98 protein-coding genes, 5 tRNA genes and 3 pseudogenes (2 of these 106 cut by a window edge) are annotated in these 115,343 nt (G+C 57.8%); 25 read left to right on the plus strand and 81 right to left on the minus strand.

All coding sequences use genetic code 11. The features are described 5' to 3' along the window. The 23 genes from EH206_RS13720 to EH206_RS13835 all read right to left on the minus strand — a co-directional run. A protein-coding gene (locus EH206_RS13720) for a hypothetical protein (protein ID WP_009113375.1) crosses the window boundary here: on the minus strand, nt 1–133 show its 5' portion. It extends 398 nt beyond the left edge of the window; the window shows 133 of its 531 coding nt (coding positions 1–133); its start codon is at nt 131–133; its stop codon lies beyond the left edge, outside the window. A gap of 2 nt (nt 134–135) precedes the next feature. Further along, nucleotides 136–582 carry a GNAT family N-acetyltransferase gene (locus EH206_RS13725; RefSeq protein ID WP_009113376.1) on the minus strand — a complete coding sequence of 149 codons (447 nt, stop codon included), beginning with the start codon at nt 580–582 and terminating at the stop codon, nt 136–138. 2 nt (nt 583–584) lie between these two features. Next, nucleotides 585–2,561: a phage nozzle protein gene (locus tag EH206_RS13730; RefSeq protein WP_009113377.1), complete on the minus strand. Its 1,977-nt coding sequence runs from the start codon at nt 2,559–2,561 to the stop codon at nt 585–587. A 2-nt stretch (nt 2,562–2,563) separates the two neighbouring features. Then, the gene (locus EH206_RS13735) at nt 2,564–3,127 is read right to left on the minus strand and encodes a phage connector family protein (RefSeq protein WP_009113378.1); all 564 of its coding nucleotides are present in this window, start codon (nt 3,125–3,127) and stop codon (nt 2,564–2,566) included. Between the two features lie 53 nt (nt 3,128–3,180). Beyond that, on the minus strand, nt 3,181–4,086 hold the full coding sequence (locus EH206_RS13740) for a phage capsid protein (protein ID WP_009113379.1): 906 nt from the start codon (nt 4,084–4,086) through the stop codon (nt 3,181–3,183). Between the two features lie 210 nt (nt 4,087–4,296). Beyond that, a complete protein-coding gene (locus EH206_RS13745) occupies nt 4,297–5,121 on the minus strand; it encodes a hypothetical protein (protein WP_009113380.1) in 825 nt (274 codons plus the stop codon). Then, the gene (locus tag EH206_RS13750) at nt 5,108–5,338 is read right to left on the minus strand and encodes a Bbp19 family protein (protein ID WP_009113381.1); all 231 of its coding nucleotides are present in this window, start codon (nt 5,336–5,338) and stop codon (nt 5,108–5,110) included. The genes EH206_RS13745 and EH206_RS13750 overlap by 14 nt, the downstream gene beginning before the upstream one ends. Further along, entirely contained in the window at nt 5,335–6,951 is a 1,617-nt protein-coding gene (locus EH206_RS13755) for a portal protein (RefSeq protein ID WP_009113382.1), read from the minus strand. The genes EH206_RS13750 and EH206_RS13755 overlap by 4 nt, the downstream gene beginning before the upstream one ends. A 2-nt stretch (nt 6,952–6,953) precedes the next feature. Next, nucleotides 6,954–7,172: a hypothetical protein gene (locus EH206_RS13760; RefSeq protein WP_009113383.1), complete on the minus strand. Its 219-nt coding sequence runs from the start codon at nt 7,170–7,172 to the stop codon at nt 6,954–6,956. 10 nt (nt 7,173–7,182) lie between these two features. Next, complete coding sequence (locus EH206_RS13765) at nt 7,183–7,599, minus strand: hypothetical protein (RefSeq protein ID WP_009113384.1); 417 nt, start codon at nt 7,597–7,599, stop codon at nt 7,183–7,185. 488 nt (nt 7,600–8,087) lie between these two features. Then, nucleotides 8,088–8,375 carry a DUF1364 domain-containing protein gene (locus EH206_RS13775; protein ID WP_009113385.1) on the minus strand — a complete coding sequence of 96 codons (288 nt, stop codon included), beginning with the start codon at nt 8,373–8,375 and terminating at the stop codon, nt 8,088–8,090. Continuing rightward, a complete protein-coding gene (locus tag EH206_RS13780; RefSeq protein WP_009113386.1) occupies nt 8,372–8,965 on the minus strand; it encodes a DUF1367 family protein in 594 nt (197 codons plus the stop codon). Before EH206_RS13780 ends, EH206_RS13775 begins: the two co-directional genes overlap by 4 nt. 59 nt (nt 8,966–9,024) lie before the next feature. Further along, complete coding sequence (locus EH206_RS13785) at nt 9,025–9,216, minus strand: hypothetical protein (protein ID WP_009113387.1); 192 nt, start codon at nt 9,214–9,216, stop codon at nt 9,025–9,027. Between the two features lie 84 nt (nt 9,217–9,300). Continuing rightward, complete coding sequence (locus EH206_RS13790) at nt 9,301–9,645, minus strand: hypothetical protein (RefSeq protein ID WP_009113388.1); 345 nt, start codon at nt 9,643–9,645, stop codon at nt 9,301–9,303. Beyond that, nucleotides 9,638–10,129, minus strand: a complete 492-nt coding sequence (locus tag EH206_RS13795) for a class I SAM-dependent methyltransferase (protein WP_009113389.1) — start codon at nt 10,127–10,129, stop codon at nt 9,638–9,640. Before EH206_RS13795 ends, EH206_RS13790 begins: the two co-directional genes overlap by 8 nt. After that, nucleotides 10,126–11,367 (minus strand): hypothetical protein, encoded by a 1,242-nt coding sequence (locus EH206_RS13800; RefSeq protein ID WP_009113390.1) that lies wholly within the window; start codon nt 11,365–11,367, stop codon nt 10,126–10,128. The genes EH206_RS13795 and EH206_RS13800 overlap by 4 nt, the downstream gene beginning before the upstream one ends. After that, entirely contained in the window at nt 11,364–11,612 is a 249-nt protein-coding gene (locus EH206_RS13805; RefSeq protein ID WP_009113391.1) for a hypothetical protein, read from the minus strand. Before EH206_RS13805 ends, EH206_RS13800 begins: the two co-directional genes overlap by 4 nt. A gap of 2 nt (nt 11,613–11,614) precedes the next feature. Further along, nucleotides 11,615–11,998, minus strand: coding sequence for a hypothetical protein (locus tag EH206_RS13810; protein WP_009113392.1), 384 nt, complete (start codon nt 11,996–11,998; stop codon nt 11,615–11,617). A 37-nt stretch (nt 11,999–12,035) separates the two neighbouring features. Further along, nucleotides 12,036–13,445, minus strand: coding sequence for a replicative DNA helicase (locus EH206_RS13815; protein ID WP_009113393.1), 1,410 nt, complete (start codon nt 13,443–13,445; stop codon nt 12,036–12,038). After that, nucleotides 13,435–14,196: a hypothetical protein gene (locus EH206_RS13820; protein WP_009113394.1), complete on the minus strand. Its 762-nt coding sequence runs from the start codon at nt 14,194–14,196 to the stop codon at nt 13,435–13,437. The genes EH206_RS13815 and EH206_RS13820 overlap by 11 nt, the downstream gene beginning before the upstream one ends. 1 nt (nt 14,197) lies before the next feature. Further along, the gene (locus EH206_RS13825; protein WP_009113395.1) at nt 14,198–14,422 is read right to left on the minus strand and encodes a hypothetical protein; all 225 of its coding nucleotides are present in this window, start codon (nt 14,420–14,422) and stop codon (nt 14,198–14,200) included. Between the two features lie 210 nt (nt 14,423–14,632). Then, a complete protein-coding gene (locus tag EH206_RS13830; protein WP_009113396.1) occupies nt 14,633–15,148 on the minus strand; it encodes a toxin YdaT family protein in 516 nt (171 codons plus the stop codon). A gap of 57 nt (nt 15,149–15,205) precedes the next feature. Beyond that, a complete protein-coding gene (locus tag EH206_RS13835; protein WP_009113397.1) occupies nt 15,206–15,412 on the minus strand; it encodes a Cro/CI family transcriptional regulator in 207 nt (68 codons plus the stop codon). A gap of 79 nt (nt 15,413–15,491) precedes the next feature. Between EH206_RS13835 and EH206_RS13840 the strand changes: the two genes are divergently transcribed. The 7 genes from EH206_RS13840 to EH206_RS13875 all read left to right on the plus strand — a co-directional run bounded on the left by EH206_RS13840 (nt 15,492) and on the right by EH206_RS13875 (nt 22,545). Continuing rightward, nucleotides 15,492–15,893 carry a helix-turn-helix domain-containing protein gene (locus tag EH206_RS13840; protein ID WP_009113398.1) on the plus strand — a complete coding sequence of 134 codons (402 nt, stop codon included), beginning with the start codon at nt 15,492–15,494 and terminating at the stop codon, nt 15,891–15,893. Nucleotides 15,894–17,045: 1,152 nt separating this feature from the next. Then, a complete protein-coding gene (locus tag EH206_RS13845; RefSeq protein WP_009113399.1) occupies nt 17,046–17,366 on the plus strand; it encodes a hypothetical protein in 321 nt (106 codons plus the stop codon). An 18-nt stretch (nt 17,367–17,384) separates the two neighbouring features. After that, on the plus strand, nt 17,385–18,251 hold the full coding sequence (locus tag EH206_RS23185) for a YdhT family protein (RefSeq protein WP_211351707.1): 867 nt from the start codon (nt 17,385–17,387) through the stop codon (nt 18,249–18,251). Between the two features lie 49 nt (nt 18,252–18,300). After that, nucleotides 18,301–20,391, plus strand: coding sequence for a hypothetical protein (locus EH206_RS13855; RefSeq protein ID WP_009113401.1), 2,091 nt, complete (start codon nt 18,301–18,303; stop codon nt 20,389–20,391). After that, nucleotides 20,388–20,888, plus strand: coding sequence for a siphovirus Gp157 family protein (locus EH206_RS13860; RefSeq protein ID WP_009113402.1), 501 nt, complete (start codon nt 20,388–20,390; stop codon nt 20,886–20,888). The genes EH206_RS13855 and EH206_RS13860 overlap by 4 nt, the downstream gene beginning before the upstream one ends. 413 nt (nt 20,889–21,301) lie before the next feature. Next, on the plus strand, nt 21,302–21,517 hold the full coding sequence (locus EH206_RS13870) for a DUF4224 domain-containing protein (protein ID WP_009113405.1): 216 nt from the start codon (nt 21,302–21,304) through the stop codon (nt 21,515–21,517). Between the two features lie 2 nt (nt 21,518–21,519). Next, nucleotides 21,520–22,545, plus strand: a complete 1,026-nt coding sequence (locus tag EH206_RS13875) for a tyrosine-type recombinase/integrase (protein WP_009113406.1) — start codon at nt 21,520–21,522, stop codon at nt 22,543–22,545. A 134-nt stretch (nt 22,546–22,679) separates the two neighbouring features. On the opposite strand, the gene EH206_RS13880 is transcribed toward EH206_RS13875, so the two are convergent. The 6 genes from EH206_RS13880 to uvrY all read right to left on the minus strand — a co-directional run bounded on the left by EH206_RS13880 (nt 22,680) and on the right by uvrY (nt 26,228). Then, nucleotides 22,680–22,766, minus strand: a tRNA-Leu gene (locus EH206_RS13880). Between the two features lie 8 nt (nt 22,767–22,774). After that, nucleotides 22,775–22,848: transfer RNA gene (locus EH206_RS13885), tRNA-Cys, on the minus strand. Between the two features lie 40 nt (nt 22,849–22,888). Next, nucleotides 22,889–22,964, minus strand: a tRNA-Gly gene (locus tag EH206_RS13890). A gap of 175 nt (nt 22,965–23,139) precedes the next feature. Beyond that, nucleotides 23,140–23,688 (minus strand): CDP-diacylglycerol--glycerol-3-phosphate 3-phosphatidyltransferase, encoded by a 549-nt coding sequence (gene pgsA, locus EH206_RS13895; protein ID WP_009113407.1) that lies wholly within the window; start codon nt 23,686–23,688, stop codon nt 23,140–23,142. A 58-nt stretch (nt 23,689–23,746) separates the two neighbouring features. Next, complete coding sequence (gene uvrC / locus EH206_RS13900) at nt 23,747–25,579, minus strand: excinuclease ABC subunit UvrC (RefSeq protein ID WP_009113408.1); 1,833 nt, start codon at nt 25,577–25,579, stop codon at nt 23,747–23,749. Beyond that, on the minus strand, nt 25,572–26,228 hold the full coding sequence (gene uvrY / locus EH206_RS13905) for a UvrY/SirA/GacA family response regulator transcription factor (RefSeq protein ID WP_009113409.1): 657 nt from the start codon (nt 26,226–26,228) through the stop codon (nt 25,572–25,574). Before uvrY ends, uvrC begins: the two co-directional genes overlap by 8 nt. A gap of 650 nt (nt 26,229–26,878) precedes the next feature. Here uvrY and EH206_RS13910 point away from each other — a divergent pair. Continuing rightward, the gene (locus tag EH206_RS13910) at nt 26,879–27,103 is read left to right on the plus strand and encodes a DUF2594 family protein (protein ID WP_009113410.1); all 225 of its coding nucleotides are present in this window, start codon (nt 26,879–26,881) and stop codon (nt 27,101–27,103) included. 436 nt (nt 27,104–27,539) lie between these two features. Here EH206_RS13910 and EH206_RS13915 read toward each other — a convergent pair. Next, nucleotides 27,540–27,615 (minus strand) — tRNA-Lys (locus EH206_RS13915). A gap of 332 nt (nt 27,616–27,947) precedes the next feature. Between EH206_RS13915 and cycA the strand changes: the two genes are divergently transcribed. After that, a complete protein-coding gene (cycA, locus tag EH206_RS13920) occupies nt 27,948–29,351 on the plus strand; it encodes a D-serine/D-alanine/glycine transporter (protein WP_009113411.1) in 1,404 nt (467 codons plus the stop codon). 181 nt (nt 29,352–29,532) lie between these two features. Here the strand turns inward: cycA and EH206_RS13925 are convergent, their stop codons facing one another. Next, entirely contained in the window at nt 29,533–29,799 is a 267-nt protein-coding gene (locus EH206_RS13925) for a sigma-S stabilization anti-adapter protein IraP (RefSeq protein ID WP_009113412.1), read from the minus strand. 269 nt (nt 29,800–30,068) lie between these two features. Then, nucleotides 30,069–30,335: pseudogene (locus tag EH206_RS13930) on the minus strand (LysR family transcriptional regulator); the annotation flags it as partial. Between the two features lie 192 nt (nt 30,336–30,527). On the opposite strand from EH206_RS13930, the gene EH206_RS23080 reads away from it, so the two are divergent. The 4 genes and pseudogenes from EH206_RS23080 to EH206_RS23645 all read left to right on the plus strand — a co-directional run. Next, nucleotides 30,528–30,668 carry a hypothetical protein gene (locus EH206_RS23080; RefSeq protein ID WP_156803279.1) on the plus strand — a complete coding sequence of 47 codons (141 nt, stop codon included), beginning with the start codon at nt 30,528–30,530 and terminating at the stop codon, nt 30,666–30,668. 52 nt (nt 30,669–30,720) lie between these two features. After that, nucleotides 30,721–30,796 (plus strand) — tRNA-Asn (locus tag EH206_RS13935). A 179-nt stretch (nt 30,797–30,975) separates the two neighbouring features. Beyond that, nucleotides 30,976–31,140, plus strand: a pseudogene (locus EH206_RS23190) (Arm DNA-binding domain-containing protein); the annotation flags it as partial. A 75-nt stretch (nt 31,141–31,215) separates the two neighbouring features. Beyond that, nucleotides 31,216–31,326 (plus strand): annotated as a pseudogene (locus EH206_RS23645) (transposase); the annotation flags it as partial. A 105-nt stretch (nt 31,327–31,431) separates the two neighbouring features. Here EH206_RS23645 and EH206_RS13945 read toward each other — a convergent pair. From EH206_RS13945 to EH206_RS13965, 5 genes are all read right to left on the minus strand, one after another. Then, entirely contained in the window at nt 31,432–33,003 is a 1,572-nt protein-coding gene (locus tag EH206_RS13945) for a subtype B tannase (protein ID WP_009113461.1), read from the minus strand. Between the two features lie 337 nt (nt 33,004–33,340). After that, the gene (locus EH206_RS13950) at nt 33,341–33,946 is read right to left on the minus strand and encodes an isochorismatase family protein (protein ID WP_009113462.1); all 606 of its coding nucleotides are present in this window, start codon (nt 33,944–33,946) and stop codon (nt 33,341–33,343) included. A 26-nt stretch (nt 33,947–33,972) separates the two neighbouring features. Next, entirely contained in the window at nt 33,973–34,707 is a 735-nt protein-coding gene (locus EH206_RS13955) for a pirin family protein (RefSeq protein WP_009113463.1), read from the minus strand. A 10-nt stretch (nt 34,708–34,717) separates the two neighbouring features. Next, entirely contained in the window at nt 34,718–35,800 is a 1,083-nt protein-coding gene (locus tag EH206_RS13960) for an alkene reductase (RefSeq protein ID WP_198008296.1), read from the minus strand. Between the two features lie 266 nt (nt 35,801–36,066). Then, the gene (locus EH206_RS13965) at nt 36,067–36,597 is read right to left on the minus strand and encodes an SDR family NAD(P)-dependent oxidoreductase (protein WP_009113465.1); all 531 of its coding nucleotides are present in this window, start codon (nt 36,595–36,597) and stop codon (nt 36,067–36,069) included. A 312-nt stretch (nt 36,598–36,909) separates the two neighbouring features. Here EH206_RS13965 and EH206_RS13970 point away from each other — a divergent pair, with 312 nt between their 5' ends. Continuing rightward, nucleotides 36,910–37,821 (plus strand): DMT family transporter, encoded by a 912-nt coding sequence (locus tag EH206_RS13970; RefSeq protein ID WP_009113467.1) that lies wholly within the window; start codon nt 36,910–36,912, stop codon nt 37,819–37,821. A gap of 116 nt (nt 37,822–37,937) precedes the next feature. On the opposite strand, the gene EH206_RS13975 is transcribed toward EH206_RS13970, so the two are convergent. From EH206_RS13975 to EH206_RS14040, 14 genes are all read right to left on the minus strand, one after another. Next, nucleotides 37,938–38,564 (minus strand): thioesterase domain-containing protein, encoded by a 627-nt coding sequence (locus EH206_RS13975; protein WP_009113468.1) that lies wholly within the window; start codon nt 38,562–38,564, stop codon nt 37,938–37,940. Next, entirely contained in the window at nt 38,561–41,656 is a 3,096-nt protein-coding gene (locus EH206_RS13980) for a non-ribosomal peptide synthetase (protein ID WP_083832791.1), read from the minus strand. Before EH206_RS13980 ends, EH206_RS13975 begins: the two co-directional genes overlap by 4 nt. Next, nucleotides 41,616–42,656, minus strand: a complete 1,041-nt coding sequence (locus EH206_RS13985; protein ID WP_009113470.1) for an MDR/zinc-dependent alcohol dehydrogenase-like family protein — start codon at nt 42,654–42,656, stop codon at nt 41,616–41,618. Before EH206_RS13985 ends, EH206_RS13980 begins: the two co-directional genes overlap by 41 nt. Before the next feature lie 4 nt (nt 42,657–42,660). Continuing rightward, nucleotides 42,661–44,019, minus strand: coding sequence for a 3-phosphoshikimate 1-carboxyvinyltransferase (locus tag EH206_RS13990; RefSeq protein WP_009113471.1), 1,359 nt, complete (start codon nt 44,017–44,019; stop codon nt 42,661–42,663). A 4-nt stretch (nt 44,020–44,023) separates the two neighbouring features. Continuing rightward, nucleotides 44,024–45,232, minus strand: coding sequence for a Coenzyme F420 hydrogenase/dehydrogenase, beta subunit C-terminal domain (locus EH206_RS13995; RefSeq protein ID WP_198008297.1), 1,209 nt, complete (start codon nt 45,230–45,232; stop codon nt 44,024–44,026). A gap of 206 nt (nt 45,233–45,438) precedes the next feature. Next, a complete protein-coding gene (locus tag EH206_RS14000) occupies nt 45,439–48,432 on the minus strand; it encodes an AMP-binding protein (protein ID WP_009113474.1) in 2,994 nt (997 codons plus the stop codon). After that, nucleotides 48,417–49,709, minus strand: a complete 1,293-nt coding sequence (locus EH206_RS14005; protein ID WP_009113475.1) for an aspartate aminotransferase family protein — start codon at nt 49,707–49,709, stop codon at nt 48,417–48,419. The genes EH206_RS14000 and EH206_RS14005 overlap by 16 nt, the downstream gene beginning before the upstream one ends. 347 nt (nt 49,710–50,056) lie before the next feature. After that, the gene (locus EH206_RS14010) at nt 50,057–51,505 is read right to left on the minus strand and encodes an N-acyl-D-amino-acid deacylase family protein (RefSeq protein ID WP_009113476.1); all 1,449 of its coding nucleotides are present in this window, start codon (nt 51,503–51,505) and stop codon (nt 50,057–50,059) included. A gap of 2 nt (nt 51,506–51,507) precedes the next feature. After that, nucleotides 51,508–53,148: an ABC transporter ATP-binding protein gene (locus EH206_RS14015; protein ID WP_009113477.1), complete on the minus strand. Its 1,641-nt coding sequence runs from the start codon at nt 53,146–53,148 to the stop codon at nt 51,508–51,510. Further along, nucleotides 53,145–54,020 carry an ABC transporter permease gene (locus tag EH206_RS14020; protein ID WP_009113478.1) on the minus strand — a complete coding sequence of 292 codons (876 nt, stop codon included), beginning with the start codon at nt 54,018–54,020 and terminating at the stop codon, nt 53,145–53,147. The genes EH206_RS14015 and EH206_RS14020 overlap by 4 nt, the downstream gene beginning before the upstream one ends. A 9-nt stretch (nt 54,021–54,029) precedes the next feature. Then, entirely contained in the window at nt 54,030–54,971 is a 942-nt protein-coding gene (locus EH206_RS14025; RefSeq protein WP_009113479.1) for an ABC transporter permease, read from the minus strand. A gap of 32 nt (nt 54,972–55,003) precedes the next feature. Next, on the minus strand, nt 55,004–56,599 hold the full coding sequence (locus tag EH206_RS14030; protein WP_009113480.1) for an ABC transporter substrate-binding protein: 1,596 nt from the start codon (nt 56,597–56,599) through the stop codon (nt 55,004–55,006). Between the two features lie 171 nt (nt 56,600–56,770). Then, nucleotides 56,771–57,694, minus strand: coding sequence for an N-carbamoyl-D-amino-acid hydrolase (locus EH206_RS14035; RefSeq protein ID WP_009113481.1), 924 nt, complete (start codon nt 57,692–57,694; stop codon nt 56,771–56,773). Nucleotides 57,695–57,815: 121 nt separating this feature from the next. Beyond that, entirely contained in the window at nt 57,816–58,736 is a 921-nt protein-coding gene (locus EH206_RS14040) for a LysR substrate-binding domain-containing protein (RefSeq protein WP_009113482.1), read from the minus strand. 175 nt (nt 58,737–58,911) lie between these two features. Between EH206_RS14040 and EH206_RS14045 the strand changes: the two genes are divergently transcribed. After that, nucleotides 58,912–59,811 (plus strand): AEC family transporter, encoded by a 900-nt coding sequence (locus EH206_RS14045; protein WP_009113483.1) that lies wholly within the window; start codon nt 58,912–58,914, stop codon nt 59,809–59,811. A gap of 352 nt (nt 59,812–60,163) precedes the next feature. Here the strand turns inward: EH206_RS14045 and EH206_RS14050 are convergent, their stop codons facing one another. After that, nucleotides 60,164–60,646 carry a YjjA family protein gene (locus EH206_RS14050; protein WP_009113484.1) on the minus strand — a complete coding sequence of 161 codons (483 nt, stop codon included), beginning with the start codon at nt 60,644–60,646 and terminating at the stop codon, nt 60,164–60,166. Nucleotides 60,647–61,022: 376 nt separating this feature from the next. Here EH206_RS14050 and EH206_RS14055 point away from each other — a divergent pair, with 376 nt between their 5' ends. Beyond that, nucleotides 61,023–61,397, plus strand: a complete 375-nt coding sequence (locus tag EH206_RS14055) for a hypothetical protein (RefSeq protein WP_136163987.1) — start codon at nt 61,023–61,025, stop codon at nt 61,395–61,397. Between the two features lie 227 nt (nt 61,398–61,624). Here the strand turns inward: EH206_RS14055 and EH206_RS14060 are convergent, their stop codons facing one another. Then, nucleotides 61,625–62,539: a LysR family transcriptional regulator gene (locus tag EH206_RS14060; RefSeq protein WP_009113486.1), complete on the minus strand. Its 915-nt coding sequence runs from the start codon at nt 62,537–62,539 to the stop codon at nt 61,625–61,627. Nucleotides 62,540–62,650: 111 nt separating this feature from the next. Between EH206_RS14060 and EH206_RS14065 the strand changes: the two genes are divergently transcribed. After that, entirely contained in the window at nt 62,651–63,541 is an 891-nt protein-coding gene (locus EH206_RS14065; RefSeq protein WP_009113487.1) for an alpha/beta fold hydrolase, read from the plus strand. 15 nt (nt 63,542–63,556) lie between these two features. Here the strand turns inward: EH206_RS14065 and EH206_RS14070 are convergent, their stop codons facing one another. Further along, entirely contained in the window at nt 63,557–64,273 is a 717-nt protein-coding gene (locus tag EH206_RS14070; RefSeq protein ID WP_083832793.1) for a GntR family transcriptional regulator, read from the minus strand. Nucleotides 64,274–64,362: 89 nt separating this feature from the next. Here EH206_RS14070 and EH206_RS14075 point away from each other — a divergent pair, with 89 nt between their 5' ends. The 5 genes from EH206_RS14075 to EH206_RS14095 all read left to right on the plus strand — a co-directional run bounded on the left by EH206_RS14075 (nt 64,363) and on the right by EH206_RS14095 (nt 69,561). Next, nucleotides 64,363–65,058 (plus strand): DUF2848 domain-containing protein, encoded by a 696-nt coding sequence (locus EH206_RS14075; protein ID WP_009113489.1) that lies wholly within the window; start codon nt 64,363–64,365, stop codon nt 65,056–65,058. Continuing rightward, nucleotides 65,058–66,407 (plus strand): amidase, encoded by a 1,350-nt coding sequence (locus EH206_RS14080; RefSeq protein ID WP_009113490.1) that lies wholly within the window; start codon nt 65,058–65,060, stop codon nt 66,405–66,407. The genes EH206_RS14075 and EH206_RS14080 overlap by 1 nt, the downstream gene beginning before the upstream one ends. Nucleotides 66,408–66,460: 53 nt before the next feature. Next, entirely contained in the window at nt 66,461–67,111 is a 651-nt protein-coding gene (locus EH206_RS14085) for a DUF4286 family protein (protein WP_040343944.1), read from the plus strand. Further along, the gene (locus tag EH206_RS14090; protein WP_040343290.1) at nt 67,111–68,433 is read left to right on the plus strand and encodes an MFS transporter; all 1,323 of its coding nucleotides are present in this window, start codon (nt 67,111–67,113) and stop codon (nt 68,431–68,433) included. Before EH206_RS14085 ends, EH206_RS14090 begins: the two co-directional genes overlap by 1 nt. Before the next feature lie 291 nt (nt 68,434–68,724). Further along, nucleotides 68,725–69,561 (plus strand): siderophore-interacting protein, encoded by an 837-nt coding sequence (locus tag EH206_RS14095; protein WP_009113493.1) that lies wholly within the window; start codon nt 68,725–68,727, stop codon nt 69,559–69,561. 491 nt (nt 69,562–70,052) lie between these two features. Here the strand turns inward: EH206_RS14095 and EH206_RS14105 are convergent, their stop codons facing one another. The 5 genes from EH206_RS14105 to fepB all read right to left on the minus strand — a co-directional run bounded on the left by EH206_RS14105 (nt 70,053) and on the right by fepB (nt 78,993). Beyond that, on the minus strand, nt 70,053–73,331 hold the full coding sequence (locus EH206_RS14105) for a condensation domain-containing protein (protein WP_009113494.1): 3,279 nt from the start codon (nt 73,329–73,331) through the stop codon (nt 70,053–70,055). A 29-nt stretch (nt 73,332–73,360) separates the two neighbouring features. Continuing rightward, the gene (locus EH206_RS14110; RefSeq protein ID WP_009113495.1) at nt 73,361–75,496 is read right to left on the minus strand and encodes a TonB-dependent receptor; all 2,136 of its coding nucleotides are present in this window, start codon (nt 75,494–75,496) and stop codon (nt 73,361–73,363) included. Nucleotides 75,497–75,868: 372 nt separating this feature from the next. Then, on the minus strand, nt 75,869–76,933 hold the full coding sequence (locus EH206_RS14115) for a FecCD family ABC transporter permease (RefSeq protein ID WP_009113496.1): 1,065 nt from the start codon (nt 76,931–76,933) through the stop codon (nt 75,869–75,871). Next, on the minus strand, nt 76,930–77,970 hold the full coding sequence (locus tag EH206_RS14120; RefSeq protein WP_009113497.1) for a FecCD family ABC transporter permease: 1,041 nt from the start codon (nt 77,968–77,970) through the stop codon (nt 76,930–76,932). The genes EH206_RS14115 and EH206_RS14120 overlap by 4 nt, the downstream gene beginning before the upstream one ends. A gap of 30 nt (nt 77,971–78,000) precedes the next feature. Further along, nucleotides 78,001–78,993: a Fe2+-enterobactin ABC transporter substrate-binding protein gene (fepB, locus tag EH206_RS14125; RefSeq protein ID WP_232216503.1), complete on the minus strand. Its 993-nt coding sequence runs from the start codon at nt 78,991–78,993 to the stop codon at nt 78,001–78,003. Between the two features lie 199 nt (nt 78,994–79,192). On the opposite strand from fepB, the gene EH206_RS14130 reads away from it, so the two are divergent. Together EH206_RS14130 and EH206_RS14135 are read left to right on the plus strand one after the other, a co-directional pair. After that, nucleotides 79,193–80,509, plus strand: coding sequence for an NtaA/DmoA family FMN-dependent monooxygenase (locus tag EH206_RS14130; protein WP_009113499.1), 1,317 nt, complete (start codon nt 79,193–79,195; stop codon nt 80,507–80,509). 96 nt (nt 80,510–80,605) lie between these two features. Beyond that, complete coding sequence (locus EH206_RS14135) at nt 80,606–84,823, plus strand: amino acid adenylation domain-containing protein (RefSeq protein ID WP_009113500.1); 4,218 nt, start codon at nt 80,606–80,608, stop codon at nt 84,821–84,823. A 2-nt stretch (nt 84,824–84,825) separates the two neighbouring features. Here the strand turns inward: EH206_RS14135 and EH206_RS14140 are convergent, their stop codons facing one another. The 11 genes from EH206_RS14140 to EH206_RS14190 form a co-directional block, all read right to left on the minus strand. After that, a complete protein-coding gene (locus tag EH206_RS14140; RefSeq protein WP_009113501.1) occupies nt 84,826–86,148 on the minus strand; it encodes a condensation domain-containing protein in 1,323 nt (440 codons plus the stop codon). 131 nt (nt 86,149–86,279) lie between these two features. Continuing rightward, complete coding sequence (locus EH206_RS14145; RefSeq protein WP_040343294.1) at nt 86,280–87,896, minus strand: surface lipoprotein assembly modifier; 1,617 nt, start codon at nt 87,894–87,896, stop codon at nt 86,280–86,282. 37 nt (nt 87,897–87,933) lie between these two features. Continuing rightward, nucleotides 87,934–88,782, minus strand: a complete 849-nt coding sequence (locus tag EH206_RS14150) for a factor H binding protein domain-containing protein (RefSeq protein WP_009113503.1) — start codon at nt 88,780–88,782, stop codon at nt 87,934–87,936. A gap of 85 nt (nt 88,783–88,867) precedes the next feature. Beyond that, nucleotides 88,868–91,414: a TonB-dependent siderophore receptor gene (locus EH206_RS14155; RefSeq protein WP_009113504.1), complete on the minus strand. Its 2,547-nt coding sequence runs from the start codon at nt 91,412–91,414 to the stop codon at nt 88,868–88,870. Between the two features lie 211 nt (nt 91,415–91,625). Further along, nucleotides 91,626–92,642: a helix-turn-helix transcriptional regulator gene (locus EH206_RS14160; RefSeq protein ID WP_009113505.1), complete on the minus strand. Its 1,017-nt coding sequence runs from the start codon at nt 92,640–92,642 to the stop codon at nt 91,626–91,628. 161 nt (nt 92,643–92,803) lie between these two features. Then, entirely contained in the window at nt 92,804–95,065 is a 2,262-nt protein-coding gene (locus EH206_RS14165) for an aminoglycoside phosphotransferase family protein (RefSeq protein WP_040343297.1), read from the minus strand. A 19-nt stretch (nt 95,066–95,084) separates the two neighbouring features. Continuing rightward, complete coding sequence (locus EH206_RS14170) at nt 95,085–96,893, minus strand: ABC transporter ATP-binding protein (RefSeq protein ID WP_009113507.1); 1,809 nt, start codon at nt 96,891–96,893, stop codon at nt 95,085–95,087. Further along, a complete protein-coding gene (locus EH206_RS14175; RefSeq protein WP_009113508.1) occupies nt 96,890–98,056 on the minus strand; it encodes a glycosyltransferase family 4 protein in 1,167 nt (388 codons plus the stop codon). The genes EH206_RS14170 and EH206_RS14175 overlap by 4 nt, the downstream gene beginning before the upstream one ends. Continuing rightward, nucleotides 98,056–99,294: a glycosyltransferase gene (locus EH206_RS14180; RefSeq protein WP_009113509.1), complete on the minus strand. Its 1,239-nt coding sequence runs from the start codon at nt 99,292–99,294 to the stop codon at nt 98,056–98,058. The genes EH206_RS14175 and EH206_RS14180 overlap by 1 nt, the downstream gene beginning before the upstream one ends. Next, a complete protein-coding gene (locus EH206_RS14185) occupies nt 99,291–100,499 on the minus strand; it encodes a glycosyltransferase family protein (RefSeq protein ID WP_009113510.1) in 1,209 nt (402 codons plus the stop codon). Before EH206_RS14185 ends, EH206_RS14180 begins: the two co-directional genes overlap by 4 nt. A 53-nt stretch (nt 100,500–100,552) precedes the next feature. Then, entirely contained in the window at nt 100,553–101,722 is a 1,170-nt protein-coding gene (locus tag EH206_RS14190) for a nucleotide sugar dehydrogenase (RefSeq protein ID WP_009113511.1), read from the minus strand. 428 nt (nt 101,723–102,150) lie between these two features. On the opposite strand from EH206_RS14190, the gene EH206_RS14195 reads away from it, so the two are divergent. Continuing rightward, nucleotides 102,151–103,551, plus strand: coding sequence for an alginate export family protein (locus tag EH206_RS14195; RefSeq protein WP_009113512.1), 1,401 nt, complete (start codon nt 102,151–102,153; stop codon nt 103,549–103,551). Nucleotides 103,552–103,617: 66 nt separating this feature from the next. Here EH206_RS14195 and EH206_RS14200 read toward each other — a convergent pair whose 3' ends face one another. The 11 genes from EH206_RS14200 to EH206_RS14250 form a co-directional block, all read right to left on the minus strand. Continuing rightward, complete coding sequence (locus EH206_RS14200) at nt 103,618–105,114, minus strand: cysteine desulfurase (RefSeq protein ID WP_009113513.1); 1,497 nt, start codon at nt 105,112–105,114, stop codon at nt 103,618–103,620. Continuing rightward, the gene (locus EH206_RS14205) at nt 105,101–106,048 is read right to left on the minus strand and encodes a family 2A encapsulin nanocompartment shell protein (RefSeq protein WP_009113514.1); all 948 of its coding nucleotides are present in this window, start codon (nt 106,046–106,048) and stop codon (nt 105,101–105,103) included. The genes EH206_RS14200 and EH206_RS14205 overlap by 14 nt, the downstream gene beginning before the upstream one ends. Nucleotides 106,049–106,114: 66 nt before the next feature. Then, entirely contained in the window at nt 106,115–107,290 is a 1,176-nt protein-coding gene (gene moeB, locus EH206_RS14210) for a molybdopterin-synthase adenylyltransferase MoeB (protein WP_009113515.1), read from the minus strand. Beyond that, complete coding sequence (locus EH206_RS14215; RefSeq protein ID WP_009113516.1) at nt 107,287–107,577, minus strand: MoaD/ThiS family protein; 291 nt, start codon at nt 107,575–107,577, stop codon at nt 107,287–107,289. The genes moeB and EH206_RS14215 overlap by 4 nt, the downstream gene beginning before the upstream one ends. A 25-nt stretch (nt 107,578–107,602) precedes the next feature. Beyond that, on the minus strand, nt 107,603–108,028 hold the full coding sequence (locus tag EH206_RS14220) for a M67 family metallopeptidase (RefSeq protein WP_009113517.1): 426 nt from the start codon (nt 108,026–108,028) through the stop codon (nt 107,603–107,605). Further along, complete coding sequence (locus tag EH206_RS14225; protein ID WP_009113518.1) at nt 108,025–108,927, minus strand: PLP-dependent cysteine synthase family protein; 903 nt, start codon at nt 108,925–108,927, stop codon at nt 108,025–108,027. The genes EH206_RS14220 and EH206_RS14225 overlap by 4 nt, the downstream gene beginning before the upstream one ends. 123 nt (nt 108,928–109,050) lie before the next feature. Beyond that, nucleotides 109,051–110,076 (minus strand): serine O-acetyltransferase EpsC, encoded by a 1,026-nt coding sequence (gene epsC, locus EH206_RS14230; RefSeq protein ID WP_009113519.1) that lies wholly within the window; start codon nt 110,074–110,076, stop codon nt 109,051–109,053. Between the two features lie 170 nt (nt 110,077–110,246). Then, on the minus strand, nt 110,247–111,812 hold the full coding sequence (locus tag EH206_RS14235; protein ID WP_009113520.1) for an FAD-dependent oxidoreductase: 1,566 nt from the start codon (nt 111,810–111,812) through the stop codon (nt 110,247–110,249). A gap of 37 nt (nt 111,813–111,849) precedes the next feature. Then, nucleotides 111,850–112,941 carry a hypothetical protein gene (locus EH206_RS14240; RefSeq protein ID WP_136163900.1) on the minus strand — a complete coding sequence of 364 codons (1,092 nt, stop codon included), beginning with the start codon at nt 112,939–112,941 and terminating at the stop codon, nt 111,850–111,852. A 59-nt stretch (nt 112,942–113,000) separates the two neighbouring features. After that, nucleotides 113,001–114,347 (minus strand): carbohydrate porin, encoded by a 1,347-nt coding sequence (locus tag EH206_RS14245; RefSeq protein ID WP_168709100.1) that lies wholly within the window; start codon nt 114,345–114,347, stop codon nt 113,001–113,003. A 422-nt stretch (nt 114,348–114,769) separates the two neighbouring features. Next, nucleotides 114,770–115,343, minus strand: partial view of a carbohydrate porin gene (locus EH206_RS14250; RefSeq protein ID WP_136163901.1) — the 3' end only. It continues 806 nt past the right edge of the window; only the last 574 of its 1,380 coding nucleotides appear in the window; the start codon falls outside the window, past its right edge; its stop codon occupies nt 114,770–114,772.

Genomic DNA, 115,343 nt, shown 5'->3' on the forward strand with positions numbered 1-115,343 from the left:
CCGCGTCCGCATCGGCCTGCGCCTGGTCCGCCTGGTAGTCAGCCATTTTCTTTTGCTGTGCGCCGCTATATGCCGCGCCGCCGGCCGCCAGAACAGACGCGCCGATCGCCGCAATTTCTACGCCTGTGCACATAATTAAACCTCCATCGAGTACAGTAGGCCGGTGCGTTTCAGGCCGAGTTTTTGATACAGATCGCCAGTGCGCTCTTCGTGAACTCCGGTGGTGATTCCCATGCGAATTTCTACCGCGTTATGCCCTTTCGCCCAGCCGATGAATGCTTTCACCAGCCGATAACCTGCGCTGCCGCCGCGGTGTTCCGCGTCAATGAATACGCCATACTCGAACGCCATGCGGTCATGGGAAAACCAGAACGGCGCGACGCCGCCCGCCATCCATCCGATGATCTGGCCGCCAGTCTCGGCAACCAGCACCACACCGTACTGTGACGTGATCAACTGATCAGCCAGGCCCGCGCATTTTTCCGCATTGAATGATATTTTTTGATAGTTGGATTCCGCGTGCATTCTCATTCCGAGCAAAACCAGCGCCGGAATATCTTCTATCGTTGCGTGCCGTATCATGCTTAACCCCCGTTACTGGTAAAGGTGGTGATGATCGCCAGCAGATGAAACGGCAGTGGCTGCCGCTGCTGGATAAGTAAGGAGTCCTCGCCTTTTTCCCATCCGAGTTTTCCCCAAAAGTGATCGCCGGTAAAAAGCGGTGCCGGCTGGTCGAGGATTTTGGTCCCAAACTGGCGAAAGGGGATTACCTGCCCGTTACACTCGGCACCGGTGGTTTCAAGAAATCGCATAACAACTTCACTGGTCCGCTTCTTGGCGTTCTGCGTGGTGCCCTCCGTTGTGGCAACCTCGGGCGTGAGGGTTTCGATGGACGTGTCATAATGCAATCCGATCTCGACTGATTTTGCTGGGCGCGGCAGCGTCACTTCTCCTCCGCTAACAACTTGTTGGGGCATAACGCTACCGTCCGCCACTATATCAACTGTTTTCCCCTCGATATGCTCGAGACCAGCCCACGCGGTCGCCCCGTCCTGGCTGGTGCCGGTAACGGATGAATCTGTGTTCAGGTTAATATCGAGCAATTCGACATAGCGCACCGTTTCACCGCCGATTTGGCGACGAACAATTACATATACCGCGTCGTCTGTCTCTGATGGGATTGAGGCCACCGATTCGAAATAACCGTCAGTTACCTGGCGTGACCAGGCAATCACATCCTGCCCGCGATCAACGGACATAGTTACCAGGACGCCATCGTTGCGGACCATCCAGATAAATGAGTCCGGTTGCTGCTGGTATGCCATTTCCGTGATGCCGCTTTCAGTAATATGCTCGGACAAAATCGACATATCATTGGCCGAATAAGCGACATAACTATCGGGATCGTATGCCACGGCAAACAGTTTTCTGCCGGCACGCTGCACGAACATGATTTCAGTGCCTACACGCACTGGTCTAATGTTGTTGCAGCCATAAGGGCTTGGGTTTTTAACAGAGATATTGGTTGGCGTAATGGCCGCATCACTGCCGGCGGTCAGAGTGAATTCCCCGCCGTATGTCAGCGCGATGAGTGTGTTCATTTGCGCCAGGTGCACGATTGGGTTTATCTGGTCGGACGAAACTGTAAACGACATGGCGTCATCGTCTTCACTGCCAATCTCAAAGCTGAGATAAGAACCTGTTTCGCTAAACCATACCGTTTGCGGATAGCTCGGAGAGCCGGCAAAAACCAGCCGCTGCTGGTAGAACGTCACAGACCCCGGATAACCCAGCTCTTCCGACCAAACACTATCTTCTCGCGTCCAAGCGCCAGGCGATGCCGATTGCGTGGCGCTGAGATCTGAACGAATTACGCCGGTGGCAACCTGAGCGCTGGTTACGCTTTCTATCAGGACCAAACCGCTATTGATGCGAACATAGGATCCAACATCTTCCGCGACCCATCCATCACCAGTAAATGCCGTGCCGGCCTCATCGTCATACAGTGTCAGCGTTATTGATGAGCCGACAAACTCTTTTGCTGACGGTGTGCACCATTTTTCCGGCGTATCTCGGATTTCATCGAATGGACGGACGATAAATGGCGCCGCGTCCAGGATCCAGTTTGTTTGGCCCAGCCGCTGCAGTCGGAACGGGGCAACTTCCTGGTGAACCAGAAACATCGTGTCGGCGCTTTGAACAAATCGCACCTCTTCCAGATCTTCTGACAGGTAGGGGCTCTCGATTTCATACGGCGTATTGTCGTCGTTAACGATCTGCGCGCCGTTTTGATAAAAACGAACATACCCGTCGCCGAATTCAAGCATATAGGCCTGAGAGCGGTTGAACACGAACGGAATTAGACGGGATTTTTTATCAGCGAACTTTGTTGCGGCACAAAACCGGGTGCCTGGCCGGCGCATCACTCCGCCATGAATAACGCACACGGCATTTTCTATGCGCTTTGCGCCGTTGGCATAGCGGGCAATATCAACGCGTCCCATTAGTCGAGGGGAAATTTCCCCGGCGGTGAAGTTGGTTTTTATCAGGTTGGCGCGCACGGTTAAAACCTCGCTTCATACGTGGGGTAACCGCCCAGCTCTTCCGGCGGATCTTCCTGACCGTCAATGGCTTTGGCTTGCCGCAGCAAATATGCAGCTTCCTGGGTCAGCGTGTCGCGCAAGCTGGCCGACGCAGTGACCGCATATGCCAGCTTTGCCGCCATTGTGGCTTCTGCCAGCCCCACCAGCGCCGCATCCCATGTAGACTCATCATCATTGCGGTAGATGTATCGCAGTTCGATAACGTTGATATTCGCAAGAAGCTTTCGCCCCTCAATGCGATAACGGATATCGTCGCACTCACCACCCACTGACAAGATCCGCAGCAGGTTACCCGGCAACGGGAACTGATACGCAAAGCCAAACTCTGGCGGCGTGCTGGATGGCGAAAGGATGGTGCGCTTTATCGCGCAGTTCCAGGGGTGTTTTCGCAGCAAATCGTCGCGAACAGTGGGGTAAATATTCGAACACAGCCTGGCATGGTCAGTGGCTTCATCAAAGCTATTGATGGGATGCGCGCCGAGCGCCAGGAGTGCGTTTGAACAGATAGAAATACTGGAAGCCATGGCAGTACCTTTAGACAAAAAGGCCGGGTGTTACCCCGGCAAAGGCGCAGGCATTAAGCGACGAAATCGATCGCGACAACCTTGCTTTCATTGGCGCGGCCCGCACCGTAGGAAGCATCGACCGAAATCTGAATGGTGTTGTTCTTATCGCGGCGCGGGCCGATATCGGTGTTGTATTCTGCACCGGTACCGAAATGCACGGCAGACTTCGCCCAGGCGGCGGCCGTCTTCGTGGTAACACCTTCCGTGGTAACGGAATCCAGCGCCTCATAGGCCAACCATTTGAAGCCCAGCCAGTTGCCCGCCAGCGCACCTTCCTGCAACATTTTGACTGCCATGAAATCCGCACTGGTCAGCGTGGTGTCGCTCAGGATCTGCGTCAGCATGTCGGCGTTGTACGTGATGTACAAATCCTCGCCGTTCTGCTCGTCACACTCGTTGCGCCGGAACATCGCCTTAGCCGCAATAAGCTTGGCCTTGGTCAACCCCGTACCGCCGGCAACAATTTTTTGCGATGCCGGCAGGACAACGTTGGTATACGCGCCGTTGTTTTCCGTCTTACGCGGTACCGCATCCAGCAGCGCGCGATAAATAACGGAGTCCTTGCGGCGGTTGGCGGCGGCCAACGTCAGTTGCAAATACGGCCCTTGCGGGTCAGCAATCAGTTTCCGCAGGTCGCGCTTTTCTACCGGAACGAACACGCCGTAATCAGCCATCAGGGCGTTACGGGTACCAGCTTCCGGCACATCCCAAACGGTGTCACCGAAACGCGTGGTGATGGCGTTCATTTCGATGGTGCCCATATCGTTGATTGTGAACGATGCACCGGTGATTTTCCCGCGATCATGTACAGCGCCCTGCAGGCGAGAATCTTTCTGACCTGCAGAAATTTCAAAACTGTCATGAAACTGCTGCACAAACGCCGCTGTGATCATGTTTTTATTGGCATCAAAAGCCATGATATACACTCCACTAAATGATTCGCCGGCGGGGTATCGGTTTCCCGGCCCTCTTACGCTGTCCGCCTGGCGCTTACGGCAGCGTGGAATTCAGGTATCCGGCTACCACGCCGGGCTGGTGGAGAGATTTTCATTTATGTGTGCGGTCGGTTTCCCGACCAAATAAAAAAGCCAGCGGTTAGGCCGGCTCTGGTGTGACATGTCACGCTATTACGCCACCGGCGATTCGCCGTAGGTTTTTGCGTAGTAGGCCCGAACGCGCGCGGACACTTTTTCGTGGTCGGCGTGTTTCGGGTCCGTATAGGCTTCCGTCTTCATTAGGTCGCGTATGCTTTGCTGTTCTTCCAGATTGACTTCACCACCGGCCGGCGAATCTTCCTGCATTTCCTTGCCGACTTTAGCCAGCATGCGGATAACCAGCGGGTTATTCCCGATTTCGTTTATTTTTCCCTGGTCGGCGGGATCCGCCAGAGATTGAAAGGCACGGTAAGCAAGCCCGATGTTTTGCTTAAATTCCGCGTCGGTCTTCCAGACTTCCTTAAGCGCGGTCGTGGCTGCTTCCTGATCCAGTGCTGCGGCACCGTTGACCAGGTCTGGCGCCCGCTGCATATATTCACCCAGGATAAAGCTCATCTGATCGTTGGTGATGCCCTTGGCGTGAGCGGATTTAAGAAACCCTTGCATTTCAGGGTCGGCCTTGAATTCGTCCCAATTAAAACCTTCGGCCTCTACCGTTGGTGCGTACTCATCAGCCGTTTTCGGCGGCGCGTCGCCGCTACCCAGCCGTTTTTCCAGGTGCGTGTAAGATTCCGCCAGTTTGCGGGCTGAGCCCTCAACGTTGAGTTTCCCGTCTTCGCCCACAACCCTGAATTTTTCAGGTACCCAATCAGCCTCGCCCGGCTGCCCTGCGGCGCCGGCACCAAGCAAAGAAGTTTCGTTACCAGCACCTTCACCAGCAGAACTACCAGCATCGCCATTACCCCCTGCATCTGCGCCTGCGTCGGCATTCATGAACGGATAGTTAAATTTCCACATCGTCGTTTACTCCATCAGCCTGATTCAACCTACGTAAAATAAAATCGAGCACGTTACGCTGCCCGGCGTTAAAGCATGTCTGCCGGTCGCCCTCCGGCCCGCCTTTCACAAAAACAGAGCCACCAAACCGGCTGGTTAACTCGGCGAGGACTTCCGGCCCGCCCGGCGTCTCCTCAAAAATTCGTTTATAGTCCTCTGGACGCACCGGTTTAATCATTGTCCGCCACCCGCCATTTGCTGAACGATTGCCGTTCCCGCCTCTTTGCCCGCTGCGCTAGCGGCTTCCTGTCCTGCCTGTGCCATCAGTTGCTGCTGCTGCGCCTGCGCTCTCTGGTCGCGTAGCGTTGCCACATCATCGGCGCTGCGCATGACCCTCGCCGGCACGCCGAGCGCATCAGAAATAACGCGGGTTGCCTGGTCCGTGTCCACCAGGTCGGTTACCTGCGGGTTAATCTGGGCGAGTTGGGCGATATTGACGGCCATGCGTTCAATGGCTGTGACGTCCTCCAGCTTTTGAGCGCGCGCCAGCGGTGAGATATAGCGAACGTTGAAGTTTGCGTGGTGCATACTTTCTGGCATCGGCGGGAATGCGCCGGCGCGGAATGCGATACCGAAGCAGCGCTCAACCAGTGGCTGCAGATATTCAGCCTGGAATCGGCCATATACCGGGCCCAGCAGTTGTCGAATGAGTGCGACGCGTACATGAACCTCTGTAGCCGTCATTGCCGGGCCGTTCTGCGGCTGGAGCTGGTCAGCCATCAGGATTTTTCGTATCTGCGCCTGCAGGCGTTCCTCGGCAGTAAACGCGACGTTGAAGTCGGCGCCAGTCAGTAGCGGTTTCATGCTGTCAGTGCTGTTCGCTACGATGATCCGCCGCGGGCCAACTTTGACGGTCCTGGGGTTCAGTACGCCGTCATCTTCCGCTATCCACATGCCGGAGATAGCCAAATCCTGCGCGGCCTTTTCCATGCGCTTAATTTCGTTCAGCTCTTTGCAGTCCGGCAGCGCGTCATAGACGGGGCCGACGCCGTAGGGATTGCCCGGGATTTTCATCCAGCGCGGAACGGCCACCGGGAATTCATGATAACCAGACTCGCGATCAATTTTCTTTTCCGCCACTTCAATGTGATATGAAGCGAAGCGCATGTTTTTTGCCAGACGCGCATCAACAACGTAGCTTTCGCGTGGAAAGATGGCGTGAATAAAATCAAATTTGGTATCAGGCTTTTTCTTCACCTCATCCCTGATTTTGTCGCTAACCCTGTCCTCGCCAAATTCTTTTACGGCCTGCTCCGCGGATAACTGATAACAGCGATAAACCGTGTCAACGATCCCGTCGCGCCGGCTTGACGTTGCATAAACTTGCGGCAGTGGCCACTGCTGAAATGTGTAGCCGCCATCCTCCCGATCCTCATCGATATACAGCGCGAACCAGCCAGCGCACACAACGTCGAGGCACGATTCGTACGCTTCCGCATCAAAATTCGCGGCGTGAATATTTTCCCACACCAGAGTTGCGCAGATGGACAGCCAGGCCTTTTGGTCGTCAGTTAATCCCTCGCTGCCTAAATCGAGCCATTGCGCGTTAGCAGGCGTCATGCCGGACATGAGGGCCGACGCAAGAATACGTGTGCTATCAGTGGCGGTACCGTCCAGCAGCTTCGCTATCTTTGAGCGCCCGCTCTGCGCGTCCAGCACATCAGAAGAGAAGCCAGCGCCGCGTAGCGGATAGGTGTAGTCATAGCACTCGCGCCACACTGATTCATTCGGTGAGCGAATGGCTTTCAATGAGTCCACGCGCTTAATCAGCTTTGCGGCTGTCTCATCCATCGTTATGCCCCTAAATTGGTTTTACCGCTGGCGCCGCCGGCAAGCAGGGACGTGTTGCTGTCTGTCGTGCCCTCCGCGCCGCTTGCCAGCAGCGAGGATCCCTTTTTGCGTTTCTTCCGCGCCGCTGCGTCGGCATTTGCTGCTTTTGCCGCTGCGTCGGCTGCTGCCGCTGCGTCGGCTTCCGGATCGCTTTGCACTACGCTGGGCGAACTTCCACACATAGTGATCTCCTTACGAATGAACGTGCCAGCCCTTATCTGTCAGTGTGGGCGCCTTAAAGCGCTTAATCTGGCCGTCAGTGCTGGTGATTGTTGGTTGGGTGCTGGTCGCCGTGGTCGCGCGCTTAACCAGTTCGATGAAGTCCAGGCAGTTGGTCAGCGGGTTACCATGCTCATCAACAAAGCCGTAGGTCTCGAACTTGGAGACGATCCCAAATGCCTCGGCGTTCAGCCCTGATAGTGCCTCGTTGCGTGCTGCGATATCCGTTGGCGCCGGACTGGCATCCAGAACCGTGGCGCCGGCAGTGGCCGCGTTAAGCTGTTCTGGTGTATTGGCAGGAATGGAATTCAGCAACTGAACATCGCTGGAAATATTTTCCTCAGCGGCTGACTCACCGGGAGTTTCTATTTTCTTGCGTGGACGAGCCATATCGATTACTCCGTTACTATGGAGTTGTCATTTTGGCGGCGGAGGCGGTCGGTTTCCCGACCAATTAGCGCGGGTTAAAAACCCAATACTGGCGGTAAATTACGGTTGGCAGCTTCCCGCGGTCAAAACCCGTTGTTCTGCACCAGAGGGCAATAAGCGCTTCACCGTCGCCGTGCTTTGGCTCTGCGCCAGACTTCCACCCCAGCACCGCGGATTTAGATACGCCCAATTCCCTGGCGATCTGGTGCGTTGCCATTCGTGTTCTGGTGATATCCGTTATGACGCGGAACCAATCTGTGCGGAATGTTGCGACAAGGGGCATTTTTACCCCCTGTAAACGCGCGCGTGCGCGAGATGGTGAGAAAATTCACGCGCCCTTCCGATTTTCGCGAAGAGAGATAAACAGGATTTTATGCTTTCCCACCGCCGGCGACATCCGCATTTTTCAGCATTAAATTCTTTCTCTAAGAGCAGCATTAAATTCTGAATCACTTAATTTTCTCCTCGTCGATTAATATCGCCTGAGTGCGCATCACCCCTTCTGCGTGATAAAGCCGTGCTGTTTCTGCGTCTGTGTGGCGCGTTCTGCGGTCTATTTCGTCATGGCAAGCGCTGCACGCCCAGGCGCCTTGAATGTCGTCTGGCTTTATTCCTGTACCGCAGGTTCCGGATAAGCGGTAATGCGCCAACACGGTGGTTTCAGGGTTGTGATTGCAGATGCCGGGGATGCGAACCTGGCATTCTCTGTTGCAGGCTTCTTTGCGTAGGTTTTTCATGCCGCGTACTCCAGCAGCTGCGCGGCTGCGTTTTCTGCGGCTTGTTGGGTGGGGAATGTTTTTGACAGGATGAATGACCAGAGAACATCGAGCGTGGCCTTATACAGGTCGTGGAACTCTATTTCGTCCATCTTTGCGAACGATATCGATCGGGGCTCTTTGTGCAGGCTGCCGTCTGGCAGTTCAAAAACGTCATAGTGGCCGGATTCTATCGTTGTCCAGCGCCGGAACGCTTCGAATGATTTTGCGCCGGTAATATCTCCGCCGCGTTTTTTGGCTACGCCATCCAGGTATTCCTCGGCGGCGGTCTGTAGCGCATCTTCGCTGCCGGCAAAGTGGGCCAGGAATTTAACGTAACCACGAACCAGTTTTTTTTCTGCCGGCGATATGGTGCCGCCGGTTGGCTGCCAATATTCGAATCCCAGATTTAGCAGGGAGAAGTATTTACGATGGAATGCCGGGTTTCTGGCCTGCTTAAAGTCGGCGTAAATTACCGCGCCCAATTTTAATTTCTGGACGTATTCTTTCGAGTCTGGTGTCGCGGGTATTAGTACCCCGCCGGCGGATTTTAAAAAAGAAAACTGTGCCATCGGTTACCCCTTTGACACAGCAGTTAATCAGGCGTTGGGTGTTCAATCCAACCTGTTAATTATAGCGCGTTTCCGTCCGGTTTTACAATCCGATATCCAGCTATTTTAGCTAAATCAATCAACGCGTTAAGCGCTGCGATATGCTCATCATCACCCAATTGCCGTATGTTGACAATGTTTCCGTTTTTGCAGGTTACAACTACGCATCCATTCGTTGGGAGAATCTCAGTAATTTTCTCTGCATCAATCACTCACTCCCCCTGGATTTTGTTTTGGTACCCCTTAATTATTACATCAAAACACTGTACATATAAACAGTGAATTTAAGATTAATCTTAACGGCTGGTGGTCAATTTCAATTCATGCCATCCGTTAGTATTCCAGCATTCAGAGTCACCACGCATACAGCATTCCGCTACCGGTAGGCAATCACCACACTTTCCGCACCGCTGGTGACTTAGCGACTTGATGCGCCAGCGCATCCGTACGTCGTCTTGCCGTATCAGCAACTGCACGTACTCGTCCATGCTATACGGCTCTTTGCCCGGCCGGCGCAGTTTGCAATTACGCTCCAGCATTTCCAATTCCTGAGAATCCAGATTCAGCTCAAACTTGGTGACGCCTGAGTCGCGCTGGCTCCTCCGTTGCGCCGCTTTACGTTCCGCTGCTGACTTAGCCATGTGAGGGTTCGCCTTTCACAAAAATAATCCAATGCGTTTTATCGCCTTTGCCTGTTCGCTGGGTGATGATCGGTTTCTCATCTGTCAGCGCTAAAACCTGGCTAGTCGGGATCTGCGTTTCGTTCCACTTAAAAATCAGCACACCGTCCGGCCGAAGTACGCGGAACGCCTCACTAAAGCCGGAACGCAAATCATCGCGCCATGTATCTGGGTTCAATACACCATATTTTTTACGCATCCACCCCTCCGGCCCTGCACGCTCCAGATGCGGCGGATCGAAAACTACAACAGGGAATGATTCATCAGCAAACGGGAGCGCGCGAAAATCGGCGATGATATCCGGGTTAATAACCAGGCTGCGACCGTCACACAGCGTATGCCGCTCTCTGCGGTTATCAATAAACACGGCGCGTGGGTCGCTCTTGTCATGCCAGAACATACGGCTACCGCAGCACATATCGAGAATCGGTACGGTGTGAGTCATGCGGCACCGTCCTTGTAGCGCACCCACTCAGCCGCTGCTCCGTCTTCGGTGTCGAAGATGCAAAGCAGTATCCAACCTTCGCCTTCAGGTGGTGTCGGGTTCCAATGTCGCGTCACACCCGCGTCGTTGGCATCGTAGACACAATCGCCGCAGAAGAACTGGTTCATGTAGGTGAAATCCACCTCCATGCCGCGCTCTGCGTACCAAGTCCGCATTTCCTGTAGTGTTGACCCCTCATCGAACGGTGTTTCCGGTCGGTCAGGATGAGACCAGAAGCCCATATGATCGCGCTCGGGCAGCGCGGGCTTGATGCGATGGCTGCAACCATCCGGTATTACCGGAGAGTTGGTTGACGTTTCCGTTTTTTCCCGAAACGTTGTGGTTGACGAATTTTCGTTTTTCCGAAAATCAGCGGGCAACTGGAGCAACGATTTCAGTGCGGCGCGCGGAACTGCCGACCAGGCAAGAACAATATTTGGCCGGTCATTTTCTTGGTCCGGTAGTGTGTTTTCGATCTCGTCCAGCGCGTCAGACAGGGCGTGAGCTGACTCATACGGGACAACAACCGATGGCTCACCATCAACTTCCATCTGACAGCCGTCGTCCATTAACTCAAACGCACAACCACAGACTTTGAGTAGCATTTCAATCACACGGCGATGTTCTGACGTTATCGCCGACAGTCCGGAAGTTGCAGACTGGAGCATAGCGCCGCGGCAGGCGTTCCAGCCGGCAGAGTAGCAACGTCGAGGATCGACATTCTCGGCAAACGTCCAGGCTGGCACCCCCTTGCACTCATCCGGCACTATAGGCGGCTGGCTTGCTGTTGGAGGAACGGGCGCGGCGTAGAGCGGGACAACGGAATATTTAGGCTCACCGTCCGCCATATCTTCGTTCAGATAATAAATTTCATCTTCCAGCAGGCCCCTGTCTTCACAAACGCAAAACTCATCAAAGTATGGCCTGCCGTCGGGCGTCATAATGGCGTACATAAACGTTTCTTCGTGATCCGTCCGCAACCGCTGGTTTTCCTCCTGCAGCTCTTTCGAGGTGCGGCGTAGGCGGTTTACGCGCGTCTCGGATTCCCCCAACTCGCGCAGTAGGCGCAGATTATCGGCGTTCAGTCTTTCGAATTGCCCTGCTGCGAAATTGAGCACGCGCTGCTCTTCCGTTGTTGACGCCGTTATCGCCGCTGCGCGAATGGCGCCGGCGAGTACATCGGTTGTGATTATGGTCATTTGGTCTTGCCTCGTTTCTGGTTGTGATATTCGCGCCAGTGATTCAGGCGCGCTTTGAAATGTTCACTGTATTTTTCATCAACAGTTTCCAGTTCATGCTCAACGTTGAGCCGCGATATTTTCCCGTCTATCAACTGATTGATTAACTGGTTGGCGCGCAGATCCAGCCAGTTCATTTCCCTGTATTTCTCCGGCCATTCCCCGATATTGTGAGGTAGTCCTGGCGGCAAATAATCCCTGGACATGTTTACTTCCCTATCTGCTGGATGCTGTCGAGCAATAGACGGGAACGCCCCGGGGAGCCGATGCGGGCGCCGGTGTTTTTGTAATAAACCTCATTTGGTCCCGCTATCCATCCCGTCGCGGTTTCGCTCAGTCTTACCTGGCGGCGGCCGGCATTTCTGATAACCGTGCCAGTGTGCGTTTTGCGAGCTTTCATCTTGGGTGTGCGAACTTTCGGTTCCGATACCAGCTTGGGCTTAACCACCTGAACGGGTACGGGGGCCGGTACGTAGGGTGAACGGGTACGAGCGCGGGCGTTGGCATTCATGCGCCACAAGATAAGCGCGGTATAATCGCATCCATCATCGATAACGGTTCGCTTCGGGAAAATTACGTCTGTCGTTGTCATGGTCTTGCCTCTTCGTGTAAGCGCTGGTCAGGCGCGGTTAAAATTCTTCAATCGGTTTTTTCTTGCCGTAGCGCCGGCTTTTCTCTTGCCCGACAGACGCCAGGCGCTGGGCCTCATCGGGCGGAATGTCCCTGATATAACCGTCCACCATCTGCGCGTATGCGGTTCCGCTGGGGCCCTCGCGATTCAGGCGCAAAATCAGCTCCATCAGCGTTTTGTCTGCCTGTTCGTTGTAAACCGCGTCGCGGTAAAGCCCTATCCATACGTCACAATCCTGTTCAATCTGGCCGGTGTCTTTGCTGTCTGCTGGCCACGGCCGTTTATCGGCCCGCTCTTCCAGTTTTCGGTTTAGCTGGGTCAGTAGCAGAACGACGCAATCCAGCTCCTTCGCCAGGTTCTTTAACCCCGTTGTGATCGCCCCGTAGCTGATATCGCGACGCTCGGCTTCCTCGCCCTTCATCAGCGTCAGATAATCGACGGCCACTAGCCCGATATTTCCGCGCTGCCGCTTCACTTTCCTGCACTCGGCAACGATATGCGCCAGCGATACACCCGGCGTACTGTCTATCATCAGATTTGATTCGGCCAGTTCGGTGGCTTTTGCCATTGCCCGCGCCATCTCCACATCATCGTAAACGCCGTTGTAAAACAGGTTTGAGCTGATAGCGGCCTCCTGGGCTATCATGCGTTCGATGATCCCCCGGTCTGTCATTTCCAGGCTAAAAACCAGCGTCGGCAGCCGGTGATTCAGCGCGAAATGCGTGGCGATTTTGTTGTACGTGGCCGTTTTACCCATTTTCGGCCGGGCTCCGATGACAACCAGGGCACCGCGCAAAACCTGTTTCGGCGCCATCAGCGTATCCAACCCCTCGATACCCAGCGTGAACCCCGCGGCGCCGGCGGGATCGCTAAACCGGCGATCCAGCTCATCAACCCATTCTCCAACCACATCGGCCGCCGCTTTTAGCCCGCCGCGCTTTCCAGTGGTGGCGTGATCAACAACCGCGGTGATCATCTGCTGAACACTGCTTAACCGGCTTTCCACGCTGGCGCTGTTGCTGGCGCCGACGATCTCAATGCAGGCGTACAGTTTTTCCAGCGTGTAACGCAATACCGCTTTCTCGCGAACGATGCGGGCATAGGCCAGCGTGTTGGCCGCCATCGGCACGCGGGCCATTTCCGCCAGGTAAGCAAATCCCCCAACCACCTCCAGTTCGCCGTTTGATTCGAGCAGTTCACCCAATGTGATTAAATCAGTCGGCTTGTCAGAGCGCGCCAAATCGATCAGGCGGCGATAAATCATCTGATGGGTACGCAGGTAAAACGATTCTGGTTTTAACAGCGCCATGACGCTGTGACGGCGTTCCTCGTCGGTATTCAGCATCATTCCGCCGATAACGGCCTGCTCTGCGGCGGAGTTGTGCGGCACAACCGGATCATTGGTCATTGGCGCGCTCCTCCTTGACGGCCACGTAGCAGCGTTCGGTCACCAGATAATCCAGGTTCTTGCGTTTCCAGAATCCGCCGCGGCCGTTCGGCCGGTCTTCCAGCATCCAGCGGCAGTTGCTGGCGATATAGCGCAGATAGGCTTCCCAGCGGTCAGAGTTGAATTTAAATTTCTTCCAGAAGTTGCGGATTGTTTTCTTCCTGGCGTCCGTGAGGATTTTCACTTGGGCCATTTCCGGTAGCGTGTCGTGATACACATCCAGAATTTTTTGATAATCGATTTTTTCCGCTGGCTGTGACGGTGAAACAGCATCGGCTGATTCACCAATAATCTCTGTAGTAGTCTCTGTAGTAATCTCTGTAAGAAAGATTGTGGAATTCCCCCCATCTTGTTCGCTGGTTTTCCCCGAACTAGTATGCGGAATTTCCGCATCCTTGTTTGCTGCGCCAAGCAGTTGATATAAAACGGTTACATCAACACGGTAGTAAAGTTTTGCCGGCACGCCTTTTCGTTGTTCAATCAGCACGCCCAGGCTACGTAATTTTTTACGTGCGCCCTCTTGTTCATATCGAGTTAGCCCGGTTTCATCTTCCCATTCATCCTGGGTTTTATAGATCCAGCCGTCCGCTCCGGTCCTGTTTGTCCAGTAAATTAGTTGTGACAGCAGGAGCGCCCCGGTAATACCAGCACCCATGCGAACAAAACTGCGCTGAAACGCTATTGGCCTGTCTAAAATCTGCAGCATGTCCATGTCAAACCCCCAGCGCGTCGGCAATCTGGCGGCATGCCCGCTGATACTCTGCCTGAGAAAGTCCGCGGCTATACAGTTCGGCTTTACGCTGCTCGTACTGCTCCCACAAAGACAACGCGGCAGAGCGTCGGCATTCAAAAACGGGTTCGATATCAGCGGCGGAAACTGGCTCGCCGTTGAGCCGGAAACCATTCCGGTATGTGATTCGGTCTATTCTGGTAAGCATTGGTCTTGCCTCTTAAAACAGTTGCCCTTTGAGTTGGCGGGATTTATTTCGGCGCCCGTAGCGAACAATCATTCGAGCCTGGTCAAGGCAGTCTTCAAAAATGTTCCTGCGCTTCGTGGATGGCTTTGAGGAGCGCCGATAATACGAAACCGCCTCTACCCCCCCCCCTGAGCCGCTTGCTCTTGCGAGAAGCCCTCTTTCAGCAGGGAGTCAATAACGTGCCGTCTGATAAATTCTTCCGGATTCATATTGGTCTTGCCTCGATAATGCGGTGGTCAGCCGCCGTTTATGCAATGCTGGTTCCATTGCCGCCAGCGCCGTATTTGCCGCCGCCAATTGCCGTGATATGTCACGGTCATTCAGCAGCACGGAAATGATCGCCGTGGAAAACTCACGAATAGCAACGCAAACCAGGTGCTGCACGGAACCGCCGCCGAGGCGCGCCCGCCGCTCCGCCGGCAGAGCTTCACGTATGGCCGGCGCCAGCGCCTTAACCTTTCGGCTTGATGCCTTTGAATCGCTACGCAGCCAGCGGAAAATCTGTTGCCTGTTGTTGTAGATGGCTTTCCAGTCAGCCACGCCGCCCTGCTCCGTCTCTCGCAATCGAATATTCGGATCGCCGCCGACAATAAAAAACTGTCGGGTTATCTCGATCGCCACCGTGTCCTGTCCCACCTCAACGGCCCATGCCTCGACCTCGGCTTTCAATTCTTCGATGTTTTCCACGCGCGTCTCCTGTCGCTGATCTGATTAATCACAATCAGATTTGTGTGGTGGTAATGGTTATGCTGCACCCTTATTCAAACCGTCACGGTTTTGATAAAGGGCCGGATCATATTTAAGGGCGCCGTTGGTAATGCGTTCCAGACGGGCGGCCCGGCGCTCGGGGATAACATCACCCCACCGAGAGACCGACGCCTGGGACACCCCCGCCGCCTCGGCTAATTTGGTTTTGCTGCCAAAAAAATTTACCGCTTCAATTTTGAGCACAATGACCTCCTTTCAGTAACTTTAATTTGGACTTTATGGCTTAACAAATGCTAAGTCAATATAATTTATATTAAGCCATATGAAAAATGACGCACTGCATGAGCGCATCAAGGCGCGTAGAACGGAACTTAACATGTCACAGCAGAAGCTTGCCGACGCCGTGAGGGTTTCGCATGTGACCATATTTAAGTGGGAAAACGGGGATACGGAGCCAAAAGGTAAAAACCTGTTTACTCTGAGTAAAGCTCTGAGATGCTCTCCAACATGGCTCCTTTACGGTGATGAATCCAGCACACCAACTCCGGCGGACGAACTACCAACAGAGCTTGATGAAAGGCAGCAAAAATTGCTTTATCTATTTGATTCACTTCCAGAATCAGAAAAAGAACGTCACCTATCAGACCTTGAATGTAAAGTGGATGGCTTTAATGCCTTATTTGAGGAACTGCTGACGGCAAGAAAAAAATCAAAGAAAAAATAGACGAACAATCATATCGTTAACTCAGCACTGACTTGCAACTTAACATTTTGCAAGTATTTTCTATTGCCAATTAACTTACCTTTGGTTAAGCTCATTCCCATCAACGCAGCACAAACCATGCAGCAGTTGATCGGGTAAACGTTCTGGCAGCCGGGAAATAGCGGCAGGGGGAAAACGCATGAGCAACGTAATTTTTGCATTGAAAGTGCTGGGTTTATGGATTGCGGCGGCGTCAGTGGCATCGATAGCGGTTGGCGGCGTAGTGGCGGTAATAGTCATCCCATTTTTATAAGAATTCACGTGGCCACGGCGGGAAAGTGTGGCGGGCAAGACCTTAATGATCGACCCGCTGGCCCGGCGTTATGGGTAGCACCAGGCGGTCGTAAGTTCTGACTTGCTGAGTCGGTAAAGCGACGCCGGAAAGCGTAACCGGCACTAATTGAGGGTGGCGACCGAATAATACGCTGACTTGCGGGAAAGACCGCAACTGAATTCGATTTGGAACGCTCTCCACTGTTCGCGGTGTGTTCTCCTGACGCATAGAGAGTCAATGCTAAGGCCGTCCGATGGCGCGTAAACGGGGTCAGCCTGCGTCCTCGATAAACCACGGATAAAACAGTGCCGCCCGCTCCACGTTACGGAGCACTTAATTCGGGACTGGATGGCTTACCACTTCAAGACGGTCCGTGTAAATGTCTACCAAGTGGCGCCCCGAGGCGATAGGTCGGTGACGGCTGGGAAAGACCAGCACACAACTGCAAGGGTACTGGCGTATGACAGGCTCATAACCTAACCCATACGTGCCGCGGCGCCAAACGTGGCAAGTGCCCTTTCAGTTGTGGTGAATGCGCAGGCTGATGCGCCGGGTCGCGCGGTTAAACTCCGCCGTGTTGCGCAAAGAGACAAAGGTATTGCCCGTGGTGATGTGGAAATCACCTTAACAGACTAGGCGGTGCGGAGTTTCCCGGCCAATCCGCCATTTTTTTCACCAGCATACAGACGTAAAAAAGCCCGCCGTTAGGCAGGCTTCTTTACCCCGGAAACCGACCAAAGTCACCGGGAAGCTGCGGCAACCGACCAAAGTCGCCGCGAGGCAAGACCAATACCAACCAAAGGCCGATACCGATCGGCTGTGATTATACGAGGATCGCTATGAAAGCGCCAGATATCACCGAAATCGAAGTTACTCTCTACTTTCACCAATGTCCGTATTCAAAAAATATCGTAGTAACTACGTGTGACATGTCACAGCAAGGTTACACGTTGCTTGGCACCCACACCGACACCTTTCCTGTCCCTCAAGTATCCCCTGTCGATCTGATTAACCTACAGATCGACACACTCAAAAATCAGCAACAAAAAATTTTAGCTGATGCGCAAATTAAAGCCGGTGAACTGGAAGACAAAATCCAGCGCCTACTTTGCATTGAACATCAGCCGTCTTTCGATAAAAAACGCCACATCCCATTTTAACTAATCGAGGCAAGACCAATGAAGATCACCAAAAAACAGGTAAACAAATACGCATGCAGTGACGGCGGTGAGTGGTTCGCCGAGAGATTCCCACAAGGTGGCGAATATGGCGACATTATTCAGGCACTAAATGCAGACAAGCGTTATGAGTGGGCCCGATGGGGTGCAAGCCAGGCGTATAGCCTGTTTCTGCTCGGCAAGGCGACCACTGAATTCATTAAAGCAGAAACCGCAACCACCGACGCGATGATTGATGAATTGAACGGATTGGAATTCCCGCCAGACCAGGTTGATGTGAGTAGTGATGCAGGGGAAGACGGCGCCCGGATTGGCAGCAGCGGCTACGACGCCCGGATTGGCAGCAGCGGCAACGGCGCCCAGATTGGCAGCAGCGGCTACGGCGCCCGGATTGGCAGCAGCGGCAACGACGCCCAGATTGGCAGCAGCGGCAACGACGCCCGGATTGGCAGCAGCGGCTACGGCGCCCGGATTGGCAGCAGCGGCAACGACGCCCAGATTGGCAGCAGCGGCAACGACGCCCAGATTGGCAGCAGCGGCTACGGCGCCCGGATTGGCAGCAGCGGCTACGGCGCCCGGATTGGCAGCAGCGGCTACGGCGCCCGGATTGGCAGCAGCGGCTACGGCGCCCGGATTGGCAGCAGCGGCTACGGCGCCCGGATTGAAGCTACTGGAGAAAAACCCATTATTGCCGCCGCTGGCTCCGTAAGCCGGTTGGCGCTTGGCGAGGGTGGCTGCGCTGCTGTGCCATATAGCGACGGGGAGCGAACCCGTTTTGCTATCGCGTATGTCGGTGAGAACGGTATTAAGGCTGGCGTAGCGTATTGCGTCAACGATAACGGCCAATTCATCGAAGTCAAAGAATAACCCACCGGGCCGACCACCCGTTATCAAACTTAGTAGAGGCAAGACCAATATGACAATCTACGTATTACTCTTTGAACCAAAAAAATCGGCTCAGAAAGACGGCGCCGTATCACTGGCTACCGCCATTGAAGCAAAAAACCAAAAGCTGGCTATCATGGCTGCAACCGTGCAACTGGAGGCAGAGTTCCCTGGCGCCAGCGATAACTTTTTCAATCCTAAAGTTATTGAGGATGCTGTCGGCTCCCCGCGCCCGGCCGTTGGTGTGTTTGATGAACAATTCCCCGTTGAAAACGAACTAATTGACGGCGCATGGCGGCGCAAGGAACGCCCCACCACGCAAGTGAATGATCCCGTCGATTTTTCTGCCCTATCGTTACGTGAAAGAATCGCTGCAATCGCTCTGTATGAACAGACTGAAATTAACGAACACGAATTCTCAATGGTGTGTGATTACCTCGATCTACCTGCTGAGGATGGCGACGCGGACGCCGATAAAATCATTCGTGTGTTGAGTGGCATTAACGCGCTGGAACAGGCCAGTGATGAATTACTACTCGCTGTAGTGAATGGCGTTAAAGCCCAATTCCCATCCATTGCAGATACATCAATCCTCGCGATAAACGCTTTTGTTGATAAATTGACAGGCTCCACCGGTGAGGATGTTTCTGCGCAAAAACCATCGATCTCTGGGTTGGATCGTGAGCGTCAGTACACCCACACATACGCAATGCTCGACAAAGAGATCGCCGCCGCTCTGGTACGCGATACTGAACACTGCTGGGAACTAACCGCCGATCATGTCCGTGAATCTAACATTCTGATTAATCAGAATGGTGAAGAGTTTCAGCGCTGGTCTATGGAACTGCGTGTGGCAGAAAACGCGCTAAAAATCCCCCGTCCTGTTGTTTTCGCCTTGATCCGTGAGGGTAAAAAGCGCCCTGAATTGTTGAGGGACGCAAACGCACGCCACCAGTTTGTTATTGATTTTCTGGCTGAACATATGCCAGCAGAAACGAGCGATAACGCCTCAAATCAGGGCGAAAAAACGGAAGTGTCCGACGCAACAAAAACAGCGGATATATCAACGACAATACCAAATACCGCAACAAATCTGGACTTAGGCGCAACAATTACGCCCAAAAACGACAAGTCAGCACCTAAAGAACCACCAGTCAGTGACAGCACCGAGCAACAAGCAAAAGAGACGCTAGATCAGTTGGGTTATGGTGTTTATGCCACCCAACCAGCAACAGCGCAAACAGAAAATTTTCAGCAGCGCGCTACGGCGATAGAGGCTGAGATAGAGAGTAAACCCGCTGATGCGCAAGAAAATCTGTCTATCTGGAAACGCGTCCAGCGCACCGATCCTAAATACACAAAGGCGCTATCTGGCGCCGGGTTTGACGGCACCAGTATCAACAGTGAATACATGATAATGCGGGCTACTGAAATATTTGGCCCGATCGGTACTGGCTGGGGTTATCGCGTACTGGAAGAGAAAATGATACCGGGCGCCCCATTATCGGAAACTATTTTTGACGACAACAAAAAATTCGTCGGAACCCGACTACTACGTGATGCTGACGGTTCGCTGATTAGCGAACTTAACCATTCATTAAAAATCCTGTTCTGGTATGTGACAGACACAGACAACCGAGCGAAAATTGAAAGTTACGGTGCCACTCCGTACCTGATGAAAACCAAAAACGGTATTAAGGCTGATTCAGAGGTTGTTAAGAAAAGCCTGACTGATGCTATTAAGAAAGCGCTCTCCCTTCTCGGTTTCAGCGCTGACGTTTGGTTGGGGATGCACGATAACCCGGAATACCTCGCTGATAATAAAGTCGAATTTGATATCAAGAACGCCAGCGACAAAGCTGAAGATGTTGTGCGGCTACGCGCCGAACTGGACGAAAAACTATCCCGCGTGGCAAACACTCTCGAAAACTCTGTCAGCCAGAATGAGGCAACGAAAGTGTACGGAACAATTGCCCGCGAAGTTGAAGTACACCGCAAAAATGCAGAATCAAAAGGCGATACCGAACATGCCAAATATCTAGCCGGTCGCCTGCGACGCCTGAACCAAATCAAAGACGAGCGCATTGCCGCGCTCAAAGCCAAAGAAGGGGAAAACGCATGAGTATCACCGCTATTGCATTAGCAAATGACATGAAGAAGTTACAGGAACTATTGGAAACTTCCGACGAAATTACGCCGGAAATGATCGCCGACACGATGGAAGGGGTGGAACTGGAACTGGCGGATAAGCTGGACGCCGCTTATGTCCACGTTCGAAACCTGGAGGGACTGGCTAAAACTTGTGATGAGGAAGCCAAGCGTCTCGCCGATCGTAAAAAGTCATTCGAGAACCGGGCGAAGTCGATCAAACAGTATGTTCTCAACTGCCTGTTAATAGCCGGTCTGGACAAACTCAAGACCACGACAAACACATTTACCGCCCGTAAAGGCATTGCCAGCGTCGTTATTGATAATGAAGGTTTGTTGCCGGATGAGTTAGTGACAGTGCAAACGGTGGTCGCGCCGGATAAAAAAGCCATTAAGGAGGCCATTGAAACCGGCGTAGATGTTCCTGGTGCGCACATTGAAATCGGAGCGCGTTCTCTTCAAGTACGGTAACGGCTGACCACCGTTTGACGAGGCAAGACCAATGCTAAAAATGTCAGCACAGCGGGGAGACGTGATTCACGTTGTTTTCTCTGACGGACAAAACGGAATGATCATGATTCAGTCACGCAGTGAACTGGCCTTTCATTTTCCGCAATCCGTCAGAGTTTCACGCGAAAAACGCCAGGCCAAAAACCTGATTAATCGTAATCAGAAATAAGCCACCCCACCCTATAGCATTGTGGCCTCAACTACGGAGGTCACAATGCAGCCATGGCAACCAGGTAAACGCCTGTTAAGCGAATTCGATATCAAGATCGGCCGGCTGTCCGCCAGCGTGAGGAAATCCAGGCTTACGCAACAGGATATAGACCAGTCCTGCGCGGCGGCAGACGCGATAATTGACAGACTAAGGCAAGACCACAATGAACGATCTATTAACCGACGACGAGTTGATAGAAATGACCGGGTATAAATATCCGTCAAAGCAGTGCGACTCCCTAAATCGCGCCGGGATCATGTTTGTCCGGCGCCGCGATGGGAAACCCCGGGTGACGTGGACGGCCGTCAACGCCGCCCTATCAGGCGTTAGGCCTGCAGTCGAAGAAGATGCCGAGCGCCCTAATTTTGACGCGATATAATCATGGCAAGAAAAAGAAAAAACCCCGCAGATAACGCACTGCCGCCGCGGGTGTACAGGGGAAAAAGCAAATATGAATTCCACCCACCCGGCGGCGGCGCCATTTCGCTATGCGCCCTCGATTCACCAATACCCCTGATATGGGATAAATACAACGCGGCCAACAATTACCAGGAAGCGAAGTTTACCCTCGACCGCATGATACACCGCTTTATGCAGTCTCCAGACTTTCTGGATCTGGCTATGGAAACACAAAGGGATTACCGGAAATACGCGGTCAAGATCGCCGCTGTGTTCGGCGCGATGCGGCCCGACTCAGTAAAACCGGAGGACGTTCGCGCATTCATGGATCGCCGGGGGATGAAAAGCAAAACCCAGGCAAACAGGGAAAAAACGTTCATGTCCCGGGTTTATCGCTGGGGGTATGAGCGGGGGTTATGTAAATCAAATCCATGCTCCGGCGTGAAACAGTTCAAAGAGACCGCCAGGGACCGCTATATCAACGACGAAGAATATAGCGCCCTGCTATCGGTGTCTCCGGCGGTAGTCCGGGCCGCCATGGAAATCGCCTATCTTTGTCTGTCCAGGCAGGGTGACATTCTGGCGCTAACTGAGCAGCAGATACTGGATGCAGGCATCTATATCGCCCAGGGTAAAACCGGCAAAAGGCAGATAAAGGCATGGACTCCCCGGCTTCGCGCCGCGGTAAGCCTGGCGCGTTCGCTGCCACTGGAACCGGGATTCAGTAGCATATACGTGCTGAAACAACCGCGCGGGCAGCGGTACACGCGCGATGGTTTTAATAGCCGATGGAGGAAAGCAAAAGCCGCCGCCAGGGCAGCATTTCCGCACCTGAATTTTGATTTCACCTTTCACGATCTAAAAGCAAAAGGGGTGTCCGATCTGGACGGGACACTGGCGGAGAAACAGGCGATATCTGGCCATATGACCATCAGCCAGACTGCGCGCTATGACCGGAAAATACAAATCGTGCCAGTGGTAGGCGGTCAGAATAAAAAACCGAAATAAGCGAATAATTAACAGTGACGCAAAAAACATATTAGGAAAGATATTAGGAAGCAGTGATTCAGGCACAAAAAAACCGCCTGCTTGGCGGTTAACGACATTGCTCTACATTCTTGTTTTAATTGAGTTTTTATCGATGGTGCCCGGAGTGGGACTTGAACCCACACAGCGCGTACGCCGAGGGATTTTAAATCCCTTGTGTCTACCGATTCCACCACCCGGGCTGGGATATTGGAGGCGCGTCCCGGAGTCGAACCGAGGTAGGCGGATTTGCAATCCGCTGCATGGCCACTCTGCCAACGCGCCTTACCTTTAAATCTGCCTCAGCTTCAGCAGCTGAAAATATTGGAGCGGGAAACGAGACTCGAACTCGCGACCCCGACCTTGGCAAGGTCGTGCTCTACCAACTGAGCTATTCCCGCCTGATACGAACATGCTGATTTTTTTACTAACTTTCAACGAATCAGCGTCGCCGTTGATGCGGTGCATTCTACTGACCTGACGCGATGAGTCAACAGAATTATCCACCAACCAGGTTCGTTTGCTGGTTTTTACAGCGGGCGCCCCTACCCGCCACTCATCGGTCCGCCGCCTTGCTCAAGGTTCCAGCAAATCATGCCGCGCAGCGTTCAGGTATTGAAACATCGACCAGAAAGTCAACACCGCGGCGACGTACAAAGCAATAACCCCCGCGCCTTCCACAAAGCGTTCCGGACGCCAGAGCAAAGCGAACAACGCCATCATTTGCGCCGTTGTTTTGACTTTCCCAATCCAGGAGACCGCCACACTGCTGCGTTTGCCTATCTCCGCCATCCATTCCCGCAACGCGGAAATGATAATTTCCCGCGCAATCATGGTTGCCGCCGGCAAGGTAATCCACCAGGAGTGATAATGCTCGGCCACTAAAACCAAGGCCACGGCAACCATCACTTTGTCTGCGACCGGGTCGAGGAATGCTCCAAACCGCGTGGTTTGCTTCCAGCGGCGGGCCAGAAAACCATCGAACCAGTCGGTAACCGCGGCAAAAATAAATATGAGCGCGCAAACCAGCGGCGCCCAGCCAAAGGGAAGGTAAAACGCCAGCACAAAAAACGGGATTAAAGCAACACGAAACAGGGTCAGCAACGTCGGTATATTAAATTGCATAGCGCTTAGGTAACTATTTGGCCGGAGTGGATATTACGAGTATGTTGCTACATTGTCCCTAGTGTTTCAATGCATGGAAGATTTTTTCTGCCAATGCAGTTGAAATACCGGGCACATTTGCAATTTCCTCGACGCTGGCATTCATTAAAGGCTGCAATCCCCCCATGTATTTCAGCAGGGTCTGCCGGCGTTTAGGCCCAACGCCTTCAATCAGCTCTAGTGTACTGGTATTTTTAACTTTTGCTCTTTTCTTACGGTGCCCGCCAATCGCGTGATCGTGAGAGTCGTCACGAATGTGCTGAATAACGTGCAAAGCAGGAGAATCAGACGGCAGAACAATACCTTCTCCCGTCGCCTCGAAAAACAGCGTCTCCAGGCCGGCCTTACGGTCGCTGCCTTTAGCCACGCCGAGCAACAGGGGTTTACTCTTATCCCAGGGTACCTGAAGCGAGTCAAATACGGCTTTTGCCTGACCAAGCTGCCCTTTGCCGCCATCAATTACGATCACATCAGGGATTTTGCCCTCCTCCAACGCCTTGCCATAACGGCGTTTAAGAACCTGGGTCATTGCGGCATAGTCATCACCGGGAGTAATCCCGCTGATATTATAGCGCCGATATTCCGAACGCAGCGGACCGTTTGCATCGAACACCACACAAGATGCCACAGTCTGCTCTCCCATAGTATGACTGATGTCAAAACACTCCATGCGATTAATTTCCGGCAGTTGTAAAACCTTGGCCAGAGCGGACAAACGCTGGTGAATCGTTGATTGCTGCGACAGCTTCGTCACCAGCGCCGTGGCGGCATTGGTGCGGGCAAGTTTCAGGTAACGAGCGCGAACGCCACGCGGCCGGGCCTGAATCTGCACTTTCCGTCCGGCAACTTCAGTTAAAGATTCCGTCAGCACGCCTTTATCCGGTAAGGAGAAATCAAGCAGAATCTCCGCTGGTAGGGTTCGCGCCGCACTCCCCTGCAAGTAAAACTGTCCGACGAATGTTTGCACCACCTCACCCAGTTCGGTTCCAGAAGGAACTTTCGGAAAATAACTGCGGCTGCCTAACACCTTACCCTGGCGGATAAACAATACATGTACGCAGGCCATTCCGGAATCAAAAGCCACGCCGATAACATCCAAATCTTCGTCAGAGCCTGAAACAAACTGCTTTTCCGTAACGCGCCGAACGGCCTGAATCTGATCGCGGATACGGGCCGCTTCTTCAAAATTCAGCGCATAGCTGGCGGCTTCCATCCGTGAGATAAGCTGATTAAGCACCTGTTGGTCTTTGCCGGACAAAAACAGACGAACATAGTCAACCTGTTGCCGGTAATCCTCGTCACTGACCAGTCCGCTAACGCAGGGTCCAAGGCAGCGGCCTATTTGATATTGCAAACAAGGACGCGAGCGATTGCGGTATACGCTGTTTTCGCACTGGCGAACCGGAAAAAGTTTTTGCAACAGTATCAACGTTTCACGCACCGCATTACCGTTCGGAAACGGCCCGAAATATTCACCCTTTGCGTGTTTGGCGCCACGATGAACGGCAAGGCGGGGATGTCGCTCGGCACTCAGAAAAACCATGGGGTAGGATTTATCATCACGCAATAAAACGTTATAACGCGGCTGATAAAGCTTGATGTAGTTATGTTCCAGCAGTAAAGCTTCCGTCTCAGTATGCGTAATGGTCACGTCAATCTGCCGGATGCTTTTTACCAAAGCCTCCGTTTTACGACTGCCGACATTGCTGCGGAAATAGCTGGAAAGTCGTTTTTTTAAATCTTTTGCTTTACCGACATAGATCACCGTATTGACGGCATCATACATCCGATAGACCCCAGGCTGGCTGGTGACTGTCTTTAGAAATGCCGAGGCATCGAAACTTTCACTCACTACTTAACAATGTCTCCGCATTAAAGAGGCCGTGCCGAATCGCCAGGTGCGTCAGCTCCACGTCACCATTGATGTTCAGCTTGCTGAACATCCGATAGCGGTAACTGTTCACCGTTTTCGGACTCAGATTAAGCTGGTCTGATATTTCTGTCACCTTTTGCCCTTTGGTGATCATCAGCATAATCTGCAACTCACGCTCAGACAAACACTCCAGCGGAGTCTCGGCCTGTGGTTCCAACTGGCTCAGCGCCATTTGCTGCGCAATATCAGAAGCAATATACCGCTTACCCGCATGAACGGCACGGATGGCGCAGATAACTTCCTGCGGGGCGGCAGCTTTACTGACGTATCCGGCGGCACCTGCCTGCATTACTTTAGCAGGTAAAGGGTTCTCTGTATAAATAGTTAGCATGATGACTTTTACATCAGGAGAAAAGCGCAGAATTTTACGCGTTGCCTCAAGACCGCCAATCCCCGGCATACTCATGTCCATCAAGACAACATCAACATCGTTGCCGCGGCACCACCTGACGGCGTCCTCACCACAGGACGCCTCACCAACTACTTTGAGACCTTTGATATCGTCAAGAATGCGCCGTATCCCTGCCCGCACCAGTTCATGGTCATCAACAAGAAAAACGCTAATCAAAGAATAATTCTCCAAAAAAGGGAGTAACACTTACATAATAATTTGCTTGCAGGTGATACTACGTTGATTTCTAAAAAAATAATGCATACGGACTTATAACAATGATGTATTTTTAAATATGCTACAGTAATAAACAAACGATATCGGTAACAAGATGATAGCAATATAACATTAACACCGGGATGCATATTGATCACATTCCCAACATGTCAGGTTATGACTTCCAGCGTTCCGGCCTCTTATCCTCGGCCATCATCGGCAACTGTGTAGAAAGCAACGACAACCAGTGGCATCAATTTGGCATTGCACCTCATATATCAATAAAAATTGACTATTGCAACCACTATATGTTGTGGGGTTTAAAACTACATTACATAAATAACAGAGCAGAGAAAAAGCACCCTGACTGAAAATCCGCTGTACTCGATCGGATACGGATTCACTATATAAACCTGGGCTGTCGAATACAATTAAAATAAGTTAACTGTATAAAAAAACCACTACATAGCCATGAACGATTAATAATAGCCGCCGACAATACACACTATGCTATACTCGCGGCAATCTGATTATGCCAGCAGCATGCGCTTTCGAGCCAACTGGGGGCTGACTTAAACACGTTTTATGCTGTTTCTTGTTAAGGAGAAAACATGAGCAACGTAGATTTTTCCACCGCCGCGAGCGTAGAAACGCTGGCGCACGAAGTAACCTGTTTAAAAGCGACGATTACGCTACTGTTAAAGGCCATCGGTCAGGCTGACGCGGGCAAAGTCATTATCAACATGGAAAGATATATTGCCCAACTGGAAGACCCTGAGCAGGAGGCGGCGTTCAGCAACACCATCAAGCAAATCAAACACGCTTACCGCCAATAACCGGGTTTCCCGTCGGCTCAGCGCCTCCTGATGCCGGCGGTATTTTTCCCGGGACATTTATCTATTTCCTTACCAGTCATTGCAAAAATCTCGCCAGATTGCTATCCGGTATCGAGATTCATTGCAAATCTTCAGCTTGGGCGAAAACGCCACGCTCTCACCAAGCATCATCAATCCGCCATGTTCTGCTCAGCAATTAAAGAATGGATAAATATTGCTAAAATCAGAAGGAAAAACATTATTTATCTTTAAAAAAAGAAAAATAAAATCTATCAATCAGAGCAAACGTCTTATTACCTGCTCGTTATTTTAGCGATAATAATCTTTATTTAATTCGCCCGTCAATGAGATCAATTATAAGAAAAAAACAACCACGTTCGTTAGAGAATCATAGGATAATAAAACAGAACTAAAGCGAGATAACTTGTTGAAATGTTGGTGGGTCGTCGGGGGTTCGAACCCCGGACCAATTGATTAAGAGTCAACTGCTCTACCGACTGAGCTAACGACCCAACGAGGGGAATTATTCCCTTCTTGGCGGCGGCTGTCAAATAGTTCACATAGATTTTTTCTTATTTTTTCGCATGCACAAATTACATTGTGAGCGATGCATAATTTTGTTAACCTGAGGGCCGCTCAATTTATCCCTTTCATATTACAATATACGTTTCTCAGGGCAAAAAACGTACAGAATCACATCGTGTAATTATTCACCATATTTATGCCAGTCACTCCCTGTAATCAGTGCGCCAGTTAGGCTATCTTATCTCTGCTCAGTTTAGCCAACGAGAGAGCCGTTCAAGAGCTCAAACAACATCACATAAAAAATAGGAAATTGTATTAAATGCTAGATCAATCAAAAGAGGCGGCAAACCTCGCAGAACCTGACGGTGAAGGGCTGCGGCGCAACCTGACCAACCGGCATATTCAGCTTATCGCCATTGGAGGCGCTATTGGTACCGGGTTGTTTATGGGCTCGGGAAAAACCATCAGTCTGGCGGGGCCGTCAATCATTTTCGTTTATATGATCATCGGCTTCATGCTGTTCTTCGTGATGCGAGCGATGGGCGAGTTACTGCTCTCCAATCTAAACTATAAATCTTTCAGTGATTTTGCCGCCGACCTGCTCGGCCCCTGGGCAGGTTTTTTTACCGGCTGGACATACTGGTTTTGCTGGGTGGTTACCGGCATTGCCGATGTGGTGGCGATCAGCGCTTACGCACAGTTCTGGTTTCCGGATCTATCGCAGTGGATATCTTCACTACTCTGCGTTCTCTTATTGCTCACACTTAACCTGGCGACAGTAAAACTGTTCGGCGAAATGGAATTCTGGTTTGCGATGATCAAGATTGTGGCCATCGTTGCCTTAATTGTTATCGGCGTGGTGCTGGTAATGATGCAGTTCCCCTCGCCATCAGGTTCAGTCGCATCGTTTAATAACTTATGGAACGATGGAGGTATGTTTCCTAAAGGCATAGGGGGATTTTTTGCCGGATTCCAGATAGCGGTCTTTGCATTCGTCGGAATCGAGCTGGTTGGCACCACTGCGGCAGAAACTAAGAATCCAAGGGTTGTGCTTCCCAGAGCGATCAACGCGATACCGATCCGTATCATCATGTTCTATGTTTTTGCTCTGGTGATGATCATGTCTGTTACGCCGTGGAGCGCTATCGCCGCCGATCGCAGTCCCTTCGTTGATATGTTTGTACTGGTCGGGCTACCCGCTGCAGCCAGCGTGATTAACTTTGTGGTACTGACTTCGGCAGCATCGTCAGCCAACAGCGGCGTATTCTCCACCAGCCGGATGCTGTTTGGGTTAGCCAAACAGGGAGATGCACCGAAACGTTTCAGTATCTTGTCTAAACGCGCGGTTCCTTCTGCGGGATTACTGTTTTCCTGTATCTGTCTGTTGTCCGGCGTGGTATTGATTTACCTGATCCCCAATGTAATGACGGTCTTTACCCTGGTTACCACCGTCTCCGCCATTTTGTTCATGTTCATCTGGAGCATTATTCTCTGCTCTTACCTGACGTACCGTAAAAAAAGACCGCAGTTGCATCTAAGCTCGCAGTATAAAATGCCCTGGGGTATTTTTATGTGTTGGATTTGCCTGACATTTTTTGCCTTTGTGATCGTCCTGCTGACGCTACAGCCCGACACCCTGCAGGCGCTAGTTATCACGCCATTGTGGTTTATTATTCTGGCAATAGCCTATCGGGTTATTCAGAAGAAAAAAAGGCTGGCATGAAATAAATAGCATCGTTACCACCTGCAAAAGACGCTGATTACAAAAATCAGCGTCTTAACTATTTAATAATTGCATATGCATATTACTCTTATCAATTTACAAAATGATTTATTATAAAAAAGTAGCAAGCAAACTCTGATCATCCATTAATTAATGCAGCCATGATAATAATATGGTGAAGTTAATTCCTTAATGAAATAGTCGTGAACCGATTAATATTTCGAGATAATAATTCGGCTGCTAAGCAAGCATCTTCGCCCTTGCGCTGATTTGTTTCCTCCAGTACGCCTTTCACCTTGCTTGTTAACTCGTTAATTTTATTGTCATCCAACATAGAAACAATGGCAAACACCAACATTTCTAACGATTCTATTTTGGCATGAAGTTCTTTTTCTCCGACCTCTTTTTCTGCCAGTCTTATTAATAGCTGAGAGAGAAGACTATTCATTTGAACTCCTTAATCAAAAAATAACAGTCAGTCACCCAAGAAACACCAACGGAACGTTAGTGAATGGGATTAGAGAAATCATTACGTGGATTAATGTAACATCTAAAGCGGCCTGACCGCTAGTATCTATCGCAATTTTGGTATCATCACATTCATCGCATGATGATAAAAATGAAAGAGCAGATAAAATAAATCAGCAAGATGATGTTTTAAAAACATTTTATATAGCCAGCCATACAGAAATGGCTGGCTACTTGAAATTATACGTTTACCGACTGCCTGACTCCATTCACTGCACTTTTGGCCTGCTCGCACTGGTACAAAATCGCTTGGGCATGCGAATAAAGAATTTTTCCGGCTTCCGTAGGCGTAACGCCACGTCTGCTACGTACCAGCAACTGCTTCTCAAGCTCACTCTCCAGCGTCGCGACCTGCTGGCTCAGCGCTGGTTGCGCAATGTGCAACAACTCAGCAGCCTGGGTCAGGCTACCGATATCAACGATTTTCACAAAATACTTGAGCCGTCTAAGATTCATTTCTGCCTCCTGAGTAAGTTCCCCATGAGAGATAGCAAGATCCGCGCCATATTATAAACTTCTGCGATAAAAACCAGATACATGCTTGATAAGCCATGGGTAAAATAAGGTAAACAAATGGTACACAGGATGTGCCAGGCTAGCCGGAAGTCGCCTATATCGATTTCCTCTGCCAGGGAATGCACCACTCTAATGCAACTGCTGCTGTCTCAAGGTGCAGGCGGTGATGTAAAAGACCGCGTAAAAAAAGTATTCACATCAAACCGGCCACACTTGCGCAATAATTTCAATATGTTGATTATTACTTCAGCAATCAGTTATCACAAGGCATAACAGCCTTTGACAAGGTGAAATGCTCCCGCTATTATCCCCGCAGCTAACCGATTCCTCTGTAGTTCAGTCGGTAGAACGGCGGACTGTTAATCCGTATGTCACTGGTTCGAGTCCAGTCAGAGGAGCCAGATTAAGGGAAGCAGACGTTCACTGACGTCTGCTTTCTGCATTTCTATCAGTTGGTTATCCCTTCTTTCAGGTTCACCCTCGTTCACTAAAAATCACTCGAAGCCATACCCTTTTGCTGGTAAAAATACTGGTAAAGCTGGTTCGATTTCGTTTTTACCAGCAATCGGAGGGAACCGTCATGTCACTTACTGATACTAAAGTAAAAAATGCCAAACCATCAGAAAAGGCGGTGAAGCTCACTGACGGGTTCGGCCTCTACCTGCTGGTACATCCCAACGGCTCAAAATACTGGCAGTTAGGTTATCGCTTTGAAGGGAAACAGAAGGTGTTTTCCATCGGCGTCTACCCTGCCGTTTCACTGGCTGATGCAAGACAACGCCGGGATGAAGCTAAAAGCAAGGCAGAGCGTTGGCAGGCAGGGAATAAGAAGTTCCGGTTACTGTTCCTGCCGACATACTCACCATGGTTGAATCCGATAGAACGGTTGTGGTTATCGTTACACGAAACAATAACGCGAAACGGTGCATGTGGCAGTTACTGGAACAGGTAAACCGGTTTATGAACGCCGCCACGTCGTTCCGGGGCGGCAGGTTCGGCGGTCATGTGCCGTCCAGATAACGGCTGGACAAGAACCTCACTGCGCGGCGGTGATGCGGTCCATCCACGAAAACAGGGCGTCCAGGTCGTAATCGCCGCTGTGCGGACGGTCCCACGGCAAGGCGAAATCGATGTCGTAGCCCTTATTGAGGAGTGTCGTGGCCAGGATGGTGGGCACGGCAAGCGAGGTGTCGCGGTCCTTGGTGCCATGGCGGATGCGCCAGTAGCGCGACGTGGCCGCGTCGGGCGCACCGATGTAGCTCATAGCATTCATCATCTTGATCTGAGCGGCATCGGCCAAGCCCGCATCAGCCACGGAGCTGCGCTGTCGGGCGAACGCGGTGAAATGCCGCTTATCGATTGCCTGTGTGCCGAATAGCTGGTTCTCGCCGCTGCTCAGATCCAGTGCGTCGAACGCCGGGGGCAACTTCATGCGGCCGGCATAACGTACGTACCGGTCGAAATCCAGATCGCTCACCTTGCCGTCCCGCACGGTGAGCCAGTCCAGCCCCGACAAGTCGCTGCCTTCGTCCAGCGCCGCCTGCGCCGAGGCGATGACCAGCGACTTGATGTAGTCCCTGAAGCTGCCGTTGCCAGCGTTGTCCAGCCGGAGCGGCTGCCCCTGCGGGCCTTGCAATAGAAGGCTGTTGAGGTAGTCGGGAAACTGCGCTTTCAACGCGCCGGACACGTCAATCTGCGCCTCCGTCAACGTGCCTGCGACTTCCTTGCGCTGTACGTTGTAGTCCAGCATCGACATCTCGATCTTTTTGTAGTCGTTGACGCCATTGAACAGCCATTCATAGGCGCTGTCTGCATGTTCGAGATTGGTGATCGGGCAGTAGGCGGAAACCGCGAAGATATCATCGCGCTCCGGCGCGGCGCCCAGTACCTGCAGGTAGGACTCATAATCGGCGCTGTTGCCGCTGGCGCCCAGTAGCGCCGACAGCGCGCCGCCCGCGCTGGTTCCGTTGGAGATGATCTTCTCGGCGTTGCCGGGCATGTGGGCATCGTTGTAGCGCAAATAACGCACCGCCGCCTTGAGATCGACGATGGCCGCTGGCGCCTTGCCGGTATAGAGGCCATCCGCATTGCGCGTAGTTCGGCCCCTCGCGCCGGGCGAGGCGACCACATAACCCCTGGACAAGGCCACGGCGATCGCGCTGGGCCGGCTGCCGCCGGCTGCGGAACCGCCGCTGCCCGCGGGGGCGGTTCCGGCGTCGGGTGGATCACCTCGTCCAGCCGGCGTGCCAGGCTTGGCGGGCATGTAGCCGCCCACCTGATTGGGAAAGAAGATGGGCGCGGTCTGAGCGGAAAACGCACCAATGAGTCGGCCTTGGAAATACGCTTCCGGCACGTAAATGTTCATGACCTGGTAAGCGGTGTCCACCGGCCTGGCGACGTAGACGACATTCTCGTAGGCACGCACCGCGATAGTCCTGCCATCAACGTCCAAAGATTGACTCTCGTACCGGTTCGCGTCGAAGTTCAGCCCGGCAAGGCCCTCCGCCGCAGTCGAGTTTTGTTGTTGCGCCGCCGAAGCGCCGCACGTTGCAACAGTGCAAGCCGCCGACACGGCGGAGGCCAGCAGTAGCGCCAGTGATCTCTTCATGGACTATTTCCCTCGTTTGGAACATCGCAGCAGCGCGCATGGCTGGCGGCTCTTCTGACTTGAAACTCTGCTCGACCCGGCATCGCTCCATTCGCTCAGTGATCGGACGGAAGCATCAATTGTAGCTCATTGTTTTTACCCACAGATGAACCGTTCTCAAGATCGAACGCCGTGTTGACACCGTTGAATATCTTGGATCACAGGCTTACCACTTTCGACGGGCAGAGGGAAGCCGCCGATTCGAACCAGCGGCCATTTTTCAAAGATGCTTCTGCTGCTTATTCAGCCCGGCCTTGGCGGTAACCTGGCGATCAGGCCAGCCGAGCGGAAGCGAGGTTCAGGAAATGCCGGCGCCCAGGGCCGGAAACACGTCGCTGAACAACAGGTCGATCAGTTGCTGGCCGTCGGGCGTGGACCAGTCCTGCGCGATCTCGGCCATCAACGTGTTGGTGGCGGTGAGCACCACGCCGGCGTCATGCATGCGCTGGCGGGAGAACTCCTCGGACAGGTCGCTGGGCGAACCCGAAGCATCCATCACCGCCTGCACGGCAAACCCTTCAAGCGCAGCGTCGATGGCCGGGAAAATCAGGCAAACGTCGGTGGTCACGCCGGCCATGATCAGGTTCTTGCGCCCGGTGGCGAGCACCGCATCGCGAAACTCGGGATAGGCCCAGGCATTGACCACGCCGGGACGTTTGATACGTGCGGCGTGCGCCTCGGGCAGGATCTCGGCGATTTCCGGCATAATCGGCCCCTGGGCACGGTCTTCCTGGCTGGAAGTAATCACGGTTGGCAGGTTCAGGATCTTCGCCATTTTGGCCAGCGCGATCGCCTGCTTGCCGGCGAACTGGGAGTCGATGTTTTTGATCAACTGCATCGTGCCGACCTGGTGGTCGATCAGCAGCAATGCGGAATTCTCAGCGGTGAATCGTTCTTGAGCCATAAGTAAAAGTCCTCGTTTTGTTTGGTTCAAATTAAGAGTAGCGGAGGTGCGCCGAAAAGCACGACCTTGGCGCTTCCCCGGGGGGCCCTTAACGCGATGTCGCGCGGAGCGTCTTGCGCCGGAAACGCCGGCAGTTTCAGATCCTCGTTGCTGAAGCGCCGGTCCTGCACTTCCACGGTGCCGAAGATCGGCATGGCAAACAGTAAATGACCAGCGGGGACAGGCACTGTCATCTCGGCCCCTTCCTCCAACGAGATGTCAAGCAGCGTCACCTCGGTCGGGGGAGTCAGCGGAGAGCGTTTGCCGCCATAGCTCCCCAGCGGGATACGAATCTTGGCACCCGACTGTTGAATGACCGGCACATCCTGCGGTTCGAGGATTAACGGAAAAGGTGCGATGTCCCGCTTCGAGGGCGCAAGCGCGACGAAAATCTGCAGCCCATGAACTGTCTTGCCGTGCTCGGCCGGGACCTCCTCGTGCGCCACGCCCCTGCCGGCAGTGGTCCAGTGCAGACCGCCCGGCTGGATCAGGTTATGGGTGCCGATGGAGTCCCGGTTGGTCATTCCCGTTTCAGAATCGAGCAACAGGTAAGACACCGCCGACATACCCGTATGCCGATGAAGGGGAAAGGTCGGCGCGCTCATCCAGTAGTGATCAACCCCAAGGAACGGTGAAAACAGCGCGGTCTCGCCCCTAAGTCCATAACCCCGGAAATTACCGCCGTGGTTGGCGCGTTGAAGCTGGGCGATAACAACGGACATAGCGGCAGCCTCAGGCGCTCGTGGCGTCATTCAGTGTGGGATAATCGGTATAGCCCTTGGCGCCCGGCGCATAGAACGTATCCTTGTCCGGCGCATTGAGCGCGGCTCCCTGGCGGAAACGCTCAGGCAGGTCCGGGTTTGCCAGGAAAGCGCTGCCGAATACGGTGGCATCGGCCTTGTCTGCGTTGAGGATGGCTTCAGCTTTCGCCTGGTCCAGACCACTGCCGATCAGGTAGGCCCCCTTGAAGCGCGAGCGCAACAGCGCGTGGTAATCGACGCTGGTCGGACCGAAGAGGGCCACATGCAGGTAGGCCAGATCGAGGCCGCTTAACTGATCGACCAGATAGGTGTAAGTTTCCTGCGGCGTGGCGTCGGAAAGATCATTGAAGTTCATTTCAGGCGAAATTTTCAGGCCGACGCGATCGCCGCCCGCCTCATCGACCATGGCCTTGAGAACCTCCAGAACGAAACGGGCGCGCTTGGCGATGGAACCGCCGTATTCGTCGGTACGCTGGTTGCTGGACGAAGACAAGAACTGCTCGGGCAGGTAGCCCGACGCGCCGTGCAGCTCGACGCCGTCGAAGCCCGCTTCAAGCGCCCGGCGGGTGGCCAGACGATAGTCCTCAACGATACCGGCGATTTCGTTCACGCTCAGTTCGTGGGGTACAACATAATCCTGTGCTCCGGTAGCGGTCCAGGATTGGCCGGCCGGCTTGATCGCCGACGGCGCCACGGGCAGCGCGCCGCCCGGCTGCATCGACGGATGAGAGATGCGTCCGCTATGCATCAGTTGCATAAAGATTCGCCCGCCCTTGGCGTGCACCGCCTCGGTAACCTGCTTCCAGGCCGCCGCCTGCGCATCGTCGACGATGCCCGGCGTGCGCACGTAGCCCTTGCCCGTCGCCGACGGGTAGACGCCCTCGCTGATGATCAGGCCGGCGCCGGCACGCTGGGCGTAGTAGGTGGCGACCAGTTCGGTCGGGACGCCAGTCGCGTCGTCGGCGCGCGAACGGGTCATGGGAGCCATGACCAGGCGATTCGGCAGGGTGTAGCGACCAATACGGACGGATGTAAACAGCTTGCTCATAACCATTTCCTCATTTTTTTTCTCGTGAAAGCATCATCCCCCGAGTTTTGTTTGCAATAAATAGGGAAATATGGATTACATTAATCCATAAATGGAGCAATCCGATGACGCCTTTACGCTTCCCCACGCTATCTTGACCGCTCGGGCGAGCCCGGCGATCTGCAGCGGCATAAATGTCAGGATGCGTTTCCCGCAAGGCCCTGGCTGGATATAAGTCCAGCCGAGCGGGCGCTGCCCGCAGTGCTTTCGATGATCCGCCGTGCGGACCTCGCTTATCGGTCGACGGCGGCCGCCGCCGCCTTAGCGACCTGGCTGTCGTTGGCGCCGTGTGCGCCACTGACGCCAACCGCGCCGACAACCTGGCCATCCACGCTAATCGGCACGCCGCCTTCCAGCGGCGTCACCCCGGGAGTAGACAGGAAACTGGGCCTGCCGCTATTGATGAAATCCTCGAAATCCTTGGATGGCGATTGCAGCAGCGCGGCGGTCCGGGCCTTGGCCTGAGCCACCGCCGGACTGATGCCGATGGCGCCATCAACCTTTTCCAGCGCCACCAGGTGATCGAAGCGGGGCAACGAATCAAAAAAGCCCCGTAACGAGGTTTCGTTATGTGCATCGACCTCCTGGATCGTAACCTTGGCGCCAAGCGCGCTCAGCTCGTCCTTGGCCTGTTGCAACCGTTGCGCATCGCGCCCTCCCAGGATCAAGTGCTGCGCGCCGGCTTCATGCGCCTGTTGCGCAACCCGTCGACCGAAGCCGGAACTGCCGCCGATGATGGCGATGGTCTTGCCTTGAATACTCATGATTCGGATCCGCCTCAGTTGGAAGAAAATGGACGGCACGCCCGACGCCGTCATGCAAGAATACCGTAAGCGATATTGCTAACCTAACAGCTGCCTGGGCCATGCGGTACCATCATTTCTGGTAACATTGCATTGACTAAAAGGAGAGTTAAGATGCCGGTGCTGGATGATATAAAGGGATTCGTATCTACAACGACCCAAATAAGTTCAATCGATATCTCATTGATGTTGGAAACTGGTCTGTAAGCGGTGCTAAATTGAGAAATAAAACCGCCATAGTCTCTGGCATTTCCACTATAGAAGAGCCTAGCCATGCTGAAAACTACAGGTACCGCTGAAAGTGAACAACAAAAGGGATTGATCGGTATAGCCATGATAGTAGCTGCTCTTCAGATACTACCGTTCTCTGATATCATGGCAAAGTATTTATCCCTCAGCATCCCAATCATTCAAGTAATATGGGGGCGTTTTTTCTTTCATTGCATCATTACGGGTATTTATTCCGCCGTTGCATATGGACCCAGGTATCTGGCGCCTAATCTGTCCGCGATGCTCTTGCTACGCAGTACATCACTTTTCGCTGCGGTTGGACTCTTCTATGTCACTATCCATTATCTGCCGCTTACCACTTCTCTGACGCTTTGGTTTGTCGAACCTTTCATTTTGACCCTTATGGCGGCCCTGATTCTCAAGGAGAAGGTTACCGCATATCAGTGGTTAGCGATCTTTATTGGATTTGTGGGGATTGTCATCGCAATCAGGCCAACCATCGTCGAGTGGCATTGGGCCTATATCGTTGGACTGCTGGCAGGATTTTTCTATGCCCTCTTCCTGTTCTTTACCCGCTTTATCGACAACAAGATACCCTCAGTCGTGTCAGTCTACCATACGGGTTTGGTTGGAGGCGTTCTCGCTTCAGTCACCGTGGCGCCGTATTGGGTGGCACCCACGCCGAGTCAATGGCTGCTCCTCGTAGGATGCGGAGCGATCGCGGCGATCGCGCATCTCCTGATTATCAAATCATTTGAGCTGGCGAATGCCAGCACAATCGCTCCATTCACCTACTCAGAAATCATTATGGGCGCGATACTGGGATTTATCGTCTTCGCAGACGCACCTGATATATGGCTCTTTATCGGACTGGCGATCGTCGTCGGATCAGGGATTGCTTTAACCAAGATAAAACAATCCCTCCCCAAGAGCAGTGCGGTCAATGGAGGCTGAGATGAACCAGATAGCGGTAAGTTGCGAAGAATCTAATGGCGAGGTACGTCGTACTCCTCGCACGTTTTCACCGCCGGCGAGGCCGCCATTCGGGCAAGCGGCACGCCGCTATCCTGTTATGTTGTCAGAATTGACTTCATTTCATTGAGCAGAGTTCTACTCTTTAATATGGTTTGATGATCACATCCTTGAATGCATGAAAACTCAGTCGAGTCTCCTACATGTCGGCGAAGCGATTCGGTCAGCGTAGGGTCTCTTCCGTCTTGGGCCACGAATATCCTGGTCGCTTCCGATTGCGGCATTGGCGGTTGAAGGCGCCCCAAGAGCCATATGTTCTCGACCATGCAGTCAAGATTGGATAACTCGCAATCAACCAGATCGAAAATATACTGGTAGGCGTCGTCTTGCCGTAGCCGCGCAAGAATTTGGTCGCGGCCGATTTCGCGAAGTCCTTCGAGCGCAGGCGGGTCAATCAAAAAGATTTGTGGCAGGCTGCCGCCCTGGCGAGCGATTTCGGATGCCACATAGGCGGCAAGATGCGCGCCGAACGAGTAGCCGACCACTTTCATGATATGCCGCGCCTGATGACGGCCGACGATACCCGCCGCTAGTTCGTCAAGAGATTGGTAGGGCCAATAGTCATTGTAATCCTCCGCTGAGATCCGGTCAGACTCCCCGACGTCATTCATCAGCGTCATATAGCAAAAGGGATATCCGACGAAATCCGGCAACAACAGTATCATAGGCTCTCCTTCAACGTTTCAAGGAAACACGCCAGAAACGGCGTCAGCGTCTCATCGTCAAGCCTTGAGGCGATATGCAGATGACGTTGTGTGCCGGCCGCGATAAAGGTCATATCAATATTCGTCCGGGGATTTTCGGAAGGCACGTCCAGCACGCTGTCTCTCAGCCAGAGCAGGTCTTCTTCCGGCATCGCGACAAAATTGAATAGATAGGGAATCCGTTCCGCGTCCCATCCCGTAGCCGTTTGGATCTCTTCCGAACCGATAAGGCTGTGGCTGCGAAACGCCTCCATGCGGTCGTGAAAATCATCCGGCATATCCCGCACACCGAGAAGGTCGTCCTCGAATAAAATTGGCGCCGCGACGGTGTAAAAGCCCAGGCCCTGCGTCTTGCTGCGATGAGAAAACAGGCACAGCGCCAAAGGGTCGGTCGTCCCGCTCATTTTTGTAATGGCATGGCGATAAGCGCGCATGGCGGCCCATTGCAGATGTGTATATTGGGTCTCGGGCAGAACGATTTCCGCCTGACGCCAGGTCGGGCCGCCCTCTTCTTGGCGCGGGCCGGAAACGACGGCCCTTTCGCCATAGTGGGCCCAGAAATCTATGCCCTGCTCTACGACATCAGTATAGCGTTTTTCAAGCTTCAAGTTCTCCGCCACAAAGGCGAGATCGGGGAGAGTCGTCTCATCATCGGTATGACCTGCCGCGAGAGAGGCAGTTAGCGCCCGCAATAGCTGCACCTGCCCCAAGTGGTCCGCAAGAATATGGTGAAACAGCACGGCGATATGGCGCTGTCCACTGATATGGACGTCGCCCAACCGTAGCAGTGGCCCTTCAAAGAGACTTATGGGGCTGTTTAAGAGAAAAGAGACGCAGTCCCGTTCATCGGTAAAGTCCTGGGCGACGCTAAAAACAAGGCGTTCTCCCGAAATCCCTGTTGCGGGCAGACGAAATGCCAAGCCATGCTCGCCATCCACGACCACGGCCGAGAGTAGAGGAAAAGCCATGCCCATGCTTTGCGCGATCTCCTCAAGTTCCCGAACGGTTTTACCTTCCGAGCCGGGCTTGACGAGATAGGCGACGTTGTTCGCCGTCAGATGACCGTGAAACAATTCAGGATAGACCATCGAGGCCTGCATCGGGGTCAAGGGAATGTCCGTCAATTCAGGGTAGCGATCGGATGTCGGCGATGCTCGCCGATCTGCCAAAAGCCGTGCCGCATCCTGCGCTCCGCGCGCATAGACAAACGCAAAGAGCCCGGTCGGAAGGCTGAGCGTTGCAATTTCCGACCATGGCGGTACGGCGCGCTCATCCTTCAGCCGGATGATATGATAGTCAAATGCATCCCACTCAAGGTCACATTTCGGCTCATCGCCAATCTCAGCCAGCAGGCGCGCCATACGCGGCCAGGTACAATCCCGATAAAACTCCGTCAAGCCGAGAGGCTCTCTTCGATGCCGGTTGAGCAAAGTCACCAGCTTCACCGCCAGTATCGAGTGCCCCCCAGCCTGAAAGAAGTCTTGATCCGGTCGCCAATCCACCAGTCCACAGGCTTCCAGCAGCCAGTGGCGAGAACCGGCAGGTTGGTCCTGCTCAGCCGCCATCTTCGCCAGGGCGGCCATGTCGATCTTGCCATGGGGCGTTACGGGCAAAAACGCCACCTGCACAAACCTGTCGGGAACCATGAAATCGGGTAGGGAGGCCATGCCGAAGTCTTTTAGCTCCGCATCCTCCGGTGGCCGCGAAGCGCTTTGCGCCACATAATAGAGCAGCACCCGCTTACCGGTGGGCGTGGACTGCAGGCCCCCGACACAGTTCGCCACGCCAGGATGTCTCCCATAGGCAAGGGCAATATCGCTCAACGAGGTTCTATTACCCCGGATCTTGACCTGATCATCCTTGCGCCCGGCATAGTGAAAGAGACCGCAACTATCGCGGAAAACCAGATCGCCGCTGGCGTAAGCTCTTTCTTCGCCCAGTTGCGGGAATGCCCGGAATATACTCTCGGTAAGGCAAGCATCACCGACATAGCCGGGTGAAAGCCCGTCTCCGGCGATCGCCAGTTCACCCACCTCGCCGGTTTCGCAAGGCTCGCCCTCCTCATTGAGAATGTAGAGACGGCTGTCATGAACCGGATATCCGATAGGGATCGCACGGGAAAAATCGTGGTCACGCGGGATGCGGTAAACGCAGGTGCCCATAGTATTTTCCGTCGGGCCATAGCCGTTGTAGACCGTGATGCGCGCGTTGTGACGGTAAAGCCGGTCGATATGTCCGGGAGAAAGCGCTTCGCCCCCCACCATGATGTACGAAATACCCGCCAGACACTCGGGGTCCGCATCCATCAGCATATTCAGCAATGAAGTGGTCAGCCACAGGGTATTGGCGCCGCTTTCAGCGATCATCCGGCGCAGCGTGTCACCGGTTAGATGGTCCTCCGGCGTCAGGACCAGGCAGCCGCCGTTGCACAGCGCGGTCCATATCTCGAACTGCGATGCATCGAAAGTAAGGGCAGAATGATGGATCATCACGGTCTGCGGGCCAGCCGGAAAATGCGGCGGCTGATAACAGAAGCCCACCACGCCCAGATGGGTGCACGGAATAATTTTCGGCGCCCCCGTCGTGCCGCTTGAAAAATTAACATAAACGATATCGCTCGCGGCCGGTTTACGAGAACAACCCACCGCAACGGGAACCATCAGGTCCGCGGACTGGAGAGGTTCGGCGAAGGTCACATTGCAAAGCGGGCCATTAGCGATGAACAGCCGGACCTCCGCCTTTTCGATGACTGAATTATTCCAGCTCTCCGGATTCCTGGGACTGATGAAGCAGAACCCACATCCGGCCTTCAAGATCGCCAGCAGCATAACGATCAGATTAATCTCGCGCCGCATCTGGATGCCGATCCTATCCCCCGGACAGGCGCCCGCCTGCAACAGTCGCGCGGCGGCAAAGTTGGAGAGCGCGTCAAGCTCGGCATAGGTTAGCTTTGCGTCCTGAAGACGCACCGCACAGCCTTGCGGATTGGCCGCCACCGCCTTTTCAAATGCTTCAATCACTGTCGAGACCAAAATTCTCTCCTTTGTCGCCATGGCGAATCAAACAGAAGCCCACGGGAAAAGCGGCCTCGCCACGATACAGAGACAAGGCCTGGCGCGGCGAGAAAACGGTGCGTGGCAACGCGGCGGCGAGATCTCGCCGCCGGTCGATCAGCGCCAGCGCCCTTGCCAGATTATCATCCACCCGCGCCTCGCCGTTCGGAGGAACGACATCGGCAAGGCCGACATGATAGCGGTCGTCGCGGTACCCGGCACCGCAACGGGAGACATTGATAAGATCGAAATTTCCGGAGGCCGGCGAAAACGCAATCCGGCCGGAAAGTCTGCCCAAGTTCACAAGCATGGAGCGATCCTTACCGTTTCCATCCGGATGCAGGAGGTTGAGAATATCGCCGATCTGTTCGGTGACATCCCCCTCTGCGCAGAAATAAATCTTGGTAAAGCGTCCGGTGCCGCCAGACCGCGACGAGCCCGGATCGAAACTTGGCCAAGCTGGGCATCCGCGCATCCTGTCGGCGCGGACATCCCAGACGCAAACCTCCGCGCCGACATCCGCGGCCAATAACGCCATCAGCATGCCGACACCGCCCAGACCGAGAACCAACACCCGGTCCCGGCTGCTCAATCGGCTTCTGTCGCCGGCATGGACCGCCGTGGCCGCGAGCGTGGACAGAATGGCCAGATGCCCCGGCAGGTCTCCGGGAATCCGGCGGACCAGCCGGCGCGGCATTATCAGGCAGTCCGCATGGATGGCCGCACGCCATCCCATGGCGATCACCCGATCCCCAGGTTCCGTATGGTTCACATTCACCCCCTTGCGCAGCACCGTGCCGACGGCGCAGTAACCAAGTTCGAGGGTTTCACCGGTCTCCCTGGCCTGGCGGATATAATGCAGCTCCGTCCCGGGACTGATCATAGTGAACTCCGTTGCCACGACCACATGGTTGTCGTCGCAGTAGGGTATGGCTTCACGCAGGATCTGCACTCCGCTGTCGCCTTGAACCGCAAATAGCCGCCGTGTTCCTTGGTGCATCGCATCAACCCCTGAATATGGCCCGAAGGCATTGATCGAAATCCGGAAAGGAGGTTTTATAGCATTCGCCGCCGAGAATGCGACCCGCGAGACCGTGGGCGAGCATCAGAACATGCGCCGTCATCGACAGCCGGTGATCGTTAAACACGGTGACATCGCTCTGCACGCTCGGCCGTTGTCCCCCCTCGGTATGGATGGAATAGCCATCAATGACGGCGTCGATACCGAGCGTCCGCAACATCCGGCAGGTAGCCGTAATCCTGTCGGATTCTTTGAATGTCAACTCGTAGAGATCGTCGAACGCCGCCTCGCCCGGCAAAAGAGCGGCGATGGCGACCATCAGCGGGATTTCGTCGATCATCGAGTGCAGGCTTTCCTTGCCTTGCATGCCCTGCGCCTTAAACGCCCCGCCCCCCCGCAAGGCAATCGTGCCGGTTTTTTCCCCATGGGGACGCCCATCGGGCGAAATTTCCAGTCCGAATCCGCAACGCTGCATCCAATAAAAAAAACCGATTCGCGTCGGGTTGATGCACACCCCCTCGAACCACACGCTCGCCTCCGGCCGGTCCCTGTTCAACAACCAGAAGAGCGCTGCCGGATAGGCAAGCGCGGACGGATCCAAGGGAATGGTGATGGCGCCCGGCGGCCGAAACTGCCGCGGCCGGTAGGTCAAAACATGTTCTATGTCCTCCACCTCGTCACCAAACCCTTGAGCCATCAACTGGGTGTGATCCCTGGCCTCGACCGAATACGCGATTTCGACCGGCACCCGGGCGGCAATGGCGGCAAACAGGACGGCCGAGATCGATTGCGCGCTGCCGATGGAGATCGAAACCCGGCCCGATGTGATCTGTGACGGCAGCAGCCTGAGCGGCAAACATCCCGCCCGCCCCAGATATTCAAATTGTCCCCCCAATGTCGTCAGCGGCTCCACGATCCAGTCGAAGGGACGATTGCGCAGCGTCTGATCGCCATCAACGACGCAGCCGACGCCAAGCCCGCACAACACCCCGAGCAGCAGCCTGGCCGCCGCGCTGGAAGGCCCAAGATAAACTCTCCGCTCTTTTTTATTCAGCATCCCATGGCAATCGGCCGTTCGTAAGGAGGTCTGAAATGCCACTGCGCCTGACCGGCGGTCAAAATCGATCTTCAGCCCCAGATGTTGCAGGGCGTCGATCAATAGAGTGACGGCGGCTCCCTGATTGATACCGACGATGGTCACCGGATGTTCGGACAAGGCGGCGAACAACAATGCCCTGTGCGATATGGATTTGTCGGAGGGAACATAGCGAGCAGCGGCAGACCAATCAGGATGTTCCGGCAGCATGGCGGGGGAAATGTTGCGGTCAGGATAGATCAGCATGATTTCACCCCTTTTTGTAACGCTTAGGATCGATCAACGCGTCGTCGCTGAGGATCTGTTCAGGGTCGAAAATATCGGGCGCCGATGGGCCCTTTGCCACCGGCAACATCCCGGCTTCATACGAGCGGCGGCGATGGCGCTTGCGCTCCAGCCCGAGATTGAATCCTTCCAGATCAATGGGCCATTGCTTCATCGTCCCCTGTTGACGACAGTAATCCGCCAGCGCCTGCCCCCTCGGGGTGCGAACGAGCACGCGTCCGTATTTGTCGTATTTCGTAGCGTTGAGGCTGGCATCGAAAATATTGGGATCGCCGTCGCAGACGCTGATGTCGGCAAGACCGCTCATCCAGTCGCCGCAGGACAGACAGCGGTGATTTTTTCCGCCTTTCAGCTCCTTGAGGATTTGCCAGAATTCCAGGGAATGGCGGTCGCCATCCGCAGTGGAAACGATCAGCTTTCCCGGATAAGGCCCGCTGCGGTAGCGAATATCGTTTACGGTATCCAGAGACAGGCCTAAACGGCCTTGAATTATATCGATAGTTCCCTTCGGCAGGGTGCTGGACGAGCAGGCCGTTTCGACCAGAAAGGCGATGTTTTCCCGCGCCCAGTCGGCAATATCGCCCTGCAACTGCTGAAGTTTGCGGATGGCCTGCATGTGACAGGCTAATCCGACGACGGCGATCTTGTCGTCGCGACAGTGCTCATAAAGGCCGCGTAACTCCGCCAGGTAAGGCGTCAGTTGATAGGTGGATTGCGCATTCGCGATGATCGTCTCTTCATCCCTGGCGACGACGCCCTTTGCCCGCCAGCCTGCATGAGGGTCGCGGCCCATGGTCAGGACGTGATCGACGCCAAGCGCCTCGCGGCTGGCCAGCAGTAACGTAGTGACAGTACCGCCGCTGGCCGAGGCTTCGAACACATCAGTCCTGGTCGATCGGGCGCCGAAGTGATTGATATGAATGCCCAGCCACCGTTCACTGGGTTCGCGCGTGCGACCGAAAAGCCGCATCTCGGCTTCATCGGTCGCCGGATCGGCGCCAGGACAGACATCATGACACAGATGGCAATCATCACAGGACGCCGGGTCGAAATCCAACACCGGCTGAAGGTTGTCCGGATTCAGCACGATCAGCCGTTCGGGACAGACCAGTTGACAGGCTCCGCAACCGGCACATAAATTGGAATCAAGAACATCCGCTCGTAACACACTCATTGACATGGGTATCATCCTTTTACGAGGAATACCTCGGGTAATCCAGATAATTACTCAGTTCACCCGTCATTCCATTTGAACGATTTCCAGCGAAACGGCGTTTGCGCCGTGAGATAACGTTCCCGTTGCGGTTTTGGCGAAGCCGAGTTTTCGACACGCTTTAGCGGCCGCAGAACAAATCTCGACACTCCGCATCTTTGGCTGGGTCATTCTGCCGCTCCCGCCGCCGCGATCGCCCCGCAGGTCTCCAATCCCGTTACGATATGCCGCCCTATGTTTGCTACCCGGGCATCGCTCATCGCCATGACGTTGTAATCCACCTTGAGCAGCAGGCTGCCGGCATGCTGGTAAGCGGTAAATTCAAGATGGTGGCTAGGCCTGCCATGCAGGGTGTCGAGCGAGAGCGGATTGATCGAGAAGCGGTCCGTCGAGGCGATGGCGATATCGCCAAGATAATTGAAGCTGGCGAAACACTGTCGCGCGCCTAATGTTTGGCGCCTCCCATCGGAGTGATAATGTTCATTACCAAACGTGTGGGCGATCTTTTCGACTTTACGGCGATAGTCCCGCACCGCCTTGGCTCCGGCCGCCACGTCCAGGCCCCGTACATCGACGACGAAAGGACAGATGACGGTGAACCAGCCAAAGATGCCATCGGTGGACAATCCTCCAGGCGCCAAGCCGCGTCCATGACCCAGGACGTCGATTTTCTGACAAGAGGCGGGAAAGACCCTATCGAAAGAGAGCAGGACGGCGGCCAGCAACCAGTCGCTGATATCCATCGAGGGATCTCGGACGATCGTCGCCGATGGCGCGCCGATTTCGATATGCATAACGCTAAAGGCATCCTTCGTCGGGAAAGCCACGTCATCGCCAATCGGTTGCGGGCACTCGGCCCATGGTAAACGATCCCAGACGTCTGATGCGCGTTCCTGCGCCAGGAACTGTCCATATGCTCCGACCCAGCGTGGGTAGTCACTCTCCAATCCAGGCCAGTCGTGAACGTCCTGCGCGCTGTCCGCCTCCGACAAGTCCGCCAGCAAAAGGATCCAGGAAACCCGATCCACGCGGAACTGATGGCAACTGACAATCATGCTGAGCCGATCGTTTTCGACCAAAAGGGTGGCGGCGACGATCCGCCTATTCTGCAACGAAATGCGGCTTTCACAGTCGGTCACGGCCTGCTGCGGCGTCATTCCGGCCGTGTGAACGGCGATATCCACAGGCGCGGAATCGTGCAGATGCCGTTCCAGCAGAGCCTTGAGAACAGAGCCGAGCCGGTCAGCGTCAGTGACCGGTCCTGAATAGTCGATCACGCAGGTCTGACACCAGCCGTCCAGATCGGGAATAGCGCGACTTTCCAGAAAATACCGGTTGGGAAGCGCCGCATACGCCCCTGTCGCGGTCGAACTCGCCGCAGGAGCGACCTGAGCGGGCCGTTGACCCGATGTTATTATAAGACTGGCAATCGGCTTCTCGGAGATGACCTCTTCCAGAGCTAGTTTGATTCCCTGCCGTTTCAAGGCAGCGACCAACGAGAGCGCCTGAAGCGAATTCCCGCCATTTTCGAAGAAGCTGTGATTGATATCGATACTGGCGCCCTTCAGCACCTTGCCTATCGCGGCCAGGATTGGCGCATGCTCAGGATTACCGATCTCCGACGCTTGCAGTTTGTCACGGGCCATCCGCGCCAGCGTCTCCCGGTCGAACTTGTTGTTCCGCGTCAGCGGCAGCTCATCCATGAGCATAATCAAACGCGGGCGCTTGTGACTGTCTATACGCTCCACCAACGCCTTGCGGATCCCGGCCTCCGAAACATCTCCGCTAATGGGGACGACCGCAGCGACAACCTCATCCCCATCCTCGCCGACAAGGGTGAAGACGCAGCAATCCGCCACGGAATCAAGCCCGAGAAACGAGGCTTCGACCTCAGCCAGCGACACTTTCAACCCGTTGACCTTAATAACGGAATCCTTGCGGCCAATGATGACCAACCGCATTTGATCGTCGTAGCGGGCAAGATCGCCGGTTGCATAGGCGCGCGCGGTGCCCGGCGCGCCCTCACCCAAGGCAGTGAAGCTGCCGGACGACGGAACGAGCATGGACGCAACGAGGTCGGAGATCAATGTCACCTCTCCCGCGACGCCGCTGACGGATATCCGATTGCCAGCGGCATCCCGCAACTCGGTAACCACGCCGGATACCGGATGCGACAAGGGCCAGAGGCCTGCATCCCGCTCTGCGCCCTGGTCATAAACGGCGTACATCGCCGTGGTGCATTCGGTCGGCCCATAGGCGTTGAATAATCGGGAGCCTTGCGGAAAAACGCTGTTGAACAGATCGAGGTCGCCTGCGTAGATTTTTTCCCCGCCGATGACGATCCGTTTCGATTTCTGATAAGCGCCGAGCCCGGCGCGATGGAACTGGCGGAAATAAGGCACCGTCATGTGCAGGACATCGATATTGTGCAAGGCAATGAAGTCCGCCACTGTCTCCATGGTGGAAAACCTGGGATTGACCGTGCACAGCACCCCATCATGAAACAGGGCGGAGAAGACATCCATAAGCCCTGCATCCCAGGCCGCCGAGGCAAGTTGCAGTAGTTTTTCCCCGGGCTTAAGTTGCACATAGGCCGCATAGTTGGCGATATGCTGACGCAAGGCCGGCATCGTCTGCAAAATGGCCTTCGGCGCCCCCGTCGTGCCGCTGGTCAGGATGACATAATCAGCGCAACGGATCGGAAAAAAGATCGTTTTCCCTTGTTCGGAGATTCGAGGAGTATCCGGATTATTCGCCCATGGGGAAGCAGTAATAACGCAAGCCCTAGGCAGCCAGTCGCGGAGGTGCTTGATGGGCGCATCATCGCCAAGGTTGACCATGCAGTCAATTTTCAGCGCCGTCATCACCGACTGCAACGGGTCCATCTGCATCTCGGGATCGACGAAGACCACACGCCGCGCGATCCCCATCACGGCAATCAAGGCGGCGTAGGCATCGGCGCCATGAGATGCGCGCAGAGCGACAGTCTTCCCTTCCATACCCGCCGCAGCCAAGTCGCGCGTCAGTGCGTAAACCCGGCGATCCAGTTCACGCCAACGCCACTCTCCCGCTAGATCGACAGCGGCAAGATCATCCGGATTACGGTGCAGTAGGCAATGATCAACCATCTCGACATCCTCGTCATTTAGCGGCTCGGACATGACGCCAGCACATCGTCCAGAGCGCTGAAAAACTCATCCATATGCGACTCGACGAACGTGAGTGGCGGGGTAATCTTGACGGTGGCGCCATCGATACCGCCGGTTCGCACGATAACCCCATTCTTTAGCAGCCCGTCCCCCACTTCAGCGGCCAGCGGCACCATCGCGGCGGAATCGGAACCGGGTATCGCAACATCGAATGCCAGCATCAGTCCGGCGCCGCGAATGCCGCTGATGCGGCCGTCGCGGCTCGCCAGAACTCGCAGCCGCTCGACAAAACGCTCTCCGCTTCGCGCCGCACGCTCTGCGATATTGTCCCGCTTCTGCACCTCTAAAACCGCATTTGCCACCGCACACGCCAGCGGCATAAAAGTGAAGGTGGACGAATGCTGGCTGAAACCTAATACATCGATGATGTCAGGCGAGCCGGCCACAGCGGAAATCGGCATCCCATTGCCGAGGGACTTGCCGAGCACGATCAGGTCGGGGCATACCTGCTGCGATGCGACAAAAGGCCGGCCGGTACGGCCGAATCCGGTATAAATCTCGTCAAAAATGCTCAGCACGCCGAACTCGGCACAGGCTGAAACCATTTCACCCAGCATGGATGAAGGAATGACATGAATGCCTTCCGCAGCCTGAATCGGCTCGATAATGGCCGCAGCCGGCAACTGGTTTTTATTCTTGGCATCCTGCAAAAACTGCCGGAAAGCCAGACCCCATGCCTGACTATCGGCATTGGATTGTCCATCAGGACTAAATAAAGAGAAGCAAGGATTGTCCCTGAGGCCGATGGCCAGCAGGTCCCGGAATTTTCCATTGGACGTGACGGAAAGCGCTCCCTGTGTCTTGCCGTGAAACGAGTTCGAAAAATAGAGAATCGGTTCCCGCCTCGTCTTCCTGCGAGCGATCTTTACCGCCACTTCGACCGCTTCGGCGCCAGTCACCGCCCCCATGATGGAGGCTTCGGGAAACGGCAGAAAATGCGCCAGCCTGGCGATCATCTCATGTCGGAAAGGATTGTCGATGTTCCAGCCAGTATGGATCAGTTTTTCGGCTTGAGAGGTTAGCGTTGCAACGATGTCTGGATGCTGGTGCCCTAAATTGACGGCGCCGCTGCCGCCTGTCATATCTAGAAAGGATTGGCCGCGTTCATCAAATAAGTGACAATCAAGCCCCCTGACGATGACAGGTGCGCCGACTTGATGGCGCGACACGGATATGGATAATGCCTCTTGATAGGAACCGATTTCATTTTCCGGAAAAACATTCAGCATCTGATACCTCCTGCTCCAGCAAATAAATGCCCACAGAGCCCAAGGACGACCTTGAAAGCGGGACATTCGTCCCATCCGTTCGCTAGCTTTATTGCAAAATCACCCTAACACATAAAATTACCTTAATACATTAGAATCATTAAAACATTAAGTAATGTAAACATATTACAAATTATTTAACAAAAAAAACCAACGCTGACGGGGGTTGGTTATGGCCGCGTGAAAGAGGTTTTGAGTCCTCAGCGCATAGGGGATTACCATATCAATTGATTTTTTCTAACTAAGAAGTACAGCACGTTCCAGGAATTGGGAAAATTGAAGAAAAAGGTTCTTTTCCACATGGACACCTATCCATTCAAGCCCACTGGCCGTCGTTTTAGCAATTTCCCCTGTCGTCCTTGTACCTGCCCATCCTCGTAACTCACCACACCGTTAACCACCACCAGATCGATGCCCGGCGCTTGTCGGCAGGGATCGCTGTAAGTTGCAACGTCCTCAATCCGCGCCATATCCACCAGGGTTAAATCGGCAAATGCCCCTTCGCGCACAACGCCGCGATCTTGCAAACGAAAGCGGGCCGCCGGCATGCAGGTCATCTTGCGCACCGCTTCGGCGAGCTTGAACAATTGCAGATCGCGGCAGTAGTGCGCCAGCACGCGAGGGAAAGTGCCCCATAGCCGCGGGTGAGGATTAGGATCGGCCGGCAAACCGTCAGAACCAATCATTGAAAGTGGATGGGCAAGGATCTTGCGTACATCCTCTTCACTCATCATATGGTAAATCGCCCCGGCCGGACGCAGGCGCTCAGTCGCTTGCCACTGGTCTATGCCCCATTGCGCGGCAATCTCCTGCAGTGTCTGTCTGGCCATCTCCGGATGCGGCTCCGACCAGGTGATGTAGATCTCCATTTTTCCGTCGACGCGCCAGGCGTCAAGCGTGGTGGAACTGGCCGAGTACGGATAGCAATCGCAGTTGCATGACTGCTTACTGGCGGCTTTTTCCAGCGCGGCCAGCGCCAACGGAGCACGGCCCCAGTTGCCCGCACCGGCGCACTTAAGATGTGAGATCACCAGAGCTGCTCCGGCATTGCGCGCGGTAGTGAACGACTCCTCCAACGAGTCCAGTAGACCGTCGTGCTCATTACGCATATGGGTGGTATACAGCGCTCCGTACTCACCGACGATATCCACCAGAGGCTGTATCTCCGACGGCGGCGCCAGTTTAGCGTTGGTATAAGCCAATCCGGAGCTGAGACCGATAGCGCCAGACTCAAGGGCGTCTTGCAGCGCCGAGCACATTTGCTCCAGTTCTCCGGTCGTCGCCGGGCGATCGAATTGTGCCATAACGTTAGCTCGCAGCGCGGTATGGCCGATCAACGCCGCCACGTTAACACTCGGGCATGCGAGCTCAACCGCATAGGCATAATGCTGAAAGGTCGGATAGACAAATGCCTCCTGCGCTCCCAGCAAGTTCATCGGATCCGGCGGCGTGCCCGGTAAACTTACCGGTGAAGCGCTGATGCCGCAATTGCCGACGATCACCGTGGTAACTCCCTGCGAAATCTTGGCGAGCATCTCCGGGTGATGAATGACATTGGTGTCATCGTGGGTGTGGACGTCAATAAAACCCGGCATCAGGCAGCGCCCGTTGCCGTTGATCACTCGCTGAGCAGCCTGACCATCGAGATTGCCGATGGCGACAATCCGATCGCCGACAATCGCGACGTCAGAGACATACGGCTCAGCACCGCTGCCATCAACCACCGTGACTGCGCGGAACAGCAAATCAAACGCCATAGTCAGATCCTCCGGCCTGAGGCGAAATCCCAGCCTTTACCTGGAACCGCATCCATCAATTGTTGAGTATAGGGATGCCGCGGCGACGCCAGCACATCGGCTGCCGCTCCGTACTCGATCACCTCGCCGTGCTGCATCACCAGCACGTCGTCGCACAGCTGTGCCGCCACCCGCAGATCGTGAGTGATAAATAAAATGGCGACGCCCAGCCGACGCTGGATGTCGTCGAGCAATTGCAGTACTTGTGCCTGCACAGAGACGTCGAGCGCCGACACCGCTTCATCGGCGACGATCACGTCCGGCTCCATCGCCAGCGCACGGGCAATGGCGATACGTTGCCGCTGTCCACCGGAAAATTGATGCGGGAAACGATCAATGGCGTCAGCTGGCAGTCCGACTAGCTCCAGCAGTTGCTGACCACGTGCCCAGGCCTGAGCATAAGAGACGCCATGGTTCATCGGGCCTTCCACTAAGCTGTTGCCAATGCTGATGCGCGGATTGAGCGAACGGTTAGGGTCCTGGAAGACCATCTGGATGCGTTTGCGATGAGGTTTGAGCCCGGCGGTAGAGAGTTCGGAAATATCGTTACCGGTGATGCGTATCGCCCCTTCGTCAGGCGTCAGCAGGCGCATCACACAACGCGCCATCGTCGACTTGCCGGAACCGCTTTCGCCGACAATACCCAACGTGCGGCCGCGCTTAAGGCTGAATGTCACGTCATGCAACGCACGCGTGCCCTCGCGCCGCTTGCCGAACCAGCTCAGTGCGCCACCTTTGGGAGGGTAGATTTTGCCCAGTTCAACAACATCAAGGACGACCTGCGCGCTGGTCGCCTGGCGCGCGGGCCTTGGCGCCAAGCTAGGCACCGCAGCCAGAAGGGCTTTGGTATAATCCTCACTCGGTTGCGACAGTACCTGCTGCAAGGCGCCGCATTCGACGATATTTCCCTGGCGCATCACGCAGACGCGATCGGCGATATCCACCACTACTCCCATATCGTGGGTGATAAACAACACCGCGGTACCGTGCTTTTGCTGTAGTTCGCGGATCAATTTGAGGATCTGTTGCTGCGTGGTTACGTCCAGCGCGGTGGTCGGCTCATCAGCAATCAACAGGCGAGGTTCGAGCACCAGTGCCATCGCGATCATAATACGCTGGCGCTGGCCGCCGCTAAGCTGATGCGGATACGCACCATAGACGCGGTTAATATCCGGCAGATGCGTCTGCGCCAGAGCATCCATCACCCGAGCATGACGTTCCCCTGCGCTGAGACCAGTGTGCGTTTGCAGCACCTCATCGATCTGCCGTCCCACCGTCAGCACCGGGTTAAGGGCGGTCATCGGTTCCTGGAAAATCATCGCCATACGGCTGCCACGCAGTGCCTTGAGTCGTCCATTACTGACCCGCAAAACGTCTTCGCCATCCAGCAGAATACGTCCACTCGCAACCCTGAGCGCGCCTTTCGGCAGCAGGCCAAGCATCGCCAGCGATGTCACCGACTTACCCGAACCGCTTTCACCGACTAGGCACAGTGTCTCCCCGGCGCGAATGCTGAAGGAGATATCCTGCAAAATCGGCGCACCTTGCGCGGTGTTCACAGACAGGCAATCCACACGCAGGATATCGTTTTGTTGTTCGCTCATTCGCCGCCCCTTTTCTTCAGCCGCGGATCGAGGGCATCGCTGACCACATCGCCCAACAGGTTAATCGACAAAATACACAGAGAAAGAACCAGACCCGGCCACAGCACCAGAGAGGGTTTAAGCTGGAAGTAGACGCGGCCTTCGGAAATAATGTTTCCCCAGGTCGGAATTTCAGTACCGATGCCCGCGCCGAGAAATGACAGAATCGCTTCGGTCAGGATCGCCGATGCACAAATATAGGTACTCTGTACAATCAATGGCGCCAGTGTATTAGGCATCAGATGTCGGGTGAGAACCTTAAAGGTAGAGGTCCCCGTTAACACTGCGGCCTCTACGTAAGGCTCTTCACGCGCCGACAACACACGAGAGCGCACCAAACGAACGACCTGCGGTATCTCCGGCACCATAATCGCCACCATCACCGTCCAGATGCCCGAGCTGCTCAACGAAACGATGGCAATCGCCAGTAAGATGCCGGGGATCGCCATCAGGCCATCCATCACCCGCATCAACACAGCATCCAACCCGCGAAAGTATCCCGCCAACAACCCCAACGGCAGGCCAATCAGCACGCTCATCGCCGTGACTCCCAGGCCGACAATCAGTGAGATACGCGCGCCATAGACAATGCGCGAAAACAGATCGCGGCCATAGGCGTCGGTACCCAACCAAAACTCCTCGCCAGGCGGCCTGAGGCGAAATGCCGGCGACAGAGCCAGCGGATCGTGACTGGCGATCCAGGGCGCAAATATTGCCATGCCGACGATCAGCATCAGGATGACCAATGCAATGGCCGACATCAGCGGAATGCGAGGCAGTTTTACCAAACGACGCCGAGGTGTCGGCAAGATCGCAGAAACAGGTTTGCTCATGCCATCCCCTTAATAACGAATCCGCGGATCGCTCAGCGCGTACGACAGGTCGATCAGCAGATTGATGATGACATACACCCCGCTGGTCAGCAGGATCATGCCCTGGATCACCGGGTAGTCACGAGCCAGCACCGCATCGACAATCAACCGCCCCAACCCCGGGATATTAAATACGCTTTCGGTCACCACCACGCCGGAGATCATCAGCGCGAAACCGGTGCCGATCACCGTCAGGATCGGGATCATCGAATTTCGCAGGGCATGGCGGAACAGCACATGGATCTCCGGCAATCCTTTAGCCCGGGCGGTGCGAATATAGTCTTCGCCTAACACTTCCAGCACGCTGGCGCGGGTCATCCGCGCCACTAGAGCGATATAGACCGAAGACAACGTCAATGCCGGTAAGATAATGCGCTGAACGAACGGCCAGATCCCATTGGTGATGCTGCTAAACCCCTGTACCGGCAACCATTTCAATTCGATGGCAAACAGGGTGATCAGCAGGTAGCCAATCACAAACACCGGTACTGAGAACCCCAGCACCGACGAAGACATCACCAGATTGTCGATCCAACTGCCATGTTTCCACGCCGCCAGCACACCAAGCGGCACCGAGATCAGGATGGTGAAGGAAATCGCCACCAGCGCCAGGCTCAGGGTCGGTTCCAGGCGCTGGCCAATCATGGTCAGCACCGGCGTCTGGGCCATAAGGGAAGTGCCGAAGTCGCCATGCAACAACTGCGAGATCCAGACAAAAAATTGCTGATACAACGGCTGGTTCAATCCCAGACTTTCACGAATCGCTTCCAGCTGCTGTGGGGTCGCCATGTCGCCAGCAATGATCGCCGCCGGATCCCCCGGCGACAACCGCAGCAACAGGAAGACAAACAGCGCCACCACCAGCATCACCGGGATGGCCGCCAGTACGCGGCGAATGAAGTAACCAGACACAGGCACCTCCGGCAGTAGTCTTTGCCCGACAATTAGTCGCTTTTCTCGACGTTCCAGAACACCGTAGAGGGGCCGGTCAGTAAGTGGCTGATATGTCTGCTCCACACCGCCACATCATAGAATTGCCCCAGCGGAATGTAGTTGACCTGATCCATTGCTCGCTTCTGGATCTCGACGGCAATCTCTTTCTGCCTTGCCGGATTGGTCGCGGTGGCGAAATCCACTTTTAGCTGATTCATCTGTGGGTCGGTCGGCCAGCCAAACCATGCGCCCTTGCGTCCGCCACCATCAAGCATCGGATTGACCACCGGGTTCCAGATGGTTTCAGCATTCCAGTAAGTGAAGAACAGGTTCCAGCCGCCCTGTGACGGCGGGTTCGGATTGGCCCGACGCGACACCAGGGTCTGCCAGTCCATCGGTTGCAAATCCACTTTAAAACCGGCCTTGCGCAGCGCCTGAGCCGCGACCACCGGTTGTGACGCCTGACTCGGCACGTCGGTCGGCTGCATGATCACCACCGGCGTACCGTCGTAACCGGCTTTCTTCAGCAGTGCGTTGGCCGCTTCAAGATTACCGCCGTTAAGCAGCGACTCTCCGCCAGCCTGGCTTTCCAGAGCCGTGCCGCAGCCGAATACCGACGCGCATAGCTTGAAGTACTGCGGGTTGCCCACCAGCGCATCGAGCACATCTTTCTGGTTCATCGCCAACAAGGCGGCGCGACGGATGTCAGGGTTGTCAAATGGCGGATAAAGAAAGTTCATCCGTCCACCGGTCATCGAACCCAGTTTGCTCAAGGTGCCGAACTTGAGATTCGGATCGGCCTGCACCATCGGCAGCAGATCGATTGGCAGCTGTTCGATAAAGTCGATGTCGCCGGATGATAACGCATTGATTGCCATCATCCGGTCCGGCATGTTGATCCATTCGACGCGATCAACCTTCACCACCTTGCCGCCCACGGTGCCGCTGGCCGGCTCTTTGCGCGGCACGTATTGCTGGAATTTTTCGTAAACCACGCGATTACCGGGATCAAATTCACTGGCGACAAACTTATACGGACCGGAACCGGTGTAGTCAGCGATCATTTTGCCGTCCGGCGTGTTGGCCACCCGCTCTGGCATCATAAATGCCGCAACCGACGAAGGCTTCGCCAGCAGTTGCAGCACATAGCCGAAGGGTTTAGCCAGCTTCAGGGTGATAGTTTTATCATTGGTGGCAGTAATGCTGTCGGTGTACTTCATCATCAGTTGGCCGCCGACATCGTAGCGCGCCCAGCGTTTGAGAGAGGCGACACAATCGGCGGCGGTCACCGGTTTGCCGTCATGCCATAGCAGACCGTCGCGCAGGGTAAAGGTGTAAGTCAGAGCATCCGGCGAAACGGTCCATTCGGCCATTTGCGGCTTAGGCGCCAGCTCTTCGTCCATGCCAATCAGGGTGTCGTAAATCATATAGCCGTGATTACGGGTGATCTGCGCCGTTGTCGCGATCGGGTCCAGCACGCGCAATGAAGATGACATCACCGCACGCAACGTTTTCTCCGCCGCCATAGCGGACGGGGAGGTGATGGCGGCGCTCAGGCCGATCGAAAGCAGACAGGCGATCAAAAAACAGGACGGATATAGTTTCATTGTTAACACTCCAGTAAATAGCAAACCCTGGTGTCGGGAATTGCGGTGTGTGCAATGTAATGTGGCAATGTTGGATGCCCGAAACCGCAGTCGAAGATCGTAATTTTCACCTCATTTTCAGCGATAAATTCACCACTCAGATATACGTGCGCATGGCTCGATATCTCCGGGTTAGGGACGTTCAACGCCGGTCTGACGGGTAATAATGCCGTAGTGTTCGATGCGTCGGTGACGGGCGAAGTTGAAGATGGTGTTCTTGCCAAACCGGCACAGATCCATGTCGCAACGGTGGGAAATCAGCTCATCGCCCCGCCCGCTGGCTCTGGCCACCACAAAACCGTTGGGATCAACAATCACGCTACCGCCCATCAGTGGGAATCCATCCTCTACCCCGGCCTTCGCCACCCCTACCACCCAGGTAGCGTTCTGGTAAGCGCCAGCCTGCATGCAGAGTTCGGAATGGAACAGCCGTTGCGTTTCACCTTCCTCAGGTTGCTGTGAATTGACTGAAGGCGTGTTGTAGCCCAGAGTGATCAGCTCAACGCCCTGTAACCCCATAACACGATAGGTTTCTGGCCAGCGGCGGTCGTTACAGATGCACATGCCCATCACCGCACCCTGATTTTCCCAGGTCGGAAAACCAAGATCGCCAGGTTCGAAATAGCGTTTTTCCAGATGCTGAAAATCACGATGCGGGTCGAACTCAACATGCCCCGGCAGATGCACCTTGCGGTATTTTCCAACGATGTTGCCTTGGCGATCGGTAACGATTGAGGTGTTGTAGTGATGCCCATCGGGGGTCAGTTCGGCGTAACCAAAGGTTATGGCAATACTATGCTCGCGGGAAAAATCGAATAATGGACGCGTCACGCCACTCGGCATTTCGCGCTCGAACCAGCTATCGACTTCGCGCTGATCTTCCATATACCAACGTGGAAAAAACGTCGTCAGGGCCAGCTCAGGGAACACCACCAGTTCACATCCTTGCTGCCGCGCCTGTTCCAGTAATGCCAGCATCCGCTGGACCACACACTCTCTTGAGTCGTTTTTTTGGATCGCTCCCAACTGGGCCCCGCCAATTACGATTTCGCGCATGCGCTATTCCTCCACCAGGCCGACCCGATGCCGGCAACCCTTTTTGCATTGCTTAGGGTCATTGTGGGAGGTTCAGAGCGCTATGTCGTATACCAATATGTGGTCCTTGCTTAACCTGAAGTTAATCCATATTGAACAGGTGAAAGCCGCCCGCGGCCAACGTGCTGCGCAGATGCTCGATAAACACCTGCGCAAATTGCGCCAGAGGTTCATGCCGCAAATGCACCAGGCTGATGGTCAGGCGTTCTTCGTTAAGTATCGGCAGTACCGCCATACGCTCTGCACCCGATGCACGGAAGGAAATTTCATCAACCACCGAAAAACCGGTGCCATTTTTCACCAGCGCGCAGGCATGGTGCGGGGAATCGACATCAATACTCGGCCGATACGGCAATCCCACCCGTTCGAAAGCCTGCTTCATAAAACTGTGGAATGGGGTATCGGCGGAATAACCGATAAACGGCATCTCCGCCAGCGCATCTGGTAATTCGTTTGCCGGTATCCGGGTCAAAGGATGATCCGCGGGACACACCACCATCCCCCGGATATAGCTCAGCGGGACGGCGCGTAAGTTGGGATGATCAATAGGAAACAGAGAAATGCCAAGATCCGCCTGCTGGTCAAGCAACCGTTCCCGTAACAGCATATGACGTAAACACTCCAGGCTGACGAGGATATCTTCGTTGCACTGCCGGAAAGCACCGATGGCGTCTGGCACCAATTGATGCCCCAGACTGGGGCTGCTGGCAATGCGCAGCACACCGTGGCGCTGCTGCACCAGGTTGTGAAGCGTAGTGTTAACCCGCTGGATATCACGGTACACCGACTCAACGTCATTGAACAGGCAGCGCGCCTCCGGCGAAGGATATAGTCGCCCCTTAACCCGTTCGAACAACTGGAAGCCAATACGCGCCTCGGTGTGGGAGAGCATCCGACTGACCGCTGGCTGAGACACATACAAAAGTTGCGCGGCGCCGTTGATCGAACCGGTGATCATGACCGCCCGAAATACTTCAATCTGACGCAGATTAAGTAACTGCATTCGATTTACCTCCGAGGAATGAACGGCGTGCACATAACCACCCATGCTTAACACCAGGTTATAGGGTGTTAGCAATTAGTATGCCAAGGACATAAGCACAGCGAAAATTGCGCTGACAGCGGGGAAATGGTCCAGCAATAATATAATTCACCCGTGTTTTATCGGAGCCTTTACTGTGACCGTTTCACAAACCATCCTGCCCGTCTTTCTGTTGATCATCCTGGGATATATTCTGGCCCTCCGGGGGACGCTCGATCCCCATGCCAACAAGGTGCTGGGCGGTCTGGCTTTCAAGCTGTTTATGCCGATGGTTCTGTTTACGGGGATGGTTAACGCGCCGCTGCACGATGGCCTGAACATCAGGATCTTGGCGGCCTATTTCGTTCCGGCGCTATTTATTTTCGCCGTGGTCAACCTGTTCGCCCACCGCAGCGTGGGACATCCGACCCCTTTCGGCCTGACCGCCTCCTTTTCCAACAATGCCCTGATCGGCCTGGCAATGGTGGGCGGGCTGTATGGCAACGCCGGTCTGGTGTTGCTGTTTACCGTACTCGCCGTACACAGCCTGCTGCTGTTCAGCTTTCAGAGCCTGTATAGCTGTCTCGCCGGTAGCGTACCCTTTAAGCCCGGTGTTCTGGTAGCCAGCCTCGCCAACCCGATGATCGTCGGATTGCTGTTGGGAACGGCGGTTAATCTGTCGGGCCTGATACTGCCGGACTGGAATATGAAACTGGCAACCTGGCTGGCGCAAGCGGCATTACCCTGTGCGCTGATCGTTCTTGGCGCCAATCTCTCCGGCTATCGACTTCGCCCTGACGCCCATGTGGTCGGCATCACCGTCGCCAAACTGGCCGCCATGCCGCTGCTGGTTCTGCTGGTATGTATACTGCTGGGCATTAGCGGCATGCCACGCGGGGTGTTGGTGCTGATGGCCGCCAATCCCTCCGGCGTCAACGTGCTGGGATTTTCGCGCTCGCAGCAAGACAGCCAGATTATCAGTTCGGCCATTTGTCTGACGACGTTATTGTCGATAGCAACCATTCCACTATGGATATGGATCAATAGCCTGCTTTGACCTACCGCGATACCCACGCCAGCCCCTGTGCCTCGCGACATTGGCAATCTACTGCCTCAGCTCATTTCCGTGCGGTCTTTTGGGCTCAGGATGTAAGTAAAAGAGGACATGAGGCGTGGGTGATCAACCTTCCTGGATGCGGTAGATCTGATAACTATGAAGAAATGACCGGTAATCATGAAAAAATGGCGATGAGAAAATCTGGACTGGTAGGACCGTACTTCTAAAGCCATCACAGCCGCCCATGCAAGTGGCCGGACGCTGAAAATTTTAAGATCTCATCTTCGCAATAGCGCCAGAGAAAATAAAAGCAATAAGGGCCAATCAATAGGCCCTTAAAAAAAGATCTTTATCAGGAAATAAAATTCGCACCTTGCTTTAATACCACATCACAGGCCTTGGTTTTTACCTTTTCGGCCAGTGGCGTATTCCCGATGCTATTCAGATTCAACTGTTTTCCGTCGCTGGTATTCAGAAGACCAGCCAACCCTTGCGTATAGTCGGTCTGTTGCTGTTTCTCCTGCTGGGAAGAAAGACCAAGCTTATCCAATAATTGGTTTTTAACGTTTTCGGTATTGGTTGCTGAAACCAGTTTTTGTTCCACACAGTATTGCAGAATCCCGGCAGCGTTGTTCATATTGCCGGCACTCAGCGTCTGATTGCCGCCGTTGAGCAGCCCTGCCAATCCACTCTGGCTTGCGGATGAAGAGCTATTCTGACCTAATTGACCCATCGCACTGGAAAGCGAATCCTGCAAACTTGCCGCCTGAACGTAGCCTGCCATCATAAAAATTGCCAAACCAACGGTACTCGCTACGCCTCTGATTGATTTCATCACTCTTTTACTCTCTATCTGACCGATATACTGAAAAAATACAGCGTAGTATGTTACTTAAAAAGCAGAAAGCTCTGCATTTTGCATATTCTGCCAAATTGGCTGGTTCGCCTGTCTATGGCGATCCGGCAGGGGAGGATTTATCCTCACCGGTTTTGGTAACTCCCGGTCTGCAAACCCTGTCTGGATCGCCGCCATCAGAGAGACGTTCAGTTTCCAGGCGTGCGCGCATTAAGGTACTCCATCATTTACACAAGCCTCACCGCGGGGCGATTACTCATCCTTTTGTCCCAAAGAGCCATAGAGTTTCGGGTTCGCCTTGCCGATAGTTGATTAAAGTTTCACCGACGACGGGAAGAGTATGGAAGTCAATTCATTGAGTACATCTATAGTAACCTGGCAGAGCAAACTGACCACCGCCGGCCAATCTGCCGCCGACAAACTTCAACTCACGGTGCTGGAAGACAGCAACGCGGCCAGTGCCGCCATGGACGCCGAACGCCCATCGGTGAAAGACACCTCCACGCCGCAAGACCCAGGCAATTTCAGCCTCTACCGGCAAGGCGGGCGACCGCAAGATCCCAACGTGCTGTTGCGCTCCGCCAACGAGATCTTTGGCGATGCCCAGGCCGCGTTAAGCAAGGTTCAATCCGCCTACAACAATGTCGTCGAGCGCCTTGCCGCAAGTAATCCCGAACTCGCCGACAAGGACTTTGGTTTCAGCGTCGCGCGGATGGACGACTTATCCTGACGTCCACTGGCGATCTCTCAGACAAACAGGCCAAACAAGTAAGCGATGCGCTTAATGCATCAAGGCCCCTGATTGCCGCCGCCGACCGCTATGCGCAGTTGCACATCGAGATGGTCGAGTCGGACAATGTTTTTATGTACGGAAAATTTCATCTCGATCTGGATAACTATGCCCAGACCATTGATATCGGCAAGGAGCTCCGGGCGATCGATAAATTTCCCCGCAGGCTAATAAAATGAGCGCCGTAAGTAGGGCTTCCCACCAAATTGGCGCTGCCGGCCGATACGACGGGCTGCGTCGATCAGGGCGGCGACGGCGGGCGTTTCCTCGCGCGCAAACGCATAGAAGCGCGCCGCGGGCAGCGCCGGCCATTGTCCGTCCGGGCCCAATTCCCTCAGGCCTTCACGTAGCTGGCTGCGGGCGATAACGGTGACGGCAAAGCCCGATAAGGCGGCCGACAAACAGCCCGCCATGCTGCCGCTTTCGAACACGATGCGCCATGGCCGTTCCGTCTTGCCCAGCGCGGCGATGGCGGATTCCCGGTAGATGCACGGCTCGGGAAACAGCGCCAGCGGCAGCGCCGCCGCGCTCTCCGGCGTCTGGTCGGCGGCGTAGGCCCAGACCAGCGGCTCCTCCCACAGCAGTTCGCCTATTCCGTCCACGCGGCTGCACTGTTTGCCGAAGACCAGATCGATGCGGCCATGTTCCTGCTGGCGCAGCAGATCGGCGGTGATGCCGACCTTAAGCTCAATGGTCGCCTGCGGGTGGCTAACGCGAAAGCGCTGTAGCGCCTGGGGCAGCCAGGCGGCGGCAAAGTCTTCCGACGCGCCGACCCGCAGGCGTCCACGCAGCGGCGCGCCGCGCAGTTTCGCCCGGGCCTCGCATTCCAGATCCAGGATATTGCGGCCGTAGGTGCATAAGGTTTCGCCGGCCAGGGTCAATTCCAGACGGCGGGTGGTGCGCGCCAGCAGAATAGACCCCGTCGCCTGTTCCAGGCGCTTGATATGTCCGCTGACCGCCGAAGGCGTCAGCGCCAGCCGTTCGGCCGCCGCGGCAAAGCTCCCGCTGTTCACCACTTCAAGGAAGGTGCGCAGCAGCACTATATCCAGCAGCTGGCCTTCGGCGGCGGGTAAGATTTCCATGGCGGCTCCATTCAACGTAAAAAATCACTAATTAAACGATATTATTCGTTAATCGCGATGAATAATTCAGCCAGACTCAAGGGGACAGAGCAACCCACAGGAGACGACGCTATGCCAACTCAACATATCGCCACCACTTCCCGGCTCAATATTGCCTATCTGGAACTGAACCCGCACGGCGAACGGTCGGCAGTGCTGCTGCACGGCTGGCCGGATAGCCCGGCCTGCTGGAAGACGGTGGCGCCGATACTGGCCGACGCGGGCTACCGCGTGCTGGCCCCCGCGCTGCGCGGATTCGCGCCCACGCGCTTCAGGGACGCGGCGACGCCGCGCAGCGGGCAGCTGTCGGCGCTGGGCCGCGACCTGCTGGAGTTTATCGACGTGCTGGGGCTGACGCGTCCGCTGCTGGTCGGCCATGACTGGGGCGCGCGGGCCGCCGCCAACGCCTGCGGTCTGCGCGACGGCATCGCTTCGCATCTGGTGATGCTGTCCGTCGGCTACGGCACCAACGATCCGAATCAGACGATCGGCCTTCAGCAAGCGCGCAACTACTGGTATCACTGGCTGATGGCCACCCCGCGCGGCGCGCGCGTGGTGCGGGAGGAGCGCGAAGCCTTTGCGCGCCAGATGTGGGATACCTGGGCGCCGGCGGGCTGGTACGCAGACGCCGACTTCGACGAGGCCGCGCAGGCGTTTCAGGGCGACGACTGGGCCGAGGTCGTGCTGCATTCGTATCGCCACCGCTGGGGTTTTATCGCCGGCGATCGGGCCTATGATCAGGACGAGGCCCGCCTGAATCCGGCGCCCGTGCTGTCGGTGCCGACCCTGGTGCTGCACGGCGGGGCCGATACCTGCAACCATCCCGATAGCTCGCTCGGCCGCGAGCATTTTTTTCAGGGCAGATACCAGCGGCAGGTACTGGAAGGGATCGGACACTTTCCGCAGCGGGAAGCCCCGCAGCAGGTCGGCCGGGCTATCCTGCAATTTTGTCAGGTGGGGTAAGGCGCGCCCGGCCTCTCAGTAAGCGTGCAGCAGCGCGTGACGAAACGACAGGATATGGGCTTCCACCGCGGCCTGCGCGGCGGCGGCGTCCTGCTGCGCCAGGGCGTCTATCACGGCGCGATGCTCCTCCACCACCTCCTGGCGGTGTTCTTCCCTGGATAGCGTGCTGGCCCAAAAGCGCTGCGAACGGGCGTGCAGCACGCTGAGGATATCGCTCAGCGTGCTGTTGCCGGCGATCTGCGCCAGCGTCTGATGAAATTGATGATCCAGCGTCATCATCAATATCCGGTCGCGGGCCTGGCTGGCCGCGGCAATCTGCTGATTCAGATCGCGCAGTTCGGCGATATGCGCCTGCGTCACGCGCTGGCAGGCCAGCCGTATGCACAGCCGTTCATTGGTGAGGCGCACGTCGATCAGCTCCAGCGCATCGTTAATGGACAGCGGAGATACCATAACGCCCTTACGCGGGATCACCTGGAGTAAGCCCTCGTTCGCCAGACGATGGATAGCCTGATTGACCGGCGTCCGGCCCATATCCAGGTCATTCATCACCTGCGCGGTATTCAAATACTCTCCGGGCTTGTAATTCAAGGTCACCAGCGACTGTTTAAATCGCCGGTAGGCCAGTTCGTTCTGCGACAGTCCGCTCTCCTCCACCGTCGACAATACCTGACGCCGCTCCTCAACGCTCTTCACCCATAGCTCCTGCAACAAAAAAGTCTTTAGACACATAGTACACAAAACATGGCACGAAAATCGCTTAATACCGTAATGAAAGTCGTGTGAAATTTCACAATAATTTTAGTCGGAGCGGGGATTTTATGAAACTGGTCTTTAATTTAGCGCAGAAAAGCGGCGCGGCGGCGCTGGAGGTTGATATCGATCGTCTGGTGATCGCCGGCTGGACCGGGCGCGATCGTCAGGCGGTTTTGCACCATATTCGGGAACTGGAAGCGATCGGCGTGCCTCAGCCTAGTGCAATTCCTCTGTTCTATCGCGTGGCGGCGAATCAGCTCACGCAATCCCCGGTGGTTGAAGTGATCGGCGACGCCAGTTCCGGCGAGGCCGAACCGTTAATCTTTTCCCACGGAGGCGAACTCTATGTTTCGCTGGCGTCGGATCATACCGATCGGCGGCTGGAAGCGCACAGCGTCGCGCTGTCGAAACAGCTGTGCGTCAAGCCGGTGGCGCGGGACGCCTGGCCGCTGCGCGAAGTCATCGAGCACTGGGACAGCCTGATTCTGCGCTCGTGGATCAAGGAGGACGGCGACTTCCGTCTCTATCAGGAGGGCACGCTGGCCGGCCTGCAACCGCCGATGACGCTGCTGCAACGCTATCTGGCGACGGACGCGCCCATCGCGGCGCAGGCTGACGGTCTGGCCATGACCTGCGGCACCATGGCGGCGATTGGCGGCATACGTCCGGCGGCGGAATTCCGCATGGCGCTGGTGGACGAACGTCTGGGCCGCACCCTGAGCCACAGCTATCGCAGCATTGAACTGCCGGTGGTGGCGTGATGGAAAAACTCACTTTACGACAGGCCGCCGCCGGGCTGGCGACGGGCGCGTTCACCAGCGTTGAGCTGACCGAGTCCGCGCTGGCGCGCATCGCCGACCCGCGGGGCGAAGGGGCGCGCGCCTTTACCAGGGTATACGCAGACGCGGCCGGACAACAGGCGCAGGCGGCCGACCGGCGGCGCGCGGCGGGCCGACCGCTCTCGGCGTTGGACGGCGTGCCGGTCTCCATCAAAGACCTGTTCGACGTCGCCGGCGAACCGACCGCCGCCGGCTCCCGCGTGCTGGCGGCGGCTCCGCCCGCCGCAAGCCACGCCGCCGTGGTGGCGCGCCTCTTGCAGGCCGGCGTCGTGGTGGTGGGCAAGACCAATATGACCGAATTCGCCTATTCCGGCCTGGGGATCAATCCGCACTACGGCACGCCGGCCAATCCGTGGGATCGCGACGCGCGGCGGATTCCGGGCGGCTCGTCTTCCGGCGCCGCGGTGGCGGTGGCGGACGGCATGTGTTTCGGCGCGGTCGGCAGCGATACCGGCGGCTCGGTGCGCATTCCGGCGGCATTCTGCGGACTGACAGGCTATAAGCCCACCGCCCGCCGTATTGATGACGCGGGGCTGCTGCCGCTATCGCCGTCACTGGACTCCATCGGCGTTATCGCGCACGGCGTCGCCGACTGTATCGCGCTGGACGGGCTAATCGCCGCGCAACCGCTGACGCCGCAGGCAAGACCGTTGGCGCAGGCGCGCTTTGGCGTGCCGCAAACGCTGGTGCTGGACGGACTGGACGACGCGGTCGCCGCGGCCTTCGATCTGACTCTGCGGCGTCTGGCGCAGGCGGGAGCGCGCATTGAAGCCGTGCCCTGCGCGGCGTTCGCCGAACTGGCCGCCATCAACGCCGCCGGCGGCTTCACCGCGCTGGAGTCATGGCGCTGGCATCAGTCATTGATCGCCGGCCATGCGGACGAGTACGACCCGCGGGTGCTGTCGCGTATTCGTCGCGGCGCCGCGCTGGGAGAAAGCGATCGGCTGCTGCTGGCGCAGCAGCGCGCCGACTGGCAGCGGCGGGTGAGCGCCGAAGTTCAGGACTACGATGCGCTGCTGATGCCCACCGTCCCCTTTATCGCCCCGACCATCGCCGAACTGGAGACGGATGACGACGCCTATTTCCGCATCAACGGCGCGGCGCTGCGCAATCCTTCGGTAATCAATTTCCTGGACGGCTGCGCCCTTTCGCTGCCGTGTCAGCCGCCGGGCGATGCCCCGGTCGGGCTGATGGCGGCGGGATTGCCGCTGCATGACGACGCGCTGCTGGGGTGGGCGCTGTCGATTGAGCGTTGCCTTGCCGACGCCTAATTTTCCGGCGGCATCGCCGTCTTATTTGAGTTAACAGGAGAATATCCATGGCTATTTCCCCTTCCCCCAATGGAATGCTGCTGGTCGCCACCGATGTCGCCGCGCAGGATGAGGCGGATTTCAATCGATGGTACGATCGCGAGCATGTGGAAGAACGAGTACGCATCCCCGGTTTCCTCAGCGGCACGCGCTATCAGGCGTCGCAGGGCGGCCGCAAATATCTTGGCCTGTATAAAACCCTTTCCCTGGAGTGCTTTACCTCGTCGGCCTATCAGGCCGCCTTTACCCGTCAGACCGCCTGGTCGGAAACCAATCTGCGCCGCATGCGCGATCCGATGCGCCGGGTCTGCGCGGTGCAAGCCGTGACCGGACAGGGCACCGGCAGCCAGCTCAGCATACTGGCGCTTGAACCGGCGCCGGATAGCGCGCTGATCGATAGCGTTCTGCGTCTGGGGGAAACGCTGTCGGCCGAAGCGGGATTTGTCGCCAGCAGCCTGCTGTTGCCGGACGCCGCGCTGAGCACGCCGCTGCCCAACGAGTCCCGCGATTCACGCCCCATGCTGCCGCTGCTGTTGGTGGAAAGCAGCGGCCCCGCCGCCGCCGCGCATCTGAGCGCCCTGGCGAGCCGCGCGTTGAACCTATCTGCCGATAACTTTCTGCACTACGCCTTCAATTGGCAACTTACCGCACAGGAGCTGAAATGATGAATACCGCTACCACCGAAACGGCGCCAGGGGCGTCGCCGCAGGAACAGACCGCCGCAACGCCGAATACCGGTAAGCTGGCCGCGGCCAGCTCCATCGGCACCGCGCTGGAATGGTATGACTTTACCGTTTACAACATTATGGCGGCGCTGATTTTCAATCATGTGTTTTTCCCGTCGTTCGACCCGCTGGTGGGCACCATTCTGGCGTTTTCCACCTATGCCGTCGGCTATGTTTCGCGGCCGATCGGCGGCATCGTCTTCGGCCACCTGGGCGACGTGCTGGGACGGCGTTTTGTGCTGGTCGCCACGCTGATCATCATGGGGGTGACCACGGCGCTGATGGGGATACTGCCCGGCTACGCAACCTGGGGGGTCTGGAGCCCGCTACTGCTGGTCACGCTGCGCTTTGTGCAGGGCATCGCGCTCGGGGGAGAATGGGCCGGCGCCGTGCTGCTGTCGATGGAGCACGGCAAGCCGCATCAGCGCGGGCGCAACGCTTCGTTCGCCCAGGTCGGGCCGTCCTGCGGCACGCTGATCGGCACCGGTTTTATTACGCTGGTTACGTTGTCGATGTCGGCGGACAGTTTCCAACTGTGGGGCTGGCGCATTCCCTTTCTGCTAAGCCTGGTGCTGGTCGTCTTCGGCCTGTGGCTGCGCCGCGGCGTCGGCGAGACGCCCGCCTTTCTCAAACTGGAAAAAAACAAGGATATTACCCAGGCGCCGATCCGCGAGGTGTTCAGCCGGCATCTGCGCTCGCTGCTGATCGCCGGCGGGGCGCGCATCGGTTCCGACGTGCTGTACGCGCTGGTGGTGGTCTTTACCCTGACCTACGTGACGACGGTGCTGCACCTGCCGCGGCCGCTGGCGCTGACGGCCACCATGCTGGGAGCCTGCGGCAACGCCATCGCCGTGCCGCTGTTCGGTATGCTTTCCGACCGCTTCGGACGTCGCCCGGTATATATGGGCGGCGCGCTGGCGGCGGTGATCTGGGCGTTTGTCTTCTTCGTACTGCTGGACAGCGCGCAGCCGGTGCAGATCTGCATCGCGGTGGTGGTCGGGTTGCTGATTCATGCGGCGATGTACGGGCCTCAGGCGGCGTTCGTCACCGAGCAGTTTCCCACCCACGTACGCTACGCGGGGTCGTCGCTGGCCTATACACTGGCGGGGATCGTCGGGGGCGGTTTTGCGCCATTGATCATCACGTCGCTATTCAGCGCTTACGGCGGCACGCTGGCGATCTCCCTGTATGTGTCGCTGGCGCTGTTTATCACCCTCTGGGCGGTATGGGCCGCCAGAGAAACGGCGCATAAGCCGCTTTAAAAGCGGGATCCGATCTGTTGCAGGGCTACAAAAGGCGCTACAACAGACCGGCAGGGGGCCGTTCAAACCACTCTTACGCTGAAAACGGAGTTGAGTAGTGGAACGGCCCTCCCTATCGTTACCTCAACCTTATTACTCGTCACCGCGGTTAACCGGAAAATCGCCCTTTATATCCCCGCCCTGAATGAAGGAAAAGATTTTACCATACGCTTGATAATGATAATTAATATTAAAAAAGATAGCTGATACACTGAACGGACAAAAAACCATCTTTCCTGAGGGAGAAGAACGATGTCCACACCAAACGAAGCCCCCAAGACGACGTACCGCCCGGCGCCTCCGCGGTTGGTACAGGTTAAAGAAATTAACGACATTACGCCCGGTCTGCGCTCTATTACCTTCAGCGGTGAAAATCTGCATGACTACCCGCCGGACTGCGAAGGCTGGCATCTGAAAATTCTGTTGCCCCGCGAAGGAGAGCAGAAGCCCGCATTACCCACCCTCACCCCGCAGGGACCGCAGTGGCGGGAGAATGAGGTGCCGCCGTTTATCAGAACCTACTCGGTACGCGCTATCCGGCTGGCGCAACGCGAACTTGATATTGAATTTGCCATGCACGACGGCGCCGAGGGGCCGGCGTTGAATTTTGCCCGGCGGGCGCGCCCCGGCGACTGGATAGGCATCTCCAATCCCGGCGGCCCCGATCCGATGCTGCCGGAAGCGAAGCACTATTTTATGGCCGGCGATCCCACTTCGCTGCCGGCGATCGCCGCCCTGTTGGAGAAAATGGCGCCCGAGGCGCAGGGTAAAGTGGTTATTCGCGTGGATAACGCCGGCGATACGCTGGATCTGCGCAAACCGGCGGGCGTGGAGGTCGTCTGGCTGACGGGGGATATCTCCCTGACGGACAGGCTGGTGGATATCTTTACCTCCTGGCCGTTACCCGCTCAGGACGTCACTTTCTGGATTGCCGGCGAAGACCGGATGATCAAAGCGCTGCGCCGTTATATCCGCCGGGAAAAGGGGTACGACCGCCAGCGGATCTACGCCATTCCCTACTGGCGCCACGGCTATGATGAAGAGCGTTATCACGATCTGCGGCATGAAATTATGGATAGTCAGGAGTAAGCCCCCAAAGGGCCGAGGGGTCCCCCACAAATCTGGGAAAGGGATGTCTGTAAGCGCAGTGAGGGTTTCGTGCGCACTAACCTCAGTCGATTTCTGCGACCGTCGAAGCACGCGCCCGACATGGGGCGGTTCAGGCGCCGCCGCCCCATGGCCCCGGGCTTTTCGCGAAATGATGAACCCCGTTGGGGTTCACCCTACGGGCCAACGCAAGCGTTGTTCCATTTTGCGTTGCAAAATGGTGTCGTCGCTACGCGATGCCTTCGGCGTTCGTGACCGCTGGTCGGGCCGCCATTGACGCGGAATACTCGTCCCATCCATGGGACTCGCCCTAACGGGCCAGCACAAGTGCTGTTCAAAAACGCTCCCGGCGTTTTTGTCCGGCGCGGCACTGGCTTTCGCGGCGTCCCTGCCGCTCACCCGGCGGTCACGCCCACCTCAGCGCGATTTTTTACGCGAAGGAAAACCTTTAAAACCCCTACCCCGCCCACCGCCTATACCAGGTTATCCTTACCTTCGGCCAGCAATAGCCGCCAGCCGTTAAGGGTGGGATTTTTCATCAGCGAGACGAAATCGACCTCGTACCCTTCACTGCGCCAGTGGGCGATCAACGACATAATGCGCACCGAATCCAGACCGTATTCGAGCAGGTTTTCATCATCGCCGATATCCTCGCCGTCAGCGTCGAGCATCGGCAACAGCAGCTCGCGCAGGCGCGCTTTGTCCCAGCCCGGCGTCATGGCGTCCGGCGCCGCAACCAGACTCGCGGGATTCTCCGCCTCCGGCGGCGGTAGCAGCGACGCCAGCGGCAACTGAGCCGCCCGCTTTTCCGCCAGGCGGGCAAACACCCTGGTAAGGGTGGCGGCGATCAGATCGACCCTTGCGGCGTCATAGTGTTGTGAGCGGTAGCTCATCAGCACGCGTATCGACGTCTCGCCGGCGATAATCTCTTCCATCACCTCGAACTGCAGGCCCAGCAGCGATTCGCTCTTTTGCGGATCCACCTGTCTGAAAGAGACGCGGCTCCCGTCATGCAAGGTAAAGCAGCCGTTCAGTTTGTTCTTGGCGTGCAACTGGATAAATACTTCGAATATATGCCGGCCGTCCGGGCTATCCCCGTCCGGCAGCGCTTCTTCAACCAGGTCGATGGGAACGTCGGTGTAAGGCATTGAGTGGTTAATATTGTTCTTCACCTGTTCGATAAGCGCGGCCAGCGTCATCCCCGCGCTGAAACGCAGGCGGTGCGCCACCACCGTGGTGAAATAGCCGATGGTGTCGAAGAAGCGGGCATCGTTGCGTCCGGACGCCGAGGTGCCGATAACCAGGTCGTCCGGCGCGCCCAGAGCATGAAGCGCGGCCGCAATACCGGCATAGGCGACGTTGAACAACGACGCGCCCTGTTCGCGGGCCAGCCGGTACAGACCGTCCGCCACCGCTCGTTCCATCTTCAGCTCCACCCATCCTCCGGCGCTGGAGGGTGGCGCGCCGCCGTTTTCCGCCGTCGCGGCGGCCTCAAACAGCGGCTTGCCGCGCTTTACGCCGCGCAGACTCTCGACCCAATAGTCGAGGTGCGCCTGATTGAGGCCCGCCTTATGCTGTTCTATGGCGAACTTATGGAACGGCGCCGGCCGGTTATGCCATACCGGCGAGCGGTTCGCCGCCCGGCAGGGATAGGCATAGGCCAGTTCGTCCATCAGCAGATTGACGGACCACTCATCCAGCACGATGTGATGAAACAGCAGGGAGAGGATCTGCTGCCCGCTTTCGTCATCGCGCATAAACCTGACGCGCAGCGGCAGTTCCGCCGCCAGGTTGAAGCGGTGTCCGGCTTCCTGCGCCAGCGCCGCGCGCCAGTCGTGCGCCGCGCATTGGTGCGAATATCCGAACCACTGATAATGGGGCAGATCGCCGAGCGCAACGATACGCTGCCGCACCCCGCCCTGCTCCTCGCCAAACAGCGTTCGCAGGCCGCTATGCCGTTCCAGCACGTCAAGCAGCGCCTGCCGGAACGCCGTCTCATCGACCGGGTCGAGAAAACGCAGGGCGAAGGGAATATTGAAGATGTCGCCGAATTCAAAGGCGGCGTAGGCTTTCCACAGCGATTCCTGCGCCAGAGACAGCGGCGCGATCGCTGCGTCGCCGTGCGCCGTTGGCGCCGCGGAGGACGCGGCGCTAAGTCCGTCGCCGCGCCGCGCCAGGGCGGCCAGCCCCCGGGCGGTGGGATGGCTGAACAGATCGTTGATATGGATTTCGATATCGCGCCCGCTGAGCAGCCGACCGATCACCCGCGTGGCGATCAGCGAATGGCCGCCAAAATCGAAAAAATCATCATCAAGGCTCATTTGCGGAGACGCCAGCGCCTCACGAAATTCGGCGAGGATAAGATCGGCTATCCCGTCCTGCTGCACCCCGTCTGACCCCGGCGGTGCGGCGGGCAACGCCTCATCCTCCTGCTGGCCCCCCCCCGCCGCGGCGCCGGGCAGGTTTACGGCCGCGGGCGACGCCGCCTCCGGCCCCGCCAGCCAGGCGACAAACCGTTCGAGCAGAAAGCCGCCGATATGGGGCGAAACCCGCGGCCCGGCGATCAGCTCCAGACTCAGCGTCTCCCCCGGCCCATCGCCGACGGCCAACGCCAGATCGACGCAACAGCGCGCCGGGGGCAAAGGGATGCGCACGGCGGCGACGCCCGCCAGGCGCAGCGACGGCGAAGGGTCCAGCAGCCGGATCACCCGCACCGGAGAGTCCGGCGCGTCGGCAAGCGTTTCGCTCCGCTCCCCGTCTGACGCCAGATCCGCCTGCGCCTGCGCCACCCTCTCGCGCAGCGGCCTGCCGTTATCGCGCACCTTTACCTCGGGCAATCGCTCGTCATCCGCCGCCTGCTCCGCGCCCGCATCGGCACAGGGCAGGCCGACCGTTACCTCCTCCCCCGCGCCGGCCGCCGAAAGATAGCAGCCGAACAGTACCGCCAGCGCCGTCAAGCGGGATGGCGGCTCGCCGTCCGGCGGCATAAACGGCACCAGCCGCGCGGCGTCCAGCGTGGCGCCGTAACGCGTCGCCGCGCCGGTATGCCGGGAGCGGGATTGGCCGAAGTCGACGATCTCCCCTGCGCCGCGCGCTTCATCGCGGTACAGTCCGGGCAGATTGATACGTCCGCCCCGGTTCGCCAGCCAAATCCCCTCGGTAAGGCCGGCCTGGGCGGCGGGCCGAAGATGCGCCGGCAACGGCCGGCCGTTGTAGATGGCGCTCAGCGCGGTCAGTATCTGCGTCCACGACAGCTGTTTTCCCAGGATAGCGTGCGCCACCGCCCCCAGAATCACGCCGTGCGGCCCGCCGATAAACAACAGGAAACGCACCGGCGGCTCAAGGTGCAGTTCACAGGGCTTATCCTGCTCGCGCAGCAGGGCGGCGATGGCCTGTTCCTCGACAGCTATCGCTTCGATGGCTATCGGCTGTATCACCGGACTGACGGAAAATTTGCGCAGTTCCCCCTGCTCATCAAAACGGTATCTGACGTTGAGGCCGGGCACTACCCTCAGCACCGCTTCCAGGGCGCCGGCCAGCCGACCGGGCCGGACCGCCGGGCCAAGCCGCCAGGCCAGCGCCAACTGGTCGGGCGTATACTGATATTGCTGATGGCGCAGCCACGCCCGTTCTTCAAACGGCGTCAGCGGCTGTCCGTCGCCCGGCTTCTCATCCGCTATGGCGCCATCATCGCCGGCCGGCGTTTTGCGCGCCTTATCGTCAGCCGTGCCGTGGTCAAAATCGTCCGTCACTGCGTCCTCCTCCCGTCGCTGCGGTCACGTTAGAACGTCAGTTCGAGAGAGGCGCCGACCAACCGGTCCGGCCTGACCTCGGAGAGGTAGGCCACGCCTCTGGAACTGCCGTAGTAGGACATGACGCTGTCGTCATGATCGAACAGGTTCTGCGCGAACAGCGTGGCCCGTCCCTGTTTGAAGGCGTAGGCGAGCTGGAGATTGGTGGTCCAGTACGACGAAATCCTCCCCCGCCGGTCGTTGTCATTGTTGGAATAGTAGGAGTCCGAATAAGCGACGTTACCGCTCAGTTCGAAGCCCCGCGCGAAGCGATACCTGGCGCCCAGGTTGGCGGTATAGCCCGGCGCCCGCGCCAGCCTGTTTCCCTCCAGTTCGCTGCCGGAAAAGCTCTCGATCTTTGATTTCAGCAGCCCGACCGAGCCAAACAGATCGAACTCCCACGCCGGCGTCCAGCGGGCGCCCAGCTCGGCGCCGTAGGTCTTCACCTTGTCGGCGTTGAGGATCACCGAGGAGCCGCTCACATCGACGGGAAGCTGCATATCCTTGTAATCGTTATAGAAAATATTGGTGGTCAGTTCGACGTTACTGTCTTTTAGCTGATGGCGGCTGAATAGCTCATAGTTCCAGACGTACTCCGCATCATAGGTGTAGCTGACGAAAGGCGCGAGGAAGGTCATACCGGCGCCGCCGGCGTTGTAGCCGCGCGCGATGCGCCCGCCGTATGCCTGTCCGTCCCGCGGCTTCCACACCACTTCGGCCTTGGGCAGGAAGACGTTATAGGACTTATCGAAATCGATCGCCACGTTGCTGCTGCCGCCTTGCCGCCGCCGCTCCTCCCGTTCAAGGCGTCCGCCCAGCGTTACGTCGACCTTTGGAACCACGGCGTAGGTGGCCTCGGCAAAGGCCGAGAAGGATTCGGTGCGGTCATCGAAGGTATTGACGCCGCCGTAGTAAGCGTCGAAATTGAGCCATTCGTCCTGCGTGGAGTAGAAATAGCGCAACCCGGCCAGCGCCCGCAGCCTGTCTTCGCCGCCGCCGAAACGCGCCAGGGGTTCAAGCTGGAACTCCTTGCCGTCGATGTTCGCGGACTGCAGGCCGTTCGACGTCAGACGCTGATTGTCGAAATCGGTATACAGCAGCTTGTTCTCCAGTTGCAGGCTATCGGACGCCTCCCAGGCGATATCCCAGATGCCGCTGGTGGATTTGGTCTCGAACACCGGCCTGGTGGTCTCGAAACGGACGCTGCTGGTGGCCTCGTTCTGCGGCGCCCGGGTGTCGTAGTGGTTAAGGGAGAGCTTGGTGGTCAGTTCGGGCAGGGCGGCGGGATTGTACAGCAGCTTGGCGCGGGAGGTGGTCACCTCTATTTCCCGCGGATCGCCGACCGGCGCATAGGCGGTGAGATCGGCGCTGCTGCGCCGCCGCTGACGGTCGACGCTGACGCGGAACGCCAGCTCATCGTCGACCAGGGGGCCGGAAACCATCGCCGCCGTCTGCGAATAGTGCCGGTTGCCGATGCCCCCCTTCACCGCCTGCTCCCAGTGGAACGTCGGGTCTTTCGAGGTGATCAGCACGGCGCCGGCGATGGAATTGCGCCCCTGGAGCAGACTCTGCGGACCGCGGAACACCTCGACCCGCTCGATGTCCCACATCGACTGGGGGCCGAATGCCAGTTCATTGTAGGTGAGCGAACGGCCGTCCACCGCCATATTCAGGCGCGCGCGCGAACCGTTGAGAAAAGCGTGGGCGCCTTGCGCCGGTCCGGTGCCGTCGATGCCGCGCACGGTGGGCAGATCGTTGCCGATGCCGGTATCGACGACGTTCGAGGTCATCTTGAGCAGATCCGACGCCACGGTCACCCCCGGCGTCGACTCAAGCCTGCGGGAATCGTAGACCTCCACGCTGGAACCGGTATCGTAAATAGAGCGGTTGACCTTCTCGCCGGTGACCACGATGGCGTCCGTTTCCGGCCGCGGGGCCTGCGGCCAGGCGGCGGAGCTCCTGCCGCTCTCCTCCCTCTCCTCTTCAAGAGCGGCCCTGGCATCGGACAGGGGCAGAACAGCCGCTCCCAGCAACAGGGTAGCGACGGAGCCGGCAACGCGTAAACCGACGCCGTCTCTTTTGCCATCCGCCGCGTTATGCCGCAGAGTCGCGTGTAACGTACTCATCAATAACCCTCCTTTAGCAAAAGTGCACAAAATCTGTTCTACTCACATAGAAAAAAGTGTGATTTTCACTTTGCAAACGGCATCTGGCATCCGGTACGACTCTGTAACACGCGTTATCCGTGCCGCAGGGACAGATTGACTCTGCCCGGGGCCATCGCCTGGTTATTGTTTTGCCTGCGCCACGATGGCTGCGTCTCAATTAAAAAAGAACATCTCCTATAAAAAACGTCAGGGTGACATACGGGAATGGCTAAAAAAACAGCACCCGTCATCGCGAATGATAATGTTTCAATTTAAGTAATGCAAATCATTACTATTGTAAGGAAACGAAAAGAAAGGTCGCGATAAAGGGGATAAAACGATTTGCGCGGCTCAGAACCGGCGCATGCGGTTCAGCAGCCAGAGTAGATAAACGCCCCCGATAATACCGGTCATACGGCCGACGGGCACCGCGACCGTCAGGGGCAGCAGCAGCGTGATCAGGTCGGCCAGCAGCAGCAGGCAGGACCCCATCAGCGCGGCGCTGATTACCGGCAGCTTGCGCGAGCGGGTTAAACGCGCCACCAGCTGCGGAGCGGCCAGGGCGACAAAAGCGATGGGTCCGGTGGCCCCGGTGGCCAGCGCCGCCAGCACCACCGCGCACAGAATCATCAGCAGCCGGACGCGCTCCACGCGGATGCCCAGCAGGCAGGCCATATCGTCGCCCATTTCCATCATGGTGAGCTTTCTGGCGCACAGCAGGACGACCGGCAGCAGCACGGCCACGCCGATCATCACCGGGATCAGGTGCATCCAGGTGCGGGATTGCACCGAGCCGGCGAGCCATAGGTTGGCCATCACCGCGTTATCCAGATCGCCCTTCACCAGCAGGAAACCGTTCAGCGCGCTGAGCACCGCGCCGACGCCGATACCGGTAAGGATCAGGCGATACCCCCGGAGCGTTCCCCCTTTCACCGCCAGCAGATAGACCAGCAGCGAGGCGGCGATGCCGCCCGCTATCGCGGCGAAGGCGACGGCCGTCGGCGCAGGGTCGAACAGGACGATCTGCAGCAGCGCGCCGCTGGCGGCGCCGGTGGTGCAGCCGATAATATCGGGGGAACCGAGCGCATTGCGGGAAACGGACTGGAAAATCGCCCCGGAAACGCCCAGCGCCGCGCCGACGAAAATCGCGGTCAGGGTGCGCGGCAGGCGAATATTGCGGATGATGCGATCGCCGGGGCCGCCGTCGCCGTCGCCCAAGATGGCATGCAGAATCTGGGCGACGCTGATATCGATCCGTCCCGCCGTCATGGCGAACGCGGCCAGCAGCAGCAACAGCAACAATAGCCCGGCGCACACCGCCAGCGTCCGGGGAGAGACCAGCAGCGATACACCGCCCCGGCGCCAGACGGCGCCGCTGACGCCGGCCGGGGTGTCGCTACGGCGGGCGGCAGTCATAGCTGGATGATTTTCCATCGTCTCACCAGCACCACGAACACCGGTCCGCCAATCAACGCCGCCATAATGCCGACGCCGATCTCTCCCGGATAGCCGAGCAGCCGGCCGAGAATATCGGCCGTCACCATCAGGATGGCGGAAATCAGCATCGACCAGGGCAAAACCCAGCGGTGGTCCGAACCGGCCACGAAACGGGCGAAATGCGGCGCGGTCAGTCCGATAAAGCCGATAGGTCCGGCCGCCGCCGTCGCGGCGCCCGCCAGGGAGATAATCGTCAGCGCCGACAGCAGCCACACCCAGAGCGCGTTCACGCCCAGCGACTGCCCCAAATCGTTGCCGAGCGCCACCATATCCAGCGATTTCGCCAGGGTAAGCGACACCAGCAGCCCGGCCGCCGCCACCAGAGAAACCGGCCCCAGCACCGCATAACCGCGTCCCTGCAGGGAGCCGACGACCCAGTGGCGGAACTGATTAAACACCTCCTCGTCGCTGTTGACGGTAATCAGCTGCGCCAATGCCAGCAGCACCACGGTCAGCGCCGCCCCCGCCAGCACCACCCGCACCGGGTTGATTTCCCGCCAGCCGCCGGAGAGAAAATAGACCCCGCAGCCCACCAGCCCGGCGCCGAGCAGCCCGAACCACATATACCCGGCGACGTCGGAAACGCCCAAAAAGGCGATTGCCGCCACAATGGCCACCATCGCTCCGGCGTTCACGCCGAGAATGCCGGGGTCGGCGAGCGGATTGCGGGTCAGCGCCTGCATAATGGCCCCGGAGACGCCCAGCGCGGCCCCCACCACTATCGCCAGCAGGGTGCGCGGAATTCTCAGGTAGCGCACCAGCAGGTGCTCGCTGCTGCCGGCGTCGAACGCGACCAGCGCCTGCCAGGTCACCTGGGCCGGAATGGGGCGCGAACCGATAAACAGGCTCCACAGCGCCAACGCCGCCAGCAGCAGCGCGCCGATAAGCAGGCCCCGGCGCCGAAAGCTCAATTTGCCGCTGCCCGGGCGGGGAACAACCTGAACGACTGGTGGCATGGCGAATGACCCTGGGTAGATAACAAGCGGTTACGGCGACGGCGCGGCCTGTTCCGCCTTGCCGAACCGTCTGACGATGCCGGCGATAATCTCCCCGGCGCTGAAATAATCGATGCGGAACGAATTGACGCCCAGACCATAGACCTGGCGTTTTTTCACCGAAGGCAGGTTGGCGAGCAGCGGATCGGCCAGAAACGCCGACGCTTTGTCATCCCCGGCGTTAAGCAGGAAGGTGGTGGGCGCGCTCAGCCGGGTCAGGTTTTCATACTCCGTCCAGACAAAATCCTGGCGCGGAGCGACGCTGCTTTGCCATGCCGGGTCGGGCGCTTCGAGGGTGAAGCCGAGCGATTGCAGCAAGCGGGCGTGAACCCCGTCGGCGGTGGCGATCGGGTTGCTGGTGCCGGGACCGTTGTAGCTGATGATGTTCACCTTGCCGGCCGGCGGCGTAATGCGCTCGCGCGCCGCCGCCACCGCGGCGTCGAACTCGACGATGCGGGCGTTGATCTGCGCTTCAAGGCCGGTTGCCGCACCGATTTGCCGCGCCAGATCCTGCCAGGTCTGACCGCCGTAATCCAGCACGATGGTCGGCGCGATGGCTTGCAGTTCGCCTATCTGCCCCAGCGCGGAATCCCCGCCCGTGGCGGCGACCACGATCAGATCCGGCGCCACCGCATAGGCCGCTTCCAGCTCCACGCTGCCCGCCGGCCACAGTTTTTCCACCCCGCGCGCCTGCGCCGCCTTGTCCCACTGGGCGAAAAAGCGGCCGTTGGCCGCGGTCGCGCTGGCCGCCACCGGCGCGTCGACGGCCAGCAGCGTGCCGGTGATGGTTACCGAGGTGGAGAGGATGCGCCTGGGCGGAGCGGTCAGGGTGGTGGCGGTGCCGTCGGCATTGCGAAACTCCCTCGGCCAGCCCGGCTGGGCGGCAGCGGCCGGCGGGCTGGCGCCCTGCGCGATTAGCCCCGCCGTCAGCGCCAGCGCCGTTATCAGGCGGCCGATGCCCGCCATACCTTTCCGTCTGTTCATAAGCTCCCGACCGTTAGCATTATAATTAGGTACGATAACCGTAAAAAAATAGTCCTCGCCCGGTACGGCTAATTTTTCAGCAGTATATTATTCACACACATAGCGTCGCAATAGCGTCACCGCCAATCGCCTTGCCCTGTCGCCGATGCGCCAGAGTATGGCAGCGACGAAAACCTACTCTCGAACAGGAGGCGCAGACATGAAAGCAAACCGGCAACTGTGCATCGGCCTATCCATTGCGGTAACCTGGCTAAGCGGAAACGGTTGGCGACGCGCCGACAGCCGGGTGGAAGAGATATACTCGGCCGATTTTTATCTCGACCTGGCCCGGCGGGCGGAAAACGCCAAACTGGATTTTCTGTTCCGCCCCGACGTCCTGTTTATCGATCCGCTCCGCGCGGCGCAATCCCCGTCCTTCAGCAGCCTCGATCCCATGATTTTGCTGACCGCCATCGCCGGGGAAACCCGCCGCATCGGCCTGATTTCCACCGCCTCGACCACCTTTTTGCCCCCTTACCTTGTCGCCAGACAACTCCAGTCCCTTAACTGGATCAGTCAGGGCCGCGTCGGCTGGAACGTGGTCACCGCGTTGGACGGCAACCGCAATTTCGGCCTCGACCGGATGTCCGCCGCCGACGAACGCTACGAAAAGGCCCTTGAGTTCACCGAGGTGGTGCGTCGGCTGTGGCAAAGCTATCCCCATACGGCGCTGACGCTCGACCGCCAAAAAGGAGAATACGCGCGGGCCGACAGGCTGCGCCCCATCAACCACCGCGGACGTTTCTTCAGCGTGCAGGGGCCGCTTAACGTACCGGACCCCGGAAACGGCGCCATCCCCCTGTTTCAGGCCGGCGCTTCGGACCGCGGGCGCGATTTCGCCGCGCGCATCGCCGACGGCGTCTTCGCCGCCACGCCCGATATCGCCGCCGGCGTCGAGTTGCGCCGCGACCTGCGGCGGCGGGCGCGGGCGCGCGGCCGGCACCCCGACGCGATCCGGGTGCTGCCGGGCTTAAGCCTTTATCTGGGCAAAACCCGGCGCGAGGCGCGCGAACTGTATCAGGAGACCCAGGCGAACCAGACGCCGGCCGCCCAATACGCCCGTATCCGCGACATGCTGGGGATCGACCTCAGCCGGCTGCCGCCGGACCGTCCGGTCACGCCGCAGATGCTTCCCGCCTCGCCCGCGCCGCCGCCCAGTCAGACCCATGCCGATTTATTACGCCGCCTGATTGAACGGGAACGGCCGACCGTCAGCCAGCTGCTGATGCGCCCGGAGGTGGCGGGCTCGGCGCACTGGCTGGTGGTCGGCACGGCCGAAGACGCGCTGAACGACATCGCCGCGCGCGCGGCGGCCGGCGCGGCGGATGGCTTTATCGCCCTGCCCGGCGGATCGCCGGCGTCGCTGGACCTGCTATTCGACGAACTGATACCCCGCCTGGCGGAGCGCGGGCTGTTCCGCCGCGACTATAGCGGCGGCACCCTGCGCCAGCATCTGGGCATGGACCCTGAGGGGTAATCGCCGCTACAAATGAAAATACGAATGATTTAAATTACCATCTATATGTAATATATTCATGCTGTTTCATTTACTCAACTTTGAGGGGCTTCCCCGATGAAAGAGTTGACTCCGATGCAGGCGGCCAGTTGGGTCGGCCGACAGTCCGGGCAACATCTGGGCGGCGTGGCGGCGCATCTATACGCCGAATTCGACGGCGCCGGGCTGGATATCGACCGGCTGGAGCGCGCCGTCAGCCGCCTTTATCAGCATCACCCGATGCTGCGGCTGCGTATTACCCCTGAGGGGCGGCAGAGCATCGCGCCGTTGGACGAGCGCCGCCACCGGCTGCGCATCGACGACTGGCGGGACGCCGCGCCGCCGGACATCACGCGTTATCTTGACGCCAAACGCCGCAGCCTAAGCACGCAGCGGCTGGCGCTTAAGCAGGGTCAGGCGAGCGATATCAGCGTCAGCCTGTTGCCGGACGATCGCTGCCGTCTGCATATGGATGTGGATATGATTGCCGCCGACGCCCAGAGTTTTCGCATACTGCTGGAGGAGCTGGCCCGCTTCTACCACCGGCCCGCGGCGGCCGCGGACGCGGCGGACGCCGCCTATTTCCGCTATCTGGACCAGATGCGCGCCGATGAAAGCCTGCAACGGCGCTACCGGCGCGATAAACAGTGGTGGCATCAACGTCTGGCGGCCATTCCTCCCGCCCCGCCCTTGCCGCAAAACGGCGCGGCGGGAGAGTGCCGCAGCGATAGGCTTGCCGCGCGGCTGACGCCGGCCGAGCGCCGCTCGCTGGAGAAAACGGCCCGCGACCGGCATCTGACCCTGTCGACGCTGTTTCTCTGCGCCTTTGCCGGAGTACTGGGAAGCAGCAACGGCGTAACCCGTTTTCGTCTCAACGTGCCGATATTTCATCGCCCGCCCTACGTCGACGGCGTCGAGCGCATTATCGGCGATTTCTCCAACCTGACTATCCTGGACGTGGAATACTCCCCCGGCGCAAGCCTGGCGGCGTTTTGCCGGCAAACGGCACAGCGGCTGGCGCGACTGCTTAGCCATAGCCATTACCCGGGGGTGAACGTGCTGCGCGACCTGTCCCGCCATCATGGCGGCGTGCAGATTGCTCCGGTGGTGTTTACCTCGGGGCTGGGGCTACCCGGCGGCAGGCTGTTTTCCGACGCGGTGCTAAAAACCTTCGGGGAGATGAACTGGGTGATCTCCCAGGGGCCGCAGGTGGCGCTTGACGCGCAGGCGGTCGACGTCCATGACGGCATTCTGCTGAACTGGGACATCCGTCCGGATTGCTTTCCCCAACCGGCCGTCGGCCGTCTGTTTGAGCGCTATCTGAACCTGCTGCGCCGCCTGGCCCGTTCCCCCGAGGCGCTGCATCAACCGCTTGAGCAACTGTGCGGCGAAGAAAAGGCGCTTCCCCGGCCGGAGCGGGAAAATATCGCGCGCACGCCGTTAACCGCCCTGCAACAGGCTTATCTGGTGGGCAGAAGCGAACAGTGGCCGCTGGGCGGCGTCGCCATGCAGGATTTCCGCGAGTACCGGGGGAATTTTCCCGTCGCCGTCCTGCGCCGACGGCTGACCGAACTGGTGCGTCGGCATCCGGCGCTGCGCACCCGGATAGATGCCGATACGCTGAGCCAGCGGGTATCCCCCGACGTCGTCGTCAATCTGGATGAAATCGATCTGCGCGCCCTGCCCCGCGCCGACGCCCTGCGGCGGGCGGACGAGATGCGGCGCGCCTGCTCCCACGCCCTTAACGACCTCGCGCTCGCGCCCTGGCATATCTGGATCATCGAACTGGCGCAGGGCGACGGGCGCGCGGACGAGGATTTCACTACCCTGGCGTTCACCAGCTTCGACGCCTTGATTATGGACGGGGCGTCGATTTCGGCCATCCTGGCGCAGCTGTTCGCCGCGACGGAAACCGCGCCGCCCGCGGCGCAGGCGGACGACGGCCCGGCGCCGATCCCGGCCGGAGAGCGGCGGGATGACGAAGGCTACTGGCGCGAAAAGCTGCGGGACTTCCCGCCGCCGCCCGCTTTGCCCTGGAAACGACCGCTGGCGTCCATTCCCTCGTCGGGCTGGCGCCGGGAAAGCGTTACGCTGCCGCGCCGGATGCTGAAAAAAATCTCCGCCATCGGGGCGCATCACGGCCTGTTTCAGAACGCCATCCTGTCGGCCGCCATTCTGGATACGCTATCGCTCTGGAACCGGGACGGCGCGTTGGCGGTGGGCGTGCCGGTGGCCTTTCCGGCAGCGGACGGCCGGCTGGGCAACGCCGCCACCTTTGCGGCGCTGCGTTTCGCCCGGGAGCCGGAGGACTTTTTCGCCGCCGCCCGCCGTTGGCAACAGGATACTCTGGCCGCGCTGCACCATCTGACGTTTTCCGGGGTCGACCTGACCCGCCTGCTGCTGCAACGGCACGGGCAAAGCCCGGCGCTGCCGGTGATCCTCACCAACGGCCTGGCGTGGGAAACGCCGCCCGCCGACGCGCCGATGCGTTTTCACGCCGGGCTGACGCAGACCCCGCAGGTGGCGATGGATATCCGGCTGTTGCGGGATCGGCATCGGGATCTGCTGCTGGCGGTGGATTATGCCGAACAGGCGCTGGATCGGGCGGTGGTGCGGGGCATGCTCCGGGCGATGGCCCGCAGGATCGCGCTGCTGGGCGACCGGGCGGAGCCGGCCCCGCCGCCGGGGCGCTTTATCGATTATCGCCACTACCGCCGCAACGGCGACGAGCGCGATTTTATCGGCAGCGGCTTTCTCGCCCGTATCGCCGCGCATCTCTTCGACTCTCCCCCCGATAAAGCGGCCGTGTACTGCGGCGACCGGACGATTTCGTATGCCGAGCTGGGGCGGTCGGTGGCAACGGCGATGGCGAACCTGCGGCGCCAGGGCATGACGCCCGGCAAGGTGGCGGCCATTGTCCTGCCCCGTTCGCCGCAGCACCTGACCATCGTCCTCGCCTGCGCGTTACAGGGTATCGTCTGGCTGCCGGTTGATACCGGCTCGCCGCCGCAACGTATGGCCTATCTGCTGACCAACTGCCGCCCCGATCTGGTGGTGGGCGATGTGGGCGTCGCGGAAATAGCCGCCGTATCGCCGGAGACGCTGCTATCGCCCGTCGCGCAGCAGGAACCCGTCCCGCCGCGGGCGGAGTTATTCGAGCGAAGCCACAGCAACGATCCGGCCTATTATCTCTACACCTCCGGCACCACCGGCAACCCCAAGTGCGTGGTGCTCAGCTATCGGGCCACCGACAACACCATCGGGCAGACGCTGGCGAGATGGAACGTCGGACGACGGGACGTGTTTATCTCCGTCACCCCGCCGCACCATGATATGTCCCTCTTCGATCTGTTCGGTTCGCTGTGCGCCGGCGCGACGCTGGTGCTGCCCGCGCCCGATGAGGAAAAGGACGCCATAGCCTGGAACCGGCTGATTGAACGCCATCGCGTCTCCCTGTGGTGCTCGGTCCCGGCCATACTTGAGATGCTGCTTTCCTGTACCCGGGGCGAACAGCTAAGTTCCCTGCGGCTGATCGCCCAGGGCGGCGATTACATCAAACCGGCCACCGTGCGCGCGCTCAGGGAGCGCCTTGCCGCCGCGCGGCTGTTTTCACTGGGCGGGCCGACGGAAACCACCATCTGGAGCATCTGGCACGAAATCACCGCCGACGATAGCGACGTCGTCCCCTACGGCAGGCCGCTGCCGGCAAACCGCTATTTTATCTGTCACGATACCGGCGAACATTGCCCGGCCTACGTCGTCGGCCGCATCTACACGGCGGGGGTGAATCTGGCGCTCGGCTATCTGGAGAACGGCGTACTTAAACAGCACGATTTCGTTACCCTGAAGGATGCGGAGGGAAAACCGCTGCGCGCCTTCCGCACCGGCGATCGCGGTTATTATCGTCAAGACGGCGATATTATCTTCGCCGGCCGTGTCGACGGCTATGTCAAGGTGCGCGGGGTGCGGGTTTCGCTGTCGGAAATAGAGGCGGCGCTGGCTAAACACCCGGCGATCGACGCGGCGGCGGTGGTGGACTATGCGGCGGGGGAAACGGGCGAGATCGCCCTGGGGGCGATGTATACCTCGCGCCATGGCGCGGAGATCCCCGTCGCCGAGCTAAGGGCATTCGTCGGCCGCTATCTGCCGGACACCCATGTGCCGACCCGCATGGTTCACGCCGCGGCGCTGCCGTTATCCGCCAACGGCAAAACGGACCGCCGCCGTATCCGGCTGAGCTTCAGCGCCGCAGCGCCGACCTCCGTCAGCGCGTCTACCGCCGCGGGCCGGGCCTGAGGCTAACGCGCCGGGTCCGGCGGATTGAACAGCGCCCCAAGCCGCCGGGTCAGCGCGTCCTCCCGCACCGCGCGCCGCATAAAGTCCGGCAGCGTTTGCCGATGCCGGATAAATTCATCCTGCCGCAACAGCGCCGCATCGGCGTCAACCTCCACGCTCAGCCGACGCGCGTCCATATGTCCGCGCCAGGTGATGTTGAAACCGTCGCCGGGGCCGCTGGCGAGCACGTGCCGACGGCTGCGGCACCCCGCGAAGCAGGGCGGATCAAACGGCAGCACGTTGACCAGCGGGGAGAAGAAATAGCGGGAATTCGCCGGCAGTTGCCGATCGGCGGCGATCCGCTCAATGCGATAGCGCCCGTGCAAACGCTGCGTATGCAGCTCCCGCGCCGTGCGCCGCAGGAAATCCAGCAGGTTTTCATGCGCCGCGGCGCGGATAAACAGCGGCAGGATATTGACCAGCAAAGCCGGCACGTAGGCGGCAACCGGGCTGCGGCGATTCATAAACGGCACCCACAGCGGCAGGATCTGTTGCTCTCCGTTGCTGCGGCGCGGCAAATGGTAAAACAGATAGGCGCCGGAAAGGGCCAGCAGCAGATCGGGCCAGCCGATATCGCAGCGCTCGGCCATATGCTGCAAATCGCCGCTAAAACGCGCCGATAGCCGGCAGGCGAAATGCCGGCACGGGGCGCCGTAATCTTCGCCGCCCTTATGCAGCACCGGCAGTTCGACGGGCGCCGCCAGATAATCCCGCCAGTAGCGGCGGTCGTCGGCGCAACGCCGGCCGGCGCCGTACTCCCACTCCTCCGCCAGACAGCGGGCGAACGGGTAAAAGGCGTCGCCGCCGTCGCCCTTGCCGATACCCTGCGCATACAGGTCGGTGCAGCGGTGTTCAATCAACGTCATGCCGTAGCCGTCGATAACGATGTGGTGCGCCCGGATATACCAGAAATAGCGCGCGTCCCCCACCCTTATCAGCCAGCTCGCCGCCAGCGGCTGGCGCAATAAATCCAGCGGCTGCTCAACGTCGGCGCGCATAAGGCGCAGCGCTTCCCGCCGGGGATCGGGGCAGTGCCGCACGTCGATGCGCCGCAGCGGGGGCGCCGCGGCCGGATCGCAGCGCTGTAGCGGCTGCCGTCGCCGCGCAATGGCGAAGCGCAGCGCGAACGCCTCGGTTTCCCCGATGGTCAGCGTGATGGCCCGGGCCAGGGCCTGCTGATCCACCTCGCCCCGGATATCGATATAGTGCGCCACCGTGGAGATCGGTTGATCGGGATAGAGGCAAAACTCCTGCCAAAAATCCAGCTGTGCCGGTGTCAGGGGCATCCACCCCCTATTCGGTTCTATTGCTGACATATCCTGTACCTTGTCGCGTTGCAAACCAGGTTAACCTCGCGCGCCGCGCAAAACGCCGCGCTTAATGATAATAGCACTTATTATCATTAAGCGACGCCGCGTCAAAACTCCTTGCTGAAGGAGAGCATCAGCTGATTGGAGGATTTGCCATAGAACGCCGGAATATTGCTGGTGGTTTTTTCACGCTGATAAACCAGCCGCGGCGTAATGCCCTGAAAAGTCCAGGGCCGGTACTGCAACCGCAGCGCAAGGCGGGTGACGGCGTCGCGGCGCCGGACGCCGAAAAAGGCGTTCTCCTCGTCAAAGCGCTTGCGCCCGAATCTTAGCTGCATTCTGACGTCCAGGCCGCCCTGCGCGATATAGGTAAAGCCGCCGTTGACGCCGCTCTGCCGGGAAGAGACATCGGCGGCGCCCAGCTTCTCGCGCTCGTGGAATACCCCGCCGTAGAGCAGAAAACGGTTCGAAACGGCGCGCATCAGATTCAGGCTGTGGATGGCGATCTTGCCGTCGTACAGCTCGCCGATGGGTTGCCGATAGTAGCGCCGGTCCAGAAGACGATACCCCAGCGCGGCCTGCCAGCGGGGCGTCAGCCAGCGGCCGTAACTGGCGCTCAGCCCGACGTCCCTGGCATAACTCTCGCCCCCCAGCCGCCGGTAGGTGTAAACCGGCCCGACGGAAAAGGTATCGCGCAGGCTCTGGTACTGGTAGTCCAGCCCCAGCAACGCCGTTCTTTCGTCGTAATGGTTGTCTCTGGCGTAATTAAGCGCGTTGAAATAGGCCGAATAGCCCAGAAAATGGTTGCCGGCAAGGTTGACGTCCTGCTCCAGCGTCACGAACAGGGACTGGCCGGAACTGCTCTGCCGGCGGTTGTTGTTCCTGAACGGCAGGCCCCACAGATAGATGTATTCCACGTCGCTGCCCTGATTGTAGTTGTCGGTGTGCAGCAGATCGGCGGTAAGGTTGAGCGACGGCCTGGCGCGTTCGGCAATCCGTTTCAGGTAGTTTAGCGACAGCTCGCGGAACAGCGGCTCCCGCGGGTTATCGGCCAGCAGCAAAAATTGCCGTTTCGCCTGGCTATAGGATTTGTTCTCGAACTGCATCACCGCCAGGTCGAAGCGCACATTGTTCAGCGTCGGGTCGGCGTCGAGCATTTGGCGATACAGGTCGATGGCCGGCCCGAGCCGCCAGCGCGCCCGGAGCATCGCCCCTTTGACGAAGCGATAAAGCTGCCGGTCGTGGCGCGGATGGCCGGCGTACAGCGGCAGCACCCGCTCGATAGTGTCCCAGTCCTGATGTTGCAGCGCCGTCTCCAGAATCAGCTCCGCCACCGCGCTATTGGCCGCCACCGCGGCGTCGTTCAATACCGGCGCGGCCGGGCTTTCGCCGCGCGGCGCCCGACGACGACGCGCGCGCTCCAGCGCCTCGTTCTGTTCTTTTTGCCACTGGCGGTCGATATCGGGCGCGGGAAAGCTGCGCTGTTCGCCGGGAATGACGGGCATCTGCCCACGGGCGGCGCCGATGGCGGCCGGCAGAGGAAACAGCAATGTGGTTATGACGATCTTCAGAATAGATGGCGCATACGGCATACCGGCGATCTCGGGTGCGTGGGGCGCGCCGGACGCGGGGAAATCAGACTGCCGCGCGGCCCGCAAAGGCAAAACAACGCGCCGGAACGGTATGCGGCGACGGCCGCCGCGCTCCGGCGCAGGTACACTCATCAATAATCAACGGCTGGTTCTCCCCAATCCCTGGCCATTAGCGCGCGGCGGAAAAGCCGATGCCGCCCAGGATATTCTGCTGGCTGGGCTCGGACAGGTCGTGGATATGGCCGGCGATCTCCTCGGCGTTGGGACCGTAGACCCCCAGATCATATTTGGGATCGTAGTTGGCCAGTTGCTCGTTCAGCTTCTCATTGTTGCTGGTCAGGCTGACGCCGCCGTCAATGATGCGCAGCTGGCTTCCCCTGCCCCTGCCGATAGCGGTCAGCGCCGCCGTTTCCAGCGTGCCGTCCAGTATGAACGAACCGAACTGCGGCTGATTGCCCGTTAGTCCGGCAAACGAACCGCTGCCGGTTCTGGTGGCGGTGTCGATGGTATAGGTCAGCGAACCGTTGCCGGAGGTGGTGATATGGTTAAACACCTCGCCGGAGTAGGTCAGCGTCTGGTTGCCCAGCGCCGCGAACTCACGCGTTGTGGTGGCCCGACCGACCACCGCGCGCACAAACTCGCGGTCGCTATCGCCGTTCTGGATCGCCTGAATGGCGTTATTGCCGATCACCGCCGAATATTGGCGCTTATAGATACGGAAAGCGGAGTTGTTGTAATCCAGGTTGCCGATGTCGTACTCACCAACCACATACAGATCCGTATTGTTCGGCAGGCTGTTCAGATCGATGGCGGCGGCGTTCACCCCGTAGGTTACGCCGTTATACTCAAAGGTGCCGTAAAAGCCGCCCGCCTCGGTAAAGGTAAAAGGCGCGGCACCAGAATTACCCAGCGCCGGGTTATTGATGAATTCCGCCGTGGCGCCGCTGACGGCGGCGCTGAACAGCAGCGTGGAGCCGGCCAGCAGGCCGGAGACGGTTACAGCGACTGATTTTTTCATGATTTATTCCTCTTAAAAATCAATTAATTAACAGTTTTTGAATATCGAGTTAGTGGTATTTGCCGTTGCACCTCCTTGGTGGTGATTAGAACTGATAATTCAGCGTAAACATTACGTTGCGCGGCACGCCGTACATATCGCGGCGCGGCGTTACGTAATAGGTTTTATCGAACAGATTCTGCACGTTAAGCCGCGCGCTTAACGCGTTGGTGATACGGTACTGGGCCATCAAATCGATGGTGGTCGAGCTGCCCAGATCCCATTTGGACATGGACAGATCGGGATAATTTTTCTCAATAAGCCCTTTTTGATACTGGGACCAAAATCGTTTGACCTTACCCTTAAAATTAACCCCCACGCCCAGATTCAGCCTCTCGGCGGCCTGCCAGTTGGCGAACAGCTTGAACTGGTGTTTGGGCAGCGCGGCGTAGCGCCAGCGATACATCTCCATAGAGGCATACTGCCCGTCACCATTCTTGCCCCAGGCGGTCAAATCGGGCCAGGTGGTATCCATAAAGGTATAGGCGGCGTTAACTTGCAGGCGCGGCGTAACGCTGCCGCTGGCGGACAGCTCCACCCCCTGCACTTTTAAGCCCGGACCGGCGAATACCGGCTCCAGCATGGTGTCCGCATAGGAGCAACCGGAGACGCCATGCCAGGCGCAGCCATAGTAGGTGGTGTAATAGGGCAGGTTGTCCTGCTTGGTATGGAAATAGGCGATCTGGGTATTAAGCCTGTCGCCGAACAGGCTGCCCTTAAGGCCCAGTTCGAAGGTGTCGTTTTGCCGCTCTTCGATGGGATTGCCGTCGTAGCCGACGATGGCGCCGGCCTCGCTCTGCGGGTCGAGGGTGCGCGCGTAGCTGATATAGGCGGACCACTGGTCGGTCAGATCATAGACCAGACCGCCGAACCAGGAAAAGCCGCTCTGGTCCAGCTTAAGCGAATAGAGGTCATCGCGCACGCCGCGTCTGAAGACGTCCTGGTCCGACTCCCACTTGTTGTAGCGGCCGCCGGCGATGACCATCAGGCGATCGGTCAGGTTATAGCGCCCCGACAGGCTCAGGCCGTACTGTTTTTCCCTGGTCAGCACATCCGCAAGCTTGGCGTCATAGGTGTAGTAGGCATTGTAAAGAGCCTGAGAGGAAGCGCTTCTCAGATACGGCCTCGGCATGTTGCCGTTGTTGAATTCGTCCAGCGTGCAATTCGTCCAGCGCAAGGTGTTGCCGCAGTCGGTGTATGAACTGATGCCGGACTGACTACTAGCGTAGTAAGGCATGGTGACCTTATTGCGGTAGCCGGAGAAGCCGGCCACGATTTCGGCCTCGCGCCCCAGCAGCTCGAACTTGCCGTTAAGCGAGACATCAAGATTGTGCAGCTCCGCCTCCGGCCGCCACTGCCCGAATAAATAGTTATAGGTTCCCTTATACGCACCGATTTCATTGTAACTATCAAGAAATCCGTAAACCGTATGGAAATCGGACTTGTTGTAGTTGTAGGCCACATTTAGCGTCCATTGATCGTTCAGGTAGTGGTCGGCGTTGAGAAAGGCGTTGATATTCTCGTTTTTGGCGAAGGTCCAGTCGGTGGCGTTATTGGCGCTGCGGCCTCCCGGAAACTTGGGGGGATTATCAGTAATGTAACTACTGGCTACCCCCTGCGCCATCACCGGACTAGCGCCGTCGATCTTCTGGTAGCCGTAGACCAGGCCGCCGCGCAGCAGCGTATCGTTCCCCAGCGGCAGCTCCAGCACGTTGTACAGGGTGTAGTCCTTCTTCCCGACGCGGTCCATCCAGTGGTCGCCGTCCTGCGCCACGCCGACCATGCGCCAGCGCAGGCCGGCCGATTCGTTAAGGGTGGTGGAAAAATCCACCTCGGCGCGCTTGCGGTTCCACGAGCCGTAGCCGACGCCGGCGTTGAACTGCGGCGCCACCGTCGGTTTCTTGCGCACCAGGTTCAGGGTGGCGCCGGGGTCGCCGTTGCCGGAAACCAGCCCGGTGGAGCCGCGGATCACGTCGATGCGCTCATAGATGGCGCTGTCCATCGCAAAAAAGCGGTTGTTGCCGTTCAGACCGCGCGTCATGATGCCCCCCGAGGGCGCGACGCTGGTCAGCACGCCGTCGAGCAGAAAGTTGCGAATGGCGAAGCCGCGCGAATAGTACGAGGTGTTGCCGGCGCCGGTGACGCCGTACTGCATCACCGTTACCCCCGGCGCGGCGTTGAGCACCGAATGGATATCGGTCAGATTCTGTTCCTTAATCTGCTTCTCGGTAATCACCGACACCGTCTGCGGCGTGCGCTTTAGCTCCAGATCGAGTTTGGTGGCGCTGCTGGAGCGCCTGACGCTGTAGCCGGTGGCGGCTTCCTGCTGGGGGTTGAGCGGCGCGGTGACCAGAATTTTATCTTCAACCTCCGGCGGCCGGGCTTCCTCCCGCGCCTGGGCCTCGGCCGGCGCCGTTTCCGTCTGCGCCGCATCCGGGTTCGCCGCGCTCTCGGCGGCGGCGTGGTGGCCGAACAAAAGGATCAGCAGCGCGGCGGCCGATGATAGCGGAGAGCCGATACGCATGCCGGCCGGGGCCGTACGCGCATGCCAGCGCGCCAGCCTGAATGGATGGTAGGACGTAAGTTTATTCATTTTCCCAGGGCACCAAGTTAAGAATAAAATTTGTTAATGAGAATAAAACGCATTTGTAATCAGACGACATCCTAGCCCTCATTCAGCGGGCCATGTGTGCCGAGCGGGAAAAGTTTGGCGCCGAGCGGGAAAAACAAGAGTCTGAAGCGCTCTCCCGCCCGTCGCGGCAAGACGGAAGAGGCGATGTGGCGCGGATAAGGTTTTGGATGCGCTATTGACGGCTGGGGCTGTAGCCGTATTCGCGCTGGAACGCCTGGGTGAACCTGCTCGCGCAGGCATAGCCGCACTGCTGCGCGACGTGCTGCACGGTGTAGCGGCCGGAGTCGATCATTTCGCGCGCCCGCTGCATGCGCAGGCGGCGCAGATAGCCGGCGATGCCCTGCCCGGTACGCTCGCGGAACAGTTTTTTCAGGTAGCACTCATTGATGCCGGCGCGGCGCGCCAGCTGGGCGATGGTCAGCGGCTGGTTCCACTCGGCGTGCAGGATCTCCAGCACCTCGTTGAGCGCGCGCTGCCAGCGTTGCGGCAGCGCGTTGGCGCCGTCCGGCGCCGCGTCCGCACAGGTCGTCAGGAATCTAAGCAGAATTTCTATGGTCAGCGACTCCAGCTCCAGGCGGGCGAGCAGCGAGTTATTCACTTGCAGGTTCAGCACGCGCCGGCAGAGCCGGCACAGGCCGTCCGCCATTTGCGCCGTGGGCCGCAGCACGGCGTATGAACCGTGCCGGTGAAGAAAGGAGATGTCCACGCCCTGTTCCTGCAAAGTGAGAAACATATCGCGCGGGATATCGATAGAGACGCCGCTGAGCAGGCAGCCGACGGGAACGCTGCGCCGCAGCACGCCCGGCGCGGTACGCAGCAGGATATCCCCGGCCGACGCCGTGAGACTCGGATAGTTGGCCACGCCGTGGCCGATCTGCCCGCTGACCATAAAGCTCAGGCTGACGCTGTCGGGCAGCGTCGGGTGTTCGTTTTCCAGCGGATGCGTCAGGCGGCAGCATCGGCGTCCGACCATGATGCCGTTGTCGAATTCGTGCATATCCGTCCACCCTTCCCCCAGCGCCCGCTGAACCAGGTAGATCTTCTGCTTGCCCGCCGCGCATTGCAGGGGGCAGGAAGCGCAGTCGGACTCGATAAAGTGCGCGTGATGGGCGCTATAGCAACCGCTGTATTGCTCCAGCGGCGAGGCCGTTCGCCGCGTTTGTCGGTGGCGCAGGCCATACGTAGGCATGATGCGTCCTCCCCGTGTTCCGAGCGCCGGCCGCTTAGCAATAAGCGCTGGTCGCTGGTCATATCGGTTAAAACATAATCACACCCTGATACAAATACAAATAATTATTATCATAAATATGACTCTTATTTTGCTATAAGCCGGGGGAAAACCGCCCGCCGTCATAATCCAGACCAGCGGTGCAGCGCTTTCTCGCACAGGGCGATCAGCGTTTCCGTGGTGTGGACGCGCTCGGCAAACTGCGTGCTTAGCGAAATATGCCGCAGCAGGGAAAGGTGGGTGAATCCCTGCACGGCGTCGAGAGCGACGCCGGGGGAATGCGCCAGAAAGGCGTCGCAAAATCCCTGCTCATGGGGCGCCAGCGCCGCGCTGTCCCCATGGCAACGCAGCGCAAACTCCTGCACATGGGCGATATAGTTTCCGGCGTCCAGCGCCGCCGGACCCAGGCGGCACAGATCGAAATCCACCAGCACCAGCCGCCCCGGCGCATCGTCGGGCACTAGCACCTGATCGAAGTAAAAGTCGCGGTGCAGGCATACGTCGCGCTCATTAATCAACGCTATCGCTCGTTTTTCCGCCGCGTGCAGCAAAGGGTCCAGACGATCGCGCCAGCGAGGGTGGCACGCCGCCACGTCCGCCAGGCGACGCCGCAAGATGGCGAGCTCATCCTCAATGCCCCAGCGGCGGGCCGCGATTTCCCGCCGCAAGGCGCGGTTTTGCTGCAAACGCGCCAGCGCCGCGCCGACGCGCTCTCCCAGTTGGCGCAGGTTTTCAGCGTCGGGAAAGAGAAAATCGGCCATCGGTCTGGCCGCAACCTTGCGTTGCAGCCAGAGGTTAAACGACGGCACCAGGGCCAAAGGTTCGGGCACGGCGACATCCGCGCGGTTATCAAAGCCGTTGCGCCACAGCGTCAACTGGCAGCGGAAAGCGCGTTCGTCCACGCCTTTCTCGCCGTATTTCCCCAACAGCTCCCACGGCGCCGCCTGCGCGGGCGGGCTTATCCGGTAATGCACCAGGGCGCGCTTCCCCGGTTTATGACGCACGATTTCGCTATGCGTCAACCGGCTGCCCGCCGGCGCGCCGGACGCGGCGAGCACCGCGTCGGCGACCCTTTGGCTATCCCGCAGCGCGGCCACGCCGTCGCTCGCCGCCACTGCCGCGCCGGACGGCGGCGCATCGAGCAGGCGCTCCGCCGCCGTCAGCAGGGCGTCGAGCTGGGCGGGCCAGCGCGCCGCCCGTTTGCGAAAAGGCTCCGCCGCCAGACAGAGCGCGGCCCAGGCGACGTACCCGCCCAGATCGCCGAGCGGCAGCGCGCGCCGCGGCAAATAGCCGGCCAGCAAGGCGGCCACCGCGCCGTCCGCCTGCTCGCGGCTCACCGTCCGTTCAATTACCTGCAGCTCCAGCCGCGCCTGAAAGGTGGCGATATCGGCCAGGGGATTCCCGTACGCCGCCCGATCCCAATCCACGATGCGCAGCGCGCCGTCGCCACGCAGCCTGATTAGCTGATCGGCGGAAAAATCGCCGTGAATCAGCGTCGGCGGCGTCGTTAGCCGCATCAGACGCCGGGCGATGCGCGCCGCCAGGCGGATAAAGCGCGGCACGCTGTGCGGGGCGACGGCCATCAGCGTGTTCCTGACGCGCCACAGCGCTTCAACGTCGTCGCTGCCGCGGCGGCGCAGCGGCAGCGAAAAATCGCTGTCGTGCACCTCGGCCAGCTTTTCCCCGGCAAGGCGCATCTCCCCGAGCGGGCAGTCGCCGCGCTGTTCCGGGCACAGGCTCTCCCCCTCCAGCCAGCGCGTCGCCAGTAGCCGGCGTTGCGCGTCCGCCCCCACTAGCGCGATATGCCCCAGCGCCGCGCCGATGGCGTTGCCCTGCACTATGCGTCCATACTCTTGCGCGCTTGCCCAGCGCAGCACCGCCAGCGCTTGACCGCGGCAGGCGATTTGCGCCACCGCGCGCCTGCCGGGCTTATAGCGCAGCAACCGCCAGCCAAGCGGCACCGAGGGGTCGATTTCCGGCAGCCACGCCGCCATCTGCCGTCCCAGCTCGCCGGGATGGTACAGCAGCGACAGCCCCGGCAGGTCGCTATCGTCCGCCGCAAGCGCCACAATCACCGCCGCATCCGGCAACAGGCTCGCCGACTGCGGCGCGCGCCGCCGAACGCGGGCGAAACGCTCGGGCGTCAGGGCCTTGGCGTAATAGCGGCGGCAAGCGCCGTCGGCGTCGGTCAGCAGCAGCCCGGCGACGCAGCTGGTGGCCGGCTTATAGCGCAGATATTCAATCGCCAGCGCGCGCGTGCGCTCCAGTTGCGGCAGCAGGCGTATGCGCCGCAACAGCGCCTGGGCATCCAGCAGCAGAGACAGGCCGGGCAGCGCCGGATCGCCGTTGACTATTTTCGCATCCGCACCCCGCCACATTTTCATCTCCCTCCCGCGCCTGCCGTTAGCGTTCATTTTCCCGCCTTTGCAACTGCCACAGCCGTGCATAGCGCCCACCGGCGGCAATCAGTTGGTCATGACTCCCCTGCTCGACGATGCGCCCCTGCTCCAGAAACACGATATGGTCGGCGCGCGCGGCGAAAGAGAGATTATGGGTAATTAACAGGCTGGTGCGCCCCTGCATCAGCCGTAGCAGCGCCTCGGTGACGTCGCGTTCGTTTTCGCTATCCAGCCCGACGTTGGGCTCGTCCAGAATCAGGATCGGCGTGCGGCGGATTGCGGCCCTGGCGATGGAAATCCGCTGCCGCTGCCCGCCGGACAGGGACTGCCCGCCTTCGCTGATAACGGTGTCGTAGCCGTGCGGCAGCGCCGTAATAAACTCATGGGCGTTCGCCAGCCGGGCGGCGGCGATAATCTCCTGCTCGCTAACCGGGCGCTGAGCGGCCAGGGCGATGTTTTCGCGAATGGAGACCCCCAGCAGCAGGCTGTCCTGCGGCACCACGCTGATCTGCCGCCGCAGGCTGCTGATCGTGTAGTCGCCGAGATTGCGCCCGTCGAGTTCAACGGCGCCGGACTGCGGGTCATACAGGCGCAGCAGCAGGCTGCTGATGGTGGACTTTCCCGCCCCGGAAGGGCCGGCGATGGCGACCGAACGTCCGGCCGGCGCGTGCAGGCTGAAGCCGTCCAGAATGCTCAGCATGGCGCCGTCGCGATCCGCCTGATAGCCAAAGCAGATATTCTCAAAGCGGATATCCCCGGCCGCCGCGTTCAATTCCGCGGCGTGCGGGCCGTCGACGATGTCCGACCGGCGCTCAAGCAGGTCGACCACGCGTTCGCCGGCGGCCAGCGCCTTGGATAGGCGCCCGGTATACTTGGCGTACTCCCGCACCGGCCGAAACGAATTTTTCAGATAGGACAGAAAGATAATCAGATCGCCCGGCGACAGTCTGCCGCTGAGCACGCTGCTGGCGCCGCATACCAGCACCAGCGCGGTCGCCAGCGCGATAACCAGATCCACGCTGCGCTCCAGCCCCGCTTCCAGCCGTTTGGATCTGACGTTATGTCGGCTGCTTTGCATATTGTCGTCGCCGAAGCTTTTGATCGCCGCCGACTCCAGGCCCAGCGCCTGCACCGTCGAGATGGCGCCGATAAATTCGGCGGCTTTGGCCGCCAGTTTCCCCTCGCGCCTGCGCTGCTGCCGGCTGACCTGGTGAATATTTCTGGCGGCGCGGCGCGAGCGCCACAGCAGAAACGGCATCGGCAGCAGCGCTATCAACGCCAGCCGCCAGTCCAGATACAGCATCACGCCGAACATGCCGGTCAGGATAAGCAGGCTGGCGAGCATCGGCATCAGCGCTGTGACCGTCACCTCGCGCAGCATGCCGATATCGTTGATCAGGCGCATGGTTAAATCCCCCGTCCGCGCCCGATGGTGAAACGACAGCGGCAGATTCAGCAGGTGGGAGAACAGATCCCGGCGCACCTCGCCGAGTACCCGGCTGCCGACCAGCGCCAGCCCCAGGGTGCTGAGATAGCTCATCGCGGCTTTCAGCGCCGCGATGGCGACGACGCCGCCGGCGCAAAACCATAACAGCGCGGTTTTGCTCCAGTTTTCCATTCCCATAAGCCGCGGCGCGGCGGCGGCATCCGTCGTCAGCACCGCGTCAATCACCACCGCCAGCGGCCAGGGTTCCAGCAGGCGCATCGCCGTGGCGAACAGCAAGGCCCCCAGCGCCCCCCACAGCAGGCCGCGCTGCGGCGCGAGATAGGGGAGAAAAGCGCGGCCGACGTGCAACAGCGGGCGGCTATTCATCCTCTTGCCTCCCCGGCCGCGTCGGCCGCGTCGGCCAGCGACAGAATGCGCCCGACGATGGCGTCCCAGCCGTAGCGTTGCGCAACCAGCGCTCGCCCCGCCTGCCCCAGCGCCTGCCGCAGCGCGTCATCGTCCAGCAACGCGATTAACGCCTCGCACAGCGCGGCGGGATCGTCCGGCGGCACCAGCAGTCCGGCCCGCCCCTCCTCCAGCACCTCATGCAGATGGCCGACGCGCGTCGCCACCACCGGCAGCCCGGCGGCCATATACTCATAAATCTTCAACGGCGAAAAATAGAACCCCGCCAGACGCGGATAGGGCGCCACCGCGATATCCATTTCCGCCAGCAGCGCCGGCACGCGATGCGGCGCGACGGCGCCGGTGAAGCGGGTAAAGGGCAGCAGTTTGTCGCGGGTGACTTTTTCCAGCAACGGAGCGGATTCGCCGCCGTCGCCCACCACCAGCAGCCGCCCATGCCGACCGCGCCGATGCAGCAGGGCGAAGGCGTCGATCAGCCGATCCACGCCGTGCCAGGGCTTCATCGAACCGAGAAAACCGATGGTGTTTCCGCCGGGGCGAGGCGGCCGCGCCGCCGGAAAACGCGCGAGGTCAACGCCGTTGGAGACCACCACGGCGCGCCCGCCGGATTCGGTAAAGGCATCCAGATACGCCTTTACCCCCGGCGATACCGCGACGATCGTCGCCGCGTCGGCCAGCAGCGAACGAATGACCCGTTCCGCCTGCCCCCGCAGCGGCAGCTCCCGGTATTGCCGCTGCTCCTCGATCAACGGCGCATTCACTTCCAGCACCCGCCGGATACGGTTTCGCCGCGCAAAGGCCATGCCCGCATGGCTCCACAGCGAATAGCGTTCATACAGCAGATCGAACGGCCCCGAGCGCGCCAGAAGATCCGGCAGAACGCGGTTCGCCGCCAACGCCGCCGCGGCGCGCGCCGCCGCCCCCGAGGCCGGCAGCGGCGGCAACGGCGTCACCTCCAGCGAGCGCAAATCCGGCGGCGGCTCCCCCTCCGGTCGCTGGGCGAACAGCGTCACCCGCGCGCCCCGGCGCAGCAGGCTGCGGATCACCTCCTGAACGTGTATCGACGCCCCTTTGCTGCCGAAGACCGGAATGCCGGGATCGGCACAGATATAGGCAACCCGCATTATTCCCCTCCTCCCGTATAGCGGCCCGGCCCGGCGTTCACCGCCCGGCGAAAAATGTCGCGCAGCACGCCGCTGTTGGCGTCGATGTCGTAATCCCGTTCGATCAACGCCCGCGCCTGCCGCGACAGCCGCCGCTGTATGTCGGGCGCGGCCAGCAGCGCGGCGATGGCGTCCGCCAGCGCCGCGGGATCGCGCGGCGCGACGCACAGTCCGGTTTCGCCGTCGATCACCAGTTCGGGAATGCCCGCCACCCGCGTGGAAATCACCGGCGTTCCCAGCGCCATGGCCTCCAGCAGTACGGTGGGCAGACCGTCCCTGTCGCCGTCGTGGCTGATCACGCACGGGGCCGCCACCACAGCCGCCTGGCGCATCGCCGCGATAATCTCCGCCTGCGGCAGCGCGCCCTCAAGGGTGACGCGCCGCGCCAGACCGGCGGCGTTGATGCGCGTGCGCAGCGGGTCGAGCAGCGGTCCGCCGCCGATCAGCCGGCAGTGGAAATCCTCCCCGCGTTTATCCAACAGGCTGAGGGCGTCAATCAGCACATCGAAGCCTTTTTTCGCCACCAGCCGGCCCACCGCCAGGATCTGCCTGCCGCGGTTCAGCGGCGGCGTATAGGTAAAGCGGCTCAGGTCCAGCCCGTTATAAAGCCGCACTATATTCCGCGCGTCGTCGCCGTATTTCTCGGTCAAATAGGCCAGGTTATAGTCGGAAACGGTGATGGTTTGCGCCGCGTCGCGCAGTTTCCGCCCCAGCCCGACGCTCTTCTCATAGGCGAAATAGATATCTTTGGCGTGGGCGGTAAAGGTGTAGCCGACGTCGCTGAAAGCGGCGGCCAGGCGGGCGATGGTGGTGGCGTGCGTGCCGAAGTGGGCGTGGAGATGGCCTATCCCCCGCGTCTTGACGGCCAACGCCAGCCTCAGCGCCTGGGCGAACTCATGCACGCTGACGTCTCTGGCCAGCGCTATGCGGGCGCTGAAATCGGCCAGTTTCGCATGCCCCTCCTCCATCAGTTCCCAAAGCGACTCGCTATCGTGCTGCTTGTCCGCCAGCCGGGTAACGGGCGAACGCACCTGGGAAATACAGTCCTGAAAATGGGTTTCCGCCACCGGCCCCAGCGCGAAAATATCCACGCGGATACCGGCCCTTTCATGGGCCAGAATTTCATTCACCACAAAGGTTTCGGAAAAGCGCGGGTAGCGTTTAAGCACGTACCCCACGTACAGCGGGCTTTGGTTCATTCACCGTTCTCCCGTTGAAAATGGATGCCGCCGTCCGCGTACTTCGCGGCCAGCAGCGCCTGCACTCTGTCGGCGACGCCGTCGAGTCCGTTGAAATTGAGCGCCGCCCGGCGCCGATCCGGGCGCGGCGGCATCGCCAGCCAGTCGCCGAGCGCCGATGCGGTCAAATCCGCCGGGTGGAGACAGTCCACCAGCCCCAGTTCCGCCAGGCGGGTGGCGCGGATCCACTGTTCCTGGCGCAGCGTGACGCGCGGCACAATCAACGCCCGCTTGCGGTACGACAAAATTTCCGTGGTGGTGTTGTATCCCCCCATGGCGACCACGCACTCCGCGTGGCGCATCAGCGTCAGCGGATCGGCGGCGAACTCCATTATCAGCATGTCTTGCCGCCGGCCCACCCGCTCCCGCAGGCGCGCCTTCTCCTGCGGCGGCATCATGGCGCCGGTTATCAGCACCCCGGTCACGCCGGCGGGCATGCGGGCACCGGCGAACGCGGCGGCCAGCGGCCCGCCGTCCTGACCGCCGCCCACCACGCACAGGGCGTAGGGCGACGTCAGCCCCGGCAGGATCTCCGCCGGGCCTTTGCCGGAGGTGGCTCGCCGCCTGGCATCCAGATAGCCGACAAAAGAGACTTTTTGGCACAGGCTGCGGTCGAAGCGATAGCATTGCGGCAGGTTGTAAACCACCCGGTCGCCATAGATCCAGATGGAAGAAATATACTCGCGGATGACATGCATATTGTTCAGCTTGTTCCACTGGCGGCGCACGGCGGCGGGGTCGTCGATAATGTCCCGCAGCCCGAGCACAAGGTGCGCCCCCTTCTGCGCCATCATCGGCAGCGAGGCGTCCAGTTCCGACATGGCGCCGCGCGGCACATTGTCAATCACCAGAATATCCGGCTCGAACGCCTCCAGCGCGGAATAAATAATCCTTGAGCGCAGCATCACCAAACGGCGAATATCCTTTCCCAGCGAGCGGGGTAAATAATCGCCCTGCGGGGTTTTTAAATACGTCGGCAGCGTAACCGTATCGATCCCGATGGGTAACGGGAATTTTCCCGCTTCGCGCACGCCGGTTATCAACAATATTTCCGCTGCTGGAAAGCGCGTCAGGATAAACTCCGCCAGCAGCATATTGCGGCGAATATGCCCCAACCCCATCGTATCGTGCGAATAAAAAGCCAGCCTGGGCGTTACCTTGATCAATACTCCTCCTTTTGGACCGTCTGCGGCCGCCGCGCTTATTAAAATACCGACCGTCAATCGCGGCGGAATAAATCCCGGCTATAGACTTTTTCCCGGCACGCCGTTAGCTGGTCGGAAAGTCGATTCGCCACAATAACGTCCGACTGCGATTGAAACGCGCCGAAATCGGAAATGACCGGGGCGCGATAAAATAGCGCTTGCGGCAGCCCCGGTTCATACACAAGCACTTTTATCCCCTGCGCCTGCAGGCGCTTCATTACGCCCACAATTGACGAATCGCGAAAATTATCGGCGCCGCTTTTCATAATCAGCCGATAAATACCGACGGTGCGGGGAGCGCGGCGCAATATAGCCTCGCTGATAAAATCCTTGCGGGTATGATTGGCCTCGACGATTGCGCGAATAAGGTTATTCGGCACCCGGCGACAATTGGCCAACAGTTGTCTGGTGTCTTTGGGTAAACAGTAACCTCCGTAGCCAAAGGAGGGATTGTTGTAATAATCGCCGATGCGCGGGTCGAGGCACACGCCTTTAATGATCTCCGCGCTATCCAGACCGAATAATTCCGCGTAGGTGTCCAGCTCGTTAAAATAGGCGATGCGCATCGCCAGGTAGGTATTGGCGAACAGCTTTATCGACTCCGCCTCGGTCGAGCCGGTAAACAGCACCTCGATATCTTTTTTCTGCGCGCCTTCCGCCAGCAGAGCCGCAAAGCGGCGCGCCGCTTTGCCCTTATCGCCGACGATAATGCGCGAGGGGTGGAGATTGTCGTATAACGCCCGTCCCTCGCGTAAAAACTCCGGCGAAAAGAAAAGGTTGTCGATATCATACTTGGCGCGCAACTGCTGCGTAAAGCCGATGGGAACGGTGGATTTGATGACCAACGCCGCGTCAGGCGCAAGATGGGGCGATGCCTCGCGAATCGCCCGCTCCACGGACGAGGTATCAAAATAGTGCGTCTGCGGATCGTAATTCGTCGGCGTGGCGATAATAATGAAGTCGGCATGGCGGCACGCCGCCGCTATATCTTCGGTAGCGCGCAGGTCGAGCCGGCAATGAGTTAAATAATGGCTTATCTCGGCATCGAAAACCGGCGATTGCCGTTGATTGAGCATCGCGACCCTGGCCGAATCAATATCATACGCCACCACCTCATGCCGCTGCGCCAGCAGAACGGCATTAGACAGCCCGACATAACCCAATCCGAAAACGGCAATTTTCATAGCGCGCCACTTATAAAGTTTGGAAAAGTGATGTGAATAAACTGATGCTGCTACATAATCATGTTGATTCATCCCCTGAAACAAAACTTATAGCTAGCTTTCTAATAATAAGCAGCAACAACCGCTAATGGTTAATTAAATTAAAAAAACCTTACCCTAATGAATTCGCGTATTCAATATCGGCATCATCATTACTCTACGGATATTCTAAGTAGGTAAACTACTTGGCATAGCAATGTGTGTCGAGTTCTGATTTTATAAATCAGTTTACAGATCACAAAATTTCCAACCCGAACGGAGAAATAAGTAAAACATCTACATAAAATATCAGGTTGTATTATTCTATCAGTCGACTACTTGCTATGTTTCACCCTGTTTTATCTGACTGATTCGCCGTTATTATCTGACCACATGGAGTGTAAGGATTAATGCGTTTTTTCTTTTATATTTTCGGTTACTGCCTGTTTTTTATATCTTCTTTTTCTTTTTCCGAAGATATATCCAAAAAACAAATTAGGAATTCACCTATAGACGGAGACGGGGTAAATATACCCATTTCAGAACCTACTAAAAACAGCATATATAAATCGAAAAATAAGAAAACGAATAGCGACATCGCCCCGGAGAATAGTCCTTTTATCACCGCGGACTTCACGCTAAAGCTCACCGGCGAACGGTTTCATAACGCCAAATTAAGGCGCGGCGATAAAAAAGAGACGGAGAGCGAATGGGGACCGATGCTGCGCACCCAAATACGCACCGATGACGATTATCCGCTATTTGCTTTCGCCGAACTGGAATGGGAAAAAACCGTCAGCCGCGAAACCGGAGAGGATACCGAACGAAAAACCACCCTGACGCTTAACCAGGCCTATCTCGGCATTAACGACCTATTGCCCGACGGCCGCATCAGGCTGGGACGCTGGCTGTTGCGCGACGAGCGCGAGTGGCTGTTCGATGAAAATCTGGACGGCGTGCACGCGCGGTGGCGGCATGAGCGCTGGCGGATAGAGGCGCTCGGCGGCCGCGTCAACCACTGGCAGCGCGACCTGCTGGACAGTTCGACGAAGAACGATAGCCCGGTCAACACCGGCGCCGTGCTGGTGCGCAGGAAAATGGCGGACGAGTGGCTGGTGGGGCTGTACGGCGTATGGCAGCGCGATACTGCCGCGCAGCACGATCGCCAGCTCAATCTCGGCGTGCGCTCGCACAGCAACGCCGAAGAGGGCTGGCGCCACTGGCTGGAGCTTGGCATGGTGCGGGGGCGCCAGTCGGGCGCGGATCTGCGCGGCTACGCCGTCGACGTGGGCGCAACCTATCGGCTGAGCCAGGACGGGTCGGCGCCGCGCATCACCCTGGGCTACGCCTGGGGCAGCGGCGGCGACGGCGATGACGACGGCCGACGCCGGAAACACTACCGCCAGACCGGGTTGCAGTCCAACGAGGCGACGTTCGGCGGCGAGGCGAAATTCAAAATCTATGGCGAAACCTTCGATCCCCAGCTCACCAATATGCATATTCTCACCGCCGGGGTCGGCTTCAATATCACACCGCGGGCAACGGTGGATCTGGTCTATCACCATTACCGGCAAGACAAGCTGGCGCCGTTGGCGGATAACGCGGCGGAGTTGTCCCCCAGAGACGACCAGAGAAGCACCAGAACGCTGGGTTCCGAACTGGATCTGGTGGTGGGCTGGGAACCGCGGGACAATATCAAGGTGGAATCCGCCGTCGGCTGGTTCCGCCCGTCGGAGCGCTTTCGTACGCCGTCCGGCCCGCGCAGCGCCGACGCCTATTCCGCCTGGCTTGAAGTAGAGGTGGGATTTTAACCGTATAAAAAAGATGCCGCCCGTATTGCTACGGACGGCATAGGCGGCGTTTTCCCCCTAAGGCGGCTAGCGGGCGACCAGTTGCGCCACCCGGTCCGCCAGGAAATCGATCTCCTGCGGCGTGTTGTAGAAGGCCAGCGAGGGCCTTACCGTGCCTTCATAGCCGAAATGGCGCAGAATAGGCTGCGCGCAGTGATGCCCGGCGCGCACTGCAATCCCCACCTGGCTGAGATGGCGGCCTACGTCCTCGATATTATGGCCTTCCAGCACGAACGACAGCACGCTGGTCTTTTGCGCCGCCGTACCGATCAAACGCAGCCCCGGAATACGGGACAGTTTCTGAATGCCGTATTCCAGCAGCGCATGCTCGTACTGGGCGATGTTTTCAATGCCCAGCGATGACACGTAATCAAGCGCGGCCCCCAGTCCGACGGCATCGGCGATATTCCCGGTTCCGGCCTCGAACTTGTTCGGCGCCGGCTGATACTGGGTCAGTTCGAAGGTCACATCGGCGATCATATTGCCGCCGCCCTGATAAGGCCGCGCCTCCTCCAGCACCTCCCGCTTGCCGTATACCGCGCCGATGCCGGTGGGACCAAAGACTTTATGCCCGGAAAAGACAAAGAAGTCCGCATCCAGCGCCGTTACATTAACCGGAATATGCGAGATGGACTGCGCGCCGTCGATGGCGATGCGCACCCCGAAGCGATGGGCGATCGCCACCAGCTCCTGGATCGGCGTCACCGTGCCCAGGGCGTTCGAGACGTGAGTCGCCGACACAAAGCGGGTCTTGTCGTTGAACAGCCGGGTGTAATCCTCAAGGCGTATTTGCCCCTGCTCATCCACCGGCGCCACGCGGATCACCGCGCCGGTTTCCTGGGCGATCAGTTGCCACGGCACAATATTGGCGTGATGCTCCAGCAGGGTGAGAATAATTTCATCCCCCGGCCGCAGCAGCGGCTTCACATAGCTATGGGCAATCAGGTTCAGCCCTTCGGTGGCGCCGCGCACGAAAATGATATTTTCCGGCCCCGGCGCGCCGATGAAACGCGCCACCTTGTCGCGCGCGGCTTCGTAGGCGTCGGTGGAGCGCGCCGCCAACGTATGCGCCGCCCGGTGAATATTCGAGTTTTCATGCAGATAGAAGTGGCTGATGCGGTCGATCACCTGCTGCGGACGCTGGGTGGTGGCCGCGTTATCCAGCCAGATAAGCGGATGGCCGTCCACCCGCTCCGACAGAATGGGGAAATCGGCGCGGATGCGCTCAACCGGGATCTGGCCGACCCGCGCCGCGGGAGCGACGGAGGACGCCTGCGGCGGCGACGGGTGATTAACCGCGCCGTAGGGCGCCGCGGGCGCGCCGGGTTGTCCGAGCGGCACCACGCGCGGCGCATAGCCTGGCTCGGGGGCGCCCTGCGCGCCGGGTTGCCCGCCGACCGCCGACCGCTCTGCCAGCAGAGCGTAGAGATCGTGCTCATCCGGCAGGCCGTAATCGTTCGCCGACGGCGCACTGCCCCAGGGGTCCGGCTCGCCGCCGTATAGCGTGCGTTTATTCGTAGTCATAGTACTCACCTACTTCAACGTCTTCCAATACTGCGATGGCGTCGTCAGCCAGAATAGCAGCAGAGCAATAGACCGAAAGTAGATAAGACGCCACACCGTTGTCGTCAATGCCCCGGAAGCGCACCGACAACCCGCGGGACTGTTCATTGGGCAGCCCCGACTGGTACAGGCCCAGCACCCCGCGTTTGGCTTCGCCGGAACGGATCAGCAGAATATTGGTTTTACCGCTTTGCCCCTTCGGATTCTTTAAGCCGTCCACGAACAATTTATCGGAAGGGATCAAGGGGATGCCGCGCCACAGAATAAAGGTTCCGCCGTTGATCGTCGCGGTGACGGGCGGTACGCCGCGGCGCGTCGCTTCGCGTTCGAACGCGGCGATGGCGCGCGGGTGCGCCAGGAAGAACGACGGCTCTTTCCACACTTTGGAAATCAGCTCGTCCAGGTCGTCCGGCGTCGGGCGGCCTCTGCGCGTCTGGATGCGCTGCGAGTCGGCGACATTTTTCAGCAGGCCGTAATCGTCGTTATTGATTAACTGGCTCTCCTGACGCTCGCGCAAGCTTTCGATGGCCAGATTAATCTGCTCCGCCGCCTGATCGAACGGCGAACTGTAGATATCGGCGATTTTGGTATCGACGTTGACGATCGTGGCGATCGAATCGAGCTGATACTCGCGCGGTTTGGTTTGATACTCGATATAGCCCTTGGGTATTTCAATGCGGGTGGGGTCCTGGCTGCACAGGATATCCAGCGGCGTATCCCCTTCCACTACCTTGTTGACGCGGTATATCCCGGCTTCCAGCCCTTTGTACTCAAGAAAGCGAGACACCCAGCGGGGGGTGATGGCGCCAAACTGCGGGGCCGTTTTGGTGACATTCGCCAACTGATAAGCGGCTTCGCGCCCCAGTGCGTTCAATTGCGTTTTCTTCTCAGCCATGATGCTTCCTTCTTTTCCATTAATAGGTGTATAAGACGTTGGTCAAAGATACTGCGGTGCAATCCATCAATATTGCGGTAAGCGGGCATCCACATCCCGCGCCCAGGCATTGATGCCATCTTTTAAATTCAATAACCTCCCTTTATATCCGGCATGTTGTAACGCGCGAATGGCAAAGATGCTGCGCTGCCCGATTTTGCACAGAAACACCGCATCGACGGCAGGATCAAATTCGTCGATCCTTCTGATGATCTGACCCAGCGGTATCACCTTGGCATCAGGGAATTTCACAATGGCGCGTTCATGAGGTTCGCGGATATCGATGAGTTGCAGCGGCTTGCCGTCGTCCAGCCATGCCTTTAACTCCAGCGCGGTCATGCTTTCGATAGGCTCCTCTTCCGTTGATGGTTTCAGGCCGCAGAATTCATCATAATCAATCAACTGATGAATGCTTGGATGCGCGCCGCAGATCGGACAATCGGCATCTTTTTCCAGTTGAAGCTCGCGCTGTTTCATCTGCCACACATCGAACAGCAGCAGGCGGCCAATCAGGCTGTCGCTGCCGCCCACCACAAGTTTGATGACTTCCGCGGCCTGAATGGTGCCGATAATGCCGGGCAGAACGCCGACCACGCCGCCTTCGGCGCAGGAAGGCACCAGTCCCGGCGGCGGCGGCGCCGGATACAGGCAGCGATAGCATGGGCCTTCTTTGGCATAAAACACGCTGGCCTGCCCTTCGAACTGGAAGATGGAGCCGTAGACGTTGGGTTTGCCCAGCAGGACGCAGGCGTCATTAATCAGGTAACGGGTGGGATAGTTGTCGGTGCCGTCCACCACGATGTCGTATTCCCGGATGATATCCAGCGCGTTGCCGCTGTTTAGCTGCGTGTTATAGGTCACCACCTCCACGCCGGGATTAATGGCCTTGATGCGATCCTTGGCCGAGGCCACCTTCGGGCGGTCGATATCCCTGGTGCCGTGAATGATCTGGCGCTGCAGGTTGGATACTTCGACAAAATCAAAATCCACAATCCCGATGGTGCCGATCCCCGCCGCCGCCAGATAGAGCGCCACCGGCGCGCCCAGCCCGCCCGTGCCCACCAGCAGCACGCGCGCGCTTCTTATGCGCTGCTGCCCCTCGACGCCGACCTCCGGCAACAGCAGATGGCGGCTGTAACGCGCGATATCGGCGTTGGACAACTCCGCCAGACGATCGTCGGGAATGATACTCGCAATACTCATGCCGCCTCTCCCGCTCCTCCGGCTATCGCCGGCACCAGAATGACTTCACTGCCATCGCCCACCGGCGTATCCAGCCCTCCGGTGGTTTTGATATTCTTTTCGTTAACGTAAAGGTTGATAAAGGAGCGCAGCGCGCCGTCATCCTCATACAGGTGCTGGCGAATATCCGGGTATTTATCCGCCAGCGCGCCGATCAACTGCCCCACGGAATCGCCTTCCAGGCTGATTTTCGACTGACCGTCGGTAAAGGCGCGCAGCGCCGTTGGAATCAATAAAGTTGCTGCCATAGTTAATCCTCGCTAAATAGGGTGTTCAGTTATTGTCGACGTCTTCCTGAATAAAACGTTCACGGTCGGGCGTCAGCCGCCAACTGGTAAAGTCGCCGGATATCTGTTTTTCCACCGCCACAATGATGTAGGCGTAGAAAGGCAGGGCATGCACCCGGTCAAATTCGGAGGGAACGGCCGGGTGATCCGGGTGGGAATGGTAGAAACCGATCACCTCGACCCCCTGCTTGCGGGCAACCAGCTCCGCGCGCAAAAAGTCGTCCGCGGTAATCACGAAACGATGATACTGCTCCTCTTCTTCCCGCCCGTTCTCGATGGGCAGGATCTGATCGACTATCGCCTCCCCCTGTTCGTTGCTGGCGCCCAGCAACACGCCGCAACACTCGTTGGGATAAGCTTTTTCGCCTTCCCGCCGGATTAACCGCTCCGTCTCTTTCGATAGCCGTATCATAGATTTTCATTCCAAAAAGGGTCCGCCGTATAGCGTGAACCGGTATCACAAAGCATGGTAACCACCACGGCGTCCGCCGCCAGGGTGCGTTTAAGTTTTACCGCCGCCGCCACATTCGCCCCCGACGACACGCCGACAAAGATGCCTTCCCGTTTCGCCAGGCGCCGCGTCATCGCATAGGCCTCTTCCGTCGTCACAGTTATCACCCCGTCATGCAGCGTTTCATCCAGAATGCCCGGCTTGATGCTGCTGGCCATATGCTTGGTCCCTTCAATACCATGCAAAGGGGATGCCGGTTGTACCATCAGCGTCTTGATCAACGGGTTTTCCTGCTTCAGACGCCGGGCGCTGCCGACAAAGGTGCCGGAGGTCCCCACGCCGGCGAGGAAATGTGTCACACGTTGGTGCGTTTGCCGCCAGATTTCCTGCCCGGTGGTGGTGAAATGCGTCTGGACATTAACGTCGTTGTTGTATTGATCGGGGTAAAAATAGCGCTCGGGGTCCGCCGCCACGCACTCCTTGACCGCCAGATAGGCGCCGTCGGAACCCTCCAGGGGATCGGTTTCCACGATGGCGGCGCCGTAATGGCTGATAATTCGTTTGCGCTCGATGCTGGTATTCCGCGGCATATAGAGGACGACCTTATAGCCCAGCACCGCGCCGATCATCGCGTAGGCAATGCCGGTATTACCGCTGGTGGCGTCAATGATGGTTTTTCCGGGGGTCAGCTTTCCGCCGGCGATGCCGTCAAGGATCATGGCTTTTGCCGCCCGATCTTTAACGGAACCGCTGGGATTCATAAATTCCGCTTTGCCGAATATGGGAACGTCAGATATATCTTCGGATAAATTCTTTAATGCTATCAATGGGGTATTACCAACCAGATCCAGAATACTCATATATCTTCCATACAAATGGTTATATTCTTATTACTATTATGTCAGCAGGCGATTTTCTTTATTGATCCAACTCGCAATTTGCTGCGGAAAATATAAACCACCAGTAATTTAATCTGCGGCGTATTAAATACCGTCGCCATCCTTATATTGCGTTTGCAATGCACTGGCCTGGCGAATATTACTTTCCGGCGGCACGTCGCGCGTTAACCAGACGTTGCCGCCGATGGTCGAACGGGCGCCGATGCGAATGCGACCCAACAGCGTTGCTCCGGCATAAATGACCACGTCATCTTCAATAATCGGGTGGCGGGGATAATTCTTTTGCAGGTTGCCGGAACTGTCGGTGATAAACCGTTTGGCGCCCAGCGTCACCGCCTGATAAATGCGCACCCGCTTGCCGATAATCGCCGTTTCGCCGATTACCACGCCGGTGCCGTGATCGATAAAAAACCCTTCGTCTATCTGCGCGCCGGGATGGATATCGATACCGGTCTGGCTATGGGCCTTTTCACTGATGATTCTCGCCAGCAGCGGCAGATCCAGCAGATATAACTGGTGGGCGATGCGATGATGGATAACGGCGTAGATCCCCGGATAGCAGATCAACACCTCGTCGACGCTGTGTGCGGCGGGATCGCCCTGATAGGCGGCGAGAATATCGTTATCCAGCTGTTTGCGGATCTCGGGCAGCCTGGCGGCGAACGCTTTCACACGCCTGACGGCTTCCCCGAACCCGGCGGCGTCTTCATCACGCGGCGGCGTAGCGCCACGCGGTTCCTGCCGAGCGGCCTGCTCTTGTAAACCGGGCTGTTCTTGTAAACCAGAATAGTAGCGTAATTCCAGGCTGGCCTCTTCCGCCAGGCGGTCCAGGGCGGTGCCTAACAAATAGCCCACGTAATAGTCTTCATTTTCCTTACGCAGCTCGCTGATGCCCAGACGCATCGGATATAACCCTTTTATCAGGGTATCCGCAATTTCGGACACTTTCTCTTTCGACGGTATCAGGCGCTTATCCAGATAATCGCTGGGGTAATATTTTCTCCGCCATTGCTGACGAACCGCGCTCAGTTCCTTTACCACGTCGTCCAGATGCCAATTTACATGGCTTTGCTGGATAAATAACAACTCGCCCACATCCTGCTCCGCCATGATTTTTCCTCGTATATTGACGTCTCGTGAAGAATGAATCACTTGGCTATAGATTTATTATCGCCAACCAATCAAAGCAAATGCTTTTATCGGATTAGGATAGTAAGGAAATGGATATATCTCCACTTCCCCGGCGCGGCAAACCAATAGCCGCAACGCGACGCCCCGCGTCACGCCCCGTCAATTGCGCTTTGCGCATTTTTCGCCGCATTCTCGCCGGCGATCCTTCCTGAATTCAGACCAAAACCGAAGGTCTCTCCGGCGATATTGAGATCGTAAGTATCGCCATATAAGCCGCCGGCATCATCGCCCGCCGCATATAACCCGGGAATTACCGTTCCGTCCTGAGTAACGGCACGCATTTTGCCGTCAATCTTTATTCCCCCCAAGGTACCCAACGCCTGTGACACTGATTTCAAAGCATAAAATGGCGGCGTTTTTATCGGATGCAAAAACGCCGACTCTTTATTAAATAACCTGTCCTTTCTGTTGGCGGAAAACTGATTATATTCCGCAACCGTGCTTCTCAGCCTGTCTACATCAACCGACATTAATTTTGCCAATGCGTCCAGCGTATCGGCTTTAAACGCCAGCGGAATATCTTTTTGCGCCAATTTTTCAAAATCCGCATCCAGATTGACCAAAGGCGTTCTGACCGGAATAAAATCACCGATAGCGACATCATTACCCTCCTTTATCAGGTGATTTCTCGTGACCTCATCATAGACGGTAAACATCAGGTTGCCGGCCTTTACCAATGCATTGCCCGCGTGGGGCCACATAATGGTATTCGCCTCATTGGTGAAGCGATCTCCGTTGCGGTCGACCCACAGATAAGGCTGATTGGCGGCCGCCCCGGCGTGGTTTCCAATGGAAGCTCCCGCCACGCCGGGCCGGTGCCCATGCAGAACGCCCAGCCCCTCTTTACCCGCCCCCGCCGACCAGGCCATATTCAAACCATCTCCATCCTTGCCGGCCGGCGCGGCAAAAGAAAGATCGACATCGCCGATAAATTCCCGCAGCATTTTTTTATTGTTGGCATAGCCTCCGGTGGCGATGACGACCGATGCGGCGTCAATACGGATAATATTGCCCGCACTATCCTCGGCCATGACGCCGGTCACTTTGCCATTGTCGGTGATAAGCGTTTTCCCGGACGTTTTCATGAGTATTTCGACATTTTCCATTTTCTTGAGCTTATTGAAAAATGCCGTAATCACACTGCGACCGCGCCCGGTTTTCGGTCCTTTAACGACATGCCAGGTCATCGGGCCGCCGGGTATACCGGGACCGACAAATTCAAATTCAACGCCTTTGGCTTTAATCCATTCAAAAGTATCGGCAGACCGGTCGACAAAAGCTCTGACAACATAGGGATTGGCCTTCCAATGGCTATAATCCATGATGTTTTTAAACGCCATGTCCGGGGTGACCAGAATGCCCTGGCGCAACTGCATCGAACTATCGGCGGCGAAAAAACCTTCGGCGAAATTCCCCGTTCCCCCCACCGCGGCCTGTTTTTCCAGAATGATGACTCCGGCGCCTTTTTCCGCCGCCGCCATAGCCGCGGCGCTCCCCGCCGCACCGGCGCCAATCACTACGACGTCCGTTTTTTTTATAACCGCGGCACCCTTGCCAACGGTAATTGAGGCATCTTTAACCTGGGCGGTGCATAGGGAAAAGCCGAATACCGAAATACAAAGCACCATGAATATTTTTGGTCTGAATAATTTCATTATGTTTCCGCTCCCAAATCATTGGTCATTCACCGGGCTATTTCCCGGTCGTATCTATATTCCATACCGAGCCGCTGCCTACCGACTGCATATGCATATAACGCTGTACGCCCTCGATCTTGCCGCCATAAAATTTCACCACCTCTACCGTTTGCATCGAGGCCGGCATGGTTTTCAAAACCGGGACATACGGGAGGTCGCCATGCTTATGCCGCGACTGGCGGGGCGTTCCGTTGGGATCGTGGATATCCGCGGGCAACCGCTTCCAGCCGGCTGAAGAGTCGGCAGGCACAAAGGTAGACTCAAGCCCCGGCGTAATAAAACTGGGAAAAACCACCCCGGGAACAATGCCAAAACTGGCCGCAACGCCCTGTTGTACATCGACGACGACGCGCGCCTGTTTATCTTCCGGCCGGTCGGAAACGGTACATGGTACGGAAACTCCCCCCTCGGTCGCACGGTGCGAGAGATCCGGCGCATCCGCCTGGGTAATCAACTTGAGCGCATCGGGGTCTTCAATCACTCGTCCGCCCATCTCAACCAACTCGCACGATTTGGAACCGGGCGGATTACCATAGCTTTTATCAAAAACGCTGTACGCCACGCGCGTCAGTTCTTCACGGCCGGCCTTATCTTTTGCCGGAACCTCATAGCGCCAGGCCTGGGGCAAATTATCGAGTTCGTGCGGCGCGAACAGCTGGCCCGATTCGCCCTTGGAGCGGCTGATATACAGTTCAAGCTCCGTCAGATGGCGATCCTCCACTTTCAACCTACCGTAGAATACCGACGGGCTGTCCCCTTCCCGCACCTCGGTAATCACCACTATTTGCCCCGTTGCGGGATCTATCGCCTCTTGCCCCGGCCCCAGGGGCTTAAAGTCCGTGACGGTGCGCCACAGGGTGCTCATCACCGGAGAAACCGGCGTTCCGTTTTCGGTCAACAGGTAACTGCGCGCCAAAGGCAGCGATTCGCTGTTATGCTCCTTCATCGACGTGAGCACCTGCAAAGCGATCGCTTTCAGGCAATGGCGATCGCAATCCCCCGTTGGCGTTCCCGCCGGCGATAAAAGAGGGAACGCCAGCAGATTGCTTCCTAAACAAAGCGTCAAAATAAAATTTTTCTTTTTCATCGGTATTTATCCTGTCTTATTGATTAATCGGTTTATAAAAATATTGCCGCGGCCCTCCGCTATGGATTACCCAGCATCAGGGCAACCGTCACGCCCACCAGCCAGCCGCTGACCGGTACGTTGGCGGAGGTTCTGGAAATTGCGCTATCAGGATTGACGATATATTCAATAGCCGGCTGGATTTTTATATGTGTGCCGATAGAGAAAGTGGAGCTTAATTCAATGCGGTATTCGTTGGAGGAGGTCATCTGGTCGCTGCCGCCCAGCGACATTCTGGTACCGCGCTGGGCCAATAGCGTTGATTTATTGAGATGGATGTACATCACCTTGCCGGTAATTTGATCAAGTTCTATCCAGTGCGGCAATGCTATTTGCGGCTTGACGTAAGCCATGCCCAAAGTAAGGCCCCAGTCTATCGGTTTGGCATCGTCAAAAGAGTGTTCTATGGTGCCGAAATATCCCAGGTTACCGGGAATATCCGCTCCCGTAGCGGCGGTTTTTCCAGTCTCGGACCAGAACGTTTTGGCAAATTTAACAACAATGCCGCCCGAGCCGCGATGGCTTTTATCCATTTCGTAAGGATCGCTGATACGGGCATCCGCATAAAAGTAGTTGAACTGGTAATCCTCGGGATAGGGTGCGGAGGAAAAATCCGTCTTGTAACGCAACGAAGCGACGACGAAGGTTCCCGTCCCTCCGCCCATGCCGAACGCATCCCAGCCGTTATCCTTTATCAGCGAACTGTACTCGCGCATTTGCTGTATTCCGGCTTCCGCCGTCACCGCGCGGGACAATTTATAGCCTACCCGTCCCCCCATGCTGCCGGTACTGGCGTCAGGTACGCCGGTATTCCATTTAACCAGCGCATCCGTGCAAAGAAAATCAATGCCGCAGTTGGGTGAAAAGTAATACCGTTGCAGATTCGTCTTGCCGAATTCAACGTCAAGCCGCCCCTCCAACAGCGAAATTTCATAGGTAAGAAGCGAAAGCCAGGGACTAAAGCTGGCATCATGAGACGGATATTGATCGCCGCCAAGATAACTGCCGGCATAGCTACCGAATTCCACCATATTGCCGTCTTCGTCTCCCGGATGATGCCAGGGAAATATAACGCCTTCGATATGAATTCTGGAGTTCGCCATATTCGCCAGTTTTGCCAAATCCAGATCGATCGCGTTGATAAAAATCGTCTGGCCGCCGGTATGACCGACGCGGGCGCCGGTGCTGATATTATTGAACAATGCATTCAACATCAGGCCGCGATAAACAATGCCTTTATCGTTTAATAGTTCACCCAGCCCCGGTTCTGATTCCCGATACCATCCTTTGGCCAGATAGGGATTATCCATAACCGGAGCATCAAGCTTTTTCGCGTCGGCGTTCCCTGCGGGAAGTTCTGACGCCACCGTATTCATTACGCAGAAACAACATGTTATTGCGACATAAAAATCCCTAAGCATATAAATGCCTCTATATTATTATGTATTATCAATGATCGTGCCGATATCCAATGGCATTATTTCAACTTGCAATAACAACACCTGCGCGACGACCTTATCCTCAGAAATGACGGGGTCAGCAATAATATTCCTGATATAAAATAGTTATTATCCGATGACTTTATTTTCAGCGTACGCCATTGGTCCTGAAACACTTCAATGTGACGCGTGGCGGAAATAACTCCCCTTCCGACCTTGGAGTAACAAAACTGGCCGGAGGATATCTCATCGTCATTTCTCTCCTGTTATTACAGAGTTGACGCCATTCATATTTCGAGTTGCGGGAGCGTAATGTGCGGACGGGCTATCCCGCCAGTCCGCCGTCTCTGTCAAAGCCCGAGCAGCTTGTCCAGCATCACGTTCAGTTGCAGCCAGAACGTATAGCCGTTCTCCGGTTTGACGGAGGAATAGGGGTACTGCCAGTTGCTGTTATTCCAGGTGCGGGCGCCGGTCATCTGCAAGTTGACCTCCGGCGTCAGCATGATGGACGCATCTATGCTCAACTGATACTCGTTGCGCGGCACCCGCCACCCCGACCCGCCCAGAGAATCGAACATATCCTGCAGGTAGAGTTGCCCCCCTTCCGTCAGCCTGGCCCAGCGGAAGGTCAGGCCATAACTGTCCTGAGGACGGCTCTGCCACGGCCCGGACCAGATTAGCCCGACATCCGCCAGCGTGGACGCCCCGGTGTAGGCATCCGATTGCAGGGTCTGCGTTACGCTGCCGTGCAGACTTACGGCGCTGGGCGCGGGATCGCGCGGATCGCCGCCGTTGTCGCGCCGCCACAGGGCTTTTTTGGCGGTAAGATAGACGCCGGAGACGCCGTCGTGGCGACGCGCCGCGGCGCTGGCGTCATACACCTTGGAGGTGCCGTTCACCGTGTAGTAGGGGTCGTCGTATTCC

Source organism: Brenneria nigrifluens DSM 30175 = ATCC 13028 (genome assembly GCF_005484965.1).
Lineage (GTDB): Bacteria > Pseudomonadota > Gammaproteobacteria > Enterobacterales > Enterobacteriaceae > Brenneria > Brenneria nigrifluens.

Coding starts and splice junctions, on each gene's coding strand:
- EH206_RS14020 (WP_009113478.1), bottom strand. CDS start 54,020: ATGAGCAAACCTGTTTCTGCGATCTTGCCGACACCTCGGCGTCGTTTG.
- EH206_RS13775 (WP_009113385.1), bottom strand. CDS start 8,375: ATGAAAAACCTACGCAAAGAAGCCTGCAACAGAGAATGCCAGGTTCGC.
- EH206_RS14160 (WP_009113505.1), bottom strand. CDS start 92,642: ATGCCTACGTATGGCCTGCGCCACCGACAAACGCGGCGAACGGCCTCG.
- EH206_RS13820 (WP_009113394.1), bottom strand. CDS start 14,196: ATGGACATGCTGCAGATTTTAGACAGGCCAATAGCGTTTCAGCGCAGT.
- EH206_RS14195 (WP_009113512.1), top strand. CDS start 102,151: ATGCGTTTTTTCTTTTATATTTTCGGTTACTGCCTGTTTTTTATATCT.
- EH206_RS14235 (WP_009113520.1), bottom strand. CDS start 111,812: ATGAAATTATTCAGACCAAAAATATTCATGGTGCTTTGTATTTCGGTA.
- EH206_RS14130 (WP_009113499.1), top strand. CDS start 79,193: ATGAAAGCAAACCGGCAACTGTGCATCGGCCTATCCATTGCGGTAACC.
- EH206_RS13870 (WP_009113405.1), top strand. CDS start 21,302: ATGAACGATCTATTAACCGACGACGAGTTGATAGAAATGACCGGGTAT.
- EH206_RS13960 (WP_198008296.1), bottom strand. CDS start 35,800: ATGGTTATGAGCAAGCTGTTTACATCCGTCCGTATTGGTCGCTACACC.
- EH206_RS13955 (WP_009113463.1), bottom strand. CDS start 34,707: ATGTCCGTTGTTATCGCCCAGCTTCAACGCGCCAACCACGGCGGTAAT.
- EH206_RS13855 (WP_009113401.1), top strand. CDS start 18,301: ATGACAATCTACGTATTACTCTTTGAACCAAAAAAATCGGCTCAGAAA.
- EH206_RS14180 (WP_009113509.1), bottom strand. CDS start 99,294: ATGAACCAAAGCCCGCTGTACGTGGGGTACGTGCTTAAACGCTACCCG.
- EH206_RS14075 (WP_009113489.1), top strand. CDS start 64,363: ATGAAACTGGTCTTTAATTTAGCGCAGAAAAGCGGCGCGGCGGCGCTG.
- EH206_RS14070 (WP_083832793.1), bottom strand. CDS start 64,273: ATGTGTCTAAAGACTTTTTTGTTGCAGGAGCTATGGGTGAAGAGCGTT.
- EH206_RS13735 (WP_009113378.1), bottom strand. CDS start 3,127: ATGGCTTCCAGTATTTCTATCTGTTCAAACGCACTCCTGGCGCTCGGC.
- EH206_RS14190 (WP_009113511.1), bottom strand. CDS start 101,722: ATGAAAATTGCCGTTTTCGGATTGGGTTATGTCGGGCTGTCTAATGCC.
- fepB (WP_232216503.1), bottom strand. CDS start 78,993: ATGAACAGACGGAAAGGTATGGCGGGCATCGGCCGCCTGATAACGGCG.
- EH206_RS13765 (WP_009113384.1), bottom strand. CDS start 7,599: ATGGCTCGTCCACGCAAGAAAATAGAAACTCCCGGTGAGTCAGCCGCT.
- EH206_RS13825 (WP_009113395.1), bottom strand. CDS start 14,422: ATGCTTACCAGAATAGACCGAATCACATACCGGAATGGTTTCCGGCTC.
- EH206_RS14110 (WP_009113495.1), bottom strand. CDS start 75,496: ATGAGTACGTTACACGCGACTCTGCGGCATAACGCGGCGGATGGCAAA.
- EH206_RS14015 (WP_009113477.1), bottom strand. CDS start 53,148: ATGAGCGAACAACAAAACGATATCCTGCGTGTGGATTGCCTGTCTGTG.
- EH206_RS13975 (WP_009113468.1), bottom strand. CDS start 38,564: ATGATACTGTTGTTGCCGGATTTCGTCGGATATCCCTTTTGCTATATG.
- EH206_RS13965 (WP_009113465.1), bottom strand. CDS start 36,597: ATGAGTATTCAAGGCAAGACCATCGCCATCATCGGCGGCAGTTCCGGC.
- EH206_RS13745 (WP_009113380.1), bottom strand. CDS start 5,121: ATGTGGAAATTTAACTATCCGTTCATGAATGCCGACGCAGGCGCAGAT.
- EH206_RS14220 (WP_009113517.1), bottom strand. CDS start 108,028: ATGATACGGCTATCGAAAGAGACGGAGCGGTTAATCCGGCGGGAAGGC.
- EH206_RS14155 (WP_009113504.1), bottom strand. CDS start 91,414: ATGAATAAACTTACGTCCTACCATCCATTCAGGCTGGCGCGCTGGCAT.
- moeB (WP_009113515.1), bottom strand. CDS start 107,290: ATGAGTATTGCGAGTATCATTCCCGACGATCGTCTGGCGGAGTTGTCC.
- EH206_RS13860 (WP_009113402.1), top strand. CDS start 20,388: ATGAGTATCACCGCTATTGCATTAGCAAATGACATGAAGAAGTTACAG.
- EH206_RS14135 (WP_009113500.1), top strand. CDS start 80,606: ATGAAAGAGTTGACTCCGATGCAGGCGGCCAGTTGGGTCGGCCGACAG.
- EH206_RS14080 (WP_009113490.1), top strand. CDS start 65,058: ATGGAAAAACTCACTTTACGACAGGCCGCCGCCGGGCTGGCGACGGGC.
- EH206_RS13725 (WP_009113376.1), bottom strand. CDS start 582: ATGATACGGCACGCAACGATAGAAGATATTCCGGCGCTGGTTTTGCTC.
- EH206_RS14140 (WP_009113501.1), bottom strand. CDS start 86,148: ATGCCCCTGACACCGGCACAGCTGGATTTTTGGCAGGAGTTTTGCCTC.
- EH206_RS14120 (WP_009113497.1), bottom strand. CDS start 77,970: ATGCCACCAGTCGTTCAGGTTGTTCCCCGCCCGGGCAGCGGCAAATTG.
- EH206_RS14205 (WP_009113514.1), bottom strand. CDS start 106,048: ATGGCTGAGAAGAAAACGCAATTGAACGCACTGGGGCGCGAAGCCGCT.
- EH206_RS13875 (WP_009113406.1), top strand. CDS start 21,520: ATGGCAAGAAAAAGAAAAAACCCCGCAGATAACGCACTGCCGCCGCGG.
- EH206_RS14215 (WP_009113516.1), bottom strand. CDS start 107,577: ATGGCAGCAACTTTATTGATTCCAACGGCGCTGCGCGCCTTTACCGAC.
- EH206_RS13790 (WP_009113388.1), bottom strand. CDS start 9,645: ATGGCTAAGTCAGCAGCGGAACGTAAAGCGGCGCAACGGAGGAGCCAG.
- epsC (WP_009113519.1), bottom strand. CDS start 110,076: ATGGCGGAGCAGGATGTGGGCGAGTTGTTATTTATCCAGCAAAGCCAT.
- EH206_RS13780 (WP_009113386.1), bottom strand. CDS start 8,965: ATGGCACAGTTTTCTTTTTTAAAATCCGCCGGCGGGGTACTAATACCC.
- EH206_RS14115 (WP_009113496.1), bottom strand. CDS start 76,933: ATGACTGCCGCCCGCCGTAGCGACACCCCGGCCGGCGTCAGCGGCGCC.
- EH206_RS14165 (WP_040343297.1), bottom strand. CDS start 95,065: ATGAAAATGTGGCGGGGTGCGGATGCGAAAATAGTCAACGGCGATCCG.
- EH206_RS13805 (WP_009113391.1), bottom strand. CDS start 11,612: ATGTCCAGGGATTATTTGCCGCCAGGACTACCTCACAATATCGGGGAA.
- EH206_RS14170 (WP_009113507.1), bottom strand. CDS start 96,893: ATGAATAGCCGCCCGCTGTTGCACGTCGGCCGCGCTTTTCTCCCCTAT.
- EH206_RS14065 (WP_009113487.1), top strand. CDS start 62,651: ATGCCAACTCAACATATCGCCACCACTTCCCGGCTCAATATTGCCTAT.
- EH206_RS13985 (WP_009113470.1), bottom strand. CDS start 42,656: ATGCACCAAGGAACACGGCGGCTATTTGCGGTTCAAGGCGACAGCGGA.
- EH206_RS13750 (WP_009113381.1), bottom strand. CDS start 5,338: ATGATTAAACCGGTGCGTCCAGAGGACTATAAACGAATTTTTGAGGAG.
- EH206_RS14095 (WP_009113493.1), top strand. CDS start 68,725: ATGTCCACACCAAACGAAGCCCCCAAGACGACGTACCGCCCGGCGCCT.
- EH206_RS14175 (WP_009113508.1), bottom strand. CDS start 98,056: ATGCGGGTTGCCTATATCTGTGCCGATCCCGGCATTCCGGTCTTCGGC.
- EH206_RS13910 (WP_009113410.1), top strand. CDS start 26,879: ATGAGCAACGTAGATTTTTCCACCGCCGCGAGCGTAGAAACGCTGGCG.
- EH206_RS13990 (WP_009113471.1), bottom strand. CDS start 44,019: ATGCTGATCTATCCTGACCGCAACATTTCCCCCGCCATGCTGCCGGAA.
- EH206_RS13845 (WP_009113399.1), top strand. CDS start 17,046: ATGAAAGCGCCAGATATCACCGAAATCGAAGTTACTCTCTACTTTCAC.
- EH206_RS14000 (WP_009113474.1), bottom strand. CDS start 48,432: ATGTCCGAGCCGCTAAATGACGAGGATGTCGAGATGGTTGATCATTGC.
- EH206_RS14005 (WP_009113475.1), bottom strand. CDS start 49,709: ATGCTGAATGTTTTTCCGGAAAATGAAATCGGTTCCTATCAAGAGGCA.
- EH206_RS14035 (WP_009113481.1), bottom strand. CDS start 57,694: ATGCGCGAAATCGTAATTGGCGGGGCCCAGTTGGGAGCGATCCAAAAA.
- EH206_RS14240 (WP_136163900.1), bottom strand. CDS start 112,941: ATGAAAAAGAAAAATTTTATTTTGACGCTTTGTTTAGGAAGCAATCTG.
- EH206_RS13800 (WP_009113390.1), bottom strand. CDS start 11,367: ATGACCATAATCACAACCGATGTACTCGCCGGCGCCATTCGCGCAGCG.
- EH206_RS13760 (WP_009113383.1), bottom strand. CDS start 7,172: ATGTGTGGAAGTTCGCCCAGCGTAGTGCAAAGCGATCCGGAAGCCGAC.
- EH206_RS23080 (WP_156803279.1), top strand. CDS start 30,528: ATGCAACTGCTGCTGTCTCAAGGTGCAGGCGGTGATGTAAAAGACCGC.
- EH206_RS14030 (WP_009113480.1), bottom strand. CDS start 56,599: ATGAAACTATATCCGTCCTGTTTTTTGATCGCCTGTCTGCTTTCGATC.
- EH206_RS13980 (WP_083832791.1), bottom strand. CDS start 41,656: ATGGCGACAAAGGAGAGAATTTTGGTCTCGACAGTGATTGAAGCATTT.
- EH206_RS13740 (WP_009113379.1), bottom strand. CDS start 4,086: ATGGCTTTTGATGCCAATAAAAACATGATCACAGCGGCGTTTGTGCAG.
- EH206_RS13755 (WP_009113382.1), bottom strand. CDS start 6,951: ATGGATGAGACAGCCGCAAAGCTGATTAAGCGCGTGGACTCATTGAAA.
- cycA (WP_009113411.1), top strand. CDS start 27,948: ATGCTAGATCAATCAAAAGAGGCGGCAAACCTCGCAGAACCTGACGGT.
- EH206_RS13945 (WP_009113461.1), bottom strand. CDS start 33,003: ATGAAGAGATCACTGGCGCTACTGCTGGCCTCCGCCGTGTCGGCGGCT.
- EH206_RS14060 (WP_009113486.1), bottom strand. CDS start 62,539: ATGGAAATCTTACCCGCCGCCGAAGGCCAGCTGCTGGATATAGTGCTG.
- EH206_RS14010 (WP_009113476.1), bottom strand. CDS start 51,505: ATGGCGTTTGATTTGCTGTTCCGCGCAGTCACGGTGGTTGATGGCAGC.
- EH206_RS14040 (WP_009113482.1), bottom strand. CDS start 58,736: ATGCAGTTACTTAATCTGCGTCAGATTGAAGTATTTCGGGCGGTCATG.
- EH206_RS14145 (WP_040343294.1), bottom strand. CDS start 87,896: ATGAGTGTACCTGCGCCGGAGCGCGGCGGCCGTCGCCGCATACCGTTC.
- EH206_RS13810 (WP_009113392.1), bottom strand. CDS start 11,998: ATGACAACGACAGACGTAATTTTCCCGAAGCGAACCGTTATCGATGAT.
- EH206_RS14200 (WP_009113513.1), bottom strand. CDS start 105,114: ATGACTACGAATAAACGCACGCTATACGGCGGCGAGCCGGACCCCTGG.
- EH206_RS13795 (WP_009113389.1), bottom strand. CDS start 10,129: ATGACTCACACCGTACCGATTCTCGATATGTGCTGCGGTAGCCGTATG.
- EH206_RS23185 (WP_211351707.1), top strand. CDS start 17,385: ATGAAGATCACCAAAAAACAGGTAAACAAATACGCATGCAGTGACGGC.
- EH206_RS14050 (WP_009113484.1), bottom strand. CDS start 60,646: ATGAAATCAATCAGAGGCGTAGCGAGTACCGTTGGTTTGGCAATTTTT.
- EH206_RS13815 (WP_009113393.1), bottom strand. CDS start 13,445: ATGACCAATGATCCGGTTGTGCCGCACAACTCCGCCGCAGAGCAGGCC.
- EH206_RS14090 (WP_040343290.1), top strand. CDS start 67,111: ATGAATACCGCTACCACCGAAACGGCGCCAGGGGCGTCGCCGCAGGAA.
- EH206_RS13970 (WP_009113467.1), top strand. CDS start 36,910: ATGCTGAAAACTACAGGTACCGCTGAAAGTGAACAACAAAAGGGATTG.
- EH206_RS14150 (WP_009113503.1), bottom strand. CDS start 88,782: ATGAAAAAATCAGTCGCTGTAACCGTCTCCGGCCTGCTGGCCGGCTCC.
- pgsA (WP_009113407.1), bottom strand. CDS start 23,688: ATGCAATTTAATATACCGACGTTGCTGACCCTGTTTCGTGTTGCTTTA.
- EH206_RS14225 (WP_009113518.1), bottom strand. CDS start 108,927: ATGAGTATTCTGGATCTGGTTGGTAATACCCCATTGATAGCATTAAAG.
- EH206_RS13995 (WP_198008297.1), bottom strand. CDS start 45,232: ATGAGTGTGTTACGAGCGGATGTTCTTGATTCCAATTTATGTGCCGGT.
- EH206_RS13950 (WP_009113462.1), bottom strand. CDS start 33,946: ATGGCTCAAGAACGATTCACCGCTGAGAATTCCGCATTGCTGCTGATC.
- EH206_RS13925 (WP_009113412.1), bottom strand. CDS start 29,799: ATGAATAGTCTTCTCTCTCAGCTATTAATAAGACTGGCAGAAAAAGAG.
- EH206_RS13840 (WP_009113398.1), top strand. CDS start 15,492: ATGAAAAATGACGCACTGCATGAGCGCATCAAGGCGCGTAGAACGGAA.